Genomic DNA, 106,084 nt, shown 5'->3' with positions numbered 1-106,084 from the left:
TGTCGATCGTGCGGTCGGTGGTGCGGGCGCATGACGGCACGATCACGGCGCAGCCCCGTGAGGGCGGTGGCCTGGTGATGAGGGTCGTCCTGCCGCTCTGACGCAGGCCAGAGGCCGGTTGTACGCCCGCTGGAGCCCCTGTGCGCCCCCGCGGGCGGTCACCGGACATCTGTGCGTACGATCGCCCGTCTCGTGGCCGTACACCGCCTCGCCTCCCGGTTTGACGAAAAGGGGGGTGGGCGTGGATCCTTCGCCGAGTTCGCTTTGCGCGGAATTGAACCGGTCCACCTGCGGGTCATTGCGTGTGTGATCCCTCACAGGCGCGAGATTCCGGCCATCTACTCTCCGTGATCAAAATTCCCGTCGGAATGCCGGGGAAGTCCGGGTTTCCGGGGGGTGAGATCACGGGAAGTACAGGTGGTGGGCTGCGCGAGGTGCGACATTCGGACCGTGTACGGTCCTGATCGCCATCCAAACCGATCACCTCTTCAGGGGTGCGGTTGGGTGTCGATTGAGTAACAGACCTTGATGTGAGGCAAAATCTCCGCCTCAGGTCGGGCACAAGTCCGGCCTCTCACGCGTTACGAGCGCTGAGACACCGCAGACACCCAGAGGGGGAGAGCGAAAATGGCTACGGATTACGACACCCCACGCAAGACCGATGACGACCTCAACGAGGACAGCATCGAGGAGCTGAAGTCGCGGCGGAACGACAAGTCCGCCTCGGCCGTCGACGTCGACGAGTTCGAGCAGGCCGAGGGCCTGGAGCTGCCGGGCGCGGACCTGTCCAACGAAGAGCTGGCCGTGCGTGTGCTGCCCAAGCAGCAGGACGAGTTCACGTGCATGAGCTGCTTCCTGGTCCACCACCGCAGCCAGCTGGCCGCGGAGGACAAGAACGGGCAGCCGATCTGCCGCGACTGCGCGGCCTGAGTCCGGCCGACGCCGTGACAGGCGTGAACCCGTTCCGTAAGGGACCCCAGGGCGCCGAAGGCCCGGCGGCCGGCGCACGATCACGCGAGGAAACCGCGCCCGTGCCCGCCGACCCGACCGCCCTCCCCGCGGAGCGGACGACCGGTGCAACTAAGGAGCGAGGCCGCACGGCCTCGCTCGCGGCCATGATCGGCCGCGGTGCCGGAAGAGGCGGCGGCAGGGTGCGGGCGGGGATCGCCGTGATCGCCGACCGGATCATCGACATCGCCCCGCGCATCCCGGTCCGTGACCTGGCCACCCTGCGCGCCCAGTTCCCCGGACTGACCCCCGAGGACCTGGCCGACAAGCTCGTCGCGGGTGCCTGCGGGGGCACCGCCACCGTCGGAGCGGGCGTCGGCGCGGCAGCCATGCTGCCCGTACCGCCCGCCATGCCGGCCGAGCTGGCCGCCGAGATCACCGGCGTCGCCACGATCGAGATCAAGCTGATCGCCGAGCTCCACGAGGTCTACGGCCTCCGGCCCGCGGGCAATTTCCGGCACCGGGGGATGGCCTACCTGACCTCCTGGACGGAGGAGCGGGGCATCGACGTCACCAAACCGGCCTCGCTGAACTTCGCCCTCGGTGTGCAGATGCGGCGCGAACTCCGCCAGCAGATCATGAAGCGCACGCTGCGAAACCTCCCGAACCTCATCCCGTTCATGATCGGCGCCTCCGTCGGCGCGTTCATGAACCGCAGGGACACCCGGAAACTCGCCGAGAAGATCCGCAAGGACCTGCGCACGAAGCAGGTCCCCTGGGACACCCTCCCCGACTCCGGCCCGGCCGGCCCGGCGGGCGGCTGACGCGGAATCCCGGCCCGCCGGGGATCAGGAGCGGACGGCCGTCAGTGCCGCCACCAGACGCTCCGGCTCCCGCGTCGAGAGATAGACGTACGGCGTCGGGTCCTGCGGATCGGTGATCTCCACCCGCACCGCGGTGCCGATATAGCTGCGCAGCAGCATGAACGCACGGGCATCGGCCTTGTGCGTCCGCCACGCCAGCGCCTCCTCCGCGTCCAGCGCCCGGGCCTCGCCCAACGCCGTCGCCGGGATCTTCGCGTCGCCGGCGATCAGCGCACCGCCCACCACCCGGATCCGCGCCGAGCCGTACGAGCTCACCGCCACCGCGGCCAGCGCCCCGCCGCCGATCAGCCCGCCGAGCATCGGCAGCGTCCCCACGGGCAGCAGCATCAGCGCGCAGGCGACGCCGGTCAGCGCGGCGATCACCCACCAGGACCGGGGCACGGTGAGACGTTCTTCGTACGACTGCATGGCTCCAGCTTGGCACGGCGGCGCGGGCCCGTTACGCGCGCGGGTAGGGTCTGCACTCGTGAGTGGAACTGACAGAACGAGGGCGGAGCTGCCGCGGCTGACGCCACCGACGGACGCCGTCGCTCCGGTCCGGCATGCCGAGGCGCCGGTGCCCGGAGAACTCCTCGGCGCGCACTACGACCGGTGCTTCGGCTGCGGCAACGGCCAGCCGCACGGTCTGCACCTGGAGGCGCGGGCCGGTGACGGCGTGAGCGTGACCGCCGAGTTCACCGTCAAGGAGGCCCACCAGGGCGCGCCCGGTCTGGCGCACGGCGGTGTGCTGGCCACCGCGCTGGACGAGACGCTCGGCTCGCTGAACTGGCTGCTGCGGGTGATCGCGGTGACCGGCCGGCTGGAGACCGACTTCGTCCGGCCGGTCCCGCTGGGCACCGTGCTGTACCTGGACGCGCGGGTCACCGCCGTGCACGGCAGAAAGATCTACTCGACGGCCGTGGGACGTATAGGCGGTCCGGACGGCCCGGTCGCGGTGCGCGCCGAAGCCGTCTTCATCGAGGTGAAGGTCGACCACTTCATCGACAACGGCAGGCCCGAGGAGATCCAGGCGGCGATGGCCGACCCGGACCAGGCCAAGCGAGCGCGTGCCTTCGAGGTGAACCCGTGAGTCAGGTACGGAATCCGGTGGATGTGCTGCTGCGCCGGCTGGACCCGGACGTGCCCGTGCCGTCGTACGGGCATCCCGGCGACGCGGGCGTCGATCTGGTGACCACCGAGGCCGCCGAGCTGGCGCCGGGGGAGCGCGCCGTGCTGCCCACCGGGGTGTCGATCGCGCTGCCCGACGGCTACGCGGCGTTCGTGCACCCGCGGTCCGGGCTGGCCGCGCGGTGCGGACTGGCGCTGGTGAATGCCCCCGGGACGGTCGATGCCGGGTACCGTGGAGAGATCAAGGTGATCGTGGTCAATCTGGACCCGCGCGAGAGCGTGCGGTTCGAACGATTCGACCGGATCGCCCAACTGGTCGTCCAGCAGGTCGAGAAGGTGCGCTTCCACGAGGTGGCGGAACTTCCCGGCTCGGCGCGGGCCGAGGGGGGATTCGGTTCCACCGGCGGTCATGCGGCGGTGGGCGGCTCCACGGGCGGGAATGAATACGCATCGGTCGGTGCCGACCGGGAAGGACAGTGACGTGTTCGGACGTCGCAAGAAGAACGAGGCTCCTGAAGAGCCGGCGATGGACACCACGCTCGACGACGAGCGCGCGGTGAGCGACGCCGACGAGGACGAGGCGGAACAGCGGCTCAGCCTTCCGCCCGCGCCGCGTCCCGACGGTCCCTGGGACGCGTCGGAGGTCTCCGAGCCCGGCGAGGGCCGGGTGGACCTCGGCGGGCTGTTCGTGCCCGGTGTCGAGGGCATGGAGCTCCGGGTGGAGGTCGCCGGGGACGCCATCGTCGCCGCGACCGTGGTGCTGCAGGACAGCGCCGTACAGCTGCAGGCCTTCGCCGCCCCCAAGAACGAGGGGATCTGGGGCGAGGTCCGCGAGGAGATCGCCGCCGGCATCACCCAGCAGGGCGGGGTCATCGACGAGGTCGAGGGCCCGCTGGGCTGGGAGCTGCGCGCCCAGGTACCCGTACAGCTGCCGGACGGCACCAACGGTGTGCAGGTCGTGCGCTTCATCGGCGTCGACGGTCCGCGGTGGTTCCTGCGCGGTGTGATCTCCGGTCAGGGTGCGGTGCAGCCGCAGGCCGCGGGCGTGCTGGAGCACATCTTCCGGGACACCGTGATCATCCGCGGCGAGGCCCCGATGGCGCCCCGCGACCCGATCGTCCTGAAGCTGCCGGACGACGCCCAGATGGTGCCGGACGGTGTGCAGCAGGAGCCGGTCGAGCAGTCGCGTTTCGGTGGCGGTGTGGAGCGTCTGGAGCGCGGACCGGAGATCACCGAGATCCGCTGACACATCCGGCGGCCGGGCGGCGGGAAGGCGCCCGGCGACGGCCGGATCACGACGGTCTCACGGGCCCGTACTCCCCGATCGGGGGTGCGGGCCCTTCCGTTTGTGCAGGTCAGGTGCGGCTGCGTAAGAGAACCGTCAATGGGGCGCTAATGGCCGTAAGGGAGGCGTCAACGGCGGTCACACGGGGCGGGAGGAGCGCTTTGCTCTAGGGGTCCTGTCCGCCCGTCCTCTAGGAGCACACGATGGCCGACGTGGCCTTCGTCGTCGTCACGCTCGCGGTCTTCGCGCTGGTGGCTCTCGTCGCCAAGGGGGTGGCGAAGCTGTGACCGTCGAAAACGTCGTCGGCCTGATCGTGGCCGTCGCCCTGCTCGGCTATCTGGTCCTCGCCCTCGTCTTCCCGGAGAGGTTCTGAGGTGTCCACTGCTGCTGCCGCGGCGGGCCAGATGAGCCCCGTTCTCGCCGGTGTGCTCCAGCTGACCGCGCTCGTCGCGGCGCTGGCCCTGGCCTACCGTCCCCTCGGCGACCACCTGGCCGCCGTCTACAGCTCCCCGAAGCACCTTCGCATCGAGAAGGTCATCTACCGCTGCATCGGCGCCGACGCGGACGTCCGGATGCGCTGGCCGGCCTACCTGCGCAGCGTTTTGGCGTTCTCCGCGGCGGGCGTGCTGCTCCTCTACCTCCTGCAGCGCCTCCAGGGCGGGCTGCCGCTGTCCCTCGGCTTCGCGTCGATCAGTCCGGACCAGGCGTTCAACACCGCGGCCTCCTTCGTCGCCAACACCAACTGGCAGTCCTACAGCGGCGAGCAGGCCATGGGCCACGTCGTCCAGACCGCCGGCCTCGCGGTGCAGAACTTCGTCTCCGCCGCCACCGGCATGGCCGTCGCCATCGCCCTCGTCCGCGGCTTCGCCCACCGCCGGACGCCCGCCCCCGACGGCACGGGCGGCACCCTGGTCCGCGCCGGCGAACTCGGCAACTTCTGGGCCGACCTGGTCCGCGGCACCGTGCGGGTGCTCGTCCCGATCGCCGTGCTCGGCGCTCTCGTCCTGGTCGCCTGCGGCGCCGTCCAGAACTTCTCCGGCATCCACGCGGTCGGCCAGTTCATGGGCGGCTACCGGCAGAGCAACGGCGGAGCGGTCGCCTCCCAGGAGGTCATCAAGCTGCTGGGCACCAACGGGGGCGGCTACTTCAACGCCAACTCGGCCCACCCCTTCGAGAACCCCGACGCCTTCACCAACCTCTTCGAGGTCTTCCTGATCCTCGTCATTCCCTTCGCGCTGACCCGCACCTTCGGCAGGCTCGTCGGGAACGTGAAGCAGGGCTACGCGATCCTCGCCACGATGGGCGTCATCTGGCTCGGCCTCACCGCCCTGATGATGTGGACCGAGTTCGCGCACGGCGGGCCGGCCCTGCAGGCCGCGGGCGCCGCCATGGAGGGCAAGGAGACCCGCTTCGGTGTCGGCGGCTCCGCGATCTTCTCGGTGGCCACCACCCTCACCTCCACCGGCGCGGTCGACTCCTTCCACTCCTCCTTCACGGCCTTCGGCGGCGGCATCCAGCTGCTCGGCATGATGCTCGGCGAGATCGCACCGGGTGGAGTGGGCTCCGGCCTCTACGGCATGCTCGTGATGGCGATCATCGCGGTGTTCATCGCCGGCCTGATGGTGGGCCGGACACCCGAGTACCTCGGCAAGAAGATCGGCACCCGCGAGATCAAGCTCGCCGCCTGCTACATCCTGGTCACCCCGACCTTGGTGCTCGGCTTCACCGCCGCCTCGATGGTGCTGCCGGACGCGCTGGGCTCGATGCTCAACACCAAGGCGCTGGGCGCCGGTTCGCACGGTTTCTCCGAGGTGTTGTACGCCTTCACCTCCGGCGCCAACAACAACGGCTCCGCCTTCGGCGGCCTCAACGCCGACACGCCCTGGTACAACACCACGATCGGGCTGGCGATGCTGCTCGGCCGCTTCCTGCCGATGGTGTTCGTGCTCGCCCTGGCCGGCTCGCTCGCCGAGCAGCAGCCGGTCCCGGAGACCGCGGGCACCCTGCGTACCGAAAAGCCGCTCTTCGCGGGGCTGCTCGTCGGCACGATCCTGATCATCACCGGTCTGACCTACTTCCCGGCGCTGGCCCTCGGGCCGCTGGCGGAGGGCCTGTCATGACCACCCCTGTGAAACCGGAGGAGCCCGGCTCCATGGTCCCCAGTTCGACAGCCACTCCGACGCGCGCCCCGCACCAGGACGTCCCCAGCGGGCACCAGCCCGGCGACGGCCGTGTGGGCGGCGGTCTCTTCGACCCCAGGCAGCTGGTCACATCCTTCCCGGACGCGATACGCAAGCTCGACCCGCGGGTCATGGTCAAGTCCCCGGTGATGTTCGTGGTCGAGGTCGGCTCGGTCCTGACCACCGTCTTTGCCCTCACCTCCCCCTCGGACTGGTTCGGCTGGGCGATCGCCGTCTGGCTGTGGCTGACCGTGCTCTTCGCCAACCTGGCGGAGGCGGTCGCCGAGGGACGCGGCAAGGCGCAGGCCGACACTCTGCGCAAGGCCAAGACCGACACCGTGGCGCGCCGGCTCACCGGCGGGAGCGAGGAGCAGGTCCCCGGTACCGAACTCCGCATCGGCGACCTCGTGGTCTGCGAGGCCGGTGATGTCATCCCCGGTGACGGCGATGTCGTCGAAGGCGTCGCATCGGTCGACGAGTCGGCGATCACCGGTGAATCGGCCCCGGTCATCCGGGAGTCGGGAGGTGACCGCTCGGCCGTCACCGGTGGCACCAAGGTGCTCTCCGACCGCATCGTCATCAAGATCACCACAAGGCCCGGCGAGACCTTCATCGACCGGATGATCAACCTCGTCGAGGGCGCCGCACGGCAGAAGACCCCCAACGAGATCGCGCTGAACATCCTGCTCGCGTCGCTCACCATCGTCTTCCTGCTGGCGGTGGTCACCCTCCAGCCGTTCGCGATCTACGCCGGCGCCGAACAGCCCATGATCGTGCTGCTCGCCCTGCTGGTCTGTCTGATCCCGACGACGATCGGCGCGCTGCTGTCGGCCATCGGCATCGCCGGGATGGACCGGCTGGTGCAGCGCAACGTCCTGGCGATGTCCGGCCGCGCCGTCGAAGCCGCAGGCGATGTATCGACATTGCTGCTCGACAAGACCGGCACCATCACCCTCGGCAACCGCCAGGCCGCCGAGTTCGTGCCCGTACGCGGGACGACGGAGGCCGAGGTCGCGGACGCCGCCCAGCTGTCGTCACTGGCCGACGAGACCCCCGAGGGCCGCTCCATCGTCGTCCTCGCCAAGGAGAGGTACGGACTGCGTGAGCGGCATCAGGGCGAGCTGACGGACGCCGAGTGGGTGCCGTTCACCGCGCAGACCCGGATGTCGGGTGTGGACGTCACCGAGGACGGCCGGCACCGCAAGGTCCGCAAGGGCGCGACGGGTTCGGTCATCGCTTGGGTCAAGGAGCGCGGCGGCACGGTCGCCGAGGACGCCCAGCAGCTCACCGACGCGATCTCGCAGGCCGGCGGCACCCCGCTGCTGGTCGCCCTGGAGGATGAGCGCGGCCCCCGTGTCCTGGGAGTCATCCACCTCAAGGACGTCGTCAAGGAGGGCATGCGCGAACGCTTCGTCGAGCTGCGGAAGATGGGCATCAAGACCGTCATGATCACGGGTGACAACCCGCTGACGGCCAAGGCCATCGCCGACGAGGCGGGCGTGGACGACTTCCTCGCGGAGGCCACGCCCGAGGACAAGATGGCGCTCATCAAGCGCGAACAGGCCGGCGGCAAGCTGGTCGCGATGACCGGCGACGGCACCAACGACGCGCCCGCGCTGGCCCAGGCGGATGTCGGCGTCGCGATGAACACCGGGACCTCGGCCGCCAAGGAGGCCGGGAACATGGTGGACCTGGACTCCAACCCGACCAAGCTCATCGAGATCGTCGAGATCGGCAAGCAACTGCTGATCACCCGGGGCGCGCTGACGACCTTCTCCATCGCCAACGACGTCGCCAAGTACTTCGCGATCATCCCGGCGATGTTCGCGGTGGCCTACCCGGGCCTGGACACCCTCAACATCATGCGGCTGTCGAGCCCGAACTCCGCGATCCTCTCGGCGATCATCTTCAACGCGCTGATCATCGTCGCGCTCGTACCGCTCGCCCTCAAAGGAGTCCAGTACCGACCCGTCAGCGCCGACAAGATGCTGCGACGCAACCTGGCGGTCTACGGACTCGGCGGTCTGATCGCCCCCTTCATCGGCATCAAACTCATCGACCTGCTCCTCTCGCTCCTCCCCGGAATCGGGTGACCGCCGTGAACAACTCCGTACGCAACACCGCCCGGTTGACCGGGGCGGGCCTGCGCGCCCTGCTCGTGCTGACCGTGGTCTGCGGCGTCCTCTACCCGCTGGCGGTCACCGGGGTGGCGCAGGCGGCGTTCCCCTCTCAGGCCAACGGCTCCGAGGTGACGGCCGACGGCAAGGTCGTCGGCTCGTCGCTGATCGGCCAGCGCTACGACAAGGGTGCGGACAAGGACGGCAATCCGGTCCCCGACCTGCGCTACTTCCAGCCGCGCCCCTCGGCGGGGCTGGGCAGCAACCGGGCCAACGGCGTCAATACCCAGTACGACCTGCAGGTCTCCGGCGCCTCCAACCTGGGCGCCACCAACACCGACCTCATCAAGGCGGTGAAGGAGCGCAAGCACTGGGTCTCCACCACCTACGGCGTCCCCGAGTCGAAGGTCCCCGCCGACGCCGCCACCTCCTCCGGTTCCGGCCTCGACCCGGACATCTCCCCGGCGTACGCCCGACTGCAGACCGCCACGGTCGCCCGGCGGAACCATCTCCCCGTCGGGACGGTGGAGAAGCTGGTCAGGGAACACACCGACGGGCGCATCCTCGGGTTCATGGGGGAGCCCCGGGTGAACGTTCTGGAGCTGAATGTCGCTTTGCGCGGGGTGGTTGAGGGGGCGGGGAAGGGCTGAGGGCCGGGGAGGGGGGAGGGTCCCGCCTGGGGCTGCCGTCCCCGGGCGGCCGCCCCCGCTACCCCCGTGCCCCCATGTCACCAAACGTCGCCGTCGCGCCAGTCGCAGGTGAGGTCGGCGTCGAGGTCGAGCGGGGTGGCCGCGGCCGGCAGGACGTAGATGCAGCCGTCCTCGTCGGCGGTGCGCTGGATGCCGTCCGGGGTGAGCGCCCAGGAGCGGCCGCGCCACCGCTGCCAGCCACGGGCCGCGTAGAAGGTCGCGGCCTCGTCGGCGGCGCCGAGCGCGCCGAGGTCATAGCCGCTGTGCACCACCCGCTCCAGGGCGTCCATCAGCGCCGCGCCGTGCCCGCGGCCGCGCCGGTCCGCGCGTACGCCGACGCCCTCCACGTATCCGCAGCGCAGTGCCCGGCCGCCGTGCAGCAGGCGGCGCTGGACGACGCTCGCATGCCCGATCAGTTCACCGTCCTCGTGGATCAGGGCGTGCAGCCCGCCGAGCGCGTGCTCCCAGTCCTCCGCGGTCATGTCATCGAAGACGTCGTAGAGGAGGGCGCGGGCCGCCTTGAGGGTGGTGGCGTCCAGGTCGGCGGTGTGGGCGATGCGTACGTCGGTCAAGCGGGGCGTCGTCAGATGTGCCTCGGTCATGTGAGGCATCGTCGCAGTCGGCCGGTGGCCCGGCGACGACATTTTTCCGGCCACGGTCCGCTCCTCTTCCACCCGCCGCCCTCCCGGAGCCCCCACGCCCTCCCCGTATCAGAGTCCCGTCAAAACCAAGCCCCCAGTGGTCAAATGCCCCCTTTGCCTCCTTGTCGCGTCGGTAGGGTCGCAGCAGGTCCAGCCCGGTGGGGGCGGCCTTCACGTAAGACAATGGGGCCATGGCACGCGGCAAGCTTCGGATCTATCTCGGTGCGGCACCGGGCGTCGGCAAGACGTACGCGATGCTGTCCGAGGCGCACCGGCGCGTGGAGCGGGGGACGGACGCCGTCGTGGCGTTCGTCGAGCATCACGGCAGGTCCCGTACCGAGGTCATGCTGCACGGGCTGGAGCAGATCCAGCGCCGCGAGCTGGCGTACCGCGGCACGGTGTTCACCGAAATGGACGTGGACGCGGTCCTGGAACGCAGGCCGGCCGTGGCGCTGGTCGACGAGCTGGCCCACACCAATGTCCCCGGTTCGCGCAACGGCAAGCGCTGGCAGGACATCGAGGAGCTGCTGGAAGCCGGGATCGACGTGATCTCCACGGTGAACATCCAGCATCTGGAGTCGCTCGGCGACGTCGTCGAGTCCATAACGGGTGTGCGGCAGCGCGAGACCGTGCCGGACGAGGTCGTCCGCCGGGCCGATCAGATCGAACTGGTCGACATGTCGCCACAGGCGATCCGCCGCCGTATGGCGCACGGCAACATCTACCAGCCCGACAAGGTGGACGCCGCCCTGTCCAACTACTTCCGGCCGGGCAACCTCACGGCGCTGCGCGAGCTGGCGCTGCTGTGGGTCGCCGACCGGGTGGACGAGTATCTGCAGGAGTACCGCGCGGAGCATTCGATCCGCTCCACCTGGCAGGCGCGCGAGCGCATCGTCGTCGGACTGACCGGCGGGCCGGAGGGGCGCACACTGATCCGTCGCGCGGCCCGGATGGCGGCCAAGGGCTCGGGCAGCGAGGTGCTCGCCGTCTACATAGCCCGCAGCGACGGGCTGACCTCGGCCTCGCCCAAAGAACTCGCCGTCCAGCGCACCCTGGTGGAGGACCTCGGCGGGACGTTTCATCACGTCATCGGCGACGACATACCGAGCGCGCTGCTGGAGTTCGCACGGGGCGTCAACGCCACCCAGATCGTGCTGGGCTCCAGTCGCCGCAAGGCCTGGCAGTACGTCTTCGGGCCGGGGGTGGGTGCGACCGTCGCCCGCGACTCCGGGCCCGATCTCGATGTGCACATCGTCACCCATGACGAGGTCGCCAAGGGCCGGGGGCTGCCGGTGGCGCGCGGTGCGCGGCTGGGGCGGGCCCGGATCATCGCCGGCTGGCTCGTCGGCGTCGTCGGCCCCGTGCTGCTGTCGCTGCTGCTGACCGGTCTTGAGAACGGCCCCGGCCTGGCCAACGACGTGCTGCTCTTCCTCTTCCTGACGGTCCTCGCCGCGCTGCTCGGCGGGCAGCTGCCGGCGCTGGCGTCGGCCGCGGTCGGCTCGCTGCTGCTGAACTTCTACTTCACACCGCCCACCCACACCCTCACGGTCAGCGATCCGGAGAACCTCGTCGCCATCGTGATCTTCTTCGCGGTGGCCGTCTCCGTCGCCTCCGTGGTGGATCTCGCCGCCCGCCGCACCCACCAGGCCGCGAGGCTGCGCGCGGAGTCGGAGATCCTGTCCTTCCTCGCGGGCAGTGTGCTGCGCGGGGAGACGACCCTGGACGCGCTGCTGGAGCGGGTGCGCGAGACCTTCGGGATGGAGACCGTGGCACTGCTGGAGCGGGCCGGCGACGTGGAGCCGTGGACCTGCGCGGGCCGGGCCGGTACGGACCGCGGCCGGCCGCTGCTGCGCCCCGAGGACGCCGATGTCGACATGCCGGTGGGTGACCACATGGCGCTGGCGCTGACCGGCCGGGTGCTGCCCGCCGAGGACCGCCGGGTGCTGGCCGCGTTCGCCGCCCAGGCCGCCGTCGTCCTGGACCGGCAGCGGCTGGTGGGCGAGGCGGAGCGGGCCCGGGAGCTGGCCGAGGGCAACCGCATCAGGACGGCGCTGCTGGCGGCCGTCAGCCATGACCTGCGGACCCCGCTGGCGGGCATCAAGGCCTCCGTCACCTCCCTGCGCTCCGACGACGTCGCCTGGTCCCCGGAGGACGAGGCGGAGCTGCTGGCCGGTATCGAGGCGGGCGCCGACCGGCTGGATCATCTCGTCGGCAATCTGCTGGACATGTCACGGCTCCAGACCGGCACGGTCACCCCGCTGATCCGGGAGATCGATCTCGACGAAGTGGTGCCGATGGCGCTCGGCGGGGTGCCGGAGGGCAGCGTCACCCTCGACATCCCCGAGGAGCTGCCGATCGTCGCCGTCGATCCGGGGCTGCTGGAACGCGCGGTCGCCAATCTCGTCGAGAACGCCGTGAAGTACAGCCCGGACGGTGTGACGGTGCTGGTCTCGGCCAGCGCGCTCGGTGACCGGGTGGAGCTGCGCATCGCTGACCGTGGCCCGGGGGTGCCGGACAGCGCCAAGGACCGGATCTTCGAGCCCTTCCAGCGCTATGGTGACGCACCGCGCGGTGCCGGGGTCGGGCTGGGGCTGGCGGTGGCGCGCGGCTTCGCCGAGGCGATGGGCGGCACGCTCGCCGCCGAGGACACCCCCGGAGGCGGCATGACCATGGTCCTGACCCTCCGGGCCGCGCCCGGCCACCCGCCGGCCAGACCCGGCCTTCCGGCCCGGGCCACCACATGAGCCGGGCCGCACGGACCCCCACCCCACGCCCGGCCGGCCCGGCCCGCCGGGCGACGACACCACGAGGAGAACGCCAGTGAACCGGGTGCTTGTGGTCGATGACGAGCCGCAGATCGTCCGCGCCCTCGTGATCAACCTGAAGGCGCGCAAGTACGAGGTGGACGCCGCCCCCGACGGGGCCACCGCCCTCAGACTCGCCGCCGCCCGCCACCCCGATGTCATCGTCCTCGACCTCGGCCTGCCCGACATGGACGGGGTAGAGGTGATCAAGGGGCTGCGGGGCTGGACGAGGGTGCCGATCCTGGTGCTCTCCGCCCGGCAGACCTCCGACGAGAAGGTGGAGGCGCTGGACGCCGGCGCGGACGACTACGTCACCAAGCCGTTCGGCATGGACGAGCTGCTGGCCCGGCTGCGGGCGGCGGTGCGCCGGGCCGAGCCGACCGGGCCGGCCGACGACGAGGTGATCGTGGAGACGGAAGGTTTCTCCGTCGATCTCGCGGCGAAGAAGGTCAACCGCGACGGCCGGGACATCCGGCTGACCCCCACCGAGTGGCATCTGCTGGAGGTCCTGGTCCGCAACGCGGGCCGGCTGGTCAGCCAGAAGCAGCTGCTCCAGGAGGTCTGGGGCCCGTCGTACGGCACCGAGACCAACTATCTGCGGGTGTACATGGCGCAGCTCCGCCGCAAGCTGGAGCGCGACCCCTCGCATCCGAAGCACTTCATCACGGAGCCGGGGATGGGCTACCGGTTCGAGCAGTAGTGCACGGGCGCCCGGACGCGGCTTTGTGCGCCGGTGACGAACTGCGCGTGCGGGCCGTATCCCGGGACCTGGCCACCGGTACGCTGGCCCCATGAGTGCTGGGACCCGATCCGAGAAGCCGGCAGGTCGTTTCCGCCGGCTGCTCGACAGGCTGTCCTCCTCCGAGGAGGAGTTGCAGTCCGCCGAGCTGCAACAGGACGCGCAGGACGCGGGATGCACCCGTATCTGCGACTGTGACGACCGGCAGATAGTGAAGGTCACCGGCACCCTGCGGCATGTCACGCTGCGGCCCCGCGCCGGTGTCCCCGCGCTGGAGGCGGAGCTGTTCGACGGCTCCGCCGCGCTGGACGTGGTGTGGCTCGGCCGCCGCTCCATCGCCGGGATCGAGCCGGGCCGCAAGCTCATCGCCTCGGGCCGGGTCTCCCTGAGCCACGGACGCCGGGTGCTCTTCAATCCGAAGTACGAACTCCGACCGCTCGGACAGGAGTAGCCGGTGACGTCTTACGACCGACCGACCACTGACGCGCAGGCCGATCACGACGCCTCCGCAGGCCCCGCACCCGCCTCGCCCGGTCAGGGCGCCGAAGGAGCACCCGACGGCAGGCAGGTGACCGAGGCGGCGCTGTTCGAGGCGTTCGGCGGGGTCCGCGGCATGGTGGAGACCGTGGTCCCCGGCCTGCTGTTCGTCACGATCTTCACGATCAACAAGGACCTGCACGTCTCGGCGATCGCCGCGCTGGCCGTCTCGCTGGTGCTGGGCGTCTTCCGCCTGGTCCGCAAGGACACCGTCAAGCACGCCTTCAGCGGAGTCCTCGGGGTGGCCTTCGGCGTGGTCTTCGCCATGATGACCGGCAACGCCAAGGACTTCTATCTGCCGGGCATGCTCTACACCCTCGGGCTGGCCTTCGCCTACATCCTCACCACGCTCGCGGGCGTCCCGCTGATCGGGCTGATGCTGGGACCGGTGTTCAAGGAGAACCTCTCCTGGCGCACCCGCAACCCGGGCCGGAAGAAGGCCTATGCGAAGGCCAGCTGGGCCTGGGGGCTGATCCTGCTGGCCAAGTGCGCGATCCTCTTCCCGCTGTACTGGTGGGCGGACACCACCCAGCTCGGCTGGGTGCTGGTCGCTCTGAAGATCCCGCCGTTCCTGCTGGCCGTCTATCTCACCTGGGTCTTCCTGGCGAAGGCACCGGCGCCGATCGATGTCTTCGCGGAGATGGAGGCGAAGGAGAAGGCCGAGGAGGAGGCCGAGGAGCGGCGCCGCGCCGAGCGCGAGATGCCGGCCCGGGTCGTCGACGGCCTCGGCGGAGACCTCGTACAGGAGGCCGCGGCCGAGCCTCCGGCCGACCGCTCGCAGAGCGGCCGGCACCGCCGCTGACACGGCCGCGCACAGCGAAACACCGGGGCCCGGGAACCACTTGGTTCCCGGGCCCCGGCGCGTATGGCCTCCGGCCGGCGCTATGCGTCCTCGCGCCGCACCGACAGCAGGTCCTCCAGCTGCTCCTCGCGCGACTGCGCCGCCACGAACAGCAGCTCGTCGCCGGCCTCCAGCGCGTCCTCCTTGTTGGGCGTGAGCACCCGCGTTCCGCGGATGATCGTGACCAGGGAGGTGTCCTCGGGCCATTCGACATCGCCGACCCGGGTACCGGCCAGCGCGGCCTCCGGCGGCAGTGTCAGCTCGACGAGGTTGGCGTCACCGTGGCTGAAGCGCAGCAGCCGTACGAGATCGCCGACGCTCACCGCCTCCTCGACCAGCGCCGACATCAGACGCGGCGTCGAGACCGCGACATCCACGCCCCAGGACTCGTTGAACAGCCACTCGTTCTTGGGGTTGTTGACCCGCGCGACCACCCGCGGCACGCCGTACTCGGTCTTGGCGAGCAGCGAGACGACGAGGTTGACCTTGTCGTCGCCGGTCGCCGCGATGACCACGTTGCAGCGCTGCAGCGCCGCCTCGTCGAGCGAGGTGATCTCACAGGCGTCGGCCAGCAGCCACTCCGCCAGCGGCACCCGCTCGACCGAGATGGCGGTCGGTGCCTTGTCGATGAGCAGGATCTCGTGACCGTTTTCCAGGAGCTCGCCGGCGATCGAGCGGCCCACGGCGCCCGCGCCTGCAATCGCGACCCTCATGCGTGCGCCCCCTCAGGACCCGTGGCGAATGCCGCTTCGACCTTTTCGACCTCGTCGGTGCGCATCATCACGTGCACCAGGTCGCCTTCCTGCAGCACCGTCTGCGACGTCGGCAGCATCGCCTCGCCCAGCCGGGTGAGGAACGCGACGCGGACGCCGGTCTCCTCCTGGAGGGTGCTGATCTTGTGCCCGACCCAGGAGGCGGCGGTGTGCACCTCGGCGAGCTGGACGCCGCCGCTGGGGTCCCGCCACAGCGGCTCGGCGCCCGACGGCAGCAGCCGGCGCAGCATCTGGTCGGCCGTCCAGCGGACGGTGGCGACGGTGGGAATGCCCAGGCGCTGGTAGACCTCGGCGCGGCGCGGGTCGTAGATACGGGCCGCGACGTTCTCGACGCCGAACATCTCACGGGCCACCCGGGCGGCGATGATGTTCGAGTTGTCACCGCTGGAGACGGCCGCGAAGGCGCCCGCCTCCTCGATGCCGGCCTCGCGCAGGGTGTCCTGGTCGAAGCCGACACCGGTCACCCGGCGGCCGCCGAAGGACGAGCCCAGGCGGCGGAACGCGGTCGGGTCCTGGTCGACCACCGCGATGGTGTGACCCTGGCTCTCCAGGGTCTGCGCGAGCGCGGAGCCGACCCGCCCGCACCCCATGATGACGATGTGCATGCTGATTACCCCGTGCCCTGTACTAGCGCGCTGACCTGCACAAACACCCTGCTCACTACTTTCTTCTCCCAGTACCGGCGACACGAAGCCACGGCTCGCGACAGGACCGGGTGCGTCGGCGGCGGCGCCGGGCGCACCGTTGGTCCGGTACAACCGTAGCCGTAATGGCGGTTCCTGTAGGGGGCGCGGTACGCGGCGGTCCGACGCGGTTCCGCACCTCCGGTGCGCGGCCCCCTCGTGCCGGGCTGCGCCGGACCGGGCCGGTAGGGCACGCTACGAGGTGTGCCCAACCTGCCTCTCCAGCCCCAACAGGGCTCTCTCACCTCGCACATGGTGGTCTGCGGCGACGATGCGCTGGCCCACCGGCTGGCCGCCGAACTCCGGGACGTCTACGGCGAACGGGTGACGCTCGTCGTCCCCTCCGCCAGGGAGCCGCACCGCCCCCGTATTCCGCCGCCTGCCAACGCGCTGGGCCGGGCCGGCGCACTGCTGGGCCGGATGTCGGCGGCGATGACGCGCCCCTCACCGCTGTCGTCCGAGGCGCCCGGGGACGCGGCGGAGCCGCCGGAGGAGACGTTACGGATCCTGGAGGCGGCGCGACCGGACGACGCCGCGCTGAGCGACGCCGGTATCGCCGGGGCGGGCGCGCTGGCGCTGGTCTACGACGACGATGAGCTCAACATCCACGCCGCGCTGCGCGCCCGCCGGCTCAACCCCCGGCTGCGGCTGGTCATCCGGCTCTACAACCGCAAACTCGGCCAGCACCTGGAGGAGTTGCTCGACCAGGCGGCGGCGGTCGCCGCCGTGGGAGCCGAGGACGGCGGGGACATCGAGAGCGTCGACGCGTCCACGACGGTGCTGTCCGACGCCGACACCGTGGCCCCCGCGCTGGCGGGCGCCGCGGTCGCCGGTACCAGCAGGGTCATCGAGGCGGACGGGCTGCTGCTGCGGGCCGCGGAGCGCGCGCCGGTGCCGCCCGGCCGGCCCGGCGGCCCCGGGCTGTGCACCCTGGCGCTGCTGTCCCCGTCCGCCAACGATCCGTCCACCAACGGCCCGGCGGGCGCGGCCGGTTCGTCGGACGGTGACGAGGGGCCCGTCATGCTGCCGGACGATGCCACGACCGCGGCCGCCGCCGGCTGCGGGACCGTCGTCCTGGAGACCGTCTCCTATACGGGCCGGCCGGTACGCCGCCGCTGGCTCCGTGGCCGGGGCGCCCCGCTCACGTCCCTCTTCTCCCGGCGGCTGCGCTGGTCCCTGGCCGGGGTCGTCGGCGCGGTACTGGCACTGGCCGTGGCGTCCTCCCTGACCATGGGCGAGGACCCGGTGCACGCCGTCTACCTCTCGCTGCTGGACCTCTTCGCGATCAACGAGCCGGCGATCAATGACCCGGCGCCCCGCAAGGTGCTGCAACTGCTGTCCGGACTGACCGGGCTGTTGCTGCTGCCGGTGCTGGTCGCCGCGGCGTTCGAGGGGCTCGGCACCTTCCGCAGCGCCTCGGCGCTGCGCCGTCCGCCCCGCGGGCTGTCCGGCCATGTGGTGCTGCTGGGCCTCGGCAAGGTCGGCACCCGGGTCCTGATGCGGCTGCACGAGATGGGCATCCCCGTGGTGTGCATCGAGGGTGACCCGGAGGCGCGGGGCATCGCCCTGGCCCGCCGGCTGCGGGTGCCGACCGTCCTGGGGGACGTCACCCAGGAAGGCGTCCTGGAAGCCGCGATGATCGAGCGCGCGGCCACCCTGCTCGCCCTGACCAGCGAGGACACCACCAACCTGGAGGCCACCCTCTACGCCCGCTCGGTCAGCCCCCGGCTACGCGTGACGCTGCGGCTCTTCGACGACCGCTTCGCCACCGCCGTCTACCGCACCCTGCGCGCCGCCCACCCGGGTGCGCTGACCCGCAGCCGCAGTGTCACCTACCTGGCCGCGCCCGCCTTCGCCGGCGCGATGATGGGCCGCCAGATCCTCGGGGCCATTCCCGTCGAGCGCCGGGTGCTGCTGATCGCCCGGGTCGACGTACGGGGCCATGCCGCGCTGGAGGGCCGTACGGTCGGCGAGGTCCTCCGGCCGGGCCGGCTGCGGGTCCTGGCGGTCGACATCTCCGCCCCCGACGACCCCGAGCCGGACCCCGCGGGCGCCGCCACCACCCCACCGCCTGCCGAGGAGCGCCGGCCCGCGCACCTCGTGCACGAACTCGGCGACGGCTACGTCCTCCGGCCCCAGGACCGGGTGCTGCTGGTCGCCACCCGCCAGGGCCTGGGCGACCTGCACGCCCGGAACCGGCCGACGGCGGTGTCGGGGCAGAGCAGGGGGCGGCAGGGGTGAGGGTGAACGGCGGGGGGACACCGCATGGCCCGACCGTTACCCCACGGTGATCCCGCCGTCGCCCCCGGTGACGGAAGGCCGGCTTCCGCACTACCGTGACGAATGCCACGAAGGCGTCCTGACGTGGCCCTATCGCTGCCCTGACGGGTCGCGGAAAGGCCCCGGCGCGGTCCTGTCGCGGCCCCGAGGTGCACGCGACGTGGGGATTCTGTGGAGACGCGCCCCATTTTGCGCCCCTCATCAGGCCGGACGTGCCTCGGCCACCCCGCCCCGCTCCTCCTCGCCGCAGACGGCGCGGGGAGCGGGTGGGCGCGGACGTTGACGAAGGCTTAGCATCCTCTCCGTGTCCAAACTGACCGACGTGCCCAAACGGATCTTGATCGGGCGCGCACTGCGCAGCGACAAGCTCGGGGAGACCCTGCTTCCCAAGCGCATCGCACTCCCCGTCTTCGCGTCCGACCCGCTGTCCTCCGTGGCCTACGCGCCGGGCGAGGTCCTGCTCGTCCTGTCCATCGCGGGTGTGTCTGCGTACAGCTTCAGCCCCTGGATCGCGGTCGCGGTCGTGGTGCTGATGTTCACCGTCGTCGCGTCGTACCGGCAGAACGTGCACGCCTACCCGAGCGGTGGCGGCGACTACGAGGTCGCCAACACCAACCTCGGTCCCAAGGCCGGTCTCACCGTCGCCAGCGCGCTGCTCGTCGACTATGTGCTGACGGTCGCGGTCTCCATCTCCTCCGGAGTGGAGAACCTGGGCTCCGCGATCCCCTTCTTCGTCGAGCACAAGACCCTGTGCGCGGTCGGCATCATCGTGCTGCTGACCCTGATGAACCTGCGCGGCGTCAAGGAATCGGGCAAGCTCTTCGCGATCCCGACCTACGTCTTCGTGGCCGGCGTCTTCATCATGATCGCCTGGGGTGTGTTCCGCGGCGTCGTCATGGGCGACACCATGAAGGCCCCCACCGCCGACTACACCATCCACGCCGAACAGGGCGGCCTGGCCGGCTTCGCCCTGATCTTCCTGATGCTGCGCGCCTTCTCCTCCGGCTGTGCCGCGCTCACCGGTGTCGAGGCGATCTCCAACGGTGTCCCGGCCTTCCGCAAGCCGAAGTCCAAGAACGCCGCGACCACCCTGGCCCTCATGGGCGGCCTGGCCGTCACCATGTTCTGCGGCATCATCGGCCTGGCCATGGCCACCGACGTCAGGATGGCCGAGAACCCGGCCACCGACCTGCTCCTCCACGGCAAGCCGATCGGCTCCGGCTACACCCAGAACCCGGTCATCTCGCAGGTCGCCGAGGCGGTCTTCGGCAAGGGCAGCCTGCTCTTCGTCATCCTGGCCGCCGCCACCGCGCTGGTGCTGTTCCTCGCCGCCAACACCGCCTACAACGGCTTCCCGCTGCTCGGCTCGATCCTCGCCCAGGACCGCTATCTGCCGCGCCAGCTGCACACCCGCGGTGACCGCCTGGCGTTCTCCAACGGCATCGTCCTGCTGGCCGGCGCCGCCGCGATCCTGGTCTACCTCTACGGCGCGGACTCCACCCGCCTCATCCAGCTCTACATCGTCGGCGTCTTCGTCTCCTTCACGCTCAGCCAGACCGGCATGGTCCGTCACTGGAACCGCCATCTGCTGACCGAGAAGGACCCGGCCAAGCGCCGCCGTATGCACCGCTCCCGCGCGATCAACACCTTCGGTGCCTTCTTCACCGGGCTCGTCCTCGTCGTCGTCCTCCTGACCAAGTTCACCCACGGCGCCTGGGTCGCCCTGCTCGGCATGGTCATCTTCTTCGTGACGATGTCCGCGATCCGCCGCCACTACGACCGGGTCGCCGACGAGATCGCCGCCGAGGACACCCCCGACGACGACGTGGTCCGCCCCTCCCGGGTGCACTCCCTCGTCCTGGTCTCCAAGGTGCACAAGCCCACCCTGCGCGCCCTGAACTACGCCAAGCTGATGCGCTCCGACAGCCTCGAAGCGGTCAGCGTGGACGTGGACCAGGCCGACACCAGGGCCCTGCGGGAGGAGTGGGAACGCCGCGGCATCGAGGTGCCGCTGAAGGTCCTGGCCTCCCCGTACCGCGAGATCACCCGGCCGATCATCGACTACGTGAAGTCCCTCCGCCGGAAGAGCCCGCGCGACGCCGTCTCCGTCTACATCCCCGAGTACGTCGTCGGCCACTGGTACGAACACCTCCTCCACAACCAGTCCGCCCTCCGCCTCAAGGGCCGCCTCCTCTTCACCCCCGGCGTCATGGTCACCTCCGTCCCCTGGCAGCTGGACTCCTCCGAGGCCGCCAAACAGCGCGCCCGCAAGCGCGCCGAGTGGAACGCCCCGGGCGCGGTCCGGCGCGGGCCGGTGGCCCAGCCGAAGAAGGAGAAGACGGGGACGAAAAAGTAGAGGGGCGACGGCGGGGCCGGTAGGCGCCGGGCCGGTCGGCTGGTCGCAGCCGGGCCCGTCTGGCCGGTGCCCGTCGGGGCCCGGCGGCTCGGCCGACGCGGCGATCGCCATCCCGGCCGCCGGCGCCGGGCCGGTCGGTCGTCGCCCGCCCGCCGGCTGCCGCCTGGCCGGCCAGGGCACCGTACGGGCCGCCGGACCCCCCTCCGCCGGGCCGGGGCACCACACCCCGGCACGTAGACTTGACGGTCGGCATCCCGCCGTACCGCCCCGGCACCACCCCACCTCAGGAGCCCTCCCGCCATGCAGGCAGAACCCAAGAAGTCGCTGGTCGGCGAGGAGTACGAGGTCGAGGTCGGCCCGGTCGCGCACGGCGGTCACTGCATCGCCCGTACCGCCGAGGGCCAGGTCCTCTTCGTACGGCACGCGCTCCCCGGCGAGCGCGTCATCGCCCGCGTCACCGACGGCGAGGAGGGCGCCCGCTTCCTGCGCACCGACGCCGTCTCGATCCTGGAGCCCTCCAAGGACCGGGTCGAGGCCCCCTGCCCCTTCTCCGGCCCCGGCCGCTGCGGCGGCTGCGACTGGCAGCACGCCAAGCCCGGCGCCCAGCGCCGCCTCAAGGGCGAGGTCGTGGCCGAGCAGCTGATGCGCCTGGCCGGGCTGACTCCCGAGGCGGCCGGCTGGGACGGCACCGTCGAGCCCGCCCCCGGTGACAAGGTCGCCAAGGGCGAGGTCCCGGCCTGGCGCACCCGCGTCCAGTACGCGGTGGACGCCGACGGCCACGCCGGCCTGCGCAAGCACCGCTCGCACGACATCGAACCGGTCACCCACTGCATGATCGCCGCCCCGGGCGTCTCCGAACTCGGCATCGAGAAGCGCGAATGGCCGCAGATGGCCACCGTCGAGGCGATCGCCGCCACCGGCTCCCACGACCGCCAGGTCATCCTCACCCCGCGCCCCGGCGGCCGCCTCCCGATCGTCGAACTCGACAAGCCGGTCTCGGTGATGCGGGTGGGCGAGAAGGACGGCGGCGTGCACCGCGTCCACGGCCGCCCCTTCGTCCGCGAACGGGCCGCCGGCCGCACCTGGCGCGTCGGCAACGGCGGCTTCTGGCAGGTCCACCCGAAGGCCGCCGACCTCCTGGTCGAGGCCGTCATGCAGGGCCTGATGCCCAAGAAGGGCGACATGGCCCTCGACCTCTACTGCGGCGTCGGCCTCTTCGCCGGTGCCCTCGCCGAACGCGTCGGCGACAAGGGCGCGGTCCTCGGCGTCGAATCCGGCAAGCGCGCCGTCGAGGACGCCCGCCACAACCTCCAGGACCTCGACCGCGTCCGCATCGAACACGGCAAGGTCGACCAGATCCTGCCCCGCACCGGCATCACCGACGTCGACCTCGTCGTCCTCGACCCACCCCGAGCCGGCGCCGGCAAAAACACCGTCACCCACCTCGCCTCCCTCACCCCCCGCCGCATCGCCTACGTGGCCTGCGACCCGGCGGCCCTCGCCCGCGACCTCAAGTACTTCGCCGAGGCGGGGTATGTGCCGCGGCGGATGCGGGCGTTTGATTTGTTTCCGATGACGCATCATGTGGAGTGCGTTGTGGTGTTGGAGAGGGCGGGGAAGGGCGTCTGAGCTGCGGTTTTGTCCGTGCGCATTATGTACGGTGTGGGCGTTACGGGCGATATCTTGACGCTGAAATGACGCTCGTGGCGCTCATTTGCCGCTCGTCCTGATGGGGCGTCAGGTGCTCTGTGTCGCTGGTTAGATGCCCTGCTGGCTGCGTGAGTACGGTGGGGCGTTTAGGGTTCGAGGCGCTGAGCGGAGTCGGCCGTCCAGGTGTCCGGTACGCTCAGCAGGCTCTTCGTCTGCTGGTAGTACAGCGCAATCAGCTCGCTGACCTGCGGGTATGGCAGCGGTGGGGACTTTGTCGGGACCGCGGTTCCGGGAATGGTCCGGATCTTGGCTGATGCAGACCTTAGGGCTGCGGCTCTGTTGGATTGGCCGCAGTTGACCGCTCCGAGCTGATGGTCCCACCTGGCACAGGTGGTAGATCGCGTCTTGTGCGGTCCAGGTGGTCCAGGTCAGGGGCGTAGGCGCAGGTCAGAGCCTTGTGGTCCAGGAGCGTCAATGCTGTTGGTGAGACACGTGTGATACCGCGTGAGAGGTGAGGGATCCCCGTCGGTTTGCCGGCGGGGAGTCCTGCGTTCGCGGGCGGGCCCGGAGGGCCGTCTCTATTTGAAGCTCAGTGTGCAGGTGCTCGGCGGTCGCGAACGGCGGATGCCACCGTCAGAGCAGTTCCGGCGAGGATCGGCGCGATCATCGCGGTGAACAGCCAGCCGGATACTTCTGGTTCTGGCGCCGAACGCCACAAGACGGCGCAGCCGATCAGGAGCGACATGCCCGCGCAGGCGTTGAGTGTCAACAACGCCCGGGCGGTCCAGAGGGCGGAGGCGCGTGTGCGGGGCCGGTTGAGCGACGACATCACGAGCCCGTTGCCGAAGGGCGCAACGCTGTCGGGGAGTTCGGCGCTTGGAGTGACCCGCAGTGTCAGCTCCGCGCAGGCGGTGAGCAGAACAGTTACGCCGAGGTGCACGAATACGAGGACGAAGGCGCTACCGATAGACCGGTTCGTCCAGTGTCCACCCCATCGGTGCCGATGTGCTGCGGTATCCGGCTCGGCAGAGGCGGATAGCGGACGATGCCCCAGACGGACAGTGCGGTCAGAAGAGCGGCGTTGGGGAGGAGCCACAGGTGTACGGGAGACGACAGGACCATGCGGCAGATTGTCCGACGAACGCGCAAGGGTGGGTACCGTTTTACCGGTGATGGCCGGCCGGAGCGTGGCGGTGGCCTCCAAGTGCGTGATCCCATGTGCTGCGAACCAGACACGGGCGCGGCGGAGGAAGGCGATCGCGGTGACAGCCTTCTCATCCGGCAGTGCCTCCGTGTAGGCGAGCCGGCTGTACCCGTCGATTGCCGAGTGGAGGTAGACGTAGCCGCCACCTCAGTCTTTCCTTTTCGCCGGTGCACGGCTTTGCCCTGGTTGCTACCGCGCCCATGGGCACGCCAGCCTCCTCCGTCGGGGATGCGTCCTGCCTTCTTCACATCAACGTGGATCATGTGGCCGGGGCGCCGAGCGTGGATGGGGCGCGTCTTCCGGTTGGCATCACCGCTGGGGTCGATGAAGCGGCGCCGGTTCAGGCCGATCTCGGCCAGATGCCTGCTGACGGTTCTGCGGCTGATCGATGCTCCGGTTTGGGTGAGCTCGAATGCGATCCGGGCTGCTGACCATTTGTGTGTGCGGAGCATCTCGATCCGTTCGAGTACCTCGGGCGTTGTCGCGGTCGGCTGGTGGTGCGGCGAGGAAGAGCGGTCCTCCAAACCGAGGTCCCCCATGACGTCGGTGCCGGTTGACCCACTTCGACGCGCATGACCGCGAGATGCCCATCTCGGCTGCGACGTGCGCGATCGGCCTCGTCCGGCAGCGCTCGATCAGGCGACGGCGCCCCTCGACAGTAAGGGGCGCGTTCCGGTGCGTCATGCAGTTGGGCCCGGGGCGGAGGCTCGTTTGGCGATGTCCCGCCGGGAGATGGCCTCTGCCACCTCATCAAGGGCAGTACGGAGGGAGGCCCCATATGCGTCCTGGGGAAGGTTGGGGGCGTGCTCTCTGGCTGCGGTTATGTGCTCGGTGGCTGCGTCGAAGGAGCTGAGGCGGCGGTAGTTGTCAGCGAGGTTGAGGTGCAAGGATGGATAGAAGCTGGCGATGTGAAGACTGGCGTGGTGCTGCTGAACGCGCTGCTCGGTGACGACGTCGGCAGCGTCCAGGGCGCGGATGTCCCAGGCCAGAGCCTGGGCAGCGTCTTCGTAAAGGTCGGCCAGGTAGTGCGCGAGCGTGCAGCGGTGCAGCGGGTCGCCGGTGACGCCGATCGTGGACCACAAGGCCAGAAGTTTTTGACGGGCGGAAGCGATGTGGCCCGCTCGTCCTTCGATGACGGCTTGGCTGATGGCTTCCATGGTCGTGTCGGGACTGGTGGGATTAGTGATCATGGTGTTGTTCCTCGTCGGTTTTGCTCAGGCTGAGTGGTCGGGCTTGATGGGCATGGCCAGGGTGGTGAGATCGCCGCGGTCGGCGGAGCGAATCGTGACGGGCTGGTCCGGTCCTCGCAGGTCGAGCATCACGTCGGGGCCGATGGCGGTGCTGACCGCCGGATACAGCGTGGTCAGTTCGAAGGAGATTTGAAGGTCCTTCCCCATCGTGGTGGCCGTGAGCGGGATGTCGGGGGGCTCTGCCTTCGTCGCCAGGACATGCAGGCCGTGATGGGTTACCAGCAGCGTGATCTGCTCTCCTGGGTGTGCTTCCAGGGTTCGCAGAAGGAGATCTTTTGCGACCGTCACCCGGGTCGTGGCCTCGGGAAGCGAAGCGAGCATCAGCCGGTAGTCGGGGAACTCCTCTGACAGCAGCCGGCAGTGCTGGTCTTCTCGGTCTGCCATGCGGAGCCAGAATCCGTGCGGCGTCGCCTCGACCCGCACCAGTGCGCTGCGGCGGATCTCCGCGAGCGCGGCCCGCAACTCGTCACCGTCGACCGTGGCGACCCAGGTTGTGACCGCTGATTCGGCCGGAACCAGGGTCCGGGTCGCGAGGCGGTAACGGTCCGTTGCGGTCAGCGTGACCGCTTCCTGCGTCGCCTCGATGCGCAAGGCACCGAGCACCGGCAGACCCGGTTCACGCGCGGTCGCGGTCAAGACCTGCTCGATTGCGTCCGCGAGAACCGGCCCCTTCAGTACGGCAATCAGCAGACTCGCTACATCCGTGAGCGATGACTTGATCGAAGCGGCCTTCTGCTGCACGGCTGCCGCGTCCCCAAGGATCTTCGCGACGTGCTCGTCGATCAGCCGGGACGCCTCATCAGGCTCGGCGTCGAGGACCACTTCGACAGCAGTGAGGGGCATGGCGATCTCACGTAGCTGACGCAGCGCGGTTGCCCGTACCACCTGGTCAGCACCGTAGTAGCGATAGCCAGAGACCGGGTCGACCTCGATAGGAGGAAGCAGCCCGGAGTCGGCGTAGAAGCGCAAGGCGCTTGCGGTCAGCCCGGTGCATCGGGCGAAGACCCCGATTGGCATCAGCTCAGAGTTCGGCACCTAGCCATCGTCGAGCTTCAACCAACTTGAAGGTCAACACCGGCCAGGAGTGTCTACAACCTCACGACCCGCAACAACTAGATCGTCGCCCTCGCCCGCCGGCTCCTGGCCATTCCCGATCTGCAGCAGCGCGCCATTCGGTCCACCAACGCAGCGAGCGCCAACACTCGGGCCGCAGAACTCGCCGAAACGGCAGGCACGCCCCCGTCGATCATGCAGCTCTGCGGAGGACTGGGGCGGCCCGTGGACTCGCGGGAACTGCGTGCCTTCATTGTCAAGCGGCTGGTCGCCAACGAGTGGCCAACCCACACCTTCCCGTGCCATGGAGGCTGCGCCGGGGAAGGCTGCCCAGGAAAGCAAGATCTCGGCACCGGTCTTCCGCTCCGGCAAGCAAATCCCGTCTTTGCGACCGCTGCAGAGTCGATGTCGTCAAGCGGCAGTCGGCTGTCATCTTCCGCTCGCGCTGCGGCTGCTGGGGAGGAGCCGGCGCGGGCGACGGCGGCGCCGAGCGGACCGGCCGGTTCGGGCAAACCCGGCAAGGGCACCCCGCACGCCGGCAACGGCCCAGGAGGGAACACCGGCGCCTCCGGCATCCCCGGCACCGAGGAGATTGAGGCGCGCGAGCCGCATGCCATCAGGCCACTCACCGTGCAGAGGGGCTCTCCGGCCACCGCTCCGATGACGCGGTCACGGAGGAGCCGGAAATCCGGCGCTACGGAGGCGCCCCGCAGGAAACGACAAGATCCGTAGAGCTGTCGCCCGACCCGGTGCCCTGGGGTTTGCCGGAACGCCGTCCGCGGAGCCCGCCTCCGACGGTCCGAAACTGGCCTGAACTGCACGTTTCCGTGAGGCCTCTTTTCGTGACGTCTCGTTCGGGCGTGGCACCCACCGGCGATATCCAGCCGAGTGCTTTGGACCCCGCCCAGGGGCGTTCCCGCCACGGCAAAATGGCTGATGATGACTGCCACCACCGCCGAACTGGCGGGTGAACCGCACGGGTTCAGCCCCTTCACCCATCTCACCGTGCAGAACACCGCGCTCTACCGCCAGGTGATGCGGGCGTTCGTCGTGGCAAAGCAACACTTCGCCGTGCATTTGCGGCCCGAGGACGTGCATGCCGCGCTGCCCGGAGAGGTGCGGCCCGGCGATCTCGACGGGGTCGTCAAAGCGCTGGACAAGCTGGTCGAGTGGGGGAATCTGCGGGCCGACCCCGACACGGGCCGGGTCACCGCCGTCGAGGACTTCTACCGCAAACGGTTCATCTACCAGCTCACCCAAGCCGGGGAGGCCGCCGAGGAGGCTCTTGCCGTTTACGACGAGGCGCTCGGACGGCGCGGCGCCCTCCAGGCCATCGCCCTGCACGACATCGTCACGCAGCTGCGGGCCCTCCTCGTACTCACCGCCGACGAGCAGCCCGATCCCGGCAAAACACATCTCGCTCTGGACACTCTCGCGAGCCGGTTCGCCGCTCTCGCCGACAATGCGCGCGCATTCATGGGCTCGTTGCAGCGCACCATCGACCTCCACGAGGTGGAGGAAGCCGTTTTCCTCGCCTACAAAGATCGCCTCATTCAGTATCTGGAGCGCTTCATCCAGGACCTGATCACCCTCGGCGGGCGCATCGCCCAGCTGATCCTGGAGCTGGAGGAATCGGGCAGGATCGAGGTCCTGCTCAGGGCTGCCGCCGGGCGGGAGGCAGCTGATGCCGCGCCCGAAGAGACGGAAGGCGCCGTGCAGGAGGCGTATGCGCACTGGGCCGGGCGCTGGGACGGGCTCGCGGCGTGGTTTCTCACCCGGAACGGACGGGAGTCGCAAGCCAGACTGCTGCGTGGGCGGGCTCTGGGAGCGATCCCGCAGATGCTGGCCGTCGTCCGCGCCCTGGGGGAGCGCCGGGCCGGTCGGTCCGACCGTTCCGCCGACTTCCGCACGCTCGCCCGCTGGTTCGCCGAGACCTCCGACGATGCGTCACGGCACCGGTTGTGGCGGGCGGCATTCGGGCTGCATTCCGCCCGTCACCTCACCATCGATGCGGACACCCTGGCCGCCCGCGTCGCCACGCCGGTTCCTGCCGCCACTCCTTGGTCCGCCGCCGAACCGCTCCGCATCAGCCCGCAACTGCGCCGCACCGGAAGCTACGAGCGGCGGGGCAAGCCCCGCAAGGTCGAGGACCGTCGGGAGCGGCGTCGCCACCTCGCCGAGGTGGCGGCCAAGCAGGCTGCCGAGACCGCCGCGGCCCGGTCCCGGCTCGTCACGGACGGAACGGTCCGGCTGTCTGCACTCGGCGAGCTCGACCCCGCGTCCTTCGGGCTTTTCCTCCAATTGCTCGGCGACGCACTGGCCACCTGGCGGCCCGGCATGCGGCACACCATGGTCACCAGCAACGACGGCTCCATGGAGATCCGGCTCAGTGCACTGACCGACGGCTCGACGGCGGAGATCCAGACGCCGTCCGGCACGTTCCGCGGGCCCGATCACCTCATCGAGATCGTCGACCTGACCGACAGCCCGACGCACGGAGCGAGCGACCGATGACCACGCCCCTGGCCGAGGTGCTCGACGGACAGCACGCCGCTGAGCTCCGCAAGGCCGCCCGCGCCCTGCTGAAACGGCCCCTCCTCCTCTCCCACGGCCGGTATGCGGAGGAATTCCGGCTGGTGCGACGGCACGCCGCCGAACTCCGCGAGTGGTTCGACCGCAACACCGGCTGGCCGCTCCACGTGGACGCCGAGACCGCCCGGCTGCGCAAGATCCCCGGTGTCCTCGACGACGCCACGCACCCCGCCTGCGAGGCGACCCGCGCCGCCACCCCCTTCACCCGCCGCCGCTACGTCCTGCTCTGCCTGGCCCTGGCAGCCCTGGAGCGCGGCGAGTCGCAGATCGCTCTGGGCCGTCTCGCCGACCAGGTCGTCCTCGACGCCACCGATCCCCGGCTCGTCGCGGCGGGTATCCAGTTCACCCTGGACCGCCGCGACGAGCGCCTCGACCTCGCCGCGGTCGTACGGCTCCTGCTCAGCCTCGGTGTACTGCGCCGGGTCGCCGGAGACGAGGATGCGTACGTCAACGGAGCCGGCGATGTGCTCTACGACGTCGAGCGTCGAGTGCTGGCAGGACTGCTCGCGACGCGTCGTGGGCCGTCCACCGTGCATGCCGAAAGCCTTGACTACCGACTGGCGCAGCTCGTCGCCGAAACCGCCCTCGACAGTGACGAGCTGCGCTTTCGCGCGATGCGGCAGACACTCACCCGCAGACTCCTGGACGATCCGGTGCTCTACTACGACGAGCTGAGCGACGCCGAACTCAGCTACCTCACCCGGCAGCGGGGGTTCCTCACCACCCGCGTGGCCGACCTGACCGGCCTGGTTCCCGAGATCCGGGCCGAGGGCATCGCCATGGTCGACGCCGACGACGACCTCACCGACGTCCGGATGCCCGAGCAGGGCACCCAGGGTCACATCACGTTGCTGCTCGCGGAGTACCTGGCCAGGGCGGGCGGACCGGTCACAGCTGACCGGCTCGCCCAGCGGGTACGGGAACTCGCCGCCGAGCACGGTGGATTCTGGGCCAAGTCGGCGCGGGACGCGGGCACGGAAACCGAGCTCGTCGAGCAGGCCGTCGCCCGGCTCGCCGCCCTCGGTCTGGTCTCCCGCACCGCCGACGGGGCCGCACCCCGACCCGCTCTGGCCCGCTACGCGGTCGGCGAACCGGTCGTACACGAACCCGGCACCGTACGCATGCCGACACAACGAAAGGCCGGTCAGGCGTGACCACCGCACTCCCCGAACCCCTCCGCACCCGCTGGCAGCCGCTGCGGATCGGGCTCGTCGATCTCTTCCACTACGACGTGGAGGAATTCCACTTCCGCGACGGACGTCTGCTGCTGCGCGGCAACAACGGCACCGGCAAGTCCAAGGTGCTCGCGCTCACCCTGCCCTTCCTGCTCGACGCCGACCTGACCCCGCGACGGGTCGAACCGGACGGCGACCCCGGGAAGCGGATGGAGTGGAATCTCCTGCTCGGCGGCGAGCACCCGCACACCGAGCGCCTCGGCTACACCTGGATCGAGTTCGGCAGACTCGACCCGACCAGCGGAGAGAGGCATTTCTGCACACTGCTGTGCGGACTGAAGGCGGTGAGCGGGCGCGGTATCGCCCGGCACTGGTACGCGGTCACTCCTCAGCGCGTCCACCACGGCCCCGACACACCCGCAGAGGGGGCCCTCAGCCTGGTCGACGCCACGGGCACGGCGCTCTCCCGGGACCGTCTCGTCGAAGCCGTCGGCGGCCACGGCATGGTGTACGACCAGGCCAGGGCCTACCGCCGAGCCGTGGACGAGGCGCTCTTCGGGCTCGGCGAGCAGCGGTACGGCGCCCTGGTCGACCTGCTCGTTCAGCTGCGCCAGCCCCAGTTGTCCAAGCGCCCCAACGAGGGAGCCCTCTCCCGCGCGCTTACCGAGGCCCTGCCACCGGTGGACCAGGCCGTCATCGCCGACGTGGCCGAGGCGTTCCGCTCGCTGGACGAGGAGAAGGCCGAACTGGCGGCCGCCTCCGCCGCCGAGCGTGCCGCTGCCGGCTTCCTGGAGCACTACCGGCGCTACGCCCGTATCGCCACCCGCCGGCGCGCCCGCCTGCCCCGGGTCGAGCACTCCCGCTACGAGCACCGCCAACGAGACCTCGCCGAGGCACAGGCCCAGTTGGCCAGGGCCGAGGAGGAGCGGCAGACCGCGGCGGAGCTGACCGGCGTGCTGGAGGAACAGCAGGACAGGCTGCGCGCACAGGACGCCGCCCTGCGCGAAGGGCCCGAGATGCGCAGCGCCAAGGATCTCGACCAGGCGCACCAGGAGGCGGACCGCACGGCGCAGGCCGCAGCGCGTGCGCGCAGTGACCGGGACCAGGCGCTGCGACTGCACACCAAGGGCCTGGAGCGGCTCGGTGCCGCCGAGAACCGTCTGCGAGCGGCTGAGCACCACGCCAAGGACACCTACCGGCAGGCGGGCGAGGCGGCCGCCGCCGCGAGGGTTGTCCTGCCCGGGGACGACGAGCTCACCGCCAGTGAGCTGCGCGGCCTTGTCGAACAGTCCGTGGAGCGGGGCCGACGTGCTCTCACTCATATGGAGGGCCTGGCTCTGGCCGCCGCTCGCACCGCGGAGGAACGGCGCAAGCAAGCCTTCCGGCTCGATGAGGCCGATGCCGACCGGGCGGCGGCGGCAGCTGAGCTGGACCTGGCCGAGGAGGACGTGGCGCAGGCCGGCCGGGCTTTGCTCGACGAGGTCCGTACCCGCGCCCGTAACTGGACCGAACTGGCTTACCCGGATGAGACCGGACTGCTGGACGAGCTCCAGGAGTGGGTGGGTCGTCTCGACGGTGCCTACCCGGCGCGGACCGAGGCCGCGCGCGCTCACAGCGTCGCAGCCGCGCACCTGGCCGAGCAGGCCGCCGAGGCCGCCCGGCACCGGACCGAACTCGCCGAGCAGACCGAGAGGCTGCGGCAAGAGCTGGCCGGGCTGGAGGCCGGGGGGCGGCGTCCGCCGCAGCCGCCGCACACCCGCACCCCCGGTCTGCGGGAGCGGCTGACCGGCGCCCCCTTGTGGAGACTGGTGGACTTCCAGGACGGACTCCCTGACGGGGAACGCGCCGGACTTGAGGCGGCCTTGGAGGCGTCCGGGCTGCTGGACGCCTGGGTACTCCCCGAGGGTGTCCTGCTCGCGGCCGACAGCCATGAGGTGCTGCTCACTCCTGCCTCGGGCCCCGTACGGGGAGTGTCACTCGCGGGGCTGCTGCGGCCGGCCGTGGACCGTGGGGACGCCGGGGCCGCAGCAGTTGGCGAGGGCACGGTGGCCCGGTTGCTCGCCGCGATCGGCGCGGGGCAGGCCGGTTCGGTGGCCGATGAGCCGGGCGGTGAAGCCGGAACGTGGGCGGCGGTGGACGGGCGCTTCCGGGTGGGTGCGGTCACCGGCCGGTGGGCCAAGGCCACCGCCGAGTACATCGGCGAAGGTGCGCGGGAAGCCGCCCGGCGGTCGCGTATCGCAGCGATCGGTGCCGAACTCGACGTGCTTCAGCAGGAGTCGGTGGCCGTCGCGGATCGGGCGGCCACCGTGGCCGCCCGCCGTAGGGTCCTTGACGCTGAGGCGGCAGACGTACCCGACGAAGGTGCCCTTGCCCGGGCGCATGCACGCGTGGCGGCCGCCGGCGAGTCCCTGCACCGGATCAGCATCCGGCGCGAGGAGCGGGTCGCCGCCCTCCTGGAGGCTTCTGAACAGAGCGAGTTGGACGCGGCTGACCTCGCTCGGACGGCCGAGGATCTGGGGCTGCCCGCCGCTCAGGAGGAGCTGGCCGTGGTGCGTGACGCGCTCGGCTCCCTCGCCGAGGTGCTGGCCGCCCTCTGGCCGGCGTTGCGTGAGCGCGGCGAGGCAGCCGGCCAGGCGGAGGACGAACGGACCGAGGCCGGACATGCCGCCGAGCGAGCCGCGGAGCTCACGGCACGTGTGAAGGAGGCGGAGAGCGAGGCGGCAGCCGCCGATGAACGCTGCACCACCCTGCGCGCCACGGTCGGCGCCGCCGTCGCCGAACTCCAGCACCTGCTGGCGCAGACCGCGGAGGCGTTGCGCACCTGCGAGAGCGACCAGCGACTCAGCCGTAAGCGCCACGCCGAAGCCGATCGGGCTGCCGGTAAGGCCGAAGGCCGTATCGAGCAGTTGCACGACGGGCTCAGGGAAGCGGCCGAGGCGCGCACGGAGGCCATCGCCGCCCTCCAGCGGTTCACGGAGACCGGTCTGATGGCCGTCGCTCTGCCGGACGTCCAGGTGCCCGCCGCAGACGGCGAGGCATGGGCGGCCACCCCGGCCATCGCGCTGGCCCGCGCCATCGACGCGGGCCTGTCCGCCACCGACGACTCCGACAGTGCCTGGGAGCGGGGGCAGCGCCGGCTCAGCGAGGAACTCAAGACCCTCCAGGACACGCTGTCCCGGCACGGGCACAGCGCCTCCGCCCGGATGGTGGAGGACGGGATGGTCGTCGACATCGTGTACCAGGGCCGTGAACGCGCCGTACCGGAACTGGCCGATGCGCTGGCCGTCGAGGTCGGCGAACTCGCCCGCATCCTGTCCGCACGGGAGCGGGAGATTCTGGAGACCCACCTGGTCACCGAGGTCGCGGGCACGCTCCAGGAGCTGATCGGCGCGGCCGAACGGCAGGTACGGGACATGAACGTCGAGCTGGAGGAGCGGCCGACCTCCACCGGCATGCGGCTGAGGCTGGTGTGGCGGGCATCCCGCAAGGCTCCGGCGGGGCTCGCTCAGGCCAGGGACCGGTTGCGCCGGTCGGCCGACGTCTGGACCGCCGAAGACCGTGCGGCCGTGGGGGAGTTCCTCCAGGAGCAGATCGCGCGCCAGCACAGCGACGATGCGTTGGGCAGCTGGCTGGAGCACCTCACCGCCGCACTCGACTACCGGTCCTGGCACGAGTTCGGGGTCGAGCGACACCAGCAGGGCCGTTGGGTTCCGGCCACGGGCCCGGCGTCCGGCGGCGAGCGGGTGCTGGCCGTCTCCGTACCGCTGTTCGCCGCCGCGTCCTCCCACTACGCGAGCGCGGGCAGCCCTTACGCGCCGCGCCTGGTCACGCTCGACGAGGCGTTCGCGGGAGTGGACGACGACTCGCGCGCCAAGTGCCTGGGGCTGCTGCACGCCTTCGACCTCGACGTCGTGATGACCAGCGAACGCGAGTGGGCCTGCTACCCCCAGGTGCCCGGCATCGCCATCGCCCAGTTGTCGCGGATCGACGAGGTCGCGGCGGTGCTCGTCACCCGCTGGGAGTGGGACGGCGCCCGGAGGCTGCGCGGCCCGGAGCCGGGGCGGCCCGAGTACCACCAGATCCCCCGGCCCGGCGCCGAACCGCCTGCCGGAGCGGAGCCGCTGTGGAACTGACACCTGACATGGCTGGGACAGCCGACGACGTACGGCTGCGCCGGTTGCTGGGCGACCCCGGACTCGACTGGCTGGTCGACCGTGCACGCCGGCGCCTGGAACGCGAGCAGCCGCTCACTGGAGCGGTTTCGCTGAGCGCGCCGACCGTAGAGCAACGAGAAGCCGCCGAACGGCTGTTGGGGCGGGCTCCGGGCAGTGGACGGTCCCTGTCCGTGCGGCTCGACGCGGTGGACGACCTTCTGCGCCGCTCCGGCATCAGCCCCGCGGGGCTGGCCGCGGCCGTGGTCGCGCTCACCGGTCCGGTCAGGCTCCTCGGCCCGGCTCGCGCCGAGGAACAGCGGGCATGGCAGGAGGCGTACCTCCCGGCGGAGGCTCTGGCGGAGGAGGTCCCCGTTCTCCAGGGCTGGGTCGACCGGCTCCGGAGCGACGGGCTGGTCCGCCGCCTCGCCCCCACCCCCGCCGCGGCGGCCGACCTGCTCGGCCGGGCCGCGACCGCCCTGCGCGCTCTCCCCGCGGAACCGCCGGTGTCGCTGCCCACCTTCTCGTCCCGACTACTGGGCAGCGCACACGCATTGGATGACGGAACCCCGCTGTGCACCCTCACGCTCTCCGGCGTCCGGGTCCTGACCGGCTTTCCGGACGGCAGCGGCGCGCAGTGGCGGCGCGAGGCGTGGGCTTCGGCGGGACTGCTGCGTGACGAGCTCTCCTCGACCGTACTCACCCTCAATCTGCGGGGTACGCCGGCCCTGGACCGGATGGCCGAGGAGGGCGAGCCTGCCGTATTGACCCTGCGGCAGCTGATCCGGCACCCTCCTGCCTCAGCACCGCCGGCGGTCCGGATCTGCGAGAACCCGGCTGTGCTCGCCGCTGCCGCCGACACGTACGGCGCGGCTTCCGCACCCCTGGTCTGCCTCCAGGGGCAGCCGTCCGCCGCCGCCCTCACCCTCCTGCACCACCTCCACACACACGGCACCGGCTTGCGCTACCACGGGGACTTCGACTGGGGAGGCTTGCGCATCGCTGCCGCCCTGCTGCGCCGCGTCCCCTGGAGCCCCTGGCGCTACACCGTCGCCCACTACCGTGCCGCGGTGCGCGCGCTGCCCGCCGGCCCGCCGCTCACCGGGGCACGGGCCGACGCCCCGTGGGACCCGGACCTGGCGGGCGCGCTGGCGGACTCAGGCGTGCGGGTGGAGGAGGAAGCGGTCCTGGACGACCTTTTGTCCGACCTCGGATGAGGCAGGGGGCCGCCATTGCCGGAGACAGACCCTCCCGCCGTCACCGCCGTACCCGTCCCGGGCCGCCCGCCCCTGAGAGGAAATTCCATGCAGGCCAAAGAGACTGTTTTCGCCGATCTGATGCAGGGCCGCACCCAGCAGTTCCAGGTCCCGCTCTACCAGCGCACGTACTCCTGGTCGGAGAAGCAGCTCGCTCAGCTGTGGAACGACATCCTCGAACAGGCCGAACTCCTGGACTCCGGTGCGCCGGCGAGCACGCACTTCCTCGGCTCCGTCGTGCTCGCGCCCTCCCCGCAGAACGAAGCGACGTTTCCCCGCTGGCTCGTCGTTGACGGCCAGCAGAGGCTGACCACGCTGTCCCTGGCGCTGGTGGCGATTCGGGACCACATCGCCGAAGGGCAGCCGGACGAGGCCGAGCGCATCGACGAGGAATACCTCATCAACAAGCGCAAGCACGGCGACGAGTACTTCCGGCTGCTGCCCACGCAGGCGGACCGGCCGCAGTTCGCCGCCCACCTCCGCAGCCTCCCCGCGGAGCAGACCGCGGGGGACCGGGTCGCCTCCGCCTACCGGTTCTTCCGGCGCAAGCTGGTCGAGGCCGAGGATGCGGCGAGTACCCGGGACATCCTGCGCATTGAGCAGGCGATCACATCGCGTCTCACGCTGGTCGTGGTGAGTGCTGAGCGCGGTGACAACGTGCACCGCATCTTCGAGTCCCTCAACAACACGGGGCTGAAACTCAGCCAGGCGGATCTGCTGCGCAACTACCTGTTCATGCGCCTGCCGACCCGCGGCGAGTGGGTCTACGAGACCTACTGGCTGCCCTTGCAGGCGAGCCTCACCAACGACGAGCTCGAACAATTGATGTGGCTGCAGCTGGTGCTCGACGGAGACGACCGGGTCCGCCGGCAGGACCTGTACGCCGCCCAGCAGAAGCGCTTCGAGAACGGGGAGACGGGAGAGGCGGCGCGGACCGAGGCGGAGATCGAGGACTACATCAAGGAGCTGCACCGTCGCAGCGCACACTTTCGGAAGATGATCCACCCGGCGGAGGAGAGCGCTCCGGTGGTCCGCGGGCATCTGCGCAGGCTGCACGACTGGCAGGCCGTGGTGACCTACCCCGCGCTGATGCTGCTGCTCGACCGGCGGGCGCGCGGCGAGCTGGACGACGACGAGACCGCGCGCGCCCTGTCGTACATCGAGAGCTTCCTGGTACGCAGGACGCTCTGCCGAGTGGCCACGAACAACCTGAACCGGATCTTTCAAGCCGTGCCCGCCCAGCTCCCGCGCGACATGCCGGTGCCCGACGGCCTGCGTCAGCTGTTCTCCGCCGACAACCGCCAGTGGCCGGGCGACGAGGAACTGCGCGAGAAGATCCGGTCCGCGCCCTTCTACCAGTACGGCCGGCCGAACCAGCGCAAGCTCGTCCTCCAGCGGCTGGAAGAGAGCTATGAGCATCCCGAGCCGGTGGACTTCGACGCGGCGCAGCTCACCATCGAGCACGTGCTGCCGCAGTCGCCCGGCGACGCGTGGATGCAGATGCTGAAGGGCGACACCGACGAGGGCGAGAGCCCGGAAGACCTCCACTCCCGTCTGCAGCACACCCTCGGCAACCTGACGCTGACCGGCGTGAACGCGGAGCTCTCGAACCATCCCTTCGAGCGCAAGCAGGGGTTGCTGCAGGGCAGCCACCTGGAGATGAACCGGCGCATCGCCGCCACCGAACGCTGGGGTTCCGCGGAGATCCTGGCCCGCGCCGACGATCTCGCCGACCGGGCGGTCCGGCTGTGGCCCGCCCCGCTGCGCGGCGTGGGACGCGCGGAGCGCAGCCGTGACTGGAGCCTTGTCCACCAGGTGCTCGCCGCGCTTCCGCACGGCACCTGGACGTCGTACGGAGACCTGGCCGCGTTCGTCGGGTCCGGTGCCCAAGCCGTGGGAAACCACCTCGCCAAGACCGACGGAGTGGTCAACGCGTACCGGGTGCTCAACGCCGACGGCAAGGTGGCCGACGGATTCCGGTGGACTGGGCAGGACCGCGGTGATGTACGCGCCCAGCTGCACGCCGATGGCATCCGCTTCACGGCCATGGGCGCCGCAGATCCGGCCCAGCGCCTCACCAGCGGCGACCTCGCCCTCCTCGTCGTCGACGCCGAAGAGGAGGATGAGGCCGCCGGCGCAGGGGAGGCGGCACGGGAAGGCACGGAGCAGCCGGGTGTGGAGACGCGCGCCGCGAGGTTCCTCCGTCAGCTGGCGGCGGACGACACCCCCACCACCGTTGCTGCCGTGCGGGAGCTGATCGCCGGCTGGGAGCGGCTCGGGGGCTGGACGGGGCATGGTGCCGGCGAGACCATGACCAGCGCGTTCCTGATGCTCGGGAGCGCGGGCGGGCCGGGCCGGGGCATCTGGCCCATGGTCCTCTACCCGGGCAGCGGGCGAGGGGGCACCGCCGAGGTCGTGTTCCAGCACCTGGCGCGGCGCGAGCCCTTCACGGAGCGCTCGCTGCGCGCCGAACTGCTGGACAGGCTGAACGAGCTGGAGGGTGTTTCCCTGCCGCAGGGAAAGCTGGAACTGCGTCCCGGTTTCCGGCTCTCCGTGCTGGATGACGAGCGCAACCGGGAGATCCTCCTGCGGACGCTGGGCTGGTTCAAGGACCGCTGGGAGGAGCGCGGAACGGTCTGACGCGAGGGGCCGTCGATACACTCCGGATGCGCACTCCGGGTGGCCGGGAACCCCTCAGGACACCGGGAGCCGATGCGCAGGCGACCGACAACAACACCACCACCGAACAGGGAAGGCCCGCACACCGTGGAGCCATTGAGGGACGACGACCCGCGGACCATCGGCGTGTACACACTCGTGTGCCGGCTCGGCGCCGGAGGCATGGGGCAGGTCTACCTCGGCGAGTCACCGGCCGGCCAGCTGGTCGCGGTGAAGGTGATCAAGCCGTCGGTGCTCGACGAGGACAGCAGGGCCCGGTTCCTGCTCGAAGTGGACAGCCTCAAGACGGTCTACGGGCCGTTCATCGCGTCCTTCGTGGCCGCGGACGCCCATGCGGAACGCCCCTGGCTGGCCGTGGAGTTCGTGCACGGCCCGGACCTCCATGCCCACGTCGCCGAGCACGGGCCGCTGCCGCTCGTGGAGGCAGCGAGTCTCGGGGCGCTACTTGCCGAGGGCCTCGGGACCGTGCACGAGGCGGGGCTGCTGCACCGTGACCTCAAGCCGCAGAACATCCTGCTCGCCCCGGTCGGTCCCAAGGTGATCGACTTCGGCCTTGCGGTGCTCGCCGAGCGGCGGTCCACGCTGACCGCCACCGGAGTGGTGGTGGGTTCCGTGTTGTGCATGCCGCCGGAGCAGACCCAGGGCGAGCACCACCTCGCCCCGGCCGCGGACGTCTACGCCCTGGGCGCGGTCCTGTTGTACGCGGTCACCGGCCACTATCCCTATACCGGCACCAGCTGGCAGGCGATCGCCCGCCGGATCGAGGACCCGGCTGTCGCGCCGGACCTGAGCGGCGTGCCGGCCCAGTTGGAGCCGCTGCTCTCCTGGATGCTCGCCCTTGACGTCGCGGACCGGCCGACGCTGCTCCAGGTCACCGAGCAACTCGTCCAGGTCATGGCAGGTCAGGGGCTGACAGCCGCGCAAGCCAAGCGCCGGCTCGCGGCGCTCACTCCCGAGGCCGCCCTGCTGGAGTTCTTGCTGCCGCCCGAGCCCACGGAGCTGCCCGAGAGCCGGCACGGTTACACCCCGACCGTGGTGGACGTCGCCGCGCGCGAGGACGACGAGGCTCCGCCGCAGTCGGGGGATGTCTCACCGGTCAGCGACGGGGCTCCGGATACCGACGCGCCCTCGGATGAGCCCTCCGGGGAAGCTGCCCCCGCCGCTTCGGAAAAGTCCGGGGTGAGCGGTGCCGCCCGGCCGGGCGTCCGACTCTCCGCGCCGCTGCGGATCGCCGAGGAGCTACGGGTCGCGTACGCGAGCGACGCGCGCTTCTGAGGAACCGCCCGGCCTTCCTCCGGCGGACCACGATCCCGGGATTCCGGAGTGGCCCAGGTACTCCCCATGACAAAATTGGGGAGTACTTTCCGCGCCGTATTTCCCGGCCCGATCGACGGAGTGACCACGGGTGGCAGAGCAGGGGCAGACGCGGTTTCCGCCCGGGGCCCAGATCCTTGTCCGGGACGAAGAGTGGCTGGTCAGGGTCGCACACCGGACCGACCACGACGGAGACCAAATCGAAGCCATCGGCGTCTCGGAGTTCGTCCGGGACGAGGAGGCGGTGTTCTTCACCGGCATCGACACGGTCGAGCTCCTGGAGCCGGAGAAGACACGCCTGGTGTCCGATACCTCCTCCTACTTCCGGCGCGGGCGCCTCTTCCTCGAAGCGGTCCTGCGCAAGACGCCGCTGCCGCAGACGGAGCGCAGGCTCGCCCTGGCCGACCGCTTCCTCCTCGACCCGCTGCCCTATCAGCAACGTCCCGCGGAGCTCGCGCTGTCGATGCGCAACCTCCGCCCCCGCATCCTGATCGCCGACGTCGTCGGCCTCGGCAAGACGCTCGAAATCGGCCTCACCCTCGCCGAATTGATCCGCCGGGGCCGCGGTGAGCGGATTCTCGTCGTGACCCCGCAGAGCGTCCTGGAGCAGTTCCAGCACGAGCTGTGGACGCGGTTCTCGATTCCGCTGGTGCGGCTCGACTCGCTGGGCATCCAGCGCATCCAGCGGGAGATCCCCGCGGGCCGCAATCCGTTCACCCACTACAAGCGCGTCATCATCTCCGTCGACACGCTCAAGAACATCGGCCAGTACCGCCACCACCTGGAGCGCATCAAGTGGGACGCGGTCGTCATCGACGAGTCCCACAACCTCATCAACCAGGGCAGCCAGCGCCGTGCCCTGGCCGAGACGCTCACCCCGCAAACCGACGCCCTGCTCCTGGCCAGCGCGACTCCGCACAACGGCGACAAGCGCTCCTTCGCCGACCTGGTGTCACTGCTCGACCCGGCCGCCATCGTGGACCGCGATCACTACGACCCGGTCGGGGACCTCGGACACCTCTTCATCAGGCGTACGAAGATCAGTCCTGAGGTGCGCAACGGCATCGGTACGGAGTGGGCGGACCGTGGTCCCACCCGGTCCCTGCACTGCCCGGCCAACGAGGCCGAGGAGCGGATCTTCGCGGAGCTCAGTGAACACTGGCTGCCCACGCCGTCCGCCAGTACCGAGTTCGGCACGGCGGATCAGGAGGGGACCTCGGTGAGCACCGACCCGCTCTTCGCCTACAACGTCCTCAAGACGTTCCTCTCCTCCCACAAGGCCCTGGCGGAGCTGGTCAACCGCCGGGTCAATACGCTCGGCGAGCGGGTGCGGAAGGCGGCGACCGACGGAAAGCGGCCTGACCCGGCGATCGACGTCGAGCAGGCCGCCCTGGCCCGGCTGCGCGGCCTCGTCGACTCGATGGGGGACGGGAGCGCGCCAGGGGATTCCGCCAAACTGGACAAGCTCGTCGAGCAGCTGGAGGAGATCGGCGTCGGACCGCGCAGCGACACCCGCGCAGTGATCTTCTCCGAGCGGGTGGAGACCCTCAAATGGCTGGCCCAAAAGGTCCCGGCGCGCCTCGGCTTCACCGCCGACAAGAACGGCGACCACAAGGCCGTACGGCTCATGCACGGCGGCATCGTCGAGGAGCAACAGCGCGCGATCCGGGAGGAGTTCAGCCTCGCCGGCGCTCCGGTTCGGCTGCTGTTCGCCGGTGACCTCGCCTCCGAGGGCGTCAACCTGCACCGCCAGTGCCACCACCTGATCCACTACGACATCCCGTGGTCGCTGATCCGGATCGAACAGCGCAACGGACGCATCGACCGGTACGGACAGCGCCATGAGCCGCAGTTCCGGGCGCTCATCCTCACCTCCGGCCGGCCGGGCGCCAAGGACGACAGGACGGTCGCCGAGAAGCTCCTCGTCCGTGAGGAGGAGGCCCACAAGCTGAGCGGCACGGCCGAGGCGGAAACCGGCTATTACCGAGCCGACGAAGAAGAGCGGCGCCTCATCCGGGAGTTGATGGACGGCGGCACGGTCGAGGACTACCTCGCGGCCGCGCCCGCCGCGGACGACGCCGACCTGGCGGGGCTGTTCGGCCAGGTCGACACCCTCACCGAGGAGAAGCCGCCGGACCGGGCTGAAGTGCCCTCGCTGTTCGACGGCGACACGGCGGCCTTCGTCGACACGGCGCTCGCCGAGCTGTACGAGGACCGTGCCGAGGACGTCATCGGCCTGTCCCGTAGCCAGGACGCCAAGCAGCGCCCGTACCTCTCCCTCTCCCCGGAGAAGGCTCCCGACCTGCTGCGCCGTCTCAAGGCCCTGCCGCCGTCCTATCTCAAGGAGCAGGGGGTGGCCGAGCGCATGATCCTCTCCTTCGACCGCGGTCTCGCCCAGGACAAGCTGACCGAGGCCCGCGAGGCCACGGACACCATCTGGCCCACCGTCTCGTATCTGAGCGACATCCACCCGGTGGTGGAGTGGCTCACCGACAAGGTGCTGGTGCAGTTCGGGCGCCAGGAGGCGCCGGTGATCACCTCCCCGCATGTGGAGCACCCCACCTTCCTGATCCAGGGCATCTACTCCAACGCGCTCGGCCGCCCCACGGTCGTACGGTGGATGGCAGTCAGCGCCGACCCCGACGCCCCCGTGGGGGAGATGACCGAAGCGCTGCGCGCGGCGAAGGTCCGGCCCGACCTCGCCCGCACCGGCGAGCCGCGCGACCTCGAACACCTCCAGTCGCTGGTGCCCGCCGCGGTGGCGCGGGCCCGCGAGCACCTGGAGACGTCCAAGGACGACTGGGCGCGCCAGATCAGCGGCCCGCTCGCCGAGTACCGGGGGCGCCTGACGGACTGGCGCCAGGACTCCCTGGACTCGCTGTCCGGTGAGAGCACCCGGCGTAAGCGGCAGGTCGAGAAGACCGCGAGGGATCAGGCCGATCTCCTCGACCAGTTGAACACCACCGGGCTTCCCCTGCTGCGCGTGCTCGCCGTCCTGGACAAGCCCGCCCCGGACGCCGCTGCCGACGACCACACCCCCGACCACGCCTTCGACCCGGCGGAGAACTGACGTGACGTACGACTCGCTGGTCAATCACGGCGACTACCTCTCGGCGCACTACCTCGCCGAAGTCCTCCCCAAGGACCTCAAGGCCAAGGACGGCCTGCTCGCCCGGTGGGCCGAGACCGAGGAACAGGAGCGGCGCGCCCACACCGCGGCCGTCGCCGAGGCCAAGTCCGAAGGACGCGACCCCGCGACCGTCCCGCCGCGTGCCCGCACCCCCCGCGAGGGCCTGCGGGCCCTGCACGGCCCCTACTTCGCCTCCCGCGCCGACTTCGCCCGGGACGCGGCGGCCCTCGCCGTTCCGGGCGCGCCGGTCCCCGCCGACTGGACCAAGCGCCTCACCGAGCTGCACCTGGCCACCCTGGGCGCGCTCGGCTTCGGGGACGCGCACGAGCAGGCCGTCACCGTCCACCGCTCGGGCCACGACTACACGGTCCAGGTCCTGCACACCGAGCCCGGTCTGATCGCCGTCTCCTGCGGCTGGACCGACGAGCCCGACGCGGCCCTCGACCCGGACGGCGCGGGACGCCTGCTGCACCCGGTGTCTCTGGAGGCGTCGGCCCGCCTCACCGACGCGAAGGCGCTGGTGGACTTCCTCTTCGAGTGCGACGAGCCACGACGCTATGTCCTGATGCTGGCCGGCGGTGTCGTCATCCTCGCGGACCGGCTCGCCTGGCACGAGGGCCGCTACCTCGCCGTCGGCCTGGACGCCGCCCTCAACCGGCGCGACGTCCGCAATGGCGGCGAACTCGACACGGTCGCCGCCCTGTTCGGCGCGGACTCGCTGCGCGTCCCCGAGGAGGGTGGCACCGCGCCGCTGGCCGGTTTCGTCGACAAGTCCGGCAAGCACGCGGTCGGCGTCTCCACCGAACTGCGTGAGGGACTGCGCCTGTCCGTCGAGTGGATCGCCAACGAGGTCCTGGCCCGCCTGCGGGACCAGGGCGTCACCCCGGAGCAGATCGACGAGCCGGCCCGCCTCGCCAAGGAACTCGGCCGCGAGTCGCTGCGCTACCTCTACCGCATCCTGTTCCTGCTGTACGCCGAGGCCCAGCCGGCGCTCGGCATCCTGCCGGCCGACGACCCCGAGTACACCCGGGGCTACGGCCTCCAGCGCCTCGGCGACCTCGTCGTCCGCGACCTGGTGGGCGAGCGGTCCCGGCGCGGCTTCCATCTGTACGAGTCCCTCGACCTGCTCTTCCAGCAGGTCCAGAAGGGCCACCGGGAGTTCGGCAGCGAGCCCGAGGATCTGGCGGCCCAGGCCGCCGACCGCGCGGCCACCGAGGCCGAGCGGGAAGCTGCCGAGCTCCTCGCCTCCGGGGCCATCACCCGGGACGAGCACACCGAGCGGGTCCGCGAGGCCGATCGTGCCCGCAAGGCCGCCGCCCGCAGCGCCGATGTCGGCCTGCGCTTCGAGCCGCTGCGCTCCGACCTCTTCGAGGGCGACGCGGTACGCCTCATCTCGGCCGACCAGGTCGAGAACCCGGCGCACGAGGAGGGCTCGGACGCGCCCGAGTTCCTGGACACCCGGCTGCGCAACGAGACCCTGCACAAGGTCCTGCGCCGCCTGATGCTCACCAAGGGCAAGGGCCGCGAACGCGGCGGCTTCATCTCGTACGCACAGCTCGGCATCAACCAGCTCGGCGCGGTCTACGAGGGTCTGATGTCCTACACCGGCTTCATCGCCGGCGAGGACCTGTACGAGGTGGCCAAGGGCGGCGACGCGTCCGGCGGCAGCTGGATGATCCCCGCCTCCCGGGTCCAGGACTACCCGGACGAGGTGTTCGTCGAGCGCCCCCACGAGGAGACCGGCCGCCCCCTGCGCGTCGTCCACCCCAAGGGTTCGTTCGTGTACCGCCTGGCGGGCCGCGACCGCCAGACGTCGGCCTCGTACTACACGCCGAAGTCCCTGACCGAGGTCACCGTCGAGCTCGCACTGAAGCACCGCCTCGACCAGGACGGCACCGAGACGTCCGCCCGGGAACTCCTCGACTGGAAGATCTGCGAGCCCGCGCTCGGTTCGGGCGCGTTCCTCAATGAGGCCATCGATCAGGTGGCGGCGGAGTACCTGCGGCGCAGGGAACGGGAGTTGGAGCGCCGCGTCGATCCGGAACTGCGGCCCGTAGAACTCCAGAAGGCCAAGGCGTACATCGCCCTCCACAACGCGTACGGCGTGGACCTGAACGCCACCGCCGTGGAACTGGCCGAGGTCTCGCTCTGGCTGAACTCCATGCACCCCGGCATGCGCGCACCCTGGTTCGGCCTGCATCTGCGGCGCGGCAACTCGCTGATCGGCGCGGGCCGCAAGGTGTACGGGGCGGACGCACTGCCGCACGGCCAGTGGCTGTCGAAGAAATCCCCGCTGCCGCCCACGGAACTCCCTTTCCGCGATGGCGACTTGCCGGAAGGCGCCGTCCACCACTTCCTCCTCCCCGCCATCGGCTGGGGCGCGGTCGCGGGCGAGTCCGAGGCGAAGAAGCTGGCGGAGGACCAGGCGAAGGCGCTCGGCCAGTGGCGCAAGGGGGTACAGAAGGCACCCAAGGGACCCAAGCCGTTCGTGGAGAAGGACGACGAGCCGCAGGAGAAGCGGAAGGCCCGCTACGACAAGTGGGCCAAGGCGGCGGCCAAGACCGAGCTGGGCCGGCTACAGGCGGTGGCCCGCCGGGCGGAGTTCCTGTGGAGCCTGGTCGCCAAGCGTCTGGAACTCTCCGAGCGCAAGGTCTCGCGCCCGATCGACGTATGGGGTGCGGACTGGCTGAAGCCGGCTGCGGAGGCCACCGACAAGCAGCGCGTCCTGGACGACCTGACGGGGGCGGGCACGCCGTATTGGCGGCTGAAGACGGTCATGGACGTCTGGTGTGCGCTGTGGTTCTGGCCGCTGGACCAGGTGGGGCTGCTCGACGGCTCGGATACGGCGTACGCGCCGGGCGGCGGGGTGTTCGAGGCTGGGCCCCCGCCGGTGACACCTGCCTCGGTGGTATCCGCCTCGTCTGCACCGGAACCTGCGGTCGCCGCTCCGAGCGGTCCTGCGCCGGGAGACGTGGTCTGGCGGGCGGCCGGGCTCTTCGACGACCCTGACGGTGAACAGGACGAGTTGGGCGCCGTTGAGGAGAGCGACAAGGGCCTGGAGATCAAGCGCCTCAAGATCAAGGGGCGCAGGGCGACCGGCCGGCAGGCCGAGATCGCCGAGGACACGCGGCGCCCGGTCATTCCGCTGAAGACGTTCGCGGACTGGCTGGACTTCCTGGAGCTGACGCTCGGCACGAAGGACGCGGACGCGGGCTCCTTCCTGGATGGCCTGGACGACCTGCCGGTGGATGAGGCGCTGCCGCTCCTGGAGGCGTACGAGCGCAGCCTGGACAGCGTTCTGGGCATGGACAGCCCGCTCAGGCTGGCCCAGCGCTTCCCTTGGTTGCACGCGGTTGAGGACATCGCGGGTACGACGGAGCGCGACATAAAGACGGAGGACGGGCACGGGTTCTTCCACTGGGAGCTGCACTTTGCGCATGTGTTCCGGGGGCCTGGGGGCGGGTTTGATCTGCAGGTGGGGAATCCGCCTTGGGTGCGGCCCGAGTGGGTGGAGGATCCGGTCCTGGCTGAGCGGGAGCCCTGGTTCATGCTGGCTGAGAAGCCATCGGCCACGGAGCGGCAGGCGAAGAAGGCGGATCTGTTGGGCGGCGCGGAGGCCCTTGCCTACTACCTTGGGGAGCTGGCTTCGGTGAGCGGGCTATCCGAGACGCTAGGGTCGACTGTCACTTATCCTGTGTTGGCAGGGACACGCCCCGATCTTTATCGAGCTTTCATGAGCCAAGTGTGGGCCCACGCTGGACGTAATGGCATTGCAGGACTGGTCCATCCAGACACCCACTTCGGGGGCGTGAAGGACGGCAGACTGCGCGGGGCCGCATATCGACACCTTCGGCTCCACGCGGGCTTTATCAACGTCGGCAACTGGGCGTTCGAGGCTAGTCGAAAGATCGAGTTTGGTGTGCACATCTATGGTGCAGCACAAAATGCCATTCGCTTCGAGAACTTGAGCGGTTTGTACGGCGTTGAGCCGCTTATGGCGTCGCTGGACCATGACGGTCATGGTGAAGTTCCTGGCATGAAGTATGGCAGGGACTGGGATCTGCGCCCGCATCAGGCACGTGTGATCACAGTCGACGAGGTCAGGCTCTCGGAGTGGCAGCAGTTGACTGGGGATACGGGCGTTCCGCCGAGTCAGGCAGCGCTGTTGCAGCCCTTGACGACTGAAGAGGAAGGGGCTATTGCTGCTTTGGCGTCGGCACAGGACCGATTGGGTGATCGAGAGCCTAGGATCAGCCAGGGCTACAACGAGACCAACGGTAAAAGGGACGGTTTCATCAGCTGGGAGTCGACTCAGCCCGTCTGGTTGTCCGAACTTGTGCTTCAGGGGCCGCACTTCGGCGTCGCCACGCCCGTAAGGAAGCACCCGAACGTACCCTGCCGGGGAAATCAGGACTGGACGAGCTACAACCTCACGGAACTTCCCGTCGACGCGGTCCCCCGGACCAACTATGTACGCCCTGGGTCCTGCTCGCTGAAGCGCTACGAGGATGCCCAGGACCGCTGGTTGGACCGGTCGCGGCTGGACGTTGACTGGGAGCCGAGCGCGGAGCAGTGGGAAGGCCGTCGCGAAGTTCTAAGTCATGAGGAGCTGGATCTTCCGGATGAAAAGCAGCGGGAACTGATGCGGCAGCGACTGTGGTGGTTCCAGCCGTATACGAGGTTCTATCGGTTGGCGTGGCGACGGATGATTCCAGTAAGCACTGAGCGGAGCTTGTTCGCCGCATTGATCCCACCGGGACCGGCACACGTCCACACCGTGCAATCCATGGCACTCACTGATGTCCGCTCTACCGCTCTTAATGCTGGCTTCTGGGCAGCTCTGCCCCTGGACTATTTGCTACGCATCACGGGGCGCTCCGATCTTCAGGTCGCCGAAGCCCTCAAGATGCCCTATGCCGACCCGTCGCACCCCCTGGCTGGCCCCCTCCTTCTTCGCGCACTCCGCCTCAACTGCCTCACGGATGCTTACGCACCGCTCTGGTCGGAGCTGTACGACATGACCTGGCCCGGTTATGAGGACTGGGCGGTGAAGTGGCCCGAACTCTCACCGCTTGCGGGGAACTTGAAGTCATCCTGGGACTACGCCATGCCGCTGCGTACCGAGTATGAGCGGCGCGCCGCTCTGGTTGAGATCGACGCACTGGCAGCTGTTTGGCTTGGTATGAGTGCCAATGAGCTGATCGCCATCCACAAAGCCAGGTACGCAATTCTCGCGGACCGCGAGTCGGAGATGTGGTTCGACGCCAATGGTCGCCAACTAGCGCGGGATCCCTACGCCCACGGTCACGGTCAGACCAAGCAGGACTACGAACAGTTCCTCGCCTACAACAAGGGTGAACGATCCGAACCCCCCGAGGGCTACACCGCCCCGTTCTACAAGGCCGCTCGGGAAGACGAAATGCGCGCAGCCCATGCCGTTTTCGAGGAGCGGCTGCGGAATGTCCAGGAGGCCAAGTCATAAGAAGAGCGCCCTGCCCCAGGACGTGGGTCCGGGGCAGGGCGCTTGGTCGCGCGGCGTCGTCAGCCTCGCGTCGCGTACGAGACGAAGCGTTGCCATGCCCCGGGAGCCACGGCAATCTCCGGGCTCTGCCGCAGCTTGGAGTCTCGTACGTGGACAGTGGTGGGGCAGGTCGCCACCTCGACGCAGTCGCCTTCGCTGCCGCTGCTATAGGTGGACTTCCGCCAGGACATCGCCACCTCGACACAGTCGTCACCCTGCGAGCCGCTGTAACTGCTCTTGAACCAGGCCAGTTCGGACGTGCTCATAGCGCTCCTCGCATCCGCTTCAGCAGGCCCAGGGAGTCCTCGGGGGTCAGAGCCTGTGAGCGCATCTTGGCATAGCGCTGGTGGAGAAGGCTGATCTCTTTCGCGTCAGTGATGAGGCGACCGTTCTCCTGGCCTTCCGAGTAGCCGAACCAGCAGTTGTCGGCCGTTTCGGCCAGCCTCAGCGGCCCGTCCAACCCCGCATGCACCGGCTGCCGCAGCGGCATCAGCTGGAACTCCACGTTCCAGTGCCGTTCAACGACACCCACCAGGTGGTCGTACAGCTCCCGCGTCACGTCCGTTCCACCCGTGTGCCGCTCAAGTACCGCCTGCTCCACGATGAAGCTGAACGCCGTCGGCGGTTTTCGGTTCGTGGCCAGCAGGTCCTGGCGGGCGAGCCGTGCCGCGATCCGCTCGCTCAGCGCTTCCTCGTCCGGCAGCGGCGGCACGCTGAACGACACCGCCCGCGCGTACGCTTTCGTCTGTAACAGGCCCGGCACCACCCGGCATTCGTAGGTGTAGAGGCTCACCGCCTCCGCCTCGAACTTCGCCCACTGCCGGAACCAACTCGCCAGCCCCGGCTGCCGCGACAGATGCCGGGCCGCACCCCGCAGCGCCCCGAACGCGTCCAGGACCTCCTCCGCCCGCTCCACGAAGTCCGGCTGCGGAAAACGGCGGCCCTGCTCGATCTTGGCGACCGTCTGGACCGAGTACGGGACCCGCTCGGCGAACTCCTCCTGGGTCAGGCCGGCCCGTTTGCGGAAGGCCTTGAAGACCTCGCCGAACGTCTTCAGGCTGTCCGAGACTTCCGGCTCACCGCCGCCTGGCACCCCGCCCGTACCGTCCGTCATGCGAGGACACCGCCCTTCCCCAAGCTCTCGACTCCGTTCGAGCAGGGGAGACCCCATTCATGCCCCGCCACTCACGTCCCACTCGGCCATGGTTACGGTCAGTTGCCGGCCGTGTCCACCGTCCGTACTCGTACTCTGACGCAGAGTGCGGGTCGCTGACCTGGTGCGTGAAGTCGCCGGTGGCCAGATTGGCGGCCATGACGCCAAGCACTGCCCCCCACGGCCCAGTCACCGTACGTGTGTTCGCGCAGCGTTTCAGCTCCACTCCGCGCGGCGCCCGCCTCGCCCGCCACCTCGCCCTGCATCGGCTGGATGTCTGGGGTATCCCGTACGGCTCCGACGCCTCGGACACCGCCGCGCTGCTCGTCGCCGAGCTCGCCACCAACGCCATCACTCACGGCCGCGTTCCCGGCCGCGACTTCGAGGTGCGGCTCACCCTCGATGCGGAAACCCTGCGGATCGATGTGGCGGACGCGAGCGGAGAGCGTCGCCCTGAGGGGCCGGGGGGAAGCGTCGTCCCGGCTGCCGGAGCGGACGGCGGGCGGGGGCTGCTGCTCGTCGAGGTGCTGGCCGACCGGTGGGCAGTGCTCGACCGCCTGCCCGTCGGGAAGACGGTCCGTGCCGAGCTGGACCTGCCGCACTGACGAGCCCGTCCGCCGTCTATAGGCTGGCCGTGGACCAAGGTCATCAGTGGCGGACGAGTGAGGGTGACGGGTAGTCATGACGGGGCTTGAGGAGAGTGGCAGCGGACGCGGGTCCGGGCGCGGGCGGGCCGTCGGGTATCAGCGCTACCAGTTCCCGCCGGAGGACGCCGAGCAGCTCCAGCCCGGGCTCTTCCCTTCGCTGCACGGACCCGTCGAGGTCGGGTATGACGGGCTGCCGACCGGTGTGGAGCTGGAGCAGCTCGTCGACGAGGAGGGCGAGGCACGCGATCCGGGCGAGATCTCCGCGCCCTTCCGGCCCGAGAACATCAAGATCGAGACACAGACGACCACCGTCGATCTTCTCCTCTCCCGGCTGCGGGAGGAGATGATCGACCTCGCCCCCGACTTCCAGCGCCGGGCCGGTATCTGGAGCGACGTACAGCAGAGCCGTCTCATCGAATCGCTGCTGCTGCGCATCCCCATCTCGTCCTTCCACATGGCGCAGGACGAGGAGGACAACTGGGCCGTGGTCGACGGCATTCAGCGCCTCACGGCGATCGCCCGGTTCATGGAGCCGGAGACGGTGGACATGTCGCCACTGAGGCTGCGCGGGCTCGACTACCTCCGGGACTTCCACGGCGACGGTTATCAGGACCTGACGGGGCGGCTGAAGATCAGGTTGCGCGAGACCCAGCTCGTCGTGCACATCATCCAGCAAGGCACGCCGGAGGCCGTGAAGTTCAATGTCTTCGCACGGATCAACACCGGAGGGATGCCGCTCAAGCCGCAGGAGATCCGGCATGCCCTGATCGACGGGCCGGTGCGTGGCTACCTCGCCGACCTCGCCGAGGACCCGGCCTTCGGTGAGGCCACCGGAAACAGTGTCTCCAACGAGCGGATGGCCGACCGGGAGATGGTGCTGCGCTTCCTGGCGTTCCGGCTGACCGACCCCGCCCAGCACACACAGCGGGACTTCGACCAGTTCCTCATCGACGGTATGCACCTCGTGAACCGGCTGAGCGCGGAGCAACGGGACGCAGTGGCCCTGGAGTTCCGCCGGGCCATGCGGTGCGCGGCGGACGTTTTCGGCGATCACGCGTTCCGTAAATGGCGGGGCGGCAAGGGCAAGTCGCCCATCAACAAAGCGCTGTTCGAAACGGTCGCCGTCAATCTTGCCATCTTGGATGATCGCGAGCGTGAGTCGCTGGTAGCGTCGCGTGACAGGGTGCTCGAAGGGTTCTTCGGGCTGATGAAGGACTGGGACTTCGACCGTGCCATCTCCGTCGCCACCGGCGACACAAAGAAGGTGCGCACGAGGTTCACCGCGATGGCGGAGCTTTTCCGGGGGGTAGTGGACGGTGCTTGACCAGCTGACGCTGACGAACTTCAAGGCGTTCCAGCACATGGACCTGAAACTCGGTCCTCTCACCCTGCTGACCGGTCTCAACTCCTCCGGCAAGAGCAGTGTCCTGCAGGCACTGGGGCTGCTTCAGCAGTCCTACATGGCCGGCGACTTCGATGACGTACGGGACCTGGTGGAAGAGGCCGGATCCGGCGCTGTCACCGCCACCGACTGCGGCTTCCTCCTCAACGGGGAACTCGTCTCGCTGGGCACCGGCCGAGACGTCCTGCACGAGGACTTCGTCGGCGACAAGGCGGAGATCACGCTCGCGGTGAGCGAGAGCGCGTACCGCTATTCCTGGACCGTGGCCTACGCGGCGGAGCAGAACCTGCTGCCGTTGGCCGGTGTGGACATCCCGCTGATCAGTGAGGGCGGGAAGCCTCCCTTGGGTGCCGCCGCCGTCGTCCCCGCATACTTCACCGCCGGCTTCCAATACCTGCACGCCGACCGCATCTCGCCCGCGGAGTTCTATCCGCGCGACCACCACGCGGCCATCGGGCGAGGATTCCTCGGTGTGCGTGGCGAACACACCGTCAACTTTTTGCGCCATCACGCCAGGGACGAGGTCCCGGAAGGGCCGCTGCGTCACCCGCGCGCCGCATCGTCTCGGCTGCTCGACCAGGCGGCGGCGTGGATGGGGGAGTTGTGCCCGGGAGTGGACCTCCAGGCAGCGGCCATCGACGGCACCGACTCGGTGCGCCTCTCGTACGGCTTCGACGGCCCACGCGGCACCCGGCGGCGCCCCACGAACGTCGGTTTCGGCCTCACCTACGCCCTGCCGATCGTCGTGGCCTGTCTGACGGCGCGGCCCGGATCGCTGGTCCTCCTGGAGAACCCCGAGGCGCATCTGCACCCGCGCGGCCAGACCCGGATGGCCGCTCTCGTCGCGGGGGCGGCGGCGCAAGGGGCGCAGCTGGTCGTCGAGACGCACAGCGATCACGTGCTCAACGGGGTGCGGCTCGCCGTCAAGCGTGGGGTGCTGGCCCCGGACGGTGCCGTTCTCCACTACTTCCGGGGCGGCACCACGGGCAGCGAAGTGGCCAGCCCCCGCATCGACCGTGACGGACTGCTCGACCAGTGGCCCGAGGGGTTCTTCGACGAGCTGGAGAACACGCTCGACGAGCTGCTGACCTGACACGCGGGCCGGGGGCCGGTCGACGGGCGCGTACGACATCACCGAGGGGGAAGTGTGCCGCTGCTGTTCCTGAATGAGATCTCCTGCGACACCGACTGCGAGCCGGCGCGCGCCGAGCGGGCCATGACGGAACTGGCCCGGGCGGTACTCGCGGTGGTCAAGGCGGATCGTGCGGGCACTGTCCTCGTCGGACGTGAGCCGATCACCGGACTCCAGATAGCGAAGGGACAGTCGGTCGGCAAGTGGTCGGGGAAGAACAGGGAGATGTGGCGTCGGCTGTTGCTGATGCAGAGCAAATGGCCGCACCGGGCGGTGTATCCGGAAGGCGAGGGCTTCTACGACATCGAGTACCGGCACCGCGGCCAACCGGCGGATGGGCTCGGTGCCGCGCACCTGATGGACGGCCTCGGAGTGTCGTTACCGGTGGAGCCCTGCTGGACCGACGACCACGTGCTGGTGGAGCGCGAGCGCCTGGTGGAAGGCGCGGGTGGTGAAGACTGCTCGGAGACCGATGAGGTGGGGGTGCGCCACCTGTCGTCCTCCGTCCACTGTGAGACGCACGGAGCCTGGATCAGGCAGGGCGTCGAAGCGGTGCGCAGGGGCGGCCTCGACGCGGTGACGCGTGGTGCCGAGCTGTGGGAGGGGCGCGCCGCCCACTTCCCCCACCTGGAGTTCCTGCCCGGGGTGGAACAGCAGCTCCGGGGCCTGTCGCCGGCCTGGGTCCGTCCCGCAGGGAGTCGGCTGGCCGAACTCGATCAGGCGGTGGCCTCCTGGGACCCGGGCAGCGAGCCCGAGGGGCCGCAGTGGCACTCCTGGGTGACGGGTGAGCACCAGCAGCGGGCGCGTGAGTTCTGCCTGTTCACGGACCTCGACGGTCAGCTGCGGATGTTTGACACGCACGCCCGCTTCACCCCGGGACCCGGCAGGGTGTACTTCCGGGTCGTCCGCGCGAACAAGGCCGTGCGCGTGGCCCACGTGGGACGCAAGCTCGGCGTCTGACCGGGCCACATACGGCCACAGCGCGATTACCGTAGGGCGTGGCCCATGACGGGCCCACACGAGACGCATCATCAGGAGGACCACGCGTGCGACCGACCCTCGCCGCCGAGCAGGTACGCGACAGCCTGAGCCAGTACCTGTCGACGACGTACGCACTGGCGGACGAGGGCACCCGCAGGGCCCTGGAACAGTTCCTCGGTGACGCCGACGACGGCATCTTCCGCGGCCCGTACCTGCGGATCCGCACGCCCTTCCGCTCGGCTGAGAACGACGACTGGCAGCGGCATCTCACCTGGTGGCCGCGGACCAAGGGCTTCACCACCCCCTACCGCCACCAGGAACGGGCCTGGGAACGCCTCTCCACCTTGCACGGCCCGGCCCGGCCCACCCTCGTGACCACCGGTACGGGGTCCGGGAAGACCGAGTCGTTCCTCGTGCCCGTCCTCGACCACTGCCGTCGGGAGCGCCAGGCCGGCAGGGAAGGCGTCAAGGCCGTCCTCCTCTACCCGATGAACGCGCTCGCCACCGACCAGGCCCACCGCATCAACAACTACCTCGACAACCCCCGGGACGCCCGGCTCAGGGACGCCGGTGTACGTGCCGGGCTCTACATCGGCGACAAGGCGTCCAAGGAGTTCAAGCAGGCCAATCCGCGCGTCGCGGTCGACCGGGACGAGATCCGCCGTACCCGGCCCGACATCCTGATCACCAACTACAAGATGCTGGACCTGATGCTCCAGCGGCCCGAGGACCAGCGGCTGTGGCAGGAGCCGGGCGGCTCCGCGCTCGCCTACGTCGTCCTGGACGAGTTCCACACCTACGACGGAGCGCAGGGCACGGACGTGGCCATGCTGCTGCGCCGGCTCGGCGCCGTCGCCGGCCTGGACGCGCCGGGCCGGCCGCTCGGTCCGGTCTGTCCGGTCGCGACCTCGGCCACCCTGGGCGAGGGCTCCGATGAGTCCGAGGGCACTGCAGGTAACTCCGAGGGCGCTGCGGGCGGGGCGATGCTGGATGTGGCGGAGCAGGTGTTCGGCGTGCCCTTCCCGCCGGATGCCGTGGTGGGGGAGGACCGGCGCAGTGCCCAGGACTTCGCGGGAGTCAGCGACTTCAGGCTGCCATTCCCTTCCCCCTACGAGGTGGGGGCCCTCGACGATCCCACCCAGGGCCCCGAAGCGCTGGACCGGCTGGCCGCCGCTTTCACCGACAAGACGGGCCTGGACGCGGCCCAGCTCGGCAGACAGCTGCGCCGCCACCGGCTGACCGCAGCCGTCCTGGAGATCCTCGACGGCCGCCCGCGCACCATGGCCGAGATCATGGACGTCCTGCCGCGCTACGCCTACCACTGGGGCGTTGCCGTCCAGCAGAACCCCGCCGTCGCCGCCCAGGCCCTCGCGCGCTACATCGCCCTCCTCTCGACGGCCCGCGACCCGGAGCACCCCACTCGCCCGCTCCTGTCGATCGAGGTGCACCACTGGGTGCGCTCGGTCTCCCGGGTGCTGCGCGGCATCAGCGCGGCGCGGGCCGAGTTCCGCTGGGACGACGAGCGGGTCGCCACGGGCGGCAGACTGGCCGCCCGTACGGCGGGTCGCCGTGCGGCCCACTCCCCTGCTCCCGGGGAGGATCAGGGTTCGCCCACTCCCTCGGGAGACAGCGCGCCCCCGCCCGCGCAGGTGTTCCTGCCCGCTGTCTTCTGCCGGGAGTGCGGACGTTCCGGCTGGGCGGCGCTTTCCCCGGAGGCGGACCCGGCAGAACTCGACATGAACGCCACGAAGATCCGCCGGGCGTCCGTCGGCCGCGACAAGAGCCGGGTCCGCAACATGATCGCGGCCACCCCGCAACAGGCGTACGAGGCGGCCTTCGTGGCCGAGAAGCAGCGCAGCGGACCGACCGTGATGGTGCTCGACGGGCTGACCGGGCGGGTGCGGCCGCTGTCGCGCGAGACGGACTTCGATGCGCCGCGTGACGACGATGGCCGGCACCTCGCCAAGCCGTTGCACGATGCGGCGTTCGTCTGGGCGGACCTCGGCGACGACCGGGCGGCGCGCGGCGACCAGTGCCCGGCCTGCCGCACCTTCAACGCCATTCGCTACCTCGGTACCGGGCTCGCCGCACTCGCCGCCGCCTCCATCACCCAGCTGTTCACGGGCGGCGAGCTGGACAAGAACCTCAAAGAGGACAAGACCCTCCTCTTCAACGACTCCGTCCAGGACGCCGCCCACCGCGCCGGGTACGTCGCCAGTCGCTCGTACACCTTCTCTCTGCGCGCCCTGCTCGCCAGCCGCATCGACGAGGACGAGCCGGTCGCGCTGAGCGACCTGGCCGCCGACCTGATCGCGGATGTCGTGGACAGCAAGGCCGTCCAGGCCGCGGTGATCCCGCCCGACCTGCACGTGGTGCGCGGCGTCGACACCCTGCTGTCCGGGCGCAGCCACGGTTCCCGCGCCACCTGGGAACTCATCGCCCAGCGCCTCGCCTTCGCCGCGGTCCTGGAGTTCGGGCTGCGGTCCCGGCAGGGCCGCACCCTGGAGCTGACGCGCACCGTCTCCGCGGACGTCCCGCTCCAGGACCCGGACGGGGTCGCCGAGATCGTCCGGGAACTCCTGCACACCACCCCCGGGGACATCGAGCTGCCGGACGGCTCGCTGCCCGGCCCGGACCGCTGGATCGGGTACGTGCGCGGCCTCCTGGAACGACTGCGGACGCGCGGCGCCATCCGGCACGCCTGGCTCGACGGCTGGCTGAACGAGGCGGGCGTGCGGCGCTGGCTTGTGTGGGGCGGGCGCAAGACGGGAATGTCGGCATTCCCGCCCGGCGTGTCCGCCCCGGCGTTCCTGCTCGGCAGCCCCAAGCAGGGCAGCGACGACTTCGACGTGGTCACCGGCCGCCTCGGCTGGTACCAGGACTGGACCAGACGGAGCCTCGGCCTGCGTCCCGACGCCGCCAACGCCTTCCTCGTGCGGCTGCTGCCCGCGCTCGTCGAAGCGGGCGTACTGTCCGCCCGTACCGCCAAGGACGGGGCCACCCGCGTCTACGGCCTCCAGCCCGGCCACGTACACGTGCGCAAGCTGGCCGACGACCAGGTGGCCGACGCCTCCGCGCACTGCCCGGTCTGCTCCTGGGAACAGACCGTCCACCCCGCCCTGGCCGACCAGTGGCACGGTCAGCCGTGCCCCCGTTACCGCTGCGGCGGCCTGCTGCGCACCGGCCAGGACCTGGAGAGCGGCGTACGGCGCCGGGACTTCACCCAGGACTTCTACCGGCGGATGTACCGCGAGGCGGGCGTCTTCACCATCAACACCGCCGAGCACACCGGCACCCTCAGCCGTCCCAAGCGTGAAGCGGTGGAGAAGGCGTTCCGCGCGGGCGTCCAGGTGCACTACGCCAACCCGCAGGTGCTGTCCTGCACCCCCACGCTGGAACTCGGCATCGACATCGGTGACCTGTCGGCCGTGGTGCTCGCCTCCCTGCCCAAGGGTCCCGCCAATTACGTGCAGCGGGTGGGCCGGGCCGGCCGTGCCACCGGCAACGCCTATCTGCTGACCATGGTTGACCGGGGCCCCAGGGACCGCTACTACCTGGACGACCCCCGTCAGATGATCGCCGGGGACATCCAGCCGCCCGGTTGCTTCCTCTCCGCGAGCGAGATCCTTCGTCGTCAGTACCTCGCGCACCTTCTCGATCTTGCCGGCGCCGGACGGCTGCCCGTGGCGGACGCCGCCGGGGACCCACTCTTCCCGATGCCCCGCCTGGCCACCGAGCTGTTCGGTCCGGCGGCCTGGCTGCCCGAATTCCAGCAGGCCGCACTGGGTGCCGGCCCCCGCCTCGCCGACGCCTTCCTGCAGCTGTTCCCGCCGTACGACGAGGCCAAGGGCACCGGTGTCAGCCCGCAGGCGGCCGAGGAGCTGCGGACCTACGCCACCGGAGGGCTCGCCGAGGCCCTGGGCGAGGCCCGCGCCCAGTGGGAGGACCGGCGCGACGAGATGCAGCACCGGATCACGTCGATCGACGCGGCGCTGAAGGCCCTGGTGGCCGGTGACCCGGACCACGAGCGGCAGGGCAGGGAGCTGCGGGCCGAACGGCGAGCCGTCTCCCGGCACGCGGGTGAGATCAGCCGCAGCACCGCGCACGGCGCGCTCGTCGACCTCGGACTGCTGCCCAACTACAGCCTCGTCGACTCGGCGACCGAGCTCGAAGCCACCCTCACCTGGCGGGAGGACGGCAAGGACGGACAACCCGAGCACCACAGCAAGGTTCTGAGGTATGAGCGTTCGGCGCGCCTGGCCCTGGCCGACTTCGCGCCCGGCAACCACTACTACGTACAGGGCTACAAGCACCGCATCACCGGGCTCGACATCGGCAGCCCGAACCGCCCGGCGTGGCGGTGGTGGCGTGTCTGCCCCGACTGCGGGCACATCCGCACGCAGCAGGCACGGCAGGACTCCGCCGCCTGCCCGCGCTGCCTGTCCCCGGCCATCGGCGATGTGGGCTGCCTGCACAAGGTGCTGGTGCCCCACCGCGTGATGGCCCGCGACCAGCGGGACGACATCCGGGTGCGTGACGACACGGACGAGCGGGAGCGGCGCCACTACACCGTCGTTCCCGCCGTGGACATCCCGCAAGAGCATGTCGAGGCGGGGTGGAAGCACACGAGAGCCACCTTCGGCTGGGAGTTCACCCGGCGCGCCGTGATCCGGCACCTCAACGTCGGCGCCTCCCGCGTGGAAACCGGGGCTGAGGACGCCTTCGCGGGACGCCAGGTGCGGCTCAACCCCTTCTGGGTCTGCGACTCCTGTGGCTTCGCCGACCCCGACGGTGGGCCCGCGGCCGCGCACACCGGACAGCAGGACGCCTTCGGGACCACCCGGGCCACGAAGTACCACCGCCCGTGGTGCCCCCGGCTGCGCGAAGGGCTCGGCGAGACGAAAGCCGCGCAGCAGGGGGTGAAACTGCTGCTCGCCCATGAGCTGCACAGCGAGGCGCTGCGCATCCTCATCCCGGCGGTCACCGCCCACACCGAGGAGCGTCTGGCCTCCTTCAAGGCACTGCTCCTCGCGGGCATCGCCCAGAGCTACGGCGGTGACCCCGACCACCTGGCCGTGGTCACCGACTCGATGCCCGAGCCCGGCAGCGACGTCCGCAGGCACTTCCTCGTGCTGTACGACTCCCTGCCCGGCGGAACCGGCTACCTCCACCGGCTCGCGGGACCCGACGGGCTGCACGACGTGCTGACCCGGGCGCGCCAGGTCATCGAGCGGTGCCCGTGCGTCGGAGAGGAGCGGCCCGCCTGTCACCGCTGCCTGCTGCGGCACGTCGGTGACAGCGAGTACGCACTGGTCTCGCGGGAGCACGCCCTCGACATGCTCGGGGAACTCCTCGGCCGTACCGGCGACGCCTGGAGCATCGAGGAAGCCGGGACGACCGGGGACATCAGCCTCGTCCAGCAGGTCGAGAGCGAGCTGGAAGCGCTGTTCCGCCGAGGGCTCCTCGCGTGGGCCGAAGGCGTCGACGAAGTGAGCGTGCGTACCGCGCAGACGCCCGACGGCGAACGCGATACGACGCTCCGGTTCACTGCTCCCGACGGCACGGTCACCGGCTGGCGCATGGAGACGCAGAGCGACCTCGGCTTCACCGTGCCCGACGTGGTCTTCCGCAGCCTCGACGACGACCGGAAACGGGTGGCGGTCTACCTCGACGGCTACCGCTACCACGCAAGTCCCAGCAACAACCGCATCGCGTCCGATGCGGCCAAGCGGACCCGGCTGCGCTCCGGGCACGGCTGGCAGGTCTTCCAGCTGACCTGGGACGACGTACGTGCCTGGACCGGCGAGGCGAAGCCCCCCGCCGACCCCGTATGGGTTCCGTACCAGAACACGGCGCAGAAGACCGCGTCGGACATCCACCGGCGCCTGCACGGGGACGACCCGCGTGACCTGAACCGCTTCGTGTGGACGAATCCGGTCGAGACGCTGATCGGTTACCTGACCACCCCGGACCACGGGGTGTGGCGGCGGCGTGCCCAGAGCGCGCTGGCAGGATTCGCCGCGGTCTCCGCGACCAGCCGGGCCCTCGCGGACGGACCCGAGATCGGGCACCGTATCGCCGAGGCACTGGAAGGCAAGCGGCTCGCGGGCGGCCAGGGTCCCGTTCAGGTCATGGCCACTCAGGACGGCAGCGGATGCCCGCTGACGGTCGCCCTCGACCTGCGCAAGGGGCAGGCGGGTGCGGTGTGGACCGCCCTGACCGTGCTCGACGACAGTCCGGAAGCGCTGGGCCGCGACGAGAACGCCCACCGCCGGCGCTGGCAGGCATGGCTGTACTGGACCAATCTGCTGCAGTTCCTCAACGAGGGCGAGGGCGACGCCGTTCAGCTGGCAGCCGGCCAACTTCCGGGCTTCGACCCGCTGGAGCTCGCCGTGACGGGTGGGGCCGGCTGGCTGGAGTCCCGGCGACAGCCGCAGCAGCCCGATACGGAAGGGCCGGCCACCGAAGCCGCCACGGCCGCCGTACCGTCCGCCGAGCCGTCGCCGCACGTCGAGGTACCACTGCCCGAGGCGGCGACGGGAGCCGTGCGCGATCCAGCCTGGGACGAGGTCGTCGACTACCTGGTGGAGGAGCCCGGCCTCGCCGAACTCGTCGACGTACTGATGCGGTCGGCGGCGCCCGCTCCCGAAGCCGGATTCGAGCTCGGTGACGCCGCATGGCCCGCCGAACTGGCCTGGTCCACCCACCGCATCGGTGTCGTTCTCGCCCCTGCGCAAGAGGACGAAGCCGCGGTGGCCGAAGCGCAGGACCGCGATCGTGCTTACGCGGCAGCGGGATGGACCGTACGGACCGCGGTGGAGTGGGACGCACGGGAACTTGCGGCCGCCCTGACCCGGCCGGCCGGAGCAGACGGCCGCCCGGCAGTGAACGACGACGAGGAGCAGGACCGATGACCACCACCGGCGCGCCGACCGCGGGCGCGACCCTCCGCCTGCTCGACAAGGCGGACAAGGAAATCGTCAAGCTGGACCGGGCGATCGTCGGGGCGGTCTACAAATTCCAGCACGAGTTCCGTAAAAATCCCGGGGCGCCGGGCTTTGACCTCAAGCCGCTCAAGGGGCACGAGCGGCTGTGGTCGGCTCGGGTCAACCGCGAATACCGGGCGTTGCTGGTGCGGCTGGACGGCAACGACTGGCTGCTCGTCTCCGTCAAACACCGCGGGCACGTCCACCGCAACCTTGATCGGCTCGCATACGGCATCAACCAGGTCACGGGTGCGATCGAGTACGTGGACCTCCAGGTCGTGGAGGACGGCGTCCTGGGCTCGGAAGCCGCCACGCCGCATGCAGCAGCCCCCGCTGACTCCGCTTCGGAAGCTGCCCCCGGCACACCGTTGTTCGCCACGTACACCGCGAAGCAACTGGCCGACCTGGGCGTCGCCGAGCCCCTGATCCCGATCGTTCTCAAGCTCACCACGGACGACGAGTTGCTCGGACTCGCCGAGTATGCCCCGCGGCACACCGGAGAGGTGCTGCTGCGGCTGCGCGACGGGGTTCCCTACCAGCAGGTCATGGACGAGGTCACCGCACCGGTCGCGGTCGAGCCCGAGGATTCGTCCGAGAACGCCCGCGGCGAGGACTGGCAAGCGGCGGCCGACCGCACGCAAGCCGTGGTGATCACCGATGACGAGTCGCTGCAGAGCATCCTTGAGGAAGGCGACTTCGGCCGGTGGAAGGTCTTTCTCCACCCCACCCAGGAGAGGCTGGTGGGACGCACGTACTCGGGGCCTGCCCGTGTGGGCGGCGGCCCCGGAACGGGCAAGACGATCGTTGCCCTGCACCGGGTGAAGCACCTTGTGGACCAGCTGCCCCCCGGCCACAACAAGCCGGTTCTCTTCACCACCTTCAACAAGAACCTCGCCGCCGATCTGCGCGCCCGCCTCCTCTCGCTCGGCGGACCGCAGACGCTCGCCCGCGTCGACATCCTCCATGTCGACCAGTTGGCGACGCGTGTGGTCAGTGAGGCCGACCCGGGGAACGCCAAGCGCAGGATCGATGACACACAGGCGCTGCGTGAGTGGCGACAACTGCTCGTAGAGGCCGGGGAGAGCCGATGGGACGCCGAATTCCTCAGCGATGAGTGGAACCAGGTCATCCTCGGCCAGGCCGTGACGTCGCGAGCCGACTACTTCCGGGCCCGGCGGGCGGGGCGGGGCCGCACCGTGACCCGTCCCGACCGGGCCGAGATCTGGCAGCTTGCCGAGCGCTTCACCCAACGACTCGACGTCAAGGGGCTGGAGACGCACCGTCAGATCGCCGAACGCGCGGCCCAGCTGGAGATGGCACGCCAACGCAAGATCGAGGAGCGCCGTCGTCAGGAGGAGGAGCGCGGAGGGCCGGGCAATATCCATGCGGAGTCGGGGACCGGCGCCTGGCTGCGCTACCGCTACCGGCACATCGTCGTGGACGAGGCCCAAGATCTCGGTGCCGCGCACTGGAAGATGCTGCGGGCCATGGTGCCGCAGGAGGCCAATGACCTCTTCCTCGTCGGCGACACACACCAGAGGATCTACGACAACCAGGTCACCTTGGGGAGTCTGGGCATCAACATCCGTGGGCGCTCGGCGAAGCTGACGCTCAGCTATCGCACCACACGAGAAATCCTGGGCACCGCGATCGGCATCCTGGAAGGTACCGACTTCGACGATCTCGACGGCAGCACCGATGACCTCGCCGGATACCGCTCGGTGTTGCACGGCGGACGCCCGTCCCTGCGAAGTGCGGACAGCTGGGACGGCGAACTCGACCTCGTGGTGGAGCAAGTGCAGGCGTGGCACGACGTTCCGCGCGAGTCCGTCGCGGTCTGTGTGCCGACGAACGAGAAGGCCGACGAGGTCGTGGCACGGCTCGGCCGCCGCGGGATCACGGCGACGAAGATCACTGGTGACGGGGCGCGCGGAGCCGAGGGGGTGCACGTGGGCACCATGTACCGCTTCAAGGGACTTGAGTACCGATGCATGATCATCGCCGGCATTTCAGAGGGCCTGGTCCCACGCTCGGCTGTGGACGCCTGGGAACGGACCGACCGACTGCGCCACCGGCGCGAACTGCAGCGGGCCCGCTCCCTGCTGTTCGTCGCAGCCACCAGGGCGCGGGACGCACTCACCATTTCGTGGAACGGTGAGCCCAGCCGGTTCCTTCGCCCTCTGGGGGCAGGCGGCCAATGAATCGCACGCCGTATGAGCTTGGAACGTGTTTGCTGCTGTCTGACGCCGCAGCGTACGGTCAGGCCATTTGGGAGGCACGGGTTCTGACCCACCGGCGTGGCCGTGACGTATCTGTGACGCACGGAGTCCTCCAGAGCGTGTGAAGAACATGCTCCCTTGCTTCCCGTCCTGCTCATTTATGATCCGAGGTCAAATCGCCACGTCTTTCCGATGACGCATCACGTGGAGTGCGTTGTGATCCTTGAGCCTGCTGAAAAGGGCCGCTGACCTGCTGTTTCTCCGAGTGTGCGTGATGGGTGTCACGTACGTTGGATGCGGTGTCTCGATGCATGTGAAGCACGTGTGACGTACGAACGGCGCAGATCCTGACGATTCGTCATGCGTGGCTGGTGGTCGCTGGGCGGGGTGTGCCGGCGCTTCCGTGGCGCCGGGTGGGCTGACTAGCGGCCGCTGTGCCGTTCCTGGAATTCGTTGACGACGTCAACGGGATGCCTCTTGGAATGGATGGGTGCATCTGTGTACGGTGGGTGCATGTCAGACGCGCCCGCTCTCCAGGTCGGAACGCTGGTCACCGGCTCCGAGATCGCCCGACTCGCGGGTGTCACGCGTGCCGCGGTCTCCAACTGGAGACGGAGGTACGGCGACTTCCCGGCGCCCGTCGGCGGCGGAGCGGGCAGCCCGCTCTTCGCTCTTGCCGATGTGCAGGCGTGGCTGAACAAACAACGTAAGGGGAAGGACCTCTCGGAGGACGTGCAGCTGTGGCAGGCGCTGCGTGGAGCCTACGGCGACGACATGCTGGGCGCACTCGTCGATGCGGCTCGACTGCTGGCAGATCCGGCACCGGGCGTGCCCGGCGCGCTGCCGCCAGACGCCGTCCGTCTGCTCCGCGCAGCGGCGGAGGAAGGAGCGGCAGGCGAGACTGCCGGCGTTCTCGCCGAACGCTTCACTGACTCCGTCCGCCGCGCGGGATCGGACTTGGTGACCTCGCCGCGCATCGTCCGCGCGGTGCAGCACTTCGCCGCAGATGCCCCAGACGATGTGACCGTATTCGATCCAGCGTGCGGTATCGGGTCGTTGCTCATGGCTGTCGGGCCCGAACAGGGAGCCCGCCGCTATGGCCAGGAGCTGGATGCACGCAGCGCTCGCTTCGCGCAGCTGCGGGCCCACCTCATGGGACGCGGCCGAGTCGACATCGTGGAGGGAGACTCCCTCCGTGACGACCACTGGCCCGATGTCAAGGCGGACCTGGTGGTCTGCGATCCGCCGGTCGCTGACGGTGACTGGGGGCGGGAGGAACTGCTCCTTGATTCCCGCTGGGAGTACGGCACGCCGTCCCGCGCCGAAGGCGAACTCGCCTGGTTGCAGCACGCCTATGCGCACACCGCGCCGGGCGGCCGTGTGCTCATGGTCATGCCCGCGTCGGTTGCCTACCGCAAGGCGGGCCGCCGCATCCGCGCCGAGCTCGTACGACGCGGCGTGCTGAGACAGGTCGTTTCCCTTCCACCGGGCAGTGCAGCCTCGCATGCGCTACCAGTGCACCTGTGGCAGTTGCGCCGGCCGCAGTCGCCCGGCGACGAAGCGGTCGGCGTACGCATGGTGGACCTGACCGACAACGAGCCGGACGGCTCACTGGATCCGAGGCCCGATCAGACGGTGGACGTACCGTTGATCGAACTGCTCGACGACGCCGTGGACCTCACCCCGAGTCGCTACGTCAGAGAGTCGCATCGTGACTACGTCGCCGAATACGAGCACCTGCGGCAGGAGCTGACGCAACAGGTCCGCCGGCTGGCCGTGCTGCTGCCACCCTTGACCGAGGGGGAGGGCAGCGGCGCCCTGGACGGCCCGTCCGTCAGCGTCGCCGACCTCGCGCGGGCCGGACTTGTGGAACACGGAGATCCCGAGCCGGCCTCCGCCAGCGACCAGCTCGACACGGACTTCCTTCGGGGCTTCCTGCGCAGCCCCGCGAACACGCGCCGCTCCACCAGTTCGAGCGGCACCTTCCGGTTCGATACGAAGGGTGCCCGCATTCCCCAGATGGACATCGCCGAGCAGCGCCGCTATGGCGAGGCGTTCCGGGCGTTGCAGGAGTTCGAGGAGCGCGTACGGCGGGTGGCCGAACTGAGCAAGGAGGCCGCCGCGCTGGCACGTGACGGGCTGGGCAGCGGAGCCCTCACCCCCATCCGAAGCAGGCGCACCCCGACTGAATAAGGGCGGGCGCTCCGTCAGCTCGGGACGAAGGGAGTGGGCTCCCCGGCCCATGACACCGCCAGCGCCTCTCGCGCTCGGGTGCACGCAACGAACAGTAGGCAGCGCTCCCGCAGCAGATCCGACTCGTGCTGGAGGGCATCCACTGCGGCGGGCGTGACCTCACGAGTAAAGGGCACCGCGCCCGCCGTCACGCCGAGAACAGCGACACAGCGAAACTCCAACCCCTTCATGCTGTGCATGGTGGCCAGGCGCACGCCTTCAACCTGCGGCCCAGGGTTGTCCCTGACCCGGGCAACCGGAATCCCGGCCGCGGACAGCTTGTCGTAGGCCTTGTCCAGCAGCACGTTGAAGCGGGCGCACACACCGATCTCCGAGGGCCGGATGCCTTGGGCGATCCAGCCCGCGACACGGTCGACCAGTGCGTCGACCTCAGCCTGCTCCGACCCGTGCCCCTCGACGTGCGGCCTGCGTCCGTGCAGGAGCGAGCGGTAGCCCGCCAGAGAGTCACTGCCTTCGCCGCCCAGGTCCTCGACGGCGACATGGCCCATGACCCCCGTGGACCAGGACAGAATCTCCTCGGTGCTGCGGTAGTTGACGCGCAGACGGTGAGCGCGGCCCGTCACCGGGATCCCCAGTGAGCCGAGCGACACCTTCGAGTCGTAGATCCGCTGGTGAGGGTCGCCCGTCAGGAACAGGTCATCGCTACCGGGCGCCACGGCGCCGCGCAGCACACGCCACTGCGCCGGGTGCAGGTCCTGGGCCTCGTCCACGACCACGTGATCGTGCGTGGGAGACGATGCGGTGAGCAGTTCGGCGGCGCGCGCGCAGATCCCGAGGTGCGTTGTGGCCTTCTGATTGCGCAGCATCGATTCGAACAACTCGACGGCGGGCCACAGCTGTTCCCGACGGGCGAGCGACAGCGCACTGCCGCGACCTCGCCGTGAGGCGACACGGTAGGCGTCCCGACTGCGCAGGTTCTGAGCGAGGATCACGTGCCGGTATTCCTGGGCCAGGAACTGCTCGGTCCACGGCAGTCCGAGCTTCTTGACCACTCGCTGCCACACCTGCCGCTCGTCCCGGTCCCCGAGCGGGGAGGGCACCTGGCCGTCGAAGCGGCTCACGATGCCGTGCGCGTAGGCGTTGACCGTGGTCACGTCGACGCGCGCGAGCAGCGAGGAGTCGCTGTCCAGCAGGACGGACAGGTTCTCCCGCAGGGAGGCTGCCAGGGCACCCGTGAAGGTGGTGAGCAGGATGCGGGAGTCGGACGAACGCGTGAGCAGGTGCTTGACCCGATGCAGTGCCGCCACCGTCTTGCCGGTCCCCGGCCCGCCGGTGACCTGCACCGGCCCGCCGTACGACCCTCGATAGGCGACACGGCGTTGCGAGGGGTGCAGAAACACCCGCCAGGCGGCGAAGGGCTTCTCCAGAATGTCGGCGAGTTCCTCCGGGCCGGTGACCGGAGTGATGCGGCTCGTGGTGTTGGCGATCGCGATGGCGAGGCTCTCGGCAGGGTCCGGACCAGCGTCGACGGGCTGCCGTACCGCAACGACGTCCCGGTACACCTCCTCGGGGCTGAACCCCTCGGCCAGATACTGGAGCACCTCGCACTGGTCCTCCGGCAGCAAGGTCTCGAACGCCCGCAGCTGGGCCGTGTCCACGATCGTCCGAACGGCCCTGAGCACCTGGGCGTCGATGCCGAGCTCGCGCAGCACGGTGTCGGAGTACCTGGCGAAGAGCAGCGAGCCGGCCGCCTCTGCGGCCTTCTCCAGGGCGGGGGTGAGTTCTTCGAGCGCGACCACGTTGCGGACTTCCAGTGCGCGCGTGGCGGAGTTCGTCGTGTACAGCCGCTTCGCGGCCCATGAGTAGGCATCGTCATGGGGGACGACGTTGACAAGCAGGAAGACGTCAGTGCCGTCGTCCGGAGCGAGGACCACACCCCGCCAGAAGTCGTTGATACGGATGGTCCGCATGCGCGGGTCGCGCGCGTTGTCCACAGACTCCAGGTGCAGCCCCTTGTCCGCGTGCAGCTCGGGGACGGTGAGCTGCTGGAACTTCTGCATGGCCTTGCGCACGCCGGCCTTCACAGGCCTTTCCAGGACGTCGTAGCTCTCCCAGAAACTGTTGGCGAACGCGAGCTGCGGCACGAGGTGAACTCCCCACCCTGAACGGACACTCCGCAGTTGATCATACGCGCGGCGTGCCGATCAGCAGGTCGGCCACCGCCTGGATGTCCGCCAGCAGTCCGGGGGGCTCCTGGTCGAGATCGAGGGCATGCTGGTGGATGACGATGCCTGCGTGCCGCACTGTGTGGGCCGCGTGCGCCGCGTTGCCCTTGGCGTACACGAGATGCCCTTCCGACAGACCCAGAGCGGTGCAGTACGCGAGCATCTGGTACAGATCGGCGTCTGGAAAACCGTCCCGCTTCTCGGCCTTGTACTTGGCATCCACCACGGCACACATCGCTCCGCCCGGCCCGTACAGCACGAGGTCGGGCTTCATCCGGATCGCGGCGGCCTCGTCGAGATGATGTGGATCCTGGAGCCGTGCCATGTGACCGCCGGCACGGCAGGCCTCCCGCAGTGCGACGGTCACGAAGTCCTCGAAGAGCTTGTTCATGTCGAACAGGAACCCGTCGACGCGCAGTCCGCCGACGGCATGCTCGACCGATGTGCCGTCCAGGACGACCCGGGCCAGATGAAGGGCTTGGTGGTACCGGGCGTTGAGGCGGGTGGGCTGCCACTCCGGCAGCGGCTGACCGCGTACCAGTAGGCTCGCATCGGCGAGTCGGGCGCGCTGGTGGAGGAGCCTGCGGCGCACCTCGCCGGGTACACCGGGTAGCCGTAGCAGGCGTTCGACGGCAGCGCGCAGGATGCGGTTCTCCGCGATGTCGGTGGTGAACTCGTCGAAGGCGACCTCGATGGGCAGCATGGCGCCGAACCGCCGTCGTATCTGCTCGGACTGCCGGATGCGACCGCGCACGACGAGGGAGGACTCCTCCGTCGCTCGGTATCCCTGAAGGAGCCCCCGTCGCAGGGACCGGTCCACCTGTCGTTCCACGGCGTGAGCGAAGGCGGGCAGCAGATCTCTGTGCCCGGCGACTCCCACCTCCCCGTCCCGCCAGATGCCGTCCGCGCTCAGGGCGTAACCAAGGAGGAAGAACAGGCGGGCGACGGGGACCTTGGACGCGACGCGCACGGTGACCTGTGTGCCGATGTCCGGCTCCGTGAAGGTCATCGCGCCGACCTTGCTCCCGGCTCGCAGCGACCAGCGCCCGGAGAGGTGCGGATCCGGGGCCGCGTCCACCATGTCCCCTGCCGCCAGGGCTCGTCCGATCGCCTCCGGCAGAGGGACGGAGAGCGCGGGGGCGTGTTCGACGAGTTCGACGACCCGGGTCACCCGAGGGACTCCCGGAGCGCCGCAAGGCCGTACCGCTTTTCGACGTCGACCCCCTCGCCGTAGTGGTGTTCCTCCAGCAGCGGGAGGATCTTGGTCCGCCAGGTCCGCTCCAGCCCGTCCTCCCGGTAGACACTCTTCTTCATCAGATACGAGGGCCCGATGCGGAAGTCCACGTCGGCGATGCGGGTGTTGAGCGCATCGAGCAGCTCGGCCGGCTCGCTGTCGCGGCCCGCACGCGCGAGCCAGCGGCGCAGCAGCCCGCTCGTCGGCTCGGTGCGCGGTGAGAGCTCGACGAAGGCGAAGCGTCGCCGCATGGCCGCGTCGACGAGGGCGATCGAACGGTCGGCGGTGTTCATGGTGCCGATCACGAACAGATTCGGCGGCAGAGCGAAGTCGTCACCGGAGTAGGTGAGCCGCACGGACTTGTTCCGGTATTCCAGGAGGAAGTACAGCTCACCGAACACCTTCGCCAGGTTGGCGCGGTTGATTTCGTCGATGATCAGGAAGTGCGGGACGTGACGGTTTCCCTCGAGGGAGGCCAGATCGGCCAGCTCGCGCAGCGGGCCGGCGGTGAGTCGGAAGGCGACCTCGCGCGTGCGGGGGTCCTCCTGTGGCCGGAAGCCCTCGAAGAAGTCCTCGTACGCGTAGGACGGGTGGAACTGCACGAGCTTGACCTGCTCCGGTCCACCGCCGAGGAATTCGGCCAACTTCAGCGCAAGATATGTCTTGCCGGTTCCGGGAGGGCCGTACAGCACCAGCTGCCGCTCGTCCCAGAGCAGATCGCGCACCTCACGCAGCCATTCGGTGTCGTGCACCAAGAGCTCGGCGGCCAGGTCGTCCGTCGGCTCGGGCAGTTGCAGCTCCCGCCGGGCGGTCAGCGCGGGGACTTCCATGCTCGGATCACGCTCTATCGCCTCCGCCTCCTCCGCAAGCTCCTGGTCGGTGAGACCGAGGCCCTCGATGTGGGCCTGGACCGAGGTGAGGTCGACGACGTCGTGCTGGATGGACAGCTTCTGCTGCAGTTCCTCCGGAAGATCGTCGTACGGGAACCCGGTCGGGTGCCACTCGGCCGGCCGGCGCAGGTTGGACCGCCGGTCCTCGGACTCCGACTGCTCGGCCTCGCCGGTGATCTCACCGACGTACAGCCGGCCGCCGGAGATCGTGCACACGCTGTCGCCCGGCTTCATACGGGACAGGAAGGCGTGCAAGTCCTCGCCGAGCTGCTGCTTCTGGCTGTAGGTCGCCGTCGACTCGTAGTCCTCCTGGACCAGGGTGCGCAGCTCGTCCTTGCTGACCCCCGGCTTCACGCCCTGCCTCAGCCGGGCGGCGGCCAGAGTGACGCGTCCTTCCGGCAGCCAGAGGCGCTGTACGAGGTCGAGCCCGGTGACATTGGAACCACGCACGAGCCAGGGCCGGTTGGGGCCGGCCCACACCCCGGACATGTAGTCGGAGAGCGGCCTGTCGTCCTCGGTCCGCCACTCCTCCCATCCGTTGCGCGGAGCACCGACCATGACCACGGCGGCGAAGGAGGGCGAGCCGAACACGACGTCCTCGGTCAGCTCAAGCCAGCCCGGCCAACGCGTCGACGACACCAGCACACCCTGCGCCTTGAGTTCCTCCCGGCGTCTGCTCGGTGACTTGAAGTGTTTGTCGAGCGACGGCATGACATGGTCACGGGCCGGGGATCCCGCCCTGACAAGGAACTTCCGGCTCCCGTTCGTCCCCCTCTCGTCCAGCAGCACCCCGCGTGCTCGCTCGATGCCGTCACCGTTGGGCAGGCGCAGCCGGAATTCCGGATACTCGTGGGTCACGGATCACCTCTCTCACTGGGCCGGTCTCGTCCGGCAGCGTACTGCGGGGCACGGACAGCGATCGGGTGCCCGGGGACGTCGCTGCCGTTCGGCCGGTACGGAGTGCGGCGAGGAACACACGTGTGTCAGTGAGGCCCGCCATGATGGCCGCATGCAGAAGCTCGAAGCGCATGAGATGCCCCTCCACAAGGTCTTCAGCAGTGACTACGACTTCCGGATCCCGGATTATCAGCGCCCGTACGCCTGGCAGGAGGAGCAGGCGGTCCAGCTGCTCACGGACCTCGCGGAGGCGCTGGAGCGGGGGTCCGAGGAGCCCTACTTCCTCGGCTCGTTGGTCCTCGTCAAGGAGAGTGGGCAGCCGAGGTCCGACGTCATCGACGGCCAACAGCGTCTGACCACGCTCACCATCCTGTTGTCGGTGCTGCGTGACCTGACGGCCCAGGCCGAGCTGCGTGACGCTCTGCACAAGCTGATCAACCAGCCCGGTGACCCGATTCTCGGCAGGATGCCGCAGCCTCGGTTGCGGCACCGTCAGCGGGACGCCGACTTCTTCCACAAGTACGTCCAGACCGGCGGCGCCATCGACATGCTGCTCGCCCTGGACAGGACCGCCTTGGCGACGGACGCGCAGAAGGCCGTCCGGGACAATACGGCTGCCCTGCACAGTGAACTGGAGCGCTGGTCCGAGGAACGCCGCCTCGGCCTGGTCAGGATGCTCGGCGAGCGGACCTTCCTGGTCGTGGTCGCCACCCCCGACCTGGAGAGCGCGCACCGGATCTTCAGTGTGATGAACTCCCGCGGTCTGGACCTTTCCCCCACCGACATCTTCAAGTCGCAGATCATCGGGGCCCTGGAGGACCCGGGGCAGTCGGCGAACTGCGCCCGCAAGTGGGAGGACGCCGAAGAGACCCTGGGCAGGGACGACTTCGCCGACCTCTTCCTCCACCTGCGCATGATCTACGAGAAGAAGCGGGCCGAGCGGGAGCTGCTCAAGGAGTTCCCCAAGCAGGTGCTCGACCGCTATCTGCCGGACAAGGCGGATGTCTTCGTCAACGACGTCGTCGTCCCGTACGCCGAGGCGTATGCCCAGGTCCGCGACGCACGTTACGAGGCGTCGTCCGGTGCGGAGCAGGTCAACGCCTGGTTCAAGCGGCTCCAGCAGACGGACAACAACGACTGGCGGCCCGCGGCGCTGTGGGCGCTGCGCAACCACGAGCACGACCCGGAGTGGCTCGACCGCTTCTTCCGTGCCCTGGAACGACTGTCGGCCAGCATGTTCATCCGCCGCGTCTACACCACCCCACGCGTGATGCGCTACGCCGAACTGCTCCGCCAGCTCGACCAGGGCCAGGGCCTGAACTCGCCCGCCTTCGAACTGACGGAGACCGAGAAGGCCGACACCCGCGCGCGTCTCGAGGGCGAGCTGTACCTTGTCGGCAAGATCCGCAAGTACGTGCTGCTCCGTGTCGACGAGATCCTCTCCGCGGCCCATGGTGTGAAGTACGACCTGCCGCTCATCACCGTCGAGCACGTCCTCCCGCAGAATCCGGAGGCCGGCTCGCGGTGGACGGAGCTGTTCGACGAGGACCAGCGCGGGTACTGGACCCACAGGCTCGGCAACCTGGTCCTGCTCAACCGCGTGAAGAACTCCGCCGCGCAGAACTACGCCTTCGCCGCGAAGAAGTCCAAGTACTTCACCGGCCGCGGCGGAGCGGTCCCGTTCGCTCTGACCAGCAGGGTGCTCCAGTACGAGGACTGGACGCCGGACGTACTGGAGGCCCAGCAGAAGCAGCTGGTCGACCTGCTGGTCAAGGAGTGGGCCCTGTGACCGTCGCGGCGCCCAGCGCCGCGAGAAGGCCGGTCACCTCCAGCAGCCGGGTGCGGATCTCCGCCGGGGCGGGCGGCAGTTCACAGGGCCGGTAGTGGCACGCCGCGCTGAGCGCCGACCAGGTGGTGCGGCAGCGGCGGGCGGTGGACTGGCCCGCGTACCACTCCAGGCAGAGCATTCTGTGCTTGCCGATCAGGGTCATGGAGGGGGTGACACGCCGCCAGTAGGCGTCCAGGGCCTGGTCGAGTGCCATGCGGAGGAGGACGGCCGCAGCGCGGGCGCGCAGTCCGGGGGCCAGCGAGTGCACCGTTCCGGGGATGGGACGCAGGAGGCGGTCGGCGGCGGTCACCAGGCTCTCGGGGGAGGGGCTCATCGGGCACCCCCCGAACCCTGCGTTCCCGTGGAGGTCCGGATCGCCGTGGCGAGCGCCGCGGTGCGGCGCACCAGCCTCCTGCGGTCGTCGACCGTCGGAAGGGGCGTGTGCGAGCCGGAGTTGAAGGCCTCGATCAGCGCCCAGCCGCCGGGGTCAAGCCGTTCGACGGCCGCGCGGGCGTGCCGCCCCGCGTCGCCCAGGAGGGCGAGGGACACGTACGTCTTCGTGCGCTCCAGGGAGCCGACACGCTCCTCCACGGCCCGCAGGCCGAGCCCCTGCTCGTCGCGGAGCCTGCGGCGCGCGGTCTCCAGACAGGCCGCCTCGACCGCCACCCGGCACATAGCCGGGAGCACATGGTCGGCCACATCCTGCGGCAGGCCCGGGTCCAGGGAGACGGCCCGTGCTTCAGCGAGTGCCTGGTCCACCGGGTCGGTGAGGGTCTCCACACCTACGAACGAGTCGGTCTGACGGGTGATACGGAGGACGGTCGCCTCGATGCCGAGGTGGGTGATGGCCTGCTGGAGCCGGGTGTCATGGGTGAACACGATCACCTGCCGGTCGCAGGCGCAGGCGTCCAGGACCCGGGCCAGACCTTCCACCTTCTCGGGGTCCATGGACTGTACGGGGTCGTCGATCACGAGGAAACCGAACGGGCTGGCCGCGTGGGTGGCGCGGGGCAGGAACAGGGAGAGCGCGAGGGAGTGCAGCTCGCCCTGGCTCATCACGCTGTAGGCGGGGGCGGACATCTCGTCCACGGAGACGTCCAGTTCGACCTTGCCGCGGCCCGGGGTACCGGCGAGCGTCACGGACCCGAGCGTGACGCTGCTGTGTTCGCACAGCTGCTGCCACACCTCCTGGGACCGCTGAGCGAAGGGACGCAGCCGCTCGTCGCGCAGCTCGTCGATGATCGGCCGCAGCCAGGTGCGGGCCTTGCGCGCGTGCTTGCGCCGCTCGCGGGCGCTCTCGGCCGCCTCCTCCGCGCCCAGCCACTCCGCGAGCCGCACGGCCGTCGGCTGCCAGGCACCGTCGTGTTCGGCGAGTCGGCGGGTGGCCTCCTCCCGCGTCTGCCGGCAGGCCTCGTCGAGGGCGGTCGCGGTGCGCTGAATGCGGTCAGCCAGCTCCCGGGGATGGGTCACGTCCCTGCACTGCGCCCACTCCTGCCACACCGAGCCGAAGGGGGACGTCTCTCCTCTCAGCCACACCGGAACCGGCTGAACGAGGCCATGGGCGGCCCGCACCGCGTCCGCCACCTTCTGCCGGGCGGCAGCGGCGTCCTCGGCGTCCGTCCGGAGCCGGTCCACCTCGGCGCGCGTCCTTTCGGCCCACGCGCGGTCGAGCCGCTGCTCCGCGCCGCAGACAGGGCAGTCCGTGGTCCGCGAGCGTCGCTGCTGCTCCAGCGCCGCCTCCAGCAGTCCGGCGAGGCGACGAGCCTCTTCGGCCCGGCCGTGCCGGGCGTCCTCGGCGTGCGCGGCGGCGTCCTGCAGTCGCTCGACGGCCATGCCGACCTCCCGCAGGTCCAGCTCGTCGAGGCCGGCGTACTGCCGCAGCCGGGCCAGTTCGGACTCGGCCGCCGCGTCGCGGTCCTCCAACAGCGCCCGTACCCGGTCCAGGTCGCGCGTGCTTGCCGACAGTCCCTGGACGGCCTCGCGGGCCCGCGGGTCGTCGAGCGCGGCCAGCTCGGTGAGCAGGTCCGCGGTGAGCGCGTCAGCCCGCTTGATCACCTGATCGCATTCGCCGACGGCGTCCTTGACGCGCCCGTCGAAGTCGGCGAGCAGTTCGAGTCCGAGAAGCTTGAAGAAGGCGTCGTGCAGTCCGCCGAGGGTGCCGTTGATCATCGAGCCGAGTTCGCTGTACGGCAGGAAGGGGCGTGCCAGGTCCAGCGCCTCCGGGGCGATGACCTCCTCCAGCTTCCGCTCGGAGCGATCGGCCCCCTCGACCGTGGTCCGGGCTTCGGTGACCTTGGTCCCGAACCAGGTCCGCCGCACGGTGACGGCCTCGCCGCGTTCCCCGACGGTGAGCTCGACGCCGACCTCGGGCGTGACGTCGGGGCTGTGCAGATTGCGCCAGCCCTTCTGCCAGTCGCCGGCCCGCCGTCCTTCCCACCGCGAGTTGCGCCCCGTGATCGCGGTCTCGGCGGCCTCGGCGAAGCTCGACTTGCCGGAGCCGTTGGGCCCCGCGACGACCACCAGGCCGGGGCCTGGAGGCAGTTCGAGCGTGGTGCGCGGTCCGATACCGCGCCAGCCACCCACGGTGATGGACCGCAGCTGCACGGGGTCGGCGCATCCACCGGTGCCCCTGGCACGCTCCTCGGGGAGCAGCTCACGCAGCAGCTCCCGCACCTTCGGCGCGAGGCCAGGCTCGTCCAGGCGGTCGAGGAGGAGGGCGCGCAGCGAGGCAGAGGGCTGGTCGGTCATGGTCGGTTCCCTTGACTGGGTGTGACGGACGGTGCAACGCGGGCCGATGAGCCCCCTGTTGGCAAATTGAGCATGACAAGCGTGCGTTGGCACTGTCAACAGGTTCCATGTTTCCATGAATTCGGAACTGTGTACGCTGGTATTCGGCGGTGGTGATGGATGTGCTGGAGACGCCGCGACTGCAGATGGGGTGTGGGCCTTGCGTTCGCTCGCGCCCTTCTTCTTAGGGTGAGTTCGCTTATGCAGGTGGGGATTTGAGGAGGGGACGTATGACGTACAGCCGCGCGGACGGACCGTCGGCGGTTGAGTTCCGGCGGGCGCGTGAGGAGTGGATCGACGGCAGGATCCAGGACCTTGCCGACGTACTGGAGACCGCCGGTCCGGACCTGTACGAGCTGCTGCCGGCGGATCTGGGAGCACCTCGCCTGGTCGCGGCGGTCACGGTGGCCAGGGTGGCCGCGGACGAGGCGCGCACTCTGCCGGTGGCGGAGACCGTCCGCTGGCTTGAGCGTCTGATTCCCGGCGGGCACCGCCACGACCTGGCGGGAGCGGCCCGAGCACTCCGTTCGCGACTGGCGACCTGGGGCGAGCCCGCCGTCTTGTCGTGGAGCGCCGCTGCTTGGGAGGAGATGGCCCTGTGGTGGTGGCGAAGGCATCAGCCGCGCGCCGGTGATCCCGCGCAGGACTGCGCCGAGTGGCGCTCGCGCTGGTCGGCGGAGATTCCCTGGAACGGGGACATGGACGAGCCCGAGCAGGCACCGCGACGGCATGGTCGTAGGCTCCTCACGCCCGCTGAGTTCTTCGCGGCAGAACCCGAACCGCTGCGACTCCTGGCCCACGCGGTGCTCAGGTCACCTCGAACGGTCGCCGCCGTCGAGGACGCAGTCCTGCTGTGCGAGGAGCATCTCCAGGGCGCCGGGCACCTGAGGTGGCTGGCCGAACAGCAGGTCTGCGCCGATCAGCTCGAAGCGTGGCGCAGAGCTCAGCAGGAAACCGGGTCCGAGGCCACACGTGCCTTCCTGGCGGAGCTGTCCGAAGCCGTCAAGCGCTATGCCACGCTCGTGCTGCAACCCGTCGTCCAGGCCCTTTCCGCCGGTGAACGCGCGCTCCTGGACGGCAGCCGCCCCGGCGCACACCGCAATGCCGCCGACTATCTGGACGTGTTCCTTGACTGGCAGGTGCAGTCCGACGAGGACGCCTGGAGGGACGAGGTGCCGAGCGCCGACGTGGTACGGCAGGCTCGGGAGCACCGCGAGCGGGGAGAGACGACCTGGCAGGGCATGCGGGGCTCCGTGCCCGTCTGGTACCACATCGTCACCTCTCCGCAGGAGAAAGCGGCCGCTCTCGCCTACTCGGGTCGGCCGTCGGCCTCCGTCGTCCGCGTCCGGACCGGTGACGACGACGTGACAGTTCCAGGCCTCTCCCTGTTCGAGGGATTGTTCGACGAGGCCGAGGAGTCGGCGGACTGGTACCCGGACCCCGGCATCGATGTTCTGTACGAGCCGGGCAGCTCCTTCGACCTGTGCGCGCTTCTCGCACTGGCGCAACTCGGTCATGCGAGGCTGGAGTTCTTGACGGTCCATGCGGATGGAGCGGTGCGTGTCCTGCGCTCGGTCCGCGCCCTTGTGCGCGAGGACGACGCCAGGGCCTATCGGCGCTGGGCCCTGGCCGCGCTGGCGGAGCTGGCTCCGGACCCGGAGGACCTCGCCGACCTCATGGCGTGGGACGAGGAAGTGAGCGCGGACGAACCGAGCGAGGCCGACGGGGCGAAGGGCACTGGCCCGGGGGCCGGTCCTGAGGGGGCTCCCGAGCCGGAAGCCTCTTTCTCCGGGCGCCGCACCACGGGTGGCAGTCTTCCGCCCGAACTGCTCGGCAAGGTGAAGGCCCTGCTCCGCAAGGCCGAGAACGATGCCGCCACGGAAGAGGAGGCCCGTGCCTATCTCGCCAAGGCCACGGAGCTCATGGCCAAGTACGGCATCGAACAAGCCGTGCTCGACGATCTGGCCACACCCAGCGGGCCCCTGGACAAGGTCGTCGAGGTTCACCCGCCTTATGCCAAGGAGATGCGGCGCCTGCTTAGTTGGGTCGCCGGGGCCATGCGCTGCCGCTCGGTCTACCCCGGTGGCAAGGCCAGCCGCCTGCGGATCCACCTCTTCGGTTTCGAGCCCGACATCCAGGCGAGTGAGGTCCTGTTCGCCAGCCTGCGGCTGCAGATGCTGGACGGAGCGGACCGGGCCGACCGCCGGTACCGGCCGTCGGGGGAGGACGCGCGGGCCTACAAGCGTTCGTGGATGCTCGGGTTCATCCGAGAGGTGACCGACCGGGTAAAGGCCGCACAGGAGGCGGCACGGGCGGCCGCGGAGCGCGAGCAGGAGGCGACCGAGGGCGCGGGGAGTGTGGGACGCAGTGTGGCCCTGGTCCTCGCGGACCGGTCGACCGTGGTAGACGCACGCCTGAGCGACCGCTATCCCAAGCTGGGCAAGTCGCGCCCCACGAAGTTCAAGGGGACGGGCTACTGGCAGGGGCGCATCGATGGCCGGCATGCCGACATCGGCGGGCCGGATGTCGTTCCCGGCACGAGCGCCGACCACCTCGTCGGCTGATTGTGCGGCAACGGACGGCGGGTGGGCTCGGCTCCCCGGCGATGAGCGAGGCGGAGACGAGAAGTGCGGGGCTCAGCAGAGCCGAGTTCGGGGAGCTGGTCCGCTGCTCCAAGCCCACCGTGCAGTCGGTGGAGTTGGGGCGGCGGATGCCGGACGAGTCGTTCGTGGATCGGGCGGAGGGGGCGACGGGGAACACGGGGGCGTTGACGTGATCGACGCCGTATCTGAGCCGGCACGTCTTCCGGCGGCGGTTCGGGGACGAGCGGCAGATGTGGGAACTGTACGACCACGCGTTGGAGCTCAGCGCACGCGCCGTCCCGGCGGTCGCGTGGTCACTCCGTTCCCGCCGGGACACAGGTTCAGCGGAGGTCGGGTCCGCCCGCCACGACGATCTCACCGAGCAGACTGATCTCCTCGTCGGCGTCGGCCGGGACGTCCGAGTCAGTGTCGGCGAACCAGCCGGACGCCTCCTCGTCAGTGAGATGTGGATACTTCTCCAGGAGGAACCGCCGCCGGTACGCCATGTTCGCGGCGTCGACGATCCCCTCCAGAGTGGTCCAGTTGAGGGTGCCTCCGACGGCGATCCCGAATGCGGGTACGGCCTTGCCGAGTCCCTTCTTGGTGAGCCGGAAGCCGAACGCCTTCGCGAACTCCTGCGAAACCTTGGTGACGAGCGAATCGTTCAGGACTTCCCATGCCTTGCCGCGGAACAGTGCTTGGGTGAGCCGCGAGATGTCGGACATCGCGGCGTTCTTGGCAGTGGCCGAACTCGCCGTTCCGACGTTGACGACCGACATCACGAACAGCTTCTCGGCCGGCTCTTCGGGGTCGTAGCCGTAGAACAGCGAGACCTGGCCGACGGCGCGGGACGCCAGTCCGAGGACGGCCGCGGTGTCGGCGACGAACGCTCCCGCGATCGCACCTCCCGATGGCGCCGCCGCCGCGCCGGCAGAGGCGGCGATGACGAGCTGCCCTCCGGAGATCATCAGTCCCGCAGTCGCTCCGGAGAGCGCCGCGGCGGCCGGAAAATACCAGCTTGCCGCCCGTCCACGGACCGCGTCGACCTGCTTGAGGTCGAGCCGGCGTACGTCGCGCAGCGACTCGACCTCGTGCCCGTGCTTCTGGTGGCGCGCCACCACCCGCTCGGGGGAGAGTCCCGCCCGCGAGGCCCGTCCCACCGTCTTCCGTAGGGACTGAACGGCCGCGCCGCTCCAGTCCGGCATGGCGTCGGCGGCCCCGCGAGCCCCGGCGCCGACCTTCTCAGCGCCCTTGGCAACGAATTCCTGTCCACGCGAAACCGCAGATTTGGCCCGTGGGTGGTTCTCCAGTCGCTTCGACGCCCGCTTGCCGAGTTCCGCAACGCCGTTGCCCACTGCCTCGCCGGCGTTCCTCATCGTGCGTGACAGTGGGCGGCCCTTGAACTGCTGGATGGCACGCCAGGCCTCGAGCTCGTAGTCCGAGGGAAGCCGGTCCGGCTGTTGCGGGTCCTGCGGGTTGCTCATGATCCAGGCGCTCCTGTCGGTTCGGGCGGGGGAGGAAGCGGTGGTCCCCTACTCCTCGTGGGGGCGGTGGTACTTGAACTCGGCGAGTGGGTAGGGGCTCGGAGGAATCAAGGCCCGGGACTGCTGAGGCCCTACCGCTCGTACGACCCGATGGCGAGGCGGTACGCATGTGCGCGGCGTGAAGACCCACATGCCTTGCGACAAGGTGGCCCCGAGTACTCGCTCTTTGTCCCGCAACCAGGGATATCTGCTCTGCAGCTCGACGTAGTTGTCATTGGTGACGACGGCTCCACGCGTGTCCTCCGCGATCGCCGTTACCAGCGCGTCACCCTTGCCCTCGGTGCCGGCTGGAGGCTGGATGAGGTCCCCCTTGCCGAGCGCTGAGTCCACTGCGGCACGTTCCTTCTCCGCGACCTTGTGTCGGAAGGTGGCGTCGACGACCACGTGGAGCACGGCGTCGGGATACCGCGATGCCAGAGCGTCGCGGGCGGACAGGAGCTGGGCGAAGGACGGCCGGTCGTCGCTGCCGTACACGCCGGCTTGCCGCGGTGACCTGCCGATCCACGCCAGGTTGGAGCCGTCCACCACGAGCACCGCAGGCGCTGAACCGGTGGCTTGCTTGCGGACCTGCACCGGCAGAGGTCTGGCGGCTGTGTTGCCGGCGAGCAGATCCTCGAGTTCCTTGCGTACCGCCGGCGTCGGACCACCGGAGCTGAAACTCTTGATCTCCTCGTTCAGTACTTCCTCGCCGGTGCGTTCGAGGGTCGCGGTGACGTGCAGGAGCCCGTTCGTGTCGTATGTGTACTCCAGCAGGAACCGGGAGTCCTCACGAGCCCGGGGGTCCCGATAGGTGAGCCGGAGATCTGTCAACTGCACGTTGTCGGGGTGATCCAGGGGGCGCTCCGGGTCACCCTCCCAGATCTCCACGGCGAGGCTTCGGGCGTTGTCCCGGCGCGGCGTGTAGTTCTTGCGCTCCTTCCACGGCAGCGGGGAGTTGCGCGGAATGATCTGACTGAACTTCCGCTGTCCGGTGCTGTCCGTGACGACCGTACCCAGGGCATGGCTCGTGGCCACCTGGATCACGCCGTCGGCCTGCCCCGACAGCACCGCGGCCGCGATGGAGGCGCCGCGGGCGACCGCCGTCATGGGATCGCACACGTCGACCTCGACGGGCTGCTGCTGCATGACCTCGGCGACCGCCGCCCGGACGCCAGGGATCTGGCTCGTGCCGCCGATCATCAGCACCGCGTCCACATCAAGAGGCGCCATGTGCAGGTCGGTGAGGCACTGTTGGACCGGCGCCAGAGCGCGGTCCACGAGGTCGGTGATGGCGTCCTCCAGTTCCTCCTGGCACACCCTGACCGTGTCACCGTCCGGGGTCCTGATCGTGACGAAATCCTCGGAGGACAGGCGGATCTTGCTGCGTTCCACGTCGAGCCCGAACTGCCGCTCCTGCGCAGGCGTCCATGCCGATCGCGCCGGAGCCCGTTCAAGGACGAGGTCACGCAGACGGCGGTCGATCTCCAGACCGCCCAGTTCGGTCACACCCCGTGACGCAAGTTCTTCGAAGAACCCGTCCTGGTAGTCGAGCACGGTGACGTCGATCGTGCCGCCACCCCAGTCGAAGACCAGGATGGTGCGGGCCTCCCGCAGCTCGTGCACGTACGAGATCGCCGCCGCCGTGGGCTCGTTGAGCAGCGCCAGGACCTCGATGCCCGCGAACTGCGCGGCGGCCCGCGTGCGGTAGCGCGCGGCACCCGTGGCGTTCGCGGGCACGGTGATCACAGCCTGGTCTATGGCGGTGAGGTTGTGCTCCGCGCCCTTGCGCATGGCCTGGAACACACCGGCGGCCACCGTCGTGGCCGCGAACCTGCGGCCTCGGATGGTGACGTACTCGTCGTTCTTGAGGAGCCGCTTGCAGGCCTCGGCGGCCTCTTCGGAGCGGAGCTTGGCCTCCCAGCCGAACAGCGCTCCCCGGCGCAGCGAACTCATGCCCACCACGGAGGGGAAGAGGTGCTCGAAGCCGGGATGGCGCCAGTCGGCGTCGATGTGGTGGGCGTCGAGCAACAGTACGTCGGCGTCGTCGCCCAGCCACTGGGCCACCACAGAGTTGGTGGTGCCGAAATCGATGCCGGTGGCGATCACATGCCCTCCCCGTTCGTCGCCTCGTCGTCCCCCTCAGGGCGGTCCCCTCCGTCTGGCCCGGGCAGGCGGCGCAGTTGTCCGGAGAGCACCAGCTTGCCGGTGGCCTGGTCCACATAGGCCGGACGCAGCACCTCGAACGCCTCGCCGTCGCCTTCCACCACCACGAAGAGCTCGTGCTCGCCGTCGGGAGCGTCCACGCACCGCACGCCCTGGTCGTGCAAGGCGGCACGGATGCCCTTCCGGAGCGAACCGGCGCGCTGGTTGGGCGCGCCGGCGAGCAGGTCGACCTCGACCATCCGGGCCACGTACTCCTCCCGGGAGCGGAACGCCTCCAGGACGGCCTGGCGCAAGGCAGCCGTCACAGCGGCCTGCGGGGGCCGCCTCTCTTCCGGAAGAACGGTCAGGAGGTCGGCCGCCCGCTCAGTGAATCGGGCGAGCAGCATCTGAGGGCTGAGCAGTTCTTCGGGACGGTAGGTGCGCGGGGAGTCCTTGGGGGCATCGGCCGCCGCCCGCCGCTTCTCTCGACGGTGCTTGAGGCCGTTGTTCCCCTTGGGGGTAACCCGCTTGGGGGCGGCTGTCGTGTTCCGTCGGCTGCGGGGCACCTTTTTCACTGTGTGTGCATCCTTGAGTTGCGATCGGGGCGCCGGGGCGCGTTGAGCAGATGGGGCAGCAGATCCGCCACCGCCCGCTGCCGCACGAGCCCGAGGCCTTCTGGGGAGAGCGGTGTCGTTCGCCTGGTCAGCGGCGCCAGGGGCGGAACCAACGTGACCGGCACCTCGTCCGGGAGCGCGAACCTGCCCGGGTCGAGTGGCAGCACGAAGAAGCCGGACCAGTCCTCGTCGCGCTCGGCGACTCTGATGCGTTTCATCGCGCTGTTGAGCTGCGCGCTCACGTCCACGTCATGCACATGCTCCCGGCGGAGGTCCCGGTACCGGGTCTCCCAGCTCGGCGCGGCGTGCGGCAGCCCTAGATCGAGATACGGGTTGGACGCTGCCCCTCTGTCGTTGCGGGGAACCGCACGACGGCGCTCGATCATGCGGAGGTTGGACTCCGCCGGCTCGGGGGATCCGCTGATCTCCTGCAGGACGACGGTCGCCGCCTCCAGATCCTCCCGGAGCAGCAGCGTGTACGCATGGAAGTTGAGAACCTCAGCCCGGTAGGCCGAGTCAGCCGTCTCGAATGACATCAGTTTGTCGATCTGGGACGACGCACGAACGAGGTCATTCATACACAACAGGTCGTAAGCCTGCCGTAGGGCCATGAGCGCGTGTAGAGGCGACCGAGCGGGGTTGACGGCTGCCTTGGGCTCCCACAGAGAGAAAATGAGCCGCCACAACCCCCTGTCTTCCCAGATGTCCCGGTCCCAGTTGCCGACATCCACCCCGTCCAGGAGCCGACGCAGCCGGAGCACCAGATCGCGGGGCAGATTCCTCTCGAGCTCCTTCACCACGGAGGCGTCCCCATCGGCAACTCGCTCCAGAAGGTCGTATACATCGCCGATCGAGGGCAGCGGCTCGCCCCCGGCGAGGAAAGCGTTCCGCCGCTGCCAGGCGGGCCACTCCAGTGACGTCGCCTGCTCGGCGGTGATCTGCTCGGGAACCAGCCTCGCTTTGAGGTACGTGTGCTCCGGCTCCTCGGCCCGGTACTGCCACGGCTGGTGCTCGGGGCCGACCGCGCCGGCCTCGATGAGGTCGTCGAGGACGCTCAGCGGCATCCAGGGAAGCACCCGAGGAAGCAGCCGAGGCGGGAAGGCGGCTGCGCCATCCGCCGCGAACGCGCTGAGGAGGGCGGTGGCCCCGTAGGGGTCCTCGTTTACGGAGGCGGTGAGTGTGTCGTCGCCGGCTGTCAGGGCGGTGAGCCGTTGCTCCCCAACCTCGGACAGCCACAGAAAGTCGCCCGTGTGGGCGGCCGTGAGCGTCGCGGCGACGGTGGCCGGGTCGGCCCGTTCGAGAACGGACCGCACAGCAGGGAGCAGCCGGTCGTCCGGTTCGTCGCGCAGGGCGTCGGCTAAGACGTCGCGCGTCGCGTCGTCTGCGACGGAAGCGAGTTGTCGTAACAGAGCGTGGGCCTGCAGCACCGCCTGGGCCCCGAACACCCCCACTTTCCGCCACCTGCGCACGGTGAACCCGTCGACCCCCGCGTCAGCGCTCTGGGCGTCCCGGCGCGCTCTGAGCGCCTTCAGCCGCTCGCGTTCCCGTGCGACCGCTTCGGCCCGCGCACTTGGCGCTGCTTGCCCCGCCCCGTCGGCCGCCGACGTATTCGTCACAGTCCGGTTCCCTCATGCCGGGGGCCGTGGCCAGGGGTCGGTGTGAGGGTGGAGGTGTAGGTCTCGCCGTCCACGAGGGGCTTCTCCAGGCTCAGGCCGGCCGCGGCCATGCGGTCGTACTCGGTGAGCACGAGCCGCTTGGTGCGGTACTCGCCGAACTTGGCGATCTCGTTGTTCTTCAAGCCGCCCGACTCCGACTGGAAGGTCTCCAGGATGTAGTCGGTGTCCTCCGCCGAGATGCCGTACAGATGGAAGAAGTACGCGTCCAACTCGGCCCGTAGCTGGGCTCGTCGTTCCTCGGCCCAGCGGAACGGCTCGCCCTCGTCGCCCAGGTCGCGGGCGAGGGGAGTCATGTCGTAGGCGGTGTAGACGAGTTCGAGGACACGAGGGAGGAGGAAGGGGAGGTGGGGTTCGAGGGTGGTGGGGGTGGGGACGGGGAGTTGCTTCCACACGAACAGCTTCATGTGGGCGTCGCTGATCTTCTGGCGGCTGACGAAGTCGAAGACCAGGGAGGACTGGGTGGCCAGGAGGGCGGCCACCAGGGGCGGGGAGACCTGCGGGAGCATCAGGGGGTAGGTGTGGCCGACCGCTGCGCGCGGGAGGAACGCCGGGATTGCGGTGCGCTCGTTGGTTGATGCAGTGACGTCGCACCAGCCAACCAGCCAGTCGTGGTCCCACCTTGCCTCAGTGAGGCGCATGTCGACACCCGGTACTTCAAGGTCCTTGCCGCTGCGACGTGTCTTGATCGTTCCGATCTCCTGAATCCAGGCTAGGGGGATTGCTGAGCGATCCGGGCCCTGCAGTTCCTCGGTGGACAGGTAGCTGGGCTGGTTCTGTCGGTTCACGGCAGTCAGGCTCTTCACCACGTCGGCGGCGCGGTGATTGAAGAAGCCGACCATCTTGGCCTCGTACAGGGGCAGCATTCGCTCCCCGTCCCGCATGAAGACGTTTCCATCCAACTGCCAGCCTTCGTATTCCAATTGCTCTCGCGATCGGAAGAGGTCGGAGTCGTCGGTCATGTTGAAGAGGTTCTTGAACCTCATGCCCCATGGATTACCGCCCCGGCGCCCTTCGTCCCACAGCACGGGGACTCGGCGATAAATCCCCGCTGTCAACTCGGCGTCCTGGCGGGTCCGGAAAACAGGAAGGGTGCCCGTATTGGGGTTGATGAGGGCGAGGTCCTCAGGGCTTAGCGCAAACACGCGCTCAGGATTGTCGAGGTCAGTGATCTCCGAGAGGAAGAACCCGAAGTGTGCGGCAGGCTCCCGCATGGCTCGACCGGTGACGGACAGCAGGCAGAACTTGTAGCGGGAGTCCACACTTTCGAACCACTTGCCACCCTTCGGCAGGGCCGGACTCTTCGGGCGCCGGTTCTCGAAGTCGTACAGCGAGACCAGCGCCCCCCGCCGCGTGAAGTCCGAGAACAGATGCTGTGAGCCCGCCCCCGTCGCAATGGCCGTCGGCAGAACTACGCCGGACCGCCCCTCCGCCGCAACGACCTCCGACATCCGCTCCGCGAACAGCGTGTCCGTCTGGAGCGAATTGACGCCCTTGACGGTCAACCCCTTCGCACACAGCGGGAACACCTCCGAGTCCGCCGCGAAATGGAGCGTCCCCTTAACCGTGCGGCGCGCCTCCTGGTACCGCTTCCCCTCCGCCGGGTGCTCCCGCTCCCACTCCGCGATCCGCGTTCGCCGCGCCGTCCCCGAGATCGCCGCGATCTCCGGATCGACCACGCTGAAGTACTTCTTGTCCTCGAAGTCGACCTTGTCCCAAGGCGGGTTCCCCACCACACACGAGAATCCGCCCGCCCAACCCGTGCCCGGGGCGACCCCGTCCGCCTCCGTACCCTCCTCCGGCACCCGGAACACCTCCGGGTACTCCAGGTGCCAGTGGAAGAACCCGTACTGCTTCCTCAGCCGCACGATCTCGTCGTGCGTCGACTGCGGCGCCGCGTCGCCCTCCGGGTCCTCAAGGCCCCGGAACACCTCGTGCGTGATCGCCGGCGGCGCGTCCTCCCGCTTGATCCACACGAACGCCGCGCACCAGGCATCGGCGAGGTGCAGCGCCTGCAGGTACTCGGCGGACGTGGACCACGCCTCGTAAGCCTCCTCCTTGCGGCGCACGTCCGCCAGGGTCCTGGCCGGGGCGAAAGTGATGCGTCGCATGCCGGTCCCGAACGACGTGTTGGCGACCGGGGCCTCCGACGGGAGGTCGAACAGGGTGCCCTGGTCGAGCCGCTCGTGATGGTTACGGGAGAGCAGCTGCTTCGCCCAGCCCTCGTCGTCACCTTCCGTCTTCTTGAACGCCCGGTCGGGGATGCCGTCCTTCATCAGCGCGGGCGTGGCGCCGATCAGGCCGTTTCCGTGCTTGATGTGGGCGTCGAGGAAGCCGAGGGGGCGGCCCGGTTCCATGGCCTCCAGCCACAGGGACACCTTGGCAAGCTCCACCGCCATGGGGTTGAGGTCGACGCCGTACACACAACGGGCCACGACCTCGTGCAGGGCATGGCGAACCGCCTCGACCGTCGGCTCGGGGTTGCGCTCCCGCACGGAGGCGACCCGCTTGGCGATGCGGCGGGCGGCGCCGACGAGGAAGTGGCCGGAGCCGCAGGCCGGGTCGCAGACCGTCAGGGACAGCAGTTCCTCGACGATCGCGTCGGCGGGCTCGGTGCGGCCCTCCGACCGGGCCCGCTCCTCGCCCCGTACGACCGCGGCGTCTATCACCGGGTTCAGCGTCGAGTCGAGCAGGGTCTCGGTCAGGGCGGACGGGGTGTAGTAACTGCCCGTCTTCTTACGGTCGTTGCCCACCCGGTCCACCAGCTCGAACGTGCGCTTCGTCGCGCTGTGCTTCGGCACGAGTTCCAGCAGCGCCTCGTACACCGAGCCCAGCTCCTCGGCGCCCATGTGCCGGTAATCGGCCGGGCGCCAGCGGGCGGAGTCGGCGTCGCGGACGCGGGCGAGGTGGCGTACGGCCTCCAGGAAGTACCGGTTGGAGAGCTTGGCTTCGGCCAGCGACGCATCCGCGTCCGTCGTGTTGAACAGGCCGCCCAGACCGGGAAGGCCCAGTTCCGGCCTGCCCTGCTCGTCGCCGAGCGCGGCCAGGACCAGCTGGACAGCCGCGTACTGGTCGCTGTGCGCGGTGCCCTGTCGACGCTGCGATCGCTCGCGCAGTCGGGCCGTGGAGAAGTACGTGCGGTAGCGGTCGCGGGCCTGCTCGTCGGCGTCCGGGGTCAGCAGTGCCTCGCGGTCCTCGGCCACGAAGAGGAAGATCAGCCGGTAGACCAGGCGCAGCAGCGCGGACTGGAGGGCGGACGGGTCGAGGTTCTCACGCAGGGCCGTGTTGTCGGGGTGGCGCAGGAAGCCCGTACCGAGTGCGGCCAGAGCCTGCTGGACACCGTAGCGGTAGTGGTCCAGCGCCCGTGTGCCCGACTCGATGGCAGCCGTGCGCCAGGCTTCCAGCCAGCACGTGGACGGCGGCGCGTCCTGCGCCACCTCGAACCGCGAGGCGTGCAGCAGCCGGTACAGCAGCACGAACTCGCTGAACAGCTCGCCGTCGAAGATCGCTTCGAGGTCGAATTCGACGTACGACGCCGTGGCCAGCGCGCTGGAGTCGCGCAGCAGACGCACCTGGCGCCCGTTCGTCAGGACTCCCCAGAGGTGGGCCTCCGTGCGGTTCAGGCACTCCTGGAGCATCGACTGCGGCGGCACGGTGCCCGCCCCGCCCGCGCGCTTGTCCAGGTCGGCGTTCCACGGGGTCTGGTGGATCAGCGCATGCTGCCAGCGGTGGGAGACCGGGAACTTCTTCTCCGTGTCGGAGTCGGCGGTGATGCCCGCGGCACCGATCGCCGTGAGCCGGCCGAAGCCCAGCTCGCGCCAGAGGGAGGTGAGCCAGTCGCTGTCGGCGATCCCCGTCGGGTCGGCCGCCGGCACGCCGGTCTCGCGGTTCTCCGGCAGCCGCTTGCGCAGCTCCCGCCACAGCGGCTTGAGGTACTCCCAGCCACGCTCCGCCTCGTCCCGTACCGAACGCGACGACGGCAGGCCGTAGTCGGCAGGCTTGGAGCCCGGGACGTCCTTGCCCTCCGAGATCCGGAGCAGCATGTCGGCCGGGAGCAGCCCGCCGACCGTGTGGACGGCGGTGAACACCTGGTTGCGGGTGGTGGCGGACATCAGGCGGTAACTCCAGCGGGGACAGCGGGAACGGAGGAGGTGGCCGGCAGGTAGACGTAGGCGCCGAGGACGTCGGCCGGCTTCTGGGCCGTGACCGACAAACCGCGGACGATCTCGCCGGACGCGGTCCGCACCCGGCGGTGGGCGGCGTCCAGCTCGGCGGCCAGTTCGTCGCCGTACGTCTCCAGGTAGCCGTTCACATCCGGTAGTTGGCCGAGGATGCGGGTCATCGTCCGCTCGCCGAAGTGCGGGTCCGTGTTGTCCGACGCCGTCGCGCCGAGCAGTTCGGCCGCCCGCTCGTGCGGCAGCCACACCGCGTTCCGCGGCGCGCCCTCGAAGGCCAGGAGGCGCGCGTCCTCCGCCACCAGCTGCCGTTCGCCGTTCCTCGACGGCAGTGTGAGGTGAAAGCGGTAGCGGACCAGGAGCAGGGTCGTGCGGGTGCTCACCGCTTCCGTAGTGATCACGCCGCAGCGGCGGGCCGGGCGGGCGCCCTCGGCCAGGGTGTCCAGGGCGGCGTTCAGGACGTGGGACGCGAGCGCGCCCACGACCGGGTCGGTGCGCACCAGGGCCGCCTCGCCGCGCGCCACCGCGGGATCGGTCCGGAACGGGATCTCGCGGTCCTTCTCGATCACCTCCGAGCCCACGGTCGCAGCGAGCGCGTCCCGCAGACCGGCCGGGGTGCCGCCCACCTGTGCGGTGAAGTCCTCGCCACTGCCGCGCAGCACCGCGTTGAGCGCGCCCAGGGACTCCCGCACGAAAGTCCGGACCTCTCCTGTCTCGCCGAGCGCCTGGCGGACCGAGGCGACCTCCCGGGCCACCTCCTCGGGGTGCACCGAGCGCTGGGCGAAACGCGAGCGGGACGCGCGCTCGCGCTCCGCCGCCGAGTTCCAGTCGTTCTCCAGCTTCTCCTTGTTCACCCTGAACGCGTCCGCGCTGAACAGCGCGTCCTGGTCCTCGCGGCCGCGCATCAGCAGCCACTCCACGATCGCGTCCGTCACGCCCGTCGACAGCTCGTCCGGCACCGAGACGGAGATGCCCAGGTCCTTCTTGATCTGGCGGTGCTTCTTGATCAGCACCTCCAGGACCTTGCCGTCGATGCCGTTGTCGTCGCCGTACAGGGTGATGACGCGGACCTCGTCGCGGCGCTGGCCGTAACGGTCGACGCGGCCCTCGCGCTGGTCGTGGCGGGTGGGGTTCCAGGCGAGGTCGTAGTGGAGGACCGCGTCGAAGTGGTGCTGGAGGTTGACGCCCTCGGAGAGGCAGTCGGTGGCGATCAGGACCCGGCGGGCCGCCGCGTCCGGGCCGGCCTCGGCCGCCAGCGCCTCGATCCGCTCGATGCGCTGCTGCGGGGAGAGCTCTCCCGTGACCGCCTTGACGACCGTTTTCGCGCCCAGCGGGCCGCGCTTCTTCTTCTCCGGGGCGTTCTCCAGCTGGTCGGCCAGATACTTGGCCGTCGGGATGTAACGGCAGAAGACGATCGGGTTGTAGCCGTCGGCGAGCAGCGCCTTGAGGTGCTTGATGAGTGCCTTCAGCTTCAGGTCCTTCTCCGGGCCTTCCAGCTGCGCGGCGCGCTCGGCGAGTTCCGCCAGGCGGGACTTCGGCTTGCTGTCGCTCGCTGCTTCGTTCGTTCCCTCGTCCGTCTCCGCGCCCGGCGCCACGTCCATGCCCTCCATGGCGTCGCTGTCGGCCGCGTCGCTGTTCAGCGGGGCTCCGAGCTTGTCGGCCTCCTCCGCCGACGCGGCGATCGCCGCCGCCGAACGCGTCGTCAAGGTCTGCGCGGCCGCTCGCGGCGACGACACCAAGGAGCGCAGCAGCGCGATCGCCGACCACCAGGCGATCCGCGCCTCGCGGTTGCCCTTGCTGCCCGCCTCCTCCACCCGCTCACTCGCGTATGCGATGGCGTCGTCGAGCAGCGCCCGGTAGTCGGGGGAGAGCTTGTACGTCTCGTCCTTGAAGTAGCGGTCCGAGGGGAACGCTGTGCGCTCCGCGAGGGAGTCGTCGGCCAGGCCGTCCTCCTTGGTGAGGTACCGCCGTACGTCAGCCCGCTTGCGCGCCACGAAGTGCTGGGCCAGCAGCTTCCGGCCCGCCTCCGACTCCAGGTGCACCTCCGCCAGCTCCGGCTTCACCAGCCCGAGCAGGTTGCGGAACGCCGACTCCTTGCCGCTGTGCGGGGTGGCCGTCACGAGGAGCAGGTGCCGCTCGGCATCCTCCGCCACGCGGCGCAGGAGCTCGTAACGCAGCTGATTCTGCGCGCTCGCCGAGGTGTCGTCGGCGGCCACGCATGTGTGCGCCTCGTCGACGATCACCAGGTCGGGGCAGTGGCGGACGAAGTCGTCCCGGTGGCGCGGGGACTTGATGAAGTCCGTCGAGACGATCACGTTCGGATACCGGTCGAACAGCGACTGGCCGAGGTCCAGACCCCGCTCCAGGCGGGAGACCGTCGAGGACAGCACCAGTTCCGCGTCGATACCGAACTTGCTGCGCAGCTCCTGCTGCCACTGCTCGGCCAGCGCGGGCGAGCACAGCACCGCAAGACCCGTCGCCTCGCCCTGAGCCAGCAGCTCGCTCGCGATCAGACCGGCCTCGACCGTCTTGCCGATGCCGACGTCATCCGAGATCAGCATCCGTACGGTCTTCTGGCGCAGCGCCATCAGCAGCGGTACGAGCTGGTAGGCGCGCGGCTCCACCGCGATGCCCGCCAGGGATCGGAACGGGCCCGCGCCCGATCGGAAGCCGACCCGGAGCGCGGTGCGCAGCAGGCCCGCAGCCCGCTGGTCGCCGAGGTCGGCCGGCTCGGGCGGCGCGAATCGGGCCTCCTCGACCGGCTCGAACGGGAACACTGCCGCGATGTCGTCGTCCGAGCCGCCCAGCGGGCGGAGGACGAGCAGGTCGGGCTCGCTCTCGGGGAGCACCACCCACTCACGGCCGCGGGCCTTCACCAGGGATCCGGCGGAGAACGTGAATGCCATAGTGATCGTCAAATCCTCTGGGTGATCGGTCAGTCGGTGGCGGCCGGGGAGCCGAACCAGCGGGGGTGGGCGGCGGCGATGGCGTCCCAGTCGTCGCCGTGCGGGAAGCGGACGACGTCCCAGGTGGCGTCGAAGAGCCGCTCTTCCGCATCGGCGTCCCGCAGCGCGCTCGTCTCAGTGCCGGGGCCGTCGACGAACACGGCTACGTTGACCCCCGGCAGCCGGTACACGAAGTCCGGAGCCGCGTTCGCATCCGTCAGGAAGACGTTCTTCTCGTCCGGGAGGCGCAGAGCACGCGCCTTGACCCAGCCCAGGAAGTCACCCTGCGCGGCGAGTTCGGAAGCCGACACCTCGACAGGAGTGGGGCCGGCGGGGGAGTCGGCGAGCAGCCGCCGGTGCTGCTCCGAGCGGGACTCACCCCGCGCCTCGCGCCTCGCCGACGCCGACGCCAACCGCACCAGCAGGTCCGTCACCGTGTGCCGGTTGATCCGGGCGTGGTCGAGCTGGTTTCCGTACGTGAGCAGGCAGTCGTAGCAGCCGAGGGCGCAGGCGCGTCCCGGACGGTGTTTCTCCCCGCCCTCGTCCTTGCCGTCCGGCGAGAAGTGGCAGATCTCCAGGGCGCGGCGGGCCGCCTTGGCGAGAGCGTCGTCCTCTGCCTGGAGGCGGCGCAGTACGCCCGCGCCGCCCTCCGCGGCCTCCATGAACAGGATGCGGCGCCGCGGCCCGTCGTTCGGCGGCAGCAGCTCGCTGGACAGCTCGGCGTCCTCCAGCTCGAACTCGGCTTCAATGCCCCGCTCCAGGGCGTACATCAGCGTGAGCGCGATCGGCTCGGGCAGCGCCTCGTCGAGGGTGACGACCAGGATGTTGCGGCGGTCCTCCACGAACGGGATGACCCGCTTCCTACGGCGCCGCTCGTTGCCGTCCGCGTCGACGAGCGGCAGCTCGCTGGAGTCGCCCGACGCCTCGGCCGCGTCCTTGTCATTCATCCAGCGGCCGTCGGCCAGGTCGAGCCAGTAGCCCGGCGGCTCGTCCGTCCGGGCGCGTACCCGGCCGGTGTTGGTGATGCGGACGGTCGCGGAGTCACCGTACGAGATCTCCGCGAGCTGCCCGCCCGCGGCCTCGGTGACCTTCGCGTTGAGGCGGCCCTTGCGGACGCCGTGGTCATGGAAGCGGTACGACGTCTCCAGCCGGTAGCCGGCCCGGCGCCGCTCCTCCTCGTCCGAGGAGATCCGTTCGCGACGGGTGGTGTAGACGGTGTGCAGGTGGAGCAGGCCGTACGTCGCCGCGCCCAGTGTCTCGTTGCAGAAGCCGCAGCGGTCCTCGCGCTCCTTGGGCTCGTGGTGGTATCCGCAGTTCACGCAGCGACGGGCCTCGCCGGTGGTCAGTTCGCCGGAGGAGTCCGGCGGGAGCTGGACGCGGGTCACCTGGTAGCGGGCCCCCTCGTGGTAGATGAGCGCGCCGGGGCCGAACTCGCGGATGGCGAGGAAGCGGGGACGCTGGAGGTAGTCGCCGTCGCCGCGACGGCGGCCGATCGTCGGGATGTACGCGGCGAGCGGCAGGCGGGGGAAGCTGTAGCCGGGCAGGAAGCCTTCGGAGGCCAGGTAGCGGTACGGGTTGAAGTCGGAGAGGACCGACTTGCTGTCGACGCTCTCGTTCATCAGCAGGTTCAGCTGGGTCTCGGCCTCACGGCGGCGGGCGTTGGCGCGGATGCGGTCGCCTTCGGTGAGGCTGTAATCCAGGCGCCGCTTGTTCTGGACGTACTGGTCGTCGAGCGCGGCGCGGAACAGGCTGCGCCAGCGGTCGAAAGCGCGGTCGAAGCGCTTGGCGACGGTCCTGACCTTGTCGTCGATCCAGTCGTCGTGCCACCAGGTCGTGTCGGTGAAGTCCCTGAACAGCGGGCCGAGGACGCGCAGTGCCGCGTCCACCGTGCGCCGCTGGGCGCCGTCGTCGTGCGCCGCCGCCTGGATGTCGGGCAGCAGGTGCAGGGCGGGGTCCGGGCGCTCACCGGTGTCGGGGTACGACACATCCAGGACGTCGGGGATGGAGCGGCCCAGGCGCAGGCCCGCCTCGGCGATCCAGATGCCCTGGAGGTGGGAGAGGACCAGGTCCTCGTTGGCGAGGTCCAGGCGGGGCGGGGCGACCGCGCCCGCCACCATGCGCTCGGAGCGGCGGAAGTAGTACTGGTCGTGACTGTTGCCCGTCGCGCAGTACGTCGTCACCAGGGCGGGCTGGCCGCTGCGGCCCGCGCGGCCTGAACGCTGGGCGTAATTGGCAGGAGTGGGCGGCACGTTGCGCATCATCACCGCGTTGAGCGAGGAGATGTCGACGCCCAGCTCCATGGTGGGGGAGCAGTACAGCAGCTTCAGCTCAGCCTTGCGGAAGGCCTCTTCGCGCGCCTCCCGGTCCTCCGGGGACACCTGCGCGGTGTGCTCGCGGGCGTACAGACCGGAGAGGGCGTCGGCCGTCTCGCGGTACAGCTTGAGGAAGAAGGTGTTGATGCGCGGGCCGTCGCCGCTCTGGTACGTGCGGGTCAGCGGGTCGTGCGCGCCCGACTCACCCTTGCCCGCGCGCCACACGAGGGACTGGGCGGCCACCCGGTACCCGGTCGCGACGGCGGACGACGTGCGGCGGAAGCGGCCGGCCCGCTGGGGCGCCGCCTCCACCTCCTTCACCAGACTCGCCTTGGTCAGCACCTTCAGCAGCTCCGTGATGATCAACTGGAGGTCGTCCGGGCCGAGGTCCCGGAAGGTGCGGTCCGCGCGCTTCAGGTACTTGCCGTACTTGCCGCGTGCCGACAGGAACAGGCTGGATCGGTCCATACCCGGTCGGGAGGGATGCGGATAGGCGGTGCCCACGCGGGGCTTGTCGGCCGAGGACAGGACCCACGGGTCCACGAGCCGTTCCTCGCTCGCCCGCTGCAGCGAGTCGAAGGCATCGTCGCGGAAGTACGACACATCGATGGCCAGCGAGCGCCGCATTTCGTCCAGCAGAGTCCGCATGATCTCGGCGCGCAGCGCCGGGTCCGCGTCCCGCAGCGCCTGGTGGGTGCCCTCCCAGCGGTCCTGCTTGGCGGCGACCCAGTCCAGGTCCTCGTAGTCGAGCTCCAGCAGGCCGGTCTGCTCCAGGTTGGGCATGGTGATGCGCCAGCCGCGCTCCAGGTCGAGGTAGAGCCGGAAGGCGACCACGTCCCGCAGGGTACGGGCGGCGTTGCGGGCGAGCGACGGGGGCAGGTCGGCCTCCCCGGTGTAGTCCACCGGGGAGATGGCGAGTGCGTTGGTCACTGCGGAGGCCAGCTCTTCGTGGTGCAGACCCTCCTCTCCCGCATCCAGAGCCGCCCGGTACAGCGCGCCGCGCAACTGGGTGATCTGCACGAAGTCGTTGAAGTGGCCCGCCTGGAGGGAGGCGTCCTGACGGTTGTCGACGAAGGTGAGGAGCTTGCGTGCCTCCTTGTCCAGCGCCTCCTCCGGCACCGACTTCAGCGAGCGCACGATCGACGCCGAGACCAGCGACGTCGCCGACGAACGGCCCTCCTGGTCCAGTGTGGCCAGCTTGGCGAAGTCCCGGCCGCGCGTCTGCTCGTAGGCCACACCACAGTGCAGGCAGAACAGGAACGGCGACGGGATGAACGCGGCCTTGAGCTCGCCCCGGCCCTCGTGACCGAACGGGTCGACGGTGACGGCCTTCGGGACCCGGTCGCGGTACGCGCGCTTGAGCACCTCCTGGCCCTTGTCGTCCAGCTCCAGCCAGGATTCCGGCAACCGCCGGTCGTCAACCGCGTACTGCGTGTTGGACGGCCACTCGCGCTCGTGGTCCACATACAGATAGCCGTCGCCTTGACGGCCGCCGGTCGCCGAGGTGTCGCGGCGGGCCTCGTAACGCACCTCGCCGTCCTTCTCCGTGCGCCACACCGTCAGGTACTCCTGCCCGCACTCCCTGCAGAAGGCGAGCGGCATCAGCAACTTGCCTTCGCTGCCCGGCTGTTCGAGCTGGTAGGAACGGGTGAGGTGGCGTGAGGACTTGTTCTCCAGAGTGACGTAGACCGTGTCGCCCTTGGAGAGGAACTGGTGCAGGCGGAACGCGAAAAGCGGCCGCTCGTTGCGCGGGTTGAGCGCCTGGGAGCCGGCCTCCAGGGTGGCGCGGATCGCCTGTGCGCACAGCTCCTCGTCGACGCCGGAGCCCTCGTGCAACTCGCGCGCCGCGACCTCGATCTGCGTCGGCGGCCGGCGTACGAGACTGCCCGTGGCGTGGTCCTCGGCAAGGCCGAAGCGGTCTTCGATCCAGCGGGCCAGCGGGTCGCGTACCAGGTCGTCGTAGGCGCGCGGGGCGGAGGCGGTGAGGCGTTCGGCCGGCACGGTGCCGGGGGCCTCGCCGGTCGCGCGGACCAAGGTCTCGCCGATGACGTGCTCGGGCCGGAGCTTCGTGCCGAACAGTGTGCTCGCCACGCCGGCGACGACTCGCCGCTGGTCCTCAAGGGTGCCCTCCGTCGACATGGTGGCCGACGTGCCGATGCACTGGAGGTCCTCCGCCTGGCATGCCTCCCGGACGCGGCGGATCAGCAGGGCCACGTCGGCCCCCTGGCGGCCGCGATAGGTGTGCAGCTCGTCGAAGACGAGGAACTCCAGGCCCCGCGCCATCCTGATCAGGCTCGCCCGGTCGGCCGGGCGGGTCAGCATCAGCTCCAGCATCACGTAGTTGGTGAGCAGGATGTCGGGCGGGTTGTCGCGGATCTCCTTGCGCCTCGCGTCGTCCTCCTGGCCCGTGTAACGGGCGAAGGTGACGGGCTCGCGGCCCGCGCCGTAGCCGTCGAGCAGGTACTTTTCCAGCTCGCGCAGCTGGCTGTTGGCGAGCGCGTTCATCGGATACACGATGATCGCCCGCACCCGCTTCGGCCCGTTCGGCCCCTCCGCATCCCGCTCGTGGAGCACCTTGTCGACGATCGGGACGATGTAGGAGAGCGACTTGCCGGAGCCGGTGCCGGTCGTCAGGACGTATGACGCTCCCGAGGCAGCGGCGTCGATGGCGTCGCGCTGGTGCCGGTGCAGCACGAGCGGCCGGCCGTCGCAGACGGTGCCGCCCTCCGTCTTCTTCGCCTGGAAGATGCGGGCGCACTCGGGGTGCAGCACCTTCTGCTGGGCGAGTTCCACCACCGTGCCGCCGCCCTGGAAGAACGGGTTGAGCGACAGCCAGGGGTTCGGCCACTGGGACTTGTCGTCGAGGTCCTTCTCGACGTATGCCTTGATGCGCTCGTCACGGATGACGGTGCCGCCCTCCGTGAAGGAGCGGTAGTCGCGGATCAGTGCCTGGTGGACGCCGAAGACGTCCATGGCGGTGCCGGAGGCGGTCACCGGGGCGGGTGGCCACTCCGGGGTCGTCGCCGGGGCGGTGAGGGACTCACGCAGCGGGAGCGTGGGGTCCAGATGACGCCAGCTGGGGACCAGGGACTTGTCGTCCGACGGTACGGCGAGCGGAAGCAGGGCATCCCGTACGGCCACGGCGTCGGCCGGGCGGTCGGCCGGCTTCTTGGCGAGCAGCCGGTCCACGAGACGGGCCAGCTCGGCGGGAATCCCGCCACGGATCGCGCGGACCGGGCCGGGCTCCTGGTGAACATGGCGCTCGGCCAGCTCGTACACCGACTCGTTCGTGAAGGGAGGGACGCCGACCAGCATCTCGTACAGCACACAGCCCAGCGCGTAGAGGTCGGCGGCCTGGGTCACCTGCTTGGCCTGGCACTGCTCCGGAGCCATGTACCGGGCGGTGCCCACGCTGACGCCTGTGCTGGTCAGGCGCGTCTGATCCGGGTCGTCGACGATGCTGCCCATGCCGAAGTCGAGCACCTTGACCGTGCCGCCCCGCGTAAGCATGACGTTGGCAGGCTTCAGGTCGCGGTGGACCACACCCTGCGCGTGCGCGGCGGCGAGGCCGGCGGCGACTTGGGCGCCAATGGCGGCTATCCAGGAGATGGGGAGCTGCGGCTCCTCCTCGATGAGGTCGCGCAGCGAGCCGCCGTCCAGGAACTCCATCGCCAGGTAGGGCAGACCATCGCAGTCCGCCGCGATGCCACCCTCGACGATCCGGGTGAGGTGGGGGTGGTGATCCAGATGCCGCATGATGCCCACTTCGCGGGCGAAGCGCTCCACGGCCTTGGTGTGGCCGCTGGTGTCGATCCGGGCTCCGGTGCGGCGGCGGAGGATCGTCTTCACAGCGACCTTGCGCTCGGGTGAGCCCTCGGGAGCGCGCAGGTCCTCGGCCTGATGGACCTCCCCCATGTTGCCCCTGCCGATGACGCGCACGATGCGGAATCTGCCGTCGACGAGCTCGTGGCTCACTGCCGCTCCTCTGACCTCTGCTCGCTTCACCTGCTGATCTGCTGCCGCACGGCACATCGTGCCAGAGCGCACAGTGACGCAGCCGTCACTGTACACGAATTGCGTCTGAATTAACGGGGGTTCTGTACGTTGACATCGTCAACTTGCTCCCCACGTCCCCGTGAAGCTAAATGGGGTGGATGGGGGCGTATGCGCACATGTCGACGCGGACTCTCCAGCTGTGGATAAAGTTTCTCGTGCCGCTGGCGGGCGGGTTCACGCTCACGCAGCCGGCCCACACGCATCGGCACGGTGTTCCGGTTCAAGGGGCTGAAGCACCAGCGGTTGATCATCGCGGACCGGCGGGCTCGGTCTCGGCGGAACTGCGCCGGCGTGAGACGCGCGGGACCCGGCCATCGTCAACCGCTTTCACGCCAACGACCAGGCAGGCAAACCGTCGTGGGCGTCCGGTGTCAGTGCCGGGCACTAGTCTCGTTCGCCCGGCAAGGAGCTGAACTCAGGGGGAGCACGAGACCGCCATGCCCGACAAGCACACCGGATACCGCATCTCCGTCGTCGACGAGGACCCGCTGCGCGCTCGCAAGGAGGCGCGCGAACTGCTCTCCGAGATCGCCGAGTTGGACCCTACGGCCAGACTGGACCTGTCCGGGTCCGGCAGCCCGGCGGGAGCCGGCGACAAGGGCGGCCCGTCCGCCGAGACCGTCGGACTGCTGTTGAGCGCCGGTTCGTTCGCCGCCGCGCTGGTGCAGGTGTGGCTGGCGCGGGTCCCTCAGCGCACCATCGTGGTGAAGCGGCCCGACGGGGCGACCCTGCACCTCACTGGCAAGCAGGCCCGGGAGGATGACACGCTGGTCGAGCGGTTCCTCGCGGACGGCGGCGACGGCACGGCGGCGGGCTGAGCGGTGATGACCGGCAACGACCGCCACGCCCTGCTCGTCGGCGTCTCCACGTACGACAGCGAGACGTACGCCGATCTCCCGGCCGTACGCGCCGACCTGCACTACATGCGGGCGGTCCTGGAGAACACCGAGATCGGTATGTACAACGAGTGCGCCCTGGCCGCCGAGCCGACGCGCGCGGAGATGCTGCACGCCGTCGAGTCGTACCTGGAGGCCCGGCAGCCCAGTGAGACCGCCCTGCTCTACTTCAGTGGGCACGGCGAGTACTGCGAGCAGGACGGCCAGTTGTACTTCCTGACCCGGGACACCGACCCCGCCGACCTGCCGGGCACGGCCGTACCGGCGGAGTTCCTGGAGCGGATGCTCCAGTCCTGCCGGGCCGCCTCGAAACTGGTCCTGCTGGACTGCTGCTCCAGCGGTTCCGTCGTCCAGGGCTGGACCGCCAAGGGCCCGTCGGGGGAACCGGACCGGACCGCGCCGAGCACCCTGCTGCGGCCGACCGGCGTGTACTTCATCACCGCGTCCGATGCCCTCCAGGCGGCCTCCGCGATGGCGCCGCCCGGTTCGGGCCTCGGTACCTCCCGGTTCACCGGGGAGATCGTCGAAGGGCTGCGCAACGGCCGGATCAAGGGGGGCGGCTGGATCACCCCGGACGACCTCTTCGACTACCTGACCGCCCAGATGACCCGCGACGGCGTACCGGAGGAGCAGCGGCCCACCAAGTCCACGATCAGGGCCACCCGGAGCCTTCCCTTCGCCCGGTCGGTGGCACGGCCGGTGCGGCTTCCCGCGCTCCCCCACGAGGCCGCCGGAGCCGCCCGGCGCTCTTCCACGCTGCTGAAGGCCCGCGAGTCGGCCGAGGCGGACGAGCGGGACGGCATCGACCGGGAGCGGCTGCTGCGGTACTACGCGGACTGCCTCACCGCACAGACGGCGGCCGGAATGCGGCCCGACCGGGACGCAGGCCGGGACACGAAATACTTCCTGCTCGCCCAGGGCGAGGAGACCATCCAGTCGGGCCGCGGACCGCACATCGTCGCGCCCGGATCCCTGCCCCGGCCGCAGGACGGGAGGGCCGGCCCCGACACCCGGTCGGGGTCGCGGCAGGAGTACTGGTACGGCTACCCGGCGATCACGCTGCCCGCGCGGGACGGCGGCCGGGGGCGGCGCGCGACGGTGGATCTGGCGCCGCTGCTCCTCCAGCAGATGGAACTGGCGCCGGACGAGGACGGCCGGGATGTGCTCCGGCCCAGCGGCGTGCCGTCCCTGCACAGCGGCGTCGTCTCGGAACTCCTGGACGCGGGCGACGCCGCCGACCTGGTCGCCCGCTGGCAGCCGGCCTGGCAGGAGGGCAACGACGCCCAGATGCTGCGCGCCGTACGGGAGTTGCTGGAGGAGCTGGGGCTGCCGGAACTCGAACCGCTGGACCCGTCCGCGCTCAGCGACCGCACGGTCATGCAGGCACTGCGGCCCGGCGCGCACAACGCGGCCGTGCTGCTGGTGCCTTCGGGCGCGGAAGCCACGGCCACCCAGGCGCTGGTGGACAACTTGCTCCAGATCTCCACGCGGACCGGGCAGATCGCGGGCACCGCCCTGGAGGCGCTGCTGAGCGGCGGGGCGCAGCAGGAGCCGGCCACGGCCACGGCCACGGCGAAGCCGGTGACGCCCGTCGCTCCGGGGCCGTGCAACGAGAGCCAGGAGCAGGTGATCTCCTCGGCGATGAGCCGGCCGCTCACGGTGGCGACCGGACCGCCCGGCACGGGCAAGAGCGAGGTCGTCACGGCGGTCGTCACCACCTGTGCCGCAGCGGGGCAGTCGGTCCTGGTCGCTTCCACGAACAACGAGGCCGTGAACGTCGTCGCCCAGCGTTGCGACGACATCGCCCCCGGTCTGCTGATGCGGACGGGCAACGCGGAGGCGCTGGAGCGGGAGGCGACCAAACTGGAACGGCTGCTCGCCGAACCGGCCGGGGCTCCGCGGCGCGGATCGGCCACCGTGGTCGGCGAGCTGCGCAACACCCGGGGGACGGCCGACCGGCTGCGGGCGGAGGCGGCGCACCGCGTCGGTGAGGAAAGGCGGCTGCTGGAACTGCTACGCGACCGGGAGGAGCGGGCCGCCGCTCTGGAGTTGCCCCGGTCCCTCCTCGAAGCGGTCTGGGCGGCGCACAGGGACGGCGTGGCACCGCTGGGGCGGTGGGCGGACAGGGCGCGGAAGGCCGCCGGTGCCCGATGGTGGCAGCTGGGGGCATGGCGGCGCGGACGCGCGCTCTCCGCGCTGGTCTCTGCGGGGACGGAGCAACCCGAGGGGGCAGGACCGGCATGGCCGGAGTGGGCGACGGGACGACCGGTGCCGCCCGAACTGCTGGAGTTGCTGGCCGGAATCGCGTCCGTGGAGCGGGAGGTGCGGGAACTGGTCCGCCGGCACGGGGAATGGGACGAGGAAGGGCTCAAGGAGTCCCGGCTGGCGACGGCGGGGGCCCTGTCCGACCTGGCGGCGGAACTGTCCCGCGCGCTGTCCGCCGAGAGCCTCGCCCGGGCCACCGGACTCATGAACCAGCGGCTCCAGGCGCTCCGCCGCCGCTCCGGCTACCAGCGCAGCCAGAAGAACCTGATGACGCACATCAAGGGATGGGCCGTCAGCACCCACTCGGTGCGGCAGCTGGAACTCACCCCGAGGCTGTTCGACCTCGTGGTCATCGACGAAGCGAGCCAGTGCTCCATTCCGTCGGTGCTACCGCTGCTGTTCCGGGCCCGCCGCGCACTGATCATCGGCGACCCCATGCAGCTCGGGCACATCCCGGGCGTGTCACCGCAGCAGGAACGGCAGGCACGGACACGGGCCGGTCTGAGCGCCGCGCAGCTGGAGCACCAGCGTCTCACCTACCACGTGCACTCCTCGTACCACGCGGCCGAACAGCACGGCGACAGCGCGCTGCTCCTGGACGAGCACTACCGCTGCCACCCACGGATCGCGGATGTCGTCAACGGCCACTGCTACGGCGGCCGGTTGCGCGTGCTGACCGATGTGCGGGAGCGGGTACCGGCGCACGACCCGGTGGGAGTGGCCGACCCGGCACCGGTGCTCGGCTGGGTCGACGCCCCGTTCGGGGAATCGGCGCGCGGCGCCGACGGGCGGTCCTGGCGGAACACGGTGGAAGCGGAGGCCGTCCGGAACGTGGTCGACGGACTGCTGGCAGGGCTTCCGCCGGACGCGAGGGTGGGAGTGGTCACGCCGTTCCGAGCGCAGAAGGAGACACTGGCCCGGATGTGGCGGGACGACGACCGGGTCCGGGTCGGCACCGTTCACACCTTCCAGGGCGGACAGCGCGACGTGATGGTGCTCAGCCCGGTGGCGGCGCCCAACACACCTCCCCGGACGACGCACTGGGTCGCGAGCCAGGTCAACCTGTGGAACGTGGCGGTCACCCGGGCCAAATCGCAGCTGATCACAGTGGGCTGCCGCGCCTTCTGGCAAGAGCAGAACGGCCTGCCGGCCCTCCTCGCCGCGCGCTCGGCACTGTTGGGACCGGACGAGGACGGCACGGCGACCGGGGCCGGCCTGCCAGGCCCGCTGACCGAGGCCCGCGAGGACCTGGCCGACCGCCTGCAGCGATACCTGACCGGACGAGGCGTCACCGACCTGGAGCGATCCGTCCTGGTGGGCGGACACCCGGTGGACCTGCTGTTCACCGACGCCGGCGAGAACACGGCAGTGCTGATCGACCCCGGCCCGGGGCCCGGCGGAGACCCGGCGCGGCACCTTCGGCTCACCCACGCCGGAGGCGACCTGCTCACCGGACTGCCTTCCGGGGGCCACGGGGCCAAGCCCTGCCCGGTGAGCCGCACGGTACGGGTGCCGGCCTGGCGGATCCTGGCAGGCGAGACCGCGCTGGCGCCGCTGTTCAGCTGAGCCTCCGGCCGGGCGGCCCGGGTCCGGGTGGCCGGGCCCGACCGGGCTGCTCAGCCGCCGGGCACGCGCTCGGTGCGACGTACGTCATCTTCGCGATGAGGCATGTCGAGTGCGTGGTGGTCCCGGAGAGGTCCGCCAAGGGCGGCTGACCTGTTCAGGACTCCTGCTCCGCTTCGGCCGGCGGCTCACCTCCGCCGGCGCCTCACCTCTGCCCGTGCGGAGGGTGCTCCTGATCCCCTGAAGTCATCGCAGATTGCGGCGGAGTTCGTGGGGGAGGGCGAAGGTGATGGACTCGTCGGTGGTTGTCACGGTGTCGACCTGGTCGTAGCCGTGCTCGGCGAGCCATTGCAGTACGCCGTCGACCAGGACGTCGGGGGCGGAGGCGCCGGAGGTCAGGCCCACCGTGGTGACGCCCTCCAGCCAGGACTCGTCGATCTCGTGGGCGAAGTCGACCAGATGGGCGGCGGGCGCGCCGGCGTCGAGGGCGACCTCGACCATGCGGGCGGAGTTGGAGGAGTTCTTGGAGCCGACGACGATGACGAGTTCGGCTTCCTCGGCGAGCTTCTTCACCGCGGTCTGGCGGTTCTGCGTGGCGTAGCAGATGTCGTCGCTGGGCGGGGAGGTCAGGTTCGGGAAGCGTGCCTTGAGGGCGTTGACGGTTTCCATGGTTTCGTCGACGGAGAGGGTGGTCTGGGAGAGCCAGACCACTTTGGATTCGTCGCGTACCGAGAGGTTCGCGACGTCGTGGGGGCCGTCGACCACGGTGATGTGATCGGGGGCTTCGCCGCTGGTGCCGATGACCTCTTCGTGGCCTTCGTGGCCGATCAGAAGGATGTCGTAGTCCTGTTGTGCGTACCGGACGGCTTCCCTGTGGACTTTGGTGACCAGTGGGCAGGTCGCGTCGACGGTCGCGAGGTTGCGCGCGGCGGCTTCGGCGTGGACGGCGGGGGCGACACCGTGGGCGGACAGCAGCACGATGGCTCCCTCGGGTACCTCGTCCGTGCGTTCGACGAAGACGGCGCCCTTGTTCTGCAGGGTCTGCACGACGTGTTTGTTGTGCACGATCTCGTGGCGGACGTAGATGGGCGGCCCGTACTGTTCCAGGGCCTTCTCGACGGCGAGCACGGCGCGGTCCACGCCCGCGCACCATCCGCGGGGCGAGGCGAGCAGAACGCGGCGGGGGTGTGCAGCCGGTCCGGAGGCTGCGGGCGGGTTGGTCATCGGGTCCTCGACATGGTGATGAAGGCCAGGGAACGCGGTACGGCCGTGAGGTGGAGTGGAGGGCGGCGGAGTCCGGGGGGCCGCTCAGGTGGCCGGCGAGGGTGGTGCCCACCGTGCGGTGTACGGCGTCCTGGCAGGAGGAGGGAGGCCGGGGCCGGTGCGCTCACGCTGGGTTCGCCTCCTCCGGGGTTTCCGGGACCAGCTGTTCGCCCCATCGCATCGCTTCCTCGACGAGGGCGTCGACGATCTTCGACTCGGGGACGGTTTTCACGACCTCGCCCTTGACGAAGATCTGGCCCTTGCCGTTGCCGGAGGCGACGCCGAGGTCGGCCTCGCGGGCCTCGCCGGGCCCGTTGACGACGCAGCCCATGACCGCGACGCGCAGCGGGTAGGGGAATCCGTCCAGGGCAGCGGTGACGCGTTCGGTGAGGGCGTAGACGTCGACCTGGGCGCGGCCGCAGGAGGGGCAGGAGACGATCTCCAGCCGGCGGGGGCGCAATCCCAGCGATTGCAGGATCTGCAGGCCGGTCTTGACCTCTTCGACGGGGGGTGCGGTGAGGGAGACACGGAGCGTGTCGCCGATGCCCTCGTTCAGGAGGATCGCGAAGGCGGTGGTGGATTTGATGGTGCCCTGGGGCGGCGGGCCGGCTTCGGTGACGCCCAGGTGCAGGGGGTAGTCGCAGGCGGCGGCGAGGTGGCGGTAGGCGGCGACCGTGGTCATCGGGTCGTGGTGCTTGACGGAGATCTTCAGGTCGGTGAAGCCGTGCTCCTCGAACAGCGAGCACTCCCACAGCGCGGACTCCGTCAGTGCCTCGGGGGTGGCCTTGCCGTACTTGGCCAGCAGCCGCCGGTCCAGACTGCCGGCGTTGACGCCGATACGGATCGGCACCCCGGCCGCGGTGGCGGCCTTCGCGATCTCCTTGACCTTGTCGTCGAAGGCTCTGATGTTGCCGGGGTTGACCCGCACCGCGGCGCAGCCGGCGTCCAGGGCGGCGAAGACGTAGCGGGGCTGGAAGTGGATGTCGGCGATGACGGGGATCTTCGACTTCGCGGCGATCGCGGGCAGGGCGTCGGCGTCGTCCTGGGAGGGCACCGCGACGCGCACGATCTCGCATCCGGCCGCGGTCAGTTCGGCGATCTGCTGCAGCGTCGCGTCCACGTCGGCGGTAGGGGTGGTGGTCATGGACTGGACGGAGACCGGTGCGCCGCCGCCCACTGGGACATCGGCGACGTGGATCTGCCGGGAGCGGCGGCGCACCGGCGCAGGGGGGAGGGTGGGAAAGGGGAGGCCGACGGTGGTCATTGAGGGATCCCGTCTGTGGTGCCGGTGTGCTGGAGAGGTTTTCCGGCGCGGGCGCGCAGGACCGCGCAGACGATCTGCGCGGACGTCAGGCCGGCATCGGCCAGCAGTTGTTCGCGGGGGCCGTGGGGGAGGAAGGCGCGCGGCAGCCCCAGATTGTGGACGGGGGTGGTGATCGCGTTGTCGCGCAAGGTCTGGGCGAGGGTGCTGCCGAGGCCTCCGGTGCGGGAGTTGTCCTCCACGGTGAGGACCAGCCGGTGCCGGGCGGACAGGTCGAGCAGTTCGGGTGCGACCGGGATCGCCCAGCGCGGGTCGGCGACGGTCACTCCGATCCCCTGCCCGGTGAGCCGGTTGGCGGCCTCCAGGCACCTGGGGGCCATCGGTCCGTAGGAGACCAGGAGGACGTCCCGGACCCCGGACTCCGCCAGGACATCCACGCTCCCGGCGCGGCGTACGGCCTCCATGCCCTGCTCGGCCGTTCCTTTGGGGAAGCGAAGCGCGGTGGGTCCCTCGTGCGCGGTGGCTTCCCGCAGCAGCGGCCGCAGTTGGCCGCCGTCGCGGGGCACCGCCAGCCGCAGGCCGGGCACGATGCCGAGGAGGGAGGCGTCCCACATGCCGTGGTGTGAGGCGCCGTCGGGGCCGGTGACGCCGGCCCGGTCCAGGACGAAGGTGACCGGCAGCCCGTGCAGGGCCACGTCCATGAGGACCTGGTCCGTGGCCCGGGTGAGGAAGGTGGAGTAGAGGGCGACGACGGGGTGGAAGCCCCCCATGGCCAGACCGGCCGCGGAGGTGACGGCGTGCTGCTCGGCGATTCCGACGTCGAAGACCCGCTCGGGGTACTTCACCGCCATCGGATACAGGCCGGTGGGGCGGAGCATGGAGGCGGTGAGGGCCACCAAGTCCTCGCGTTCACCGGCCAATTCGAGCAGGGCCTGGCCGAACAGTCCGGTCCATGACACGGCGGGCGTACCGGAGGCGGGGGCCGGGGCGGGCCGGCCGGTGGCCGTGTCCACGGTGCCCACGGCGTGCAGGCAGTCCGCCTCGTCGTCCTCGGCCGGCCCGAATCCCCAGCCCTTGACGGTCACCGCGTGCACGAGTACCGGCCGCCGCAGGATGCGGGCATGCTCCAGGACGGCCTGCAGGGCTTCGGTGTCGTGGCCGTCGACGGGACCCAGGTAGGAGAAGCCCAGTTGGGTGAACAGATTCGCATCGGCCCGGTCCGGGACGGCCGGGTGGGCGCCGGGGTGCTTCAGGGCGTGCAGCTGGTTGGTGAGGGCGCCGGTGGTGGGGGCGTAGGAGCGGCCGTTGTCGTTGAGGACGACGACCACCGGACGCCCGCCGGCGCCGATGTTGTTCAGCGCTTCCCAGGCCATGCCGCCGGTCATGGCTCCGTCACCGATGACGGCGACCACCGACCGGTCCCGGTCACCGCGCAGTTCGTGGGCTTTGGCCAGGCCGTCGGCGTAGGAGAGGGAGGCGGAGGCGTGGGAGTTCTCGCTCCAGTCGTGTACCGACTCGGCGCGCGAGGGATAGCCGGACAGTCCTCCGGCCTGGCGCAGCCGGTCGAAGTCCGCGGCGCGTCCGGTGAGGATCTTGTGGACGTAGGCCTGGTGCCCGGTGTCGAAGAGGATCGCGTCGCGGGGCGAGTCGAAGACCCGGTGCAGGGCGATGGTCAGTTCCACCACGCCCAGGTTGGGACCCAGATGGCCGCCCGAAGCACAGACCTTCTCGATCAGGAACGCGCGGATGTCCCGGGCCAGGGCCGCGAGCTGTCCGGTGGGCAGGGCCCGCACGTCGTGCGGGCCGCCGGGCTTGGCCAGGTGTGCGCCCTCGGGTGCGGTGGGCTGCTCGTCGGCGAGTGCCCCGGAGAGCTCAGGCATGATGCCTCCCGGTCCGGGCAGCGCTGTGCACGGGATGCCTGCCTCTTCGGTCCGGGCATCGAAGGCGGCCGCTCCGCGTAGGGGGCGCGGGCGGTGCTGAGTGGGAGGCGTGGCGGGACAGTTGTAGGGGGGACATGAGCATCCTTCCGCCGCAGACAAGCGCAGCAGGGGTCGCAAGGACCGTTGTGGCTGCGTGGCTGTTGTGGGGTGAGGGCTTCTTCGGGTGCCCCGGTCGGGATGCGTCAGCACCGCAGCTGCGGGCGCACCGGGCCCGTGGCATCTACGAGCCCGCGACCCTCTCCTGCGGCAGTGCCCGCAGGGTCGCCTGGGCCTTGAGCAGCATCTCCTCGTACTCTGCACCGGGATCGGAGTCCAGAACGATGGCGCCACCCGCGCCGATGGTCATTTCGCCGTCGTGGCGCACGGCGGTGCGGATGGTGATGCTGAGGTCCGCGGTTCCGGTGTATCCGATGAAGCCGAGGGCTCCTGAGTAGACTCCGCGGGCTTCACCCTCCAAGGCG

At 70.1% G+C, this 106,084-nt stretch carries 60 protein-coding genes and 2 pseudogenes (1 of these 62 only partly in view); 36 read left to right on the top strand and 26 right to left on the bottom strand.

Going from position 1 to position 106,084, the window contains the following annotated elements:
* Window positions 1-627: 627 nt before the first annotated feature.
* Both ACFW5B_RS12310 and ACFW5B_RS12305 read left to right on the top strand, forming a co-directional pair.
* Window positions 628-930 carry a DUF4193 domain-containing protein gene (locus tag ACFW5B_RS12310; protein ID WP_003982531.1) on the top strand — a complete coding sequence of 101 codons (303 nt, stop codon included), beginning with the start codon at window positions 628-630 and terminating at the stop codon, window positions 928-930.
* Between the two features lie 14 nt (window positions 931-944).
* The gene (locus ACFW5B_RS12305; RefSeq protein WP_386437281.1) at window positions 945-1,772 is read left to right on the top strand and encodes a hypothetical protein; all 828 of its coding nucleotides are present in this window, start codon (window positions 945-947) and stop codon (window positions 1,770-1,772) included.
* 24 nt (window positions 1,773-1,796) lie between these two features.
* On the opposite strand, the gene ACFW5B_RS12300 is transcribed toward ACFW5B_RS12305, so the two are convergent.
* Entirely contained in the window at window positions 1,797-2,240 is a 444-nt protein-coding gene (locus tag ACFW5B_RS12300; protein WP_386437278.1) for a DUF3093 domain-containing protein, read from the bottom strand.
* A gap of 58 nt (window positions 2,241-2,298) precedes the next feature.
* On the opposite strand from ACFW5B_RS12300, the gene ACFW5B_RS12295 reads away from it, so the two are divergent.
* The 7 genes from ACFW5B_RS12295 (at window position 2,299) to kdpC (ending at window position 9,171) form a co-directional block, all read left to right on the top strand.
* Window positions 2,299-2,901, top strand: coding sequence for a PaaI family thioesterase (locus tag ACFW5B_RS12295; protein ID WP_386437275.1), 603 nt, complete (start codon window positions 2,299-2,301; stop codon window positions 2,899-2,901).
* On the top strand, window positions 2,898-3,419 hold the full coding sequence (dut, locus tag ACFW5B_RS12290; RefSeq protein ID WP_128506666.1) for a dUTP diphosphatase: 522 nt from the start codon (window positions 2,898-2,900) through the stop codon (window positions 3,417-3,419). Before ACFW5B_RS12295 ends, dut begins: the two co-directional genes overlap by 4 nt.
* Window position 3,420: 1 nt before the next feature.
* Entirely contained in the window at window positions 3,421-4,185 is a 765-nt protein-coding gene (locus tag ACFW5B_RS12285; protein ID WP_386437272.1) for a DUF3710 domain-containing protein, read from the top strand.
* A 322-nt stretch (window positions 4,186-4,507) separates the two neighbouring features.
* Window positions 4,508-4,597: a K(+)-transporting ATPase subunit F gene (gene kdpF / locus ACFW5B_RS12280; protein WP_073760453.1), complete on the top strand. Its 90-nt coding sequence runs from the start codon at window positions 4,508-4,510 to the stop codon at window positions 4,595-4,597.
* A 31-nt stretch (window positions 4,598-4,628) separates the two neighbouring features.
* Entirely contained in the window at window positions 4,629-6,344 is a 1,716-nt protein-coding gene (kdpA, locus tag ACFW5B_RS12275) for a potassium-transporting ATPase subunit KdpA (RefSeq protein ID WP_386437302.1), read from the top strand.
* The gene (kdpB, locus tag ACFW5B_RS12270; protein ID WP_386437268.1) at window positions 6,341-8,497 is read left to right on the top strand and encodes a potassium-transporting ATPase subunit KdpB; all 2,157 of its coding nucleotides are present in this window, start codon (window positions 6,341-6,343) and stop codon (window positions 8,495-8,497) included. The genes kdpA and kdpB overlap by 4 nt, the downstream gene beginning before the upstream one ends.
* Window positions 8,494-9,171 (top strand): potassium-transporting ATPase subunit KdpC, encoded by a 678-nt coding sequence (gene kdpC, locus ACFW5B_RS12265; RefSeq protein WP_386437265.1) that lies wholly within the window; start codon window positions 8,494-8,496, stop codon window positions 9,169-9,171. Before kdpB ends, kdpC begins: the two co-directional genes overlap by 4 nt.
* Window positions 9,172-9,248: 77 nt before the next feature.
* Here kdpC and ACFW5B_RS12260 read toward each other — a convergent pair whose 3' ends face one another.
* Complete coding sequence (locus tag ACFW5B_RS12260) at window positions 9,249-9,821, bottom strand: GNAT family N-acetyltransferase (RefSeq protein WP_386437263.1); 573 nt, start codon at window positions 9,819-9,821, stop codon at window positions 9,249-9,251.
* A 221-nt stretch (window positions 9,822-10,042) separates the two neighbouring features.
* Here ACFW5B_RS12260 and ACFW5B_RS12255 point away from each other — a divergent pair, with 221 nt between their 5' ends.
* From ACFW5B_RS12255 to ACFW5B_RS12240, 4 genes are all read left to right on the top strand, one after another.
* Complete coding sequence (locus ACFW5B_RS12255; protein WP_386437261.1) at window positions 10,043-12,595, top strand: ATP-binding protein; 2,553 nt, start codon at window positions 10,043-10,045, stop codon at window positions 12,593-12,595.
* A 76-nt stretch (window positions 12,596-12,671) separates the two neighbouring features.
* The gene (locus ACFW5B_RS12250) at window positions 12,672-13,355 is read left to right on the top strand and encodes a response regulator (RefSeq protein WP_386437259.1); all 684 of its coding nucleotides are present in this window, start codon (window positions 12,672-12,674) and stop codon (window positions 13,353-13,355) included.
* Window positions 13,356-13,446: 91 nt separating this feature from the next.
* Window positions 13,447-13,845 carry an OB-fold nucleic acid binding domain-containing protein gene (locus ACFW5B_RS12245; RefSeq protein WP_042159737.1) on the top strand — a complete coding sequence of 133 codons (399 nt, stop codon included), beginning with the start codon at window positions 13,447-13,449 and terminating at the stop codon, window positions 13,843-13,845.
* A gap of 3 nt (window positions 13,846-13,848) precedes the next feature.
* A complete protein-coding gene (locus ACFW5B_RS12240; protein WP_386437255.1) occupies window positions 13,849-14,733 on the top strand; it encodes a DUF3159 domain-containing protein in 885 nt (294 codons plus the stop codon).
* 80 nt (window positions 14,734-14,813) lie between these two features.
* On the opposite strand, the gene ACFW5B_RS12235 is transcribed toward ACFW5B_RS12240, so the two are convergent.
* On the bottom strand, window positions 14,814-15,485 hold the full coding sequence (locus tag ACFW5B_RS12235; RefSeq protein WP_030088864.1) for a TrkA family potassium uptake protein: 672 nt from the start codon (window positions 15,483-15,485) through the stop codon (window positions 14,814-14,816).
* The gene (locus tag ACFW5B_RS12230; RefSeq protein WP_018093582.1) at window positions 15,482-16,150 is read right to left on the bottom strand and encodes a TrkA family potassium uptake protein; all 669 of its coding nucleotides are present in this window, start codon (window positions 16,148-16,150) and stop codon (window positions 15,482-15,484) included. Before ACFW5B_RS12230 ends, ACFW5B_RS12235 begins: the two co-directional genes overlap by 4 nt.
* Window positions 16,151-16,480: 330 nt before the next feature.
* Between ACFW5B_RS12230 and ACFW5B_RS12225 the strand changes: the two genes are divergently transcribed.
* The 3 genes from ACFW5B_RS12225 to ACFW5B_RS12215 all read left to right on the top strand — a co-directional run bounded on the left by ACFW5B_RS12225 (window position 16,481) and on the right by ACFW5B_RS12215 (window position 22,493).
* Window positions 16,481-18,469, top strand: coding sequence for a potassium channel family protein (locus tag ACFW5B_RS12225; protein WP_386437299.1), 1,989 nt, complete (start codon window positions 16,481-16,483; stop codon window positions 18,467-18,469).
* Between the two features lie 343 nt (window positions 18,470-18,812).
* A complete protein-coding gene (locus ACFW5B_RS12220) occupies window positions 18,813-20,864 on the top strand; it encodes an APC family permease (RefSeq protein ID WP_386437250.1) in 2,052 nt (683 codons plus the stop codon).
* A 300-nt stretch (window positions 20,865-21,164) separates the two neighbouring features.
* Window positions 21,165-22,493: a class I SAM-dependent RNA methyltransferase gene (locus tag ACFW5B_RS12215; RefSeq protein WP_386437247.1), complete on the top strand. Its 1,329-nt coding sequence runs from the start codon at window positions 21,165-21,167 to the stop codon at window positions 22,491-22,493.
* 610 nt (window positions 22,494-23,103) lie between these two features.
* On the opposite strand, the gene ACFW5B_RS12210 is transcribed toward ACFW5B_RS12215, so the two are convergent.
* The 4 genes and pseudogenes from ACFW5B_RS12210 to ACFW5B_RS12195 all read right to left on the bottom strand — a co-directional run bounded on the left by ACFW5B_RS12210 (window position 23,104) and on the right by ACFW5B_RS12195 (window position 26,003).
* A complete protein-coding gene (locus tag ACFW5B_RS12210; protein WP_386437305.1) occupies window positions 23,104-23,454 on the bottom strand; it encodes a hypothetical protein in 351 nt (116 codons plus the stop codon).
* A gap of 246 nt (window positions 23,455-23,700) precedes the next feature.
* Window positions 23,701-24,402 (bottom strand): annotated as a pseudogene (locus ACFW5B_RS12205) (helix-turn-helix domain-containing protein); the annotation flags it as partial.
* On the bottom strand, window positions 24,399-24,908 hold the full coding sequence (locus ACFW5B_RS12200; protein WP_386437244.1) for a hypothetical protein: 510 nt from the start codon (window positions 24,906-24,908) through the stop codon (window positions 24,399-24,401). The pseudogene ACFW5B_RS12205 and the gene ACFW5B_RS12200, both read right to left, overlap by 4 nt.
* A 24-nt stretch (window positions 24,909-24,932) precedes the next feature.
* On the bottom strand, window positions 24,933-26,003 hold the full coding sequence (locus ACFW5B_RS12195) for a MerR family transcriptional regulator (protein ID WP_386437241.1): 1,071 nt from the start codon (window positions 26,001-26,003) through the stop codon (window positions 24,933-24,935).
* Window positions 26,004-26,960: 957 nt separating this feature from the next.
* On the opposite strand from ACFW5B_RS12195, the gene ACFW5B_RS12190 reads away from it, so the two are divergent.
* The 8 genes from ACFW5B_RS12190 to ACFW5B_RS12155 all read left to right on the top strand — a co-directional run bounded on the left by ACFW5B_RS12190 (window position 26,961) and on the right by ACFW5B_RS12155 (window position 47,800).
* A complete protein-coding gene (locus ACFW5B_RS12190; protein ID WP_386437238.1) occupies window positions 26,961-28,535 on the top strand; it encodes a TIGR02677 family protein in 1,575 nt (524 codons plus the stop codon).
* Window positions 28,532-29,767 carry a TIGR02678 family protein gene (locus tag ACFW5B_RS12185; RefSeq protein WP_386437236.1) on the top strand — a complete coding sequence of 412 codons (1,236 nt, stop codon included), beginning with the start codon at window positions 28,532-28,534 and terminating at the stop codon, window positions 29,765-29,767. The genes ACFW5B_RS12190 and ACFW5B_RS12185 overlap by 4 nt, the downstream gene beginning before the upstream one ends.
* Complete coding sequence (locus ACFW5B_RS12180; RefSeq protein WP_386437233.1) at window positions 29,764-33,921, top strand: TIGR02680 family protein; 4,158 nt, start codon at window positions 29,764-29,766, stop codon at window positions 33,919-33,921. The genes ACFW5B_RS12185 and ACFW5B_RS12180 overlap by 4 nt, the downstream gene beginning before the upstream one ends.
* An 8-nt stretch (window positions 33,922-33,929) precedes the next feature.
* A complete protein-coding gene (locus tag ACFW5B_RS12175) occupies window positions 33,930-35,156 on the top strand; it encodes a TIGR02679 family protein (RefSeq protein ID WP_386437231.1) in 1,227 nt (408 codons plus the stop codon).
* 87 nt (window positions 35,157-35,243) lie between these two features.
* Window positions 35,244-37,835: a DUF262 domain-containing protein gene (locus ACFW5B_RS12170; protein ID WP_386437228.1), complete on the top strand. Its 2,592-nt coding sequence runs from the start codon at window positions 35,244-35,246 to the stop codon at window positions 37,833-37,835.
* A 165-nt stretch (window positions 37,836-38,000) separates the two neighbouring features.
* Window positions 38,001-39,149 (top strand): serine/threonine-protein kinase, encoded by a 1,149-nt coding sequence (locus tag ACFW5B_RS12165; RefSeq protein WP_386437225.1) that lies wholly within the window; start codon window positions 38,001-38,003, stop codon window positions 39,147-39,149.
* Between the two features lie 130 nt (window positions 39,150-39,279).
* A complete protein-coding gene (locus tag ACFW5B_RS12160) occupies window positions 39,280-42,258 on the top strand; it encodes an SNF2-related protein (RefSeq protein ID WP_386437222.1) in 2,979 nt (992 codons plus the stop codon).
* Between the two features lies 1 nt (window position 42,259).
* The gene (locus ACFW5B_RS12155) at window positions 42,260-47,800 is read left to right on the top strand and encodes a class I SAM-dependent DNA methyltransferase (RefSeq protein ID WP_386437219.1); all 5,541 of its coding nucleotides are present in this window, start codon (window positions 42,260-42,262) and stop codon (window positions 47,798-47,800) included.
* Between the two features lie 59 nt (window positions 47,801-47,859).
* Here ACFW5B_RS12155 and ACFW5B_RS12150 read toward each other — a convergent pair whose 3' ends face one another.
* Window positions 47,860-48,105, bottom strand: a complete 246-nt coding sequence (locus ACFW5B_RS12150; RefSeq protein WP_386437217.1) for a DUF397 domain-containing protein — start codon at window positions 48,103-48,105, stop codon at window positions 47,860-47,862.
* Window positions 48,102-48,953, bottom strand: a complete 852-nt coding sequence (locus ACFW5B_RS12145) for a helix-turn-helix domain-containing protein (protein ID WP_386437214.1) — start codon at window positions 48,951-48,953, stop codon at window positions 48,102-48,104. Before ACFW5B_RS12145 ends, ACFW5B_RS12150 begins: the two co-directional genes overlap by 4 nt.
* A gap of 197 nt (window positions 48,954-49,150) precedes the next feature.
* On the opposite strand from ACFW5B_RS12145, the gene ACFW5B_RS12140 reads away from it, so the two are divergent.
* The 7 genes from ACFW5B_RS12140 to ACFW5B_RS12110 all read left to right on the top strand — a co-directional run bounded on the left by ACFW5B_RS12140 (window position 49,151) and on the right by ACFW5B_RS12110 (window position 64,552).
* Entirely contained in the window at window positions 49,151-49,597 is a 447-nt protein-coding gene (locus ACFW5B_RS12140) for an ATP-binding protein (protein WP_386437211.1), read from the top strand.
* A gap of 76 nt (window positions 49,598-49,673) precedes the next feature.
* Window positions 49,674-50,963, top strand: coding sequence for a DUF262 domain-containing protein (locus ACFW5B_RS12135; RefSeq protein WP_386437209.1), 1,290 nt, complete (start codon window positions 49,674-49,676; stop codon window positions 50,961-50,963).
* Window positions 50,956-52,134, top strand: a complete 1,179-nt coding sequence (locus ACFW5B_RS12130; RefSeq protein WP_386437206.1) for a DUF3696 domain-containing protein — start codon at window positions 50,956-50,958, stop codon at window positions 52,132-52,134. The genes ACFW5B_RS12135 and ACFW5B_RS12130 overlap by 8 nt, the downstream gene beginning before the upstream one ends.
* 54 nt (window positions 52,135-52,188) lie before the next feature.
* Window positions 52,189-53,133 carry a hypothetical protein gene (locus ACFW5B_RS12125; RefSeq protein WP_386437203.1) on the top strand — a complete coding sequence of 315 codons (945 nt, stop codon included), beginning with the start codon at window positions 52,189-52,191 and terminating at the stop codon, window positions 53,131-53,133.
* An 86-nt stretch (window positions 53,134-53,219) separates the two neighbouring features.
* Window positions 53,220-60,068 (top strand): DEAD/DEAH box helicase, encoded by a 6,849-nt coding sequence (locus ACFW5B_RS12120; RefSeq protein ID WP_386437200.1) that lies wholly within the window; start codon window positions 53,220-53,222, stop codon window positions 60,066-60,068.
* Window positions 60,065-62,341, top strand: a complete 2,277-nt coding sequence (locus tag ACFW5B_RS12115) for a UvrD-helicase domain-containing protein (RefSeq protein ID WP_386437197.1) — start codon at window positions 60,065-60,067, stop codon at window positions 62,339-62,341. The genes ACFW5B_RS12120 and ACFW5B_RS12115 overlap by 4 nt, the downstream gene beginning before the upstream one ends.
* Window positions 62,342-62,872: 531 nt before the next feature.
* Window positions 62,873-64,552 carry an N-6 DNA methylase gene (locus tag ACFW5B_RS12110; protein WP_386437194.1) on the top strand — a complete coding sequence of 560 codons (1,680 nt, stop codon included), beginning with the start codon at window positions 62,873-62,875 and terminating at the stop codon, window positions 64,550-64,552.
* Window positions 64,553-64,566: 14 nt separating this feature from the next.
* Here ACFW5B_RS12110 and ACFW5B_RS12105 read toward each other — a convergent pair whose 3' ends face one another.
* From ACFW5B_RS12105 to ACFW5B_RS12095, 3 genes are read right to left on the bottom strand one after another with little or no spacing between them, the layout of a single operon-like run.
* Window positions 64,567-66,696, bottom strand: a complete 2,130-nt coding sequence (locus ACFW5B_RS12105; RefSeq protein WP_386437191.1) for a UvrD-helicase domain-containing protein — start codon at window positions 66,694-66,696, stop codon at window positions 64,567-64,569.
* A gap of 40 nt (window positions 66,697-66,736) precedes the next feature.
* The gene (locus ACFW5B_RS12100) at window positions 66,737-67,948 is read right to left on the bottom strand and encodes an McrC family protein (RefSeq protein WP_386437189.1); all 1,212 of its coding nucleotides are present in this window, start codon (window positions 67,946-67,948) and stop codon (window positions 66,737-66,739) included.
* A complete protein-coding gene (locus ACFW5B_RS12095; RefSeq protein ID WP_386437186.1) occupies window positions 67,945-69,759 on the bottom strand; it encodes a DUF4357 domain-containing protein in 1,815 nt (604 codons plus the stop codon). Before ACFW5B_RS12095 ends, ACFW5B_RS12100 begins: the two co-directional genes overlap by 4 nt.
* Before the next feature lie 151 nt (window positions 69,760-69,910).
* On the opposite strand from ACFW5B_RS12095, the gene ACFW5B_RS12090 reads away from it, so the two are divergent.
* Entirely contained in the window at window positions 69,911-71,587 is a 1,677-nt protein-coding gene (locus tag ACFW5B_RS12090) for a DUF262 domain-containing protein (protein WP_386437183.1), read from the top strand.
* On the opposite strand, the gene ACFW5B_RS12085 is transcribed toward ACFW5B_RS12090, so the two are convergent.
* Entirely contained in the window at window positions 71,568-71,960 is a 393-nt protein-coding gene (locus ACFW5B_RS12085; protein WP_386437180.1) for a hypothetical protein, read from the bottom strand. The two genes, ACFW5B_RS12090 and ACFW5B_RS12085, sit on opposite strands and share 20 nt — an antisense overlap.
* On the bottom strand, window positions 71,957-74,374 hold the full coding sequence (locus tag ACFW5B_RS12080; protein WP_386437177.1) for an AAA family ATPase: 2,418 nt from the start codon (window positions 74,372-74,374) through the stop codon (window positions 71,957-71,959). The genes ACFW5B_RS12085 and ACFW5B_RS12080 overlap by 4 nt, the downstream gene beginning before the upstream one ends.
* Window positions 74,375-74,643: 269 nt before the next feature.
* Between ACFW5B_RS12080 and ACFW5B_RS12075 the strand changes: the two genes are divergently transcribed.
* Both ACFW5B_RS12075 and ACFW5B_RS12070 read left to right on the top strand, forming a co-directional pair.
* Complete coding sequence (locus tag ACFW5B_RS12075) at window positions 74,644-76,977, top strand: DUF2786 domain-containing protein (RefSeq protein WP_386437174.1); 2,334 nt, start codon at window positions 74,644-74,646, stop codon at window positions 76,975-76,977.
* A gap of 59 nt (window positions 76,978-77,036) precedes the next feature.
* Window positions 77,037-77,183: pseudogene (locus ACFW5B_RS12070) on the top strand (helix-turn-helix domain-containing protein); the annotation flags it as partial.
* A gap of 153 nt (window positions 77,184-77,336) precedes the next feature.
* Here ACFW5B_RS12070 and ACFW5B_RS12065 read toward each other — a convergent pair.
* Genes ACFW5B_RS12065 through ACFW5B_RS12035 form a run of 7 tightly spaced genes read right to left on the bottom strand, consistent with a single transcriptional unit; the run spans window position 77,337 to window position 96,354 of the window.
* Window positions 77,337-78,479, bottom strand: coding sequence for an EcsC family protein (locus tag ACFW5B_RS12065; RefSeq protein WP_386437171.1), 1,143 nt, complete (start codon window positions 78,477-78,479; stop codon window positions 77,337-77,339).
* 48 nt (window positions 78,480-78,527) lie between these two features.
* Window positions 78,528-80,624, bottom strand: coding sequence for an Hsp70 family protein (locus ACFW5B_RS12060; RefSeq protein ID WP_386437168.1), 2,097 nt, complete (start codon window positions 80,622-80,624; stop codon window positions 78,528-78,530).
* On the bottom strand, window positions 80,621-81,226 hold the full coding sequence (locus tag ACFW5B_RS12055) for a hypothetical protein (protein WP_386437166.1): 606 nt from the start codon (window positions 81,224-81,226) through the stop codon (window positions 80,621-80,623). Before ACFW5B_RS12055 ends, ACFW5B_RS12060 begins: the two co-directional genes overlap by 4 nt.
* A 5-nt stretch (window positions 81,227-81,231) precedes the next feature.
* The gene (locus ACFW5B_RS12050) at window positions 81,232-82,890 is read right to left on the bottom strand and encodes a hypothetical protein (protein ID WP_386437164.1); all 1,659 of its coding nucleotides are present in this window, start codon (window positions 82,888-82,890) and stop codon (window positions 81,232-81,234) included.
* Window positions 82,887-87,059 carry an Eco57I restriction-modification methylase domain-containing protein gene (locus ACFW5B_RS12045; RefSeq protein WP_386437162.1) on the bottom strand — a complete coding sequence of 1,391 codons (4,173 nt, stop codon included), beginning with the start codon at window positions 87,057-87,059 and terminating at the stop codon, window positions 82,887-82,889. Before ACFW5B_RS12045 ends, ACFW5B_RS12050 begins: the two co-directional genes overlap by 4 nt.
* Window positions 87,059-90,028, bottom strand: coding sequence for a helicase-related protein (locus tag ACFW5B_RS12040; protein ID WP_386437159.1), 2,970 nt, complete (start codon window positions 90,026-90,028; stop codon window positions 87,059-87,061). Before ACFW5B_RS12040 ends, ACFW5B_RS12045 begins: the two co-directional genes overlap by 1 nt.
* A gap of 29 nt (window positions 90,029-90,057) precedes the next feature.
* Window positions 90,058-96,354 carry a protein kinase gene (locus ACFW5B_RS12035; RefSeq protein WP_386437156.1) on the bottom strand — a complete coding sequence of 2,099 codons (6,297 nt, stop codon included), beginning with the start codon at window positions 96,352-96,354 and terminating at the stop codon, window positions 90,058-90,060.
* A 518-nt stretch (window positions 96,355-96,872) separates the two neighbouring features.
* On the opposite strand from ACFW5B_RS12035, the gene ACFW5B_RS12030 reads away from it, so the two are divergent.
* Window positions 96,873-97,253, top strand: a complete 381-nt coding sequence (locus ACFW5B_RS12030) for a hypothetical protein (RefSeq protein WP_386437154.1) — start codon at window positions 96,873-96,875, stop codon at window positions 97,251-97,253.
* Between the two features lie 6 nt (window positions 97,254-97,259).
* Entirely contained in the window at window positions 97,260-101,162 is a 3,903-nt protein-coding gene (locus ACFW5B_RS12025) for an AAA domain-containing protein (protein WP_386437152.1), read from the top strand.
* 243 nt (window positions 101,163-101,405) lie between these two features.
* Here the strand turns inward: ACFW5B_RS12025 and ACFW5B_RS12020 are convergent, their stop codons facing one another.
* From ACFW5B_RS12020 to pabB, 4 genes are all read right to left on the bottom strand, one after another.
* Entirely contained in the window at window positions 101,406-102,383 is a 978-nt protein-coding gene (locus tag ACFW5B_RS12020; RefSeq protein ID WP_386437149.1) for a 4-hydroxy-3-methylbut-2-enyl diphosphate reductase, read from the bottom strand.
* 163 nt (window positions 102,384-102,546) lie between these two features.
* The gene (ispG, locus tag ACFW5B_RS12015) at window positions 102,547-103,686 is read right to left on the bottom strand and encodes a flavodoxin-dependent (E)-4-hydroxy-3-methylbut-2-enyl-diphosphate synthase (protein WP_386437146.1); all 1,140 of its coding nucleotides are present in this window, start codon (window positions 103,684-103,686) and stop codon (window positions 102,547-102,549) included.
* Window positions 103,683-105,563 (bottom strand): 1-deoxy-D-xylulose-5-phosphate synthase, encoded by a 1,881-nt coding sequence (locus ACFW5B_RS12010; RefSeq protein ID WP_386437144.1) that lies wholly within the window; start codon window positions 105,561-105,563, stop codon window positions 103,683-103,685. Before ACFW5B_RS12010 ends, ispG begins: the two co-directional genes overlap by 4 nt.
* A gap of 280 nt (window positions 105,564-105,843) precedes the next feature.
* Window positions 105,844-106,084, bottom strand: partial view of an aminodeoxychorismate synthase component I gene (gene pabB / locus ACFW5B_RS12005; RefSeq protein ID WP_386437296.1) — the 3' portion only. It continues 1,880 nt past the right edge of the window; only the last 241 of its 2,121 coding nucleotides appear in the window; its start codon lies off the right edge, out of view; its stop codon occupies window positions 105,844-105,846.

Source organism: Streptomyces sp. NPDC058773, assembly GCF_042746015.1.
Lineage (GTDB): Bacteria > Actinomycetota > Actinomycetes > Streptomycetales > Streptomycetaceae > Streptomyces.
Note: the sequence above shows the minus strand (reverse complement) of the source record. Positions and strands in the feature narration are given on the sequence as shown.

Coding starts and splice junctions, on each gene's coding strand:
- ACFW5B_RS12310 (WP_003982531.1), top strand. CDS start 628: ATGGCTACGGATTACGACACCCCACGCAAGACCGATGACGACCTCAAC.
- ACFW5B_RS12300 (WP_386437278.1), bottom strand. CDS start 2,240: ATGCAGTCGTACGAAGAACGTCTCACCGTGCCCCGGTCCTGGTGGGTG.
- kdpA (WP_386437302.1), top strand. CDS start 4,629: ATGAGCCCCGTTCTCGCCGGTGTGCTCCAGCTGACCGCGCTCGTCGCG.
- kdpB (WP_386437268.1), top strand. CDS start 6,341: ATGACCACCCCTGTGAAACCGGAGGAGCCCGGCTCCATGGTCCCCAGT.
- ACFW5B_RS12260 (WP_386437263.1), bottom strand. CDS start 9,821: ATGCCTCACATGACCGAGGCACATCTGACGACGCCCCGCTTGACCGAC.
- ACFW5B_RS12255 (WP_386437261.1), top strand. CDS start 10,043: ATGGCACGCGGCAAGCTTCGGATCTATCTCGGTGCGGCACCGGGCGTC.
- ACFW5B_RS12245 (WP_042159737.1), top strand. CDS start 13,447: ATGAGTGCTGGGACCCGATCCGAGAAGCCGGCAGGTCGTTTCCGCCGG.
- ACFW5B_RS12235 (WP_030088864.1), bottom strand. CDS start 15,485: ATGAGGGTCGCGATTGCAGGCGCGGGCGCCGTGGGCCGCTCGATCGCC.
- ACFW5B_RS12230 (WP_018093582.1), bottom strand. CDS start 16,150: ATGCACATCGTCATCATGGGGTGCGGGCGGGTCGGCTCCGCGCTCGCG.
- ACFW5B_RS12225 (WP_386437299.1), top strand. CDS start 16,481: ATGGTGGTCTGCGGCGACGATGCGCTGGCCCACCGGCTGGCCGCCGAA.
- ACFW5B_RS12215 (WP_386437247.1), top strand. CDS start 21,165: ATGCAGGCAGAACCCAAGAAGTCGCTGGTCGGCGAGGAGTACGAGGTC.
- ACFW5B_RS12200 (WP_386437244.1), bottom strand. CDS start 24,908: ATGATCACTAATCCCACCAGTCCCGACACGACCATGGAAGCCATCAGC.
- ACFW5B_RS12190 (WP_386437238.1), top strand. CDS start 26,961: ATGACTGCCACCACCGCCGAACTGGCGGGTGAACCGCACGGGTTCAGC.
- ACFW5B_RS12185 (WP_386437236.1), top strand. CDS start 28,532: ATGACCACGCCCCTGGCCGAGGTGCTCGACGGACAGCACGCCGCTGAG.
- ACFW5B_RS12175 (WP_386437231.1), top strand. CDS start 33,930: ATGGCTGGGACAGCCGACGACGTACGGCTGCGCCGGTTGCTGGGCGAC.
- ACFW5B_RS12170 (WP_386437228.1), top strand. CDS start 35,244: ATGCAGGCCAAAGAGACTGTTTTCGCCGATCTGATGCAGGGCCGCACC.
- ACFW5B_RS12150 (WP_386437217.1), bottom strand. CDS start 48,105: ATGAGCACGTCCGAACTGGCCTGGTTCAAGAGCAGTTACAGCGGCTCG.
- ACFW5B_RS12145 (WP_386437214.1), bottom strand. CDS start 48,953: ATGACGGACGGTACGGGCGGGGTGCCAGGCGGCGGTGAGCCGGAAGTC.
- ACFW5B_RS12140 (WP_386437211.1), top strand. CDS start 49,151: ATGACGCCAAGCACTGCCCCCCACGGCCCAGTCACCGTACGTGTGTTC.
- ACFW5B_RS12135 (WP_386437209.1), top strand. CDS start 49,674: ATGACGGGGCTTGAGGAGAGTGGCAGCGGACGCGGGTCCGGGCGCGGG.
- ACFW5B_RS12115 (WP_386437197.1), top strand. CDS start 60,065: ATGACCACCACCGGCGCGCCGACCGCGGGCGCGACCCTCCGCCTGCTC.
- ACFW5B_RS12110 (WP_386437194.1), top strand. CDS start 62,873: ATGTCAGACGCGCCCGCTCTCCAGGTCGGAACGCTGGTCACCGGCTCC.
- ACFW5B_RS12090 (WP_386437183.1), top strand. CDS start 69,911: ATGCAGAAGCTCGAAGCGCATGAGATGCCCCTCCACAAGGTCTTCAGC.
- ACFW5B_RS12085 (WP_386437180.1), bottom strand. CDS start 71,960: ATGAGCCCCTCCCCCGAGAGCCTGGTGACCGCCGCCGACCGCCTCCTG.
- ACFW5B_RS12080 (WP_386437177.1), bottom strand. CDS start 74,374: ATGACCGACCAGCCCTCTGCCTCGCTGCGCGCCCTCCTCCTCGACCGC.
- ACFW5B_RS12075 (WP_386437174.1), top strand. CDS start 74,644: ATGACGTACAGCCGCGCGGACGGACCGTCGGCGGTTGAGTTCCGGCGG.
- ACFW5B_RS12065 (WP_386437171.1), bottom strand. CDS start 78,479: ATGAGCAACCCGCAGGACCCGCAACAGCCGGACCGGCTTCCCTCGGAC.
- ACFW5B_RS12045 (WP_386437162.1), bottom strand. CDS start 87,059: ATGTCCGCCACCACCCGCAACCAGGTGTTCACCGCCGTCCACACGGTC.
- ACFW5B_RS12040 (WP_386437159.1), bottom strand. CDS start 90,028: ATGGCATTCACGTTCTCCGCCGGATCCCTGGTGAAGGCCCGCGGCCGT.
- ACFW5B_RS12030 (WP_386437154.1), top strand. CDS start 96,873: ATGCCCGACAAGCACACCGGATACCGCATCTCCGTCGTCGACGAGGAC.
- ACFW5B_RS12025 (WP_386437152.1), top strand. CDS start 97,260: ATGACCGGCAACGACCGCCACGCCCTGCTCGTCGGCGTCTCCACGTAC.
- ACFW5B_RS12020 (WP_386437149.1), bottom strand. CDS start 102,383: ATGACCAACCCGCCCGCAGCCTCCGGACCGGCTGCACACCCCCGCCGC.
- ispG (WP_386437146.1), bottom strand. CDS start 103,686: ATGACCACCGTCGGCCTCCCCTTTCCCACCCTCCCCCCTGCGCCGGTG.
- ACFW5B_RS12010 (WP_386437144.1), bottom strand. CDS start 105,563: ATGCCTGAGCTCTCCGGGGCACTCGCCGACGAGCAGCCCACCGCACCC.